Raw genomic sequence first — 113853 nt, 5'->3', positions numbered from 1 at the left:
CGACGTACTTGTTGAGGAGCTCGGGGCCCTTGATGTTGAGGAAGTAGGACTTGCCGTCCGCTCCCGTCTTCGCGGCGACCTTCTTCGCGAGGCTGTTGGCGACAGCCTTCGCGATCAGGGTCTTGCCACAGCCCGGAGGACCGTAGAGCAGCACACCCTTGGGCGGCTTGAGCTGGTGCTCGATGAAGAGGTCGGGATAGAGGTACGGCAGCTCGACCGCGTCCTGGATCTGCTCGATCTGGCCGGCGAGGCCACCGATCGACTCGTAGGAGATGTCGGGCACCTCCTCCAGGACGAGCTCCTCGACCTCGGACTTCGGCACCTTCTCGTAGACATAGCCCGATCGCGGTTCGAGCAGCAACGAGTCGCCCGCGCGAATCGCGTCCTGCAGGAGCGGCTCCGCGAGACGTACGACCCGTTCCTCGTCGGCGTTGGCGATCACCAGGGCGCGCTCACCGTCGGCGAGCAGCTCCTTGAACATCACCACCTCGCCGACCTTCTCGAACTCCATCGCGGCCACGACGTTCAGCGCCTCGTTGAGCATGACCTCCTGGCCATAGCGCAGCTCGTCGAGGTCGACGTTGGGCGATGCGGTCACCCGGAGCTTGCGCCCACCGGTGAAGACATCGATCGAGTCGTCCTCGTTGCGCTCGATGAAGGTGCCGAAGCCTGCTGGCGGCTGTGCCAGCCGGTCGACCTCCTCCTTGAGCTTGATGATCTGGTCTCGGGCATCCCGAAGCGTGACGGTGAGTCGCTCGTTCTGCGACGTCACGGCGGCCAGGGAGCGCTGCGCATCAGCGAGCCGCGCCTCCAGGCCACGCGAAGATCCGGGCATCTCAGTCAGTCTGTGCCGCAGGTCGGTCACCTCAGCTTCGAGGAAACGGACATGACTCTCGAGCTCCTCGGGGCTGCGCCCCTCGGAATGGAATCCATCGGATGTCGACATCAGCACACCTCCTCTACTCCCTCGACCCTACAAGGGTGAGGGGCAGGAGCGGAGAAGGATTTACCGGTGTTGGACACTATTCGTCGACAACGGCCAAGTTCGTGTCAACCCGTGGCACACCGGAAAGATGTGCACCGTTGCAGGACGGACTCAGTCCAGCTCGGCGCCGTCCTCGGCCAGGACCTCCACGACGGGCTCGGGAGCCGGCATGTCGGCCGGGCGCGGACCGGTGTAGTCGGATCCGTACGCACCGGGGGCCGGTCGGCGTGTCTTGCGCGGCGCGCGCTCGCCCGGCGCCAGCCTTCGCGCCGTCACCAGGAAGGCGGTGTGGCCGATCATCTTGTGACCCGGCCGGACCGCGAGACCCTCGACGTGCCAGTCGCGCACCAGCGACTCCCACGCCTGGGGCTCGGTGAACCCGCCGTGGGCGCGGACCGTCTCGACGAAGCGAGACAGCTGGGTGGTGGTCGCGACGTACGCGCAGACCATGCCGCCCGGGTAGAGCGCCTCGGCCGCCGCGTCGACGCACTCCCAGGGAGCGAGCATGTCGAGGATCAGCCGGTCGCAGCGGATCTGCTGGCGCGGCAGCTCCTCCTGGAGGTCTCCCAGGTTGAGCGACCAGCTCGGGTGCGACTCCCCCGCCGGGGTGCCGAAGAACTGGTCGACGTTCTTGCGGGCGACCTCGGCGAACTCCTCGCGGCGCTCGAAGGAGGTGACCTTGCCGAACGGGCCCACCGCACGCAGGAGCGAGCAGGTCAGGGCACCGGAGCCGACCCCGGCCTCCACGACGGAGGCACCCGGGAAGATGTCGGCCATGGCGACGATCTGGGCGGCGTCCTTGGGGTAGACCACGGCGGCACCGCGCGGCATCGAGACCACGAACTCCGACAGGAGCGGGCGGAAGACCAGGTACTCACCTCCGGTGGAGGCGGTGACGGTGAAGCCCTCCTCGCGGCCGATCAGCTCGTCGTGGTCGATGTGGCCCTTGTTGGAGAAGAAGCGCTTGCCGGCGACGAGCTCGAAGTTGTGGCGGCGACCCTTGGTGTCGGTCAGCCGCACCCACTCGCCCTCGCGGAGCGGCCCGCGGTGTACGCCCGCTCGGGCCTCGGCCGGAATGTCTGGAATATCAGCGCTTGACACCCGCCGAGGCTACCCGTTTCCCCGGCCAACCCGGCAAACCGCGGCTCGGTCCGGCTCAGGCTCCCGCGCGGAAGGCGGCGTCGACGTCGGAGGTGACCAGTACGCCGTAGATCGAGCCGTCGGGCTCGACCAGGAGGTATTCGGGTGCCGGGGTCTTGGAGATCGCCTGGATCAGGGACTCCCCGTCGATGTCGGCCGGGAGGGTGAGGCCGTCCTCGAGCTGTCGGGTGACCGTCGAGGTGGCCATCCAGGGACGACGGTCCTCCGGGGTCGCGAGCAGCGCGCCCTCGTGGACCAGGCCGATCGGCTCGCCGCCGCTGCTCACCGTGACGATGCTGCCGGCTTCGGCCTCCTGGGCACGGCGTACGGCCTCGGCCAGGGGGAGGTCGGCGGGCACGGCGAGGGTGCGGCGGGCGAGGTCGCGGGCGACGAGCAGCGGGAGCCGCATGCGCGCCCTTCCCGACATGATCGCCGCGGAGGCACCGCTCCAGAGGAAGACACCGATGATCACAGCGAAGACATAGCTCCTCAGCCGCGGCTCGCTGCCGAGGATCTGGCCCTGGATGAAGGGCCACAGCAGCACGAGCACCGCGAGGACGCGGCCGGCCCAGCCGGCGACGATGCTGCCCCGATTGATGTTGCCGGTCGCGGCCCACACGCCCGCCTTGAGCAACCTGCCGCCGTCGAGGGGCAGACCCGGGACGAGATTGAGCACGCCGACGAACAGGTTGGTGAACCACAGGCCGGTGATGAACAGCCCGACCAGGCCGCCGGAGGTGAGGAAGGAGACACCGAAGGCAGCAGCCGCGACGGCGAGTGAGGCCAGCGGGCCGACGACGGCGATCCAGAACTCGTCGCGGGGCCGCTTCGCCTCCTTCTCCACGGCGGTCGCGCCGCCGAGGAAGTGGAGCATGATCACGCCCACGGGGTAGCCGAGTCGCTTGGCCACGATCGCGTGGGCCGCCTCATGCAGCAGCACCGCGCCGTAGAGGACGATCGCGAAGGCGAAGCCGGCGACGTACGTCAACCAGCCCAGGCCCGGCTCCACGGCATCGATCTGGGGCGCCATCACCCAGGCGATCACCGCCGCGATCAGGAACCAGGACGGCGTCACCAGGACGTCGCTGCCGGCGACGGAGCCGACCTTGATCGTGCCCGGGACTCGGGAGGTGGGCGCCTCTTCGACCGGCTTGTCGCCGCCGGGGCGTGGGTCAGGGTCTGCCACATCCCGAGCGTACTTGAGCAGCGGTTGTCGGGTGGTGTCGACCCGGTTGTCGGTGCTGACGAATAGTGTCGACTCCATGAGCACCTCACCTGCCGAATCGCTGTCGACCGCGGTCGACGGCGTCAACGTGCTGGGGTCGCTCTCCCCGAGCCGCGCGAGCGACTTCACCTCGTGCCCGCTGCTCTACCGGTTCCGCACGATCGACCAGCTGCCCGAGCCGCCCTCGGAGGCAGCCGCGCGCGGGACCGTCGTACACAAGGTGCTCGAGGACCTCTTCGACCTGCCCGCTCCCGAGCGCACGCCCCGGCAGGCGAGGTCGATGGTGGAGCAGGCGTGGGAGGACGTACGCAGCCTCGACCCGGCCCTGGCGACGCTGTTCACCTCGGAGACCGAAGGGGCGGAGGAGGGCTGGCTGGAGTCGTGCCGGCAGGTGCTGCGGCGCTACTTCGACCTGGAGGACCCGCGACGCCTGGAGCCTGCCGAGCGCGAGCACTACGTCGAGGCGCTGCTCGACTCCAAGCTGCTGCTGCGCGGGTTCATCGACCGCGTCGATGTCGCCCCCGATGGCCGGATCCGGGTGGTGGACTACAAGGGACTCGCCGTCGACACTCCGCTTCCGACCCCGTCGGGCTGGACGACGATGGAGACGATCGGAGTCGGAGATCAACTTGTCGGCAGTGACGGGAAGCCAACCACCGTCGTCGCGAAGTCGGAGACTCATCACCGACCGTGTTACAGAATCACATTCATCGACGGATCATCCGTGGTCTGCGACAACGTCCATCTATGGTCCGTCGTGCACACCGACCGCCAGCGACAGACCCGTGAGGTTCTGGATGCAGATTCACTACATGCCCTGCATCAGAAGCTCCGGCTCAAAGGACTGCGCCAGTCAATGTGGGTCGTCGCCGGCCGAGGTGTCGACGGGGATGCCGAGACGCACCTGCCCATCGATCCTTGGCTGCTGGGCGCCTGGCTCGGCGATGGTGACTGTCGCTCCGGGCAGATCACCGTCGGCCTGACGGACCATGACACGGTTACCTCACTCAAGGAGCACTGGCCCCGACTCGTGAGCGTGCGCGAAGAACACGGGGGGTTTCGGGTTTCCCTCTCGAGATCCCCAGACGAGTGCAGGTACGGACATACTGAGTTCGAGCCCGCCACGCTGTCCCACGCACGAAGGTGCGCACACGAACGGCTGCATCCCTCGCTGACGCCGACGAACGTCTCTTTCACGTATCTACTTCGGAAAGAGAATCTCCTCCACAACAAGCACATTCCGAAGCCATACCTGCGTGCGTCACGCTCCCAGCGCGTCGAACTGCTTCGTGGACTCTTGGACACTGACGGCTGGTGGAATCGCACCCGCAGGCGTGCAGGATTCACGACAACAGATGATCGCTTGGCGTCAGACGTCATCGAGCTCCTCCGCAGCTTGGGGATCCACCCGCAGCATTTCAAGAAGCCGTACCGGAACGCGCTACGGCCGGATCGAACCTGGCACGTCATCGAGTTCACCCCGGTCGATTTCACGCCGTTCTCGCTGCCCCGCAAGGCGATTCCTGCGAGCGCAGGGGTGACGTCACGTCAGGGAGATCTCGCTCGCCGTCGGATCATTGTCTCCGTCGAGAAAGTGCCCTCGGTTCCAACACAGTGCGTCGCAGTCGACGCGGCAGACTCGTTGTATCTGTGCGGCGAAGGCCTCATCCCGACTCACAACACCGGACGCGTCCCCAGCGAGGCGTACGAGGCGAAGGCGCTGTTCCAGCTCAAGTTCTACGCCCTGGTGATCTGGCGCACCCGGGGCGTGGTGCCGGCGATGCTGCAGCTGATCTACCTCGGCTCCGGCGACATCCTGCGCTACGTGCCCGACGAGGCCGACCTGCTCGCGACCGAGCGCAAGGCCGAGGCGATCTGGCGGGCCATCCGCACCGCCCAGGAGACCGGCGACTGGCAGCCCAACCCGGGACGGCTGTGCGGGTGGTGCGCCCACAAGTCGCTGTGTCCCGCCTTCGGTGGCACTCCTCCCCCGCTTCCACCGACCCCCGGCCCCGTGGCGGCAGGCGACGACCGCGATCTCGACTAGGCCCCTAGGCGCGTCTACCAGGATCGACCGGTTACGGGAGTTATCGTCGCGACGAATGTGACGAATGCGCTTGGCTGAGGAGGTGCGGCTGCTCGTGGGCTCGACGGACTCGTCCACCGGCTCGACCAGCGGGAGCGCGACCTCGTCTCGTCACCGTCCCGACATCCAGGGGCTCCGCGCGATCGCGGTGCTCGCGGTCGTCGCGCTGCACGTCGGCTTCGGGTCGCTGACCGGCGGCTTCGTCGGCGTCGACGTCTTCTTCGCGATCTCGGGCTTCCTGATCACCCAGCAGCTCATGCGGCAGGTACGCACCGAGGGCCGGGTCAGCCTGCTCGGCTTCTACGCCCGCCGGGCCCGCCGGATCCTGCCGGCCGCGACCGTGGTGCTTCTCGCGACGGTCGTCTACGCAGCCCTCTTCCTGGGCTTCGTACGCACTCGGGAGATCGCCCTCGACGCGCTGTGGTCGGCGGCGTTCGCCGCCAACTTCCGGTTCGCGTCGCTGGAGACCGACTACTTCTCGGCGGCGCTGCCGCCCTCACCGCTGCAGCACTTCTGGTCCCTCGCGGTCGAGGAGCAGTTCTACCTGGTCTGGCCCCTGGTGATCCTGGGATGCCTGTGGGCGATGAAGCGGCGCAGCCGGAACGCCGCGACGGACGGCCCCATCGACCAGCGCGGGCGCAGGCGCGTGCTGGTCATCGCTCTCGGCGTGGTCATCGTGGCCTCGCTGCTGGCCTCGGCGGTGCTGACCCGGACCAGCCCGGAGGCGGCGTACTTCTCGCCGTTCACCCGCGCCTGGGAGCTCGGCCTGGGCGCGATCGCGGCGATCGCGTTCCGTGACGGCGGGACCCAGGACGCCACCGCGCGGTGGCGGGCGCAGGTGCTCTCCGCGTTCGGGATGTTCTTCATCATCTGTGCCTGCCTGCAGTTCAACGACGCGACCCCGTTCCCGGGCACCCCGGCGCTGGTGCCGGTGCTCGGCAGCGTCTTCATCATCGTGGCCGGCACGCTGTGGCACGGCCCGACGGTGGTCGGCCGGCTGCTGTCGGTGCCGCCGCTGCAGGTGATCGGCAACTGGTCCTACTCGCTCTACCTGTGGCACTTCCCCGTGCTGGTCCTCGCCGAGCTGAAGCTGGGCCGCGAGCTGCGCTGGTGGGAGCAGGTGCTCCTGGTGGCGCTGGCGTTCGGTCTGGCCGGACTCTCCTACCACTACATCGAGGAGCCGTTCCGGCGCGGCATCCTCTGGCGCCGTCCGGCGTTCGGTCGAGCCGCCACGCTGGGCCCGGTGGCGCTCTACCCGCTGAGCATCACCCTGGTCGCGGTGACCTGCTTCGGTGCCAACACCTACGCCACCGGGACCGCCCGCGACGGCTACCAGCCCGCGATCACGCTGGCCGAGGCCGATTCCTCCGGGTCCTCCGGACCGTCCAAGCAGCCCGACCGACCCGCCTCGAGCGCCGCGCCGCCCGCCGCCAAGGCGCAGGAGCCCGACCCGCTCCCGGCGCTGCTGAAGGCCTCGGTGCTCGCGGCGCGCAAGAACCAGGCGATTCCCACCAACCTGAAGCCGGGCCTCACCAACCTCTCCGACGACGTGGAGTCGGTCGGCGAGTGCAACTACTACTCGACGAACGTACGCAAGCTGTGCCCGCGCGGTGACGCCGACGCCGAGAAGACGATCGTGGTCATCGGCGACTCCCACGCCCGCCACTGGACGCCCGCGGTCGAGGAGATCGCCGAACGCTCCGGCTACCGCGCCTACATGCTGGCCATGCCGCAGTGCACCGTCTCCCTCGTCACCCCCGACAAGATCGACAGCACCGACCCGATGACGTCGTGCGACGACTTCCACGACTTCATGCTCTCCTCGGTCAAGAAGCTCCGCCCCGATCTGCTGCTGGTCTCCTCGCGCCCGATCAGCGCCGCCTACCACGACTCCTCTGGCCGCCACACCGACCGCGACGACGTACGCCGCGCCGTCTACCGCGGCTACCAGCGGCTCCTGGCCCAGGTGAAGCCCGCCGCGAAGCGGACCGTGTGGCTGCGTGACGTACCGGCGCTCGAGTTCGACCCAGCCACGTGCCTGAGCAGCAACAAGACGCTCTCGCCCTGCACCTACAAGCCGCTCGAGAGCCAGCAGGACGGCGCCGACCTGCAGATGCAGGCGGCCAAGTCAGCTCGCGTCGAGACCATCGACCTCGACGACATGTTCTGCGACAGCGTCGGCATCTGCACGACCGTCGTCGGCGACACCATCACCCATCGCGACGGCCACCACCTCACCGCGACCTACTCCAAGGAGCTCGGTCGCACCTTGGGCGAGCGTCTCAAGGTCTGGTGATCCTCACCGGGTCGGGTCGGGCTCGGGCTCGGGTGGCGTCTCGGCGCCGTCGCGCTCGTCGCGGTCGGCCCACTCGAGCAGCGGCTGGATCGAGAACGGGTGGTCGTCGATGTCGGCGTGCAGGTCACCGATCTCCGCGAACCGCGCCGGCACCGTACGCATCGTGAACTCACGTGGGTCGACGTCCTTGGTCTCCTCCCAGGTGATCGGGGTGGAGACCCGGCCGTCGGCGACGCCGCGGATCGAGTAGGCACACGCGATCGTGTGATCTCGGGTGTTCTGGTTGAAGTCCACGAACAGCTGCGCCGGGTCGCGATCCTTGCGCCACCAGGCGGTGGTGACCAGCTTCGGGGCCCGGCGCTCGACCTCGCGGGCGAAGGCGTGCGCGGCGCGGCGTACGTCCTGGAAGCCGTGCTCAGCCGGGATCCGGACATACACGTGCATCCCGGAGCCACCGCTCGTCTTCGGGTAGCCGACCGCGCCGATCTCGTCGAGCAGCTCGCGTACGACGCCAGCCACCGTCTGCACGGTCGAGAACGGGCACTCGGGACCGGGATCGAGGTCGATGCGCCACTCGTCGGGCTTCTCGGTGTCCTCGCGGCGGCTGTTCCAGGGGTGGAACTCGACCGTCGACATCTGGACGGCCCAGATCACCGCGCCGAGCTCGGTCACGCACAGCTCGTCGGCGGTGCGGCCCCAGCGCGGGAAGTAGAGGCGTACGGTCTCGATCCAGTCGGGCGCCCCCTGTGGCAGCCGCTTCTGGTGCACCTTCGGCCCCGCCAGGCCCTTGGGGAACCGGTGCAGCATGCACGGCCGCTCCCAGAGCGCGTTGACGATCCCTGGCCCGACGGCGAGGTAGTACTGCGCCACGTCGAGCTTGGTCGCACCGGTCTCAGGGAAGTAGACGCGGTCGGGGTTGGAGATCCTGACGACGCGGTTGTCCACCTCGATCTCCACCGACGGCGATGCCTTGGCCATGCTCGCCAGCGTAGGCGCTGAGATGATGCGGTGAAACGAAACTCGCTCATCTCGATCCTCACGGGGGTGTCACGTGGACCTCATCCCGAGGCGTCGAAAGGATGTGAGCACATCGACCGTGAGGCCTCCCGCCGAGGAGTTCGCCGACTTCGTCCATGCGACGGGCGGCGCGCTCTACCGCACCGCGCTGCTGCTGACCGGTGACCATCACCTGGCCGAGGACCTGACCCAGACGACGTACGCCCGGGTCTTCGCGTCCTGGCGGCGGGTCAGCAGGGCGGACAACCCGGCGGCGTACGCACGACGTGTGCTCCTCAACGGATTCATCTCCCACCGACGGCTCCGGCGCAACGCCGAGACGCCGACCTCGACGCTGCCGGACGATCCGGGCAGCGATGCCGACCCCAGCGCCCGGATCGACCTGCTTGCCGCCCTCCAGCGGCTGTCGCCGACCGACCGGGCCGTGCTCGTCGCGCGCTATTGGGAGGACCGATCCGTGTCCCAGACAGCTGCCGACCTCGGACTGACCGAGACGGCGGTCCGCACCCGCTCGAAGCGTGCCCTGGAACGGCTGCGCCCGCTGGTTGCGGACATCTTCCCGGAGAGGACCACCCGATGAACGACCCAGAGACCAGCTTCCGTACGGCACTGCACGAGCGTGTCGCCGACCAGCACCCCGACTACGCGCGGATCTCCGCCGGCGCGATCAGCGCGGGCTCGCGCATCCGCCGCCGCCGGCGGATCACCGGTGCCGTCGGAGCCGCTGCAGCCGTCGGCGCATTCACCGCAGGTGGGCTGGGGCTCTCTCAGTTCCTGGCCACCACCGCGGTCGACCAGGCGCCCCTCGGCGCTGCCGGCGCGCCGTCGGCGTCGGCTTCGACGGCACCCCTCGCCTCCGGGCAGAGCCTCGACCTCGGCGACGGGGTCACCGGACGGGTCGTCACCAACGACGAGGCCAAGACGATGGACATCACCATCCAGACCGCCAGCGCTCGCCCGGGCGGCGGGACCGGCTTCACCATCGTCCTGTCCGGACCTGCCGGCGCGGTCGAGCAGAAATGGAGCAACGACACGCTCCTCGAGGACTATCCCGGCGTCACGATCGCCACCCAAGGCGCGCGCGTAGGGCTCGTCGACGAGGTTCCCGTCGCGCAGCCACCCGGTTGGACGTGCGAGTGGTACCTGATCGACGACAAGGCATCCTGCACGTCCGAGGACGGTGGTGTGGCCGGCCTGGTGATCCGCCCGGCGGAGGACTACCCGGACTGGAGCAAGAGCGCCGACAAGGCCGGCCCCGGCTCGGGGTCCTACATCACCCCGCTCCACGGCGACATCTTCATCAGCGTCCAGAGCGGGGAGGGCACCACCGACGCCGAGCTCGAGGCGCTCGCGAGCTCGCTCAGGTGGACCGACTGACCCGCTACGAGGTGCGCCGCAGCAGCGCCAGGAACATCGCGTCGGTGCCATGCCGGTGCGGCCACAGCTGCACAGTGCCTGCCATCGGCCCGGCGCTGTCAGGCACCGTGCCGACCGTGGCGCCGATCGGCTCGAGGACGACATCGGATCGGTCCTCGAGCACCCTGCGCACCACGCCCTCGGTCTCGGCCAGAACCGGCGAGCAGGTGGCGTAGAGCACCACACCGCCCGGCCGGGTCAGATCGATGGCCCGGTCGAGCAGGGAGCGCTGCAGGTCGACGAGTACGTCGAGGTCGGCCGTGGCTCGCCGCCAGCGTGCCTCCGGCCGGCGGCGCAGCGCTCCCAGGCCGGTGCACGGGGCATCGACGAGGACCCGGTCGAACGTCGCGTCCTTGAAGGGCGGCCGGGTCCCGTCGCCGGCCACGACCCCGGTGGATCCGTCCACGTGGGTGCCGGATGACCGGTCGGTCAGGTTGGCGAGGACGAGTCCGGCACGGTGCGGCTGACGCTCGTTGGCGACCAGCACGGCGCCCTGTTGCGCTGCCAGGGCGGCCAGCAGCGCCGACTTGCCGCCGGGCCCGGCGCACAGGTCCAGCCATGACTCGGTCCCGGAGTCCTGCCGGTCGAGGTCGGCCTCGGCCAGAGCGATGGCCACCAGCTGGGACCCCTCGTCCTGCACCCCGGCGCGCCCCTCCGCGACCGCGGCGATCCCGGCCGGTGAGCCGGAGTCGAGCGTGACGCCGAAGGGCGAGTAGGGCGTCGGCGTGCCGCCGAGCTCGTCGATCCTCGCCCGTCCGGGGCGGGCGACCAGCGTGACCGACGGCGGCACGTTGTCGGCCTCGAGCAGCGCATCGATCTGGTCACGGCCGACAGCCTCGGCGAGCCGCTCGACGACCCAGCGCGGGTGGCTGAAGGCGACCGTGGCCCAGCCGTCGTGGTCCCTCTCGCGCGCGGGCGCCACCTCGGCGACCCACTCGTCGAGGGACATGCGGGTGACCTTGCGCAGGACGGCGTTGACGAATCCCGCCGGCCCCTGGCCCACCTTCGACCGGGTCAGATCGACGCTGGTCGAGATCGCGGCATGGTCGGGCACCCGCATGGACAGCACCTGGTGTGCCCCCAGCCGCAGCACGTCGAGCACCTTCGCCTCGACCTTGGCCAGCGGCCGGTCGATGCAGGCGGCCAGCACGGCGTCGTACGTCCCCTGCTGCCGCAGCGTCCCCGAGGCGAGCTCGGTGGCGAAGGCCGCGTCGCGGCCCTCCAGCCCGAGGCGGCCCAGGACGTGGGGCAGCACCAGGTTGGCGTACGCCTCGTCGACCCGCACCGCCTTGAGCACCTCGAACGCTGCGAGCCGTGCGGGATCGGCTGGCTTGGTGGCCCCACGCGGCTTCCCCTGCGGTCGCCGGCCGGCCCCCGGACGCCTACCCGGCTGTGCCCTATTCGAAGGTGACACCGGACTCCAGACGTACGCCTCGGGCCCAGTCAGCCGCCGGCATCTCCTTCTTGCCGAAGGCCTTCACCCGGCCGAGCCGGACCGCCGTGGTGCCGGTGCCGACGAGGACCTCGTTCTTGCGGACGACCAGCTCCCCGGGAGCCGCCGTGTCCTCGGCCATGGTGACCGGTCCGACCTTGAACCGCTCGCCGTCGAGCAGGGTCCAGGCTCCCGGCGCGGGGGTGCAGGCGCGGATCTGCCGGTCGATGGCCACGGCGCTCTGCGTCCAGTCGATCTGAGCGTCCTCGACGGTGATCTTGTCGGCGTAGGTGACCCCGTCGGTCGGCTGCTCGCGTGCCTCCAGGGAGCCGTCCTCGATCCCGTCGAGCGTGGACACCAGCAGCCTGGCCCCGCCTTCGGTGAGCTTCTCGAAGAGCGACCCGGAGGTCTCGTCGGGCGCCAGCGCCTGCGTCATGGTGCCGAAGACCGGGCCGGCGTCCATCGCCTTCACGATCCGGAACGTGGTCGCCCCGGAGATCTCCTCGCCGGCCCAGACGGCACGCTGCACCGGCGCGGCGCCACGGTAGGCGGGCAGGAGCGAGAAGTGCAGGTTGACCCAGCCGTGCCGCGGGATGTCCAGCGCCGACTGCGGCAGCATCGCACCGTAGGCGACCACCGGGCAGCAGTCAGGCTCCAGCGCCTTCAGCTCGGCCTGGAACTCCGGCTCACGGGGATGCTCCGGCTTGAGCACCGGAACCCCCAGCTCCTCGGCTCGCTGGGCCACCGGCGAGGGCACCAGCCGCTTGCTGCGCCCCTGCGCGGCATCGGGCCGGGTGACGACACCGACGAGCTCGTGGCGCGAGGCGGCGATCGCGTTCAGCGAGGGGACGGCCACCTCGGGCGTACCGGCGAAGACGACCTTCATCAGAACCCGAACCCGTTCGTCGCGTGCGGCGAGACCTTCACCGTGGGCTTCTCCAGGCCGAACCACTCCGACTCCCGGATCTCCTTCATCGCCGCCTTGCGCGCGGCCTCGTCGAGCCGGTCGATGAAGAGGATGCCGTCGAGGTGGTCGGTCTCGTGCTGGATGGCCCGGGCGAGCAGCTCGGAGCCCTCGATGGTGACCGGCTCACCGTGCATGTCGAAACCCTTCGCCACCACCGACAGGGCCCGGCGGCAGTCGAAGGTGATGTCGGGCAGCGACAGGCAGCCCTCTCCCCCGTCCTGCGTCTCCTCTGACAGGGTCAGGTCCGGGTTGATGAGGTGACCCACCTGGCCGTCGACGTACCACGTGAAGACCCGCAGGCTCACTCCGATCTGCGGAGCGGCCAGTCCGGCGCCAGGCGCCTCGAGCATGGTGTCGGTCAGGTCGGCAACGAGCTTGCGCAGCTCCTTGTCGAAGTCGACGACCTCGATCGCTGGCTTGCGCAGCACGGGGTCGCCGAAGAGTCGGATGGGCTGGACTGCCACTGTTCTCCTAGGTGGTCGAGCGTGTCGGGACCACTTTACGCGGCAGGGCGCTCGCTCAGAGCGTCGGCGGATCCACCTGGACCCGCACCGGGTCGAGCTTGCGCGCCGAGCGCACTCGCTGCAGCTCTCCGAGCGCCTCGGTGAGCCTCACTCCGAGGGATCTCGGCACGCGTACGACGGCTCGCAGCCGGGGCTCACCGGTCGACGTGGGCTCGGCGGGCACCGGTCCGAGCACCTCCGCGCCCGGCGGCAGCGCCAGCAGGGTGAGCGCGTCATCGAGCGCTCCGGGAGTGCCGGTGATGGTGGCCAGCCGCGACGCCGGCGGGAGGTGGGCCTCCTGCCGGGCGGCCGCCTCGCGCTGGGCGAACCCGGGCTGGTCCCAGCGCACCAGCGCCTGCAGCACCGACAGCGCCGGGTCACCAACGACCAGCACCCGCCCACCGGGACGCACCAGTCCGGCGGCGTTGCTCCAGCGGCGCAGCGCCTCCTCGTCCGTACGCAGATCCGGCCGCCCCAGCAGCAGCCAGGTGTCGAGCAGCAGCACCGCGGCATAGCCGCCCTCGGCGACCGGCTCGGCGCCGATGGTCGCGACCACGATCGCCGGGGTGCCCGGCACCGTCTGCTTGACCGCCCCCGCCGAGGAGGTCACCACCCGCACCCCGGCGAAGGAGCGACCCATCTCCTCGGCCGTACGCGCCTCACCGATGATCGGCGCCCGCAGCCCGAACCCGCCGCAGGCTCCGCACGCCCAGGCCGCCTCGACGTGACCGCACCAGCCGCACGTCGGCGGCGCGGCCGGTCCGCCGAGCTGCAGCGGCCCCTGGCAGGCCGAGCACCTGGCCGGCGTACGGCACCGGTCGCAGGCCAGCGAGGCCGCATATCCGCGCCGCGGCGTCTGCAGCAGGACGGGTCCGGTGGTCAGGGCCGCCCGGATGATCTCGTGGGCCTCGCGAGGCACCCGGGAGGCCCGGGTGAGCGGGTCCTTCTCGAGGTCGAAGTCGGTGTCGCCGGTGATCTCGATGCTCACCCGCTCGCGGGCCAGCGCCCGGGTGGGCCGGATCTCCTGCGCCCAGCCGGTCTCGGCCAGGAACCCAGCCTCCACCGTCCGCGCGAAGCCACCCACCAGGGCGGCCGCCTGCTCCTGCTCCGCCCGCAGGAGCAGCACGTCACGCGCGTGCGGGTAGGGCGAGCGCTGCTCGGCGAGCAGGTCGTCGCCGTCGTCCCAGACGACCACCAGCCCGAGGTCGTGCACCGGCGCGAAGGCGGCCGCGCGGGTGCCGATCGCCACCTTCACCGCGCCCCGGGCGACCCGCAGGAACTCCCGGTAGCGCGAGGCCGGCCCGGCGTCGGCGGCCAGCACGGCATGCTGCCCCTCCCCCAGCACCTTCGTCATCGCGGTGTCGAGGCGGGCGAGGTCCTTCCAGTCCGGCACCACGACCAGCGCGCCGCGTCCGGAGGCCAGCGTCGTCGCGGTGGCATGAGCGATCAGGTCGGCATGGTCGGTGCCTGCCGCGGCGTGCCACACCGCGCGCGGCGCCCCGCCGGAGGCCAGATGTCGTAGGAAGGCGGCCGCCGGCTCGTGACCCGCCCACGCCGCTGCTGCGGCGGCGGCGTCGAAGGGCCGCCCGGCCGGGGCGACCGCCGAGGGCTCCTTCTCGGTCGAGGCGTGCCGGGGCGGAATCGCCAGTCGGAGCACGTCGGCCCGGGCACCGGCATAGCGCCGGGCGACCGATTCGCTCAGCGCCGCCACCTGCGGCGTGAGCACCGGCTCGGAGCTGACGACCCGCTTGAGCGGCTGCAGGTTCGCATGCTCGGAGGCTTCGGCCCGCTCCACGACGAACCCGTCGACGTCCTTGGGACCGAACCGCACCTTGACCCGGACCCCGGGCTGGGCCTCCTCGGCCATCGAGGCCGGGACCGCATAGTCGAAGGGCCGGTCCAGGTGTGCCATCGGCAGGTCGACCAGGACCTTGGCGACCGGATCGACCTCGGCGATCGACGCCTCGGCGGCCTTCCGTGCCCGCGTCGCCGCGGCCTTCGCCCGGCCCTCCTTGACCCGGTCGCGAACCAGCCCGGGCAGCTCCAGCTCCGCTGCCCCGGCTGCCTCCTGCGGTCCCCGGCTCACAGGGGTCATTTCTACCAGCAGCCGCCGACAACCCAACGGCGCCGACCCCGCAAACGCCACCGGCGCCCGTCTGTGGTGGGACGGGCGCCGGACTTCTCTGGCTTTTCCTGCACTTCTCAGGTGTTGCAATGCCTGAGAAGTGCAGGAATACCCGGTTAACCGGGTATTCCTACCGCTCAGGCGCCGGCAGCAGCCTTGAGGGCGTCGGCGCGGTCGGTGCGCTCCCAGGTGAACTCGGGGAGCTCGCGGCCGAAGTGACCGTACGCGGCGGTCTTGGCGTAGATCGGGCGGAGCAGGTCGAGGTCGCGCAGGATCGCGGCCGGGCGGAGGTCGAAGACCTCCAGGACGGCCTTCTGGATGTTGGCCTCGGGCACGGTGTGGGTGCCGAAGGTCTCCACGAAGACGCCGACGGGCTGGGCCTTGCCGATGGCGTAGGCGACCTGGACCTCGGCGCGACGGGCCAGGCCCGCGGCGACGATGTTCTTGGCCACCCAGCGCATGGCGTACGCAGCCGACCGGTCGACCTTCGACGGGTCCTTGCCCGAGAAGGCGCCGCCGCCGTGGCGGGCCATGCCGCCGTAGGTGTCGACGATGATCTTGCGGCCGGTCAGGCCGGCGTCACCCATCGGGCCACCGACGACGAAGCGGCCGGTCGGGTTGATGTGGAGCTTGTAGCCGTCGAAGGGAACCGACGACTTGAACTGCTCGAGCACCGGCTCGATGACGTACTTCTTGATGTCGGCGTGCAGCTGCTCCTGGGTGGTCTCCTCCGAGTGCTGCGTCGAGAGGACGACGGTGTCCACGCGCACGGCGCGGCCCTCGTCGTCGTACTCGATGGTGACCTGGGTCTTGCCGTCGGGACGCAGGTAGTCCAGCGTGCCGTCCTTGCGGACCGCGGTCAGCTTCTCGGCCAGCGTCTGCGCCATCTTGATGGGCAGCGGGAACAGCTCGGGCGTGTCGTCGCAGGCGTAGCCGAACATCAGGCCCTGGTCGCCGGCACCCTGCAGGTCGAGCTCGTCGACCGAGCTCTCCAGGCGGTGCTCCTCGGCGGTGTCCACGCCCTGGGCGATGTCCTGGCTCTGGGCGCCGATGGCGACCTGGACGCCGCAGGAGTGGCCGTCGAAGCCCTTGAGGGAGGAGTCGTAGCCGATGTCCAGGATCTTCTGGCGCACGAGCTGGGCGACCGGCGCGTAGGCGTCGGTGGTCACCTCGCCGGCGACGACGACCAGGCCGGTGGTGAGCAGGGTCTCGACAGCCACCCGGCTCTTGGGGTCGTGCTCGAGCAGGTAGTCGAGCACGGTGTCGCTGATCTGGTCGGCGATCTTGTCCGGGTGCCCCTCGGTCACCGACTCCGACGTGAAGAGACGTCCGGTCACGTGTAGCTCCGTTTCAAAGGTTCGTGTGGTTTGAACAGGTAGGCAAACGTCAATCGTTCTGGTCGACAAACATAGACCCCGAACCCCAGGACCGCAGGGGTGGTCCTCATCGTGGCGCGTGGCGTGTCGTCAGTTTGTACGTTGTTCATCCAGGCGTAAGGAGATCTGGTCCCAGATCACCTCTGCGAGGGCGGATTTCGCCCCTTCCTGCACGTCGACGTGGCCTCCGTCGGCGCCCAGGATGACTGCCTTGTTGACCTCGCTGCCGAAGACCGCGCCGCCGCTGACGTCGTTGACGACGAGCAGGTCGCAGCCCTTCCGCTTCAGCTTGGCCGTGGCGAGCTCGAGCACCGAGCCGGTCGCGTCGCCCGTCTCGGCCGCGAATCCCACGACGACCTGACCGGGCTTGGTCCGGTGGTGGGAGATCTCGGCCAGGATGTCGGGGTTCTGCATCAGCTCGATCGTCGGCGCCGACCCGTCGGCGGCCTTCTTGATCTTGGCCTCGCTCACCCCGGTCGGCCGGAAGTCGGCCGGGGCGGCGGCCATGACGACCGCGTCCGCACCGGTGGCCGCGGAGACCACGGCGTCGCGCAGCTCGGCGGTGGTGCCGACACGTACGACCTTCAGGCCTGCCGGGTCGGGCAGGGTCACGTTGGCGGCGACCAGGGTCACCTCGGCACCTCGCGCGGCCGCGGCCCGGGCGATGGCGTAGCCCTGGAGCCCCGACGAGCGGTTGCCGAGGAAGCGGACCGGGTCCAGGTACTCCCGGGTGCCGCCGGCCGAGACGACGACGCGACGACCGACGAGGTCGGCACGCCCGCCATGGGCGAGGACGGCACGGGAGAGCTCGAAGATCTCGGCCGGCTCGGGCAGGCGGCCCTTGCCGGTGTCCTTGCCGGTCAGCCGGCCCTCGGCGGGCTCGATGACGATGTTGCCGCGCTCGCGCAGGGTGGCGACGTTGGCCTGGGTCGCCGGGTGCTCCCACATCTCGGTGTGCATCGCCGGGGCGAACACGACCGGACAGCGCGCGGTGAGCAGTACGTTGCTGAGCAGATCGTCCGCGAGACCGTGGGCCGCGCGGGCGAGCGTGTTGGCGGTCGCGGGCGCGACCACGACGAGGTCCGCCTGCTGCCCGATGCGTACGTGCGGGACCTCGGTGATGTTCTCGAAGACGCCGGTGGCGATCTCCTTGCCCGACAGCGCCGCCCAGGTGGGGGCGCCGACGAACTCGAGGGCGGCGGCCGTGGGGACCACGGTCACGTCATGGCCGGACTCGGTGAACCGGCGTAGCAGCTCGGCCGCCTTGTAGGCGGCGATGCCGCCGGCGACCCCTAAGACCACGCGCGGCCGCTCCCCCTCGAGGGGAGCGGCCGAAGTGGTGCTGTTGGTGGACAGCGGAGGACCTGGACGATCAGGCGTCGCCGGCAGGCGCCTCGGCAGCGGCAGCCTGAGCCGCAGCCTGGGCGGCCAGCTCGGCCGGGTCGATGTCCTCGCAGGTCAGCAGGTCCTCGTTGATCTCGCGCAGCGCGATCGAGAGGGGCTTCTCCTGAACGTGGGTGTCGACCAGCGGGCCGACGTACTCGAGGAGGCCTTCGCCGAGCTGGGAGTAGTAGGCGTTGATCTGGCGAGCCCGCTGGGCGCTGTAGAGAACCAGCTTGTACTTGCTGTCGGTCTTCGTCAGCAGGTCGTCGATCGAGGGGTTGGTCACGCCCTGGGCGTCGATCTGAGGGGCAGCCACGTGAGCCTCACTTGTCGGCTTGGTCGGATTTCTTGCTCGGAAGCCCGAGCGTCATCAAGGTTACCAACTCATCGGCTGCCTGATGAACTTCGTGGTTCACGATCGTCACGTCGAACTCCTTCTCCGCCGCCAGTTCGACCCGCGCGGTCTCCAGGCGGCGCTCCCGCTCGGCCTCGGTCTCGGTGCCTCGACCGACCAGCCGGCGGACGAGCTCTTCCCAGCTCGGCGGGGCCAGGAAGACGAAGATCGCCTCGGGCATGGTCTCGCGCACGAGCCGGGCGCCCTGCAGGTCGATCTCGAGCATCGCCGGGCGTCCCTCGGCCAGCGCCTTGTCGACGGGACCGCGAGGGGTGCCGTAGCGGGCCATGTTGTGGACCGTGGCCCACTCCAGCAGCTCGCCACCGGCGATCATGGCGTCGAACTCCTCGTCGGAGACGAACAGGTAGTGCACACCGTGGACCTCGCCAGCACGTGGCTTGCGGGTCGTCGCCGAGACGGACAAGAAGACCTCGGGGTGGTCGTCGCGCACCGCCGCGGAGACGGTGCCCTTGCCGACCGCGGTCGGACCGGCCAGGACGACCAGTCGCTTCTCGTGGCCATCGCCGGCACCGGCCGGGGTCTTCTCGTCCGTCATCAGACTCATCGGCGAGCGAACTCCTCGACCAGCGCGGCCACCTGCTTGGGGCCGAGGCCCTGCACACGGCGGCTCATCGCGATGCCGAGACGCTCCATCATCTGGGTTGCCCGCACCTCACCGAGGCCGGGGTGGGAGGTCAGCAGGTCGATGACCTTCATCTTGCCGACGACCTCGTTCTTCTTCCCTTCCTCGATGACCTCGAGGACGGACATGCCGCCAGTGCGGACCTTGTTCTTGACAGCAGCCCTCTCCTGGCGCGAGGCCGCGGCTTTGACGAGCGCGGCAGCGCGCTGTTCAGGGGTGATGTCCGGAGGCAGAGCCACGAAGACTCCCTTTCACGATCAAATGTGTAGTCGACAGGGCAACCGGGTCGCGCGGTACAGGGATCGTGCCCCCCGGCTGAGCGCTGAAAGTAAGCGCTCGCGCCAATCTAGCCATTACGTTGCCGGGGCGGCAATCGGGGTCGCCTAACTGGTGTCCATTCGGTTCACAGGGTCAAGGACGTGTGACAGACGTCCCGGGCCTGCTGCTGGACGCGTACGGACGCCTCCTGCGTCTCCGTGCTGCTCACCTTCGTGGCCGCGTCGGCGATCTTCTTCGCCTCGGCGTCGCTGACGCCCTCGGGCGGCTCACCGTTCTCGAAGTCGTCGGCCGAGACGCCGGCGTCCTCCAGAGCCGCGCTGAGCCCCGAGATCGCCCCCGTCAGCGTCTTCCAGTCCTTCGCGATGTCGTCGGGCGCATTGCGCTCGAGGTCCTCGAAGATCGGCAGGGCGGCGATCAGCCCGCCAGTGCCGTCCTCGCCCAGGGTGTTCGTCAGCTGCTCCTGGTGGCCCCTGAGGGACTCGCAGTAGTCGTCGATCGGATCACCGCACGAGCTCAGGCCCGTGGCGAGGATCGGCAGGACGAGGAGCTGGGCGGCCATCCGGAGACTGGTCATGGCGCCAGTGTCTCAGCCGAGCTCGTCTCGCAGCCTCAGGGCCTCGTCGCGCAGCGCGGCCACGTCCGGACCCTTGCGCAGCAGTCCACGGCTCGTGCTGGCGACCACGTTGGCGTTGGCGGCACCGAAGATCCGGGCGAGGTCGCCCGGGGTGCCGCCCTGCTCACCGAAGCCCGGCGCCAGGATCGGGCCGTTGAACCCGAAGTCGTACGCCACGCCCGCACCGTCCGCGCCGTCGATCGTCGCACCCACGACCGCGCCGAAGGAGCCCAGCGGGGTCTCGGCGTCGTTCAGCCGGCGCAGGTGGTCGAGCATGACCCGGCCGACGCTGCGGCCGTCCTCGACCGTCGCGTGCTGCACCTCGGGGCCCTCCTTGTTGGAGGTCAGGGCGAGCACGAAGAGCCCGGCGTCGAACTTGGTGGCCGTCTCGACGAACGGGGTCAGCGAGCCGAAGCCCAGATAGGGGCTCACGGTCACCGCGTCGCTGCCGAGCGGGCTCGCGGGATCGAGGTAGGCGTCGGCGTACGCCTGGCTGGTGGAGCCGATGTCGCCGCGCTTGATGTCGAGGAGCACCAGCGCGCCGGCCGCCTTCGACTCGGCGATGACCCGCTCCAGCACCGCGACGCCACGCGAGCCGAAACGCTCGTAGAAGGCGCTCTGCGGCTTGACGACCGGGACGTATGGGGCCAGGCCCTCGACCGCGGTCAGAGCGAACCTCTCCAGGCCGGCGAGGTCGTCGTTGAGGCCCCAGTCGAGGAGCAGCGAGGCGTGCGGGTCGATCCCGGCACAGAGCCGCCCCCGCTCGGCGAGAGCAGCGACGTAGCGGGCACCGAAGCTCATCAGCGGACTCCGTTCGCGATCCGGCGGGCGTAGCCGGGACCTTCGTAGATGAACCCGGTGTAGCCCTGGAGCAGGTCGGCACCCGCGGCGAGACGCTCGCGGGCGTCCTCGACGGTGGCGATGCCACCCACACCGACCAGCGTCATCTCGGGGCTGACCCGGCTGCGGAGGAGCCGCAGGACGTCGAGCGCGCGCGCCTTGAGCGGGGCGCCGGAGAGTCCGCCGGCACCGGCCGCGGTGATCTCGGCGGGCGCCGAGGCGAGGTGCTCGCGGCCGATGGTGGTGTTGGTCGCGATGATCCCGTCCAGGCCGATCGCGCTGGCCAGGTCGGCGACCTCGACGACGTCGGAGTCGGCCAGGTCGGGGGCGATCTTGACCAGCAGCGGGACTCGGTGCTTGGTGACCTGGTCGGCGATGGAACGGACATGCTCCAGCAGCGGCTGCAGCTTCTCGACCGACTGCAGGCTGCGCAGGCCGGGCGTGTTGGGCGAGGAGACGTTGACCACCAGGTAGTCGGCGTAGGGAGCCAGCAGCCGGGCCGACTTGGCGTAGTCGGCCTCGACGGCCGACTGGTCGTCCTCGGACACGAGCTTGGTCTTGCCGATGTTGATGCCGAGGATCGGCCCGCCGGCGGCCGTGCCACGGCGCTCCAGACGGCTCGCCAGCCGAGCGGCGACCGCCTCGGCGCCGTCGTTGTTGAAGCCCATCCGGTTGATCACGGCGCGGTCGGCGGGCAGCCGGAAGAGGCGCGGTGCCGGGTTGCCCGGCTGCCCCTCCCCCGTGACCGTGCCGATCTCCACGTGCCCGAAGCCGAGCCCGCCCAGCGCGTCGATCCCGACCGCGTTCTTGTCGAAGCCCGCGGCCAGGCCGATCGCGTTCGGGAAGGTGAGCCCCATCGCGTGCACCGGGGATCCCGGCGTACGTGTCCTGGACAGCGCCGGGCCGGCCGCGCGGATCGCGGCGAACGCCTGCTGGTGGGCACGCTCCGGATCCGTCTTCGTCAGCACCTTGTCGAACAGGGTCCGGTAGGCCTTCACTTCGACGACACCCCGCCGTCGTGGTGGCCGACGACGTCGCGCCACTCCTGCAGGCTGCGTACGTCGATCTCACCGCGCCGCAGCGCCTCGATGCCCTGCACGGCGGCGCCGAGGCCCTGGACCGTGGTGATGCAGGCGATGTTGGCCATCACCGCGGCGGTGCGGATCTCGTAGCCGTCCATCCGGGCGGACTTGGCGTTGGAGGTGCCGTTGGGCGTGTTGATGACCAGGTCGACCTCGCCGTCGAGGATCCGCTGGACGGTGGTCTTCTCGCCATCGGGCCCGGTGCCCTCGGAGTGCTTGCGCATCAGCCGCGAGGGCACACCGTTGCGGCGCAGCACCTCGGCGGTGCCCTCGGTCGCGAAGATCTCGAAGCCGTGGTCGGCAAGCACCTTGATCGGGAAGATCATGGTGCGCTTGTCGCGGTTGGCCATCGAGACGAAGATGCGGCCCTGGGTCGGCAGCGGACCGAACGCACCGGCCTGGCTCTTGGCGAAGGCGCGACCGAAGTCGGAGTCGAGCCCCATGACCTCGCCGGTCGACTTCATCTCCGGGCCGAGCACGGTGTCGACCTGCTGACCCTCCGGGGTGCGGAACCGGTTGAACGGCATGACCGCTTCCTTGACCGCGATCGGCTGGTTCGGCGGCAGTGCCCCGCCGTCGCCGGTCGCCGGGAGCACGCCGGCCGTACGCAGGTCCGCGATCGACTCGCCGAGCATCACCCGCGCCGCGGCCTTGGCCAGCGGGGTCGCGGTCGCCTTGGAGACGAACGGGACGGTGCGGGAGGCGCGCGGGTTGGCCTCGATGACGTAGAGCACGTCGGAGCCGAGCGCGTACTGGATGTTGAGCAGGCCGCGTACGCCGACGCCTTCGGCGATCGCCAGGGTGGCCACGCGGATGCGCTCGACCTCGGCGGCGCCGAGGGTGATCGGCGGCAGCGCGCAGGAGGAGTCACCGGAGTGGATCCCGGCCTCCTCGATGTGCTCCATGACGCCGCCCAGGAACAGCTCGGTGCCGTCGTAGAGGGCGTCGACGTCGATCTCGACCGCGTCGTCGACGAACTTGTCGACCATCACCGGCTTGTCCGGGGTGACCTCGGTCGCGGCCTCGATGTAGGAGCGCAGCGCCTCGTCGTCGTAGACGATCTGCATGCCGCGGCCGCCGAGGACGTAGGAGGGACGCACCAGGACCGGGTAGCCGATCTCCGCGGCGATCTCGCGGGCCTCGTTGAACGTGGTGGCCATACCGTGCTTCGGCGCGACCAGACCGGCCTTGTGGAGCACCCGGCCGAAGGCACCGCGCTCCTCGGCGAGGTGGATGGCCTCCGGGCTGGTGCCGACGATCGGCACGCCGTTGTCCTTGAGCGCCTGCGCGAGACCCAGCGGGGTCTGGCCACCGAGCTGGCAGATGACCCCGACCACCGGTCCGGCCTGCTGCTCGGCGTGGACGATCTCGAGCACGTCCTCCAGGGTGAGCGGCTCGAAGTAGAGCCGGTCGGAGGTGTCGTAGTCGGTGCTCACCGTCTCGGGGTTGCAGTTGACCATCACGGTCTCGTAGCCGGCCTCGCTCAGTGCGAGGGAGGCGTGCACGCAGGAGTAGTCGAACTCGATCCCCTGCCCGATCCGGTTGGGTCCGGAGCCGAGGATGATCACGGCTTCCTTCTCCCGGGGCGCGACCTCGGTCTCCTCGTCGTAGGAGGAGTAGTGGTAGGGCGTACGCGCCTCGAACTCGGCCGCACAGGTGTCGACCGTCTTGTAGACCGGGCGGATGTTCAGCGCGTGGCGTACGCCTCGGACCACGTCGGCCGTCATGCCGCGCATCTTGCCGAGCTGGTAGTCGGAGAAGCCGTGGCGCTTGGCGTAGCGGAGCACGTCGGCGGTCAGCTCGGGTGCCGCGATGATCTCCTGGGCGATCTCGTTGATCAGGAAGAGCTGGTCGACGAACCAGGGGTCGATCCTGGTGCTCTCGAAGATCTCCTCCGGCGTCGCGCCGGAGCGGATCGCGTCCATGACCCGCTTGAGCCGGCCGTCGGTGGGGACCTTGATCTCCTCCAGCAGCGCGGGCTTGTCGAGCTCGACGACCTCCTGGGTCCAGTCGAAGACCGCCTCGGGCTTCTCCAGGCTGCGCAGCGCCTTCTGCAGGGCCTCGGTGAAGTTGCGGCCGATCGCCATCGCCTCGCCCACGCTCTTCATGTGGGTGGTCAGGGTCGTGTCGGCGCCCGGGAACTTCTCGAAGGCGAAGCGCGGGACCTTGACCACGACGTAGTCGAGGGTCGGCTCGAACGAGGCGGCGGTGGAGCCGTTCGGCCCGGCGGTGATGTCGTTCTCGATCTCGTCGAGGGTGTAGCCGATCGCGACCTTCGCGGCGATCTTGGCGATCGGGTAGCCGGTCGCCTTGGAGGCCAGCGCCGAGGACCGCGAGACGCGGGGGTTCATCTCGATGACGATGATCCGGCCGTCGGCCGGGTTGACGGCGTACTGGATGTTGCAGCCGCCGGTGTCCACGCCGACGGCGCGGATGATGCCGATCGCCAGGTCGCGCAGCTTCTGGTACTCGCGGTCGGTCAGCGTCAGCGCCGGGGCGACGGTGATCGAGTCGCCGGTGTGCACGCCCATCGGGTCGAGGTTCTCGATCGAGCAGACGATGACCGAGTTGTCCTTGCGGTCGCGCATGACCTCGAGCTCGTACTCCTTCCAGCCGAGGATGGACTCCTCCAGGAGCACCTCGGTGGTGGGGCTGGCCGCGAGGCCGGCGCCACCCAGGCGCCGCAGCTCGGTCTCGTTGTACGCGAAGCCAGAGCCCGAGCCACCCATGGTGAAGCTCGGCCGGATGACCACGGGGTAGCCGAGCTCCTCGGCGCCCGCGAGCAGGTCGTCGATGCTGTGGCAGATGACCGACTTGGCGCTCTCGCCGCCGAGCTCGGCGACGATCTTCTTGAACTCCTCACGGTTCTCACCGCGCTGGATGGCATCGATGCTCGCGCCGATCAGCTCGACGTCGTACTTCTCCAGGATCCCGCGCTCGTCCAGCGCCACCGCGCAGTTGAGGGCGGTCTGGCCGCCGAGGGTGGCCAGGAGCGCGTCGGGGCGCTCCTTGGCGATGACCTTCTCGACGAACTCCGGGGTGATCGGCTCGACGTAGGTCGCGTCGGCGAACTCCGGGTCGGTCATGATCGTGGCCGGGTTGGAGTTGACCAGGACGACACGGATCCCCTCCTCGCGCAGCACGCGACAGGCCTGGGTGCCGGAGTAGTCGAACTCGCAGGCCTGGCCGATGACGATCGGCCCGGAGCCGATCACGAGCACGGACTTGATGTCCTCGCGCTTGGGCATCGCTCAGACCTCCTTCGCCATGAGAGAGATGAACCGGTCGAAGAGGTAGGCGGCATCGTGCGGGCCGGCCGCTGCCTCCGGGTGGTACTGGACGGAGAAGCCCTTGAGCTTCCCGGTCTCGGCGTCCTTGAGCTCGAGGCCCTCGACGCAGTCGTCGTTGAGGTTGACGTGGGAGACGGTCGCGATGCCGTATTCGGTCTTCGTCTCCTCACCGATCGGCGCGTCGACGGCGAAGCCGTGGTTGTGGGCGGTCACCTCGACCTTGCGGGTGGTGAGGTCCATGACCGGCTGGTTGATCCCGCGGTGACCGTACTTCAGCTTGTACGTCCCGAAACCGAGCGCGCGGCCGAAGAGCTGGTTGCCGAAGCAGATCCCGAAGTAGGGGATGTTCTCGGCCAGCGCCGCCTTGAGCAGCTCGACCTGGCCGGTGGTCGCGGCGGGGTCGCCGGGGCCGTTGGAGTAGAAGAGCCCGTCCGGCTTGGTGGCGAGGACGTCCTCGAGGGACGCGGTCGCCGGGAGGACGTGGACCTCGATGCCGCGCTCGGCCATCCGCTCCGGGGTCATCTCCTTGATGCCCAGGTCGAGGGCCGCGACGGTGAACCGCTTCTCGCCCTTGGCGGGGACGACGTACGCCTCGGTGGTGCTGACCGCGTCGGAGAGGTTCGCACCGCTCATCTCGGCGGAGGCGAGCACCTTCTCGAGCAGGACCTCGGGGTCGGTCTCGATCGTCGAGATCCCGACGCGCATCGCGCCGCGCTCACGCAGGTGGCGGGTCAGGGCGCGGGTGTCGATGCCCGCGATGCCCACGACGGACTGGTCGCGGAGCTCGTCGTCGAGGGTGCGCTGGGCGCGCCAGTTGGAGGGGACCCGGGCTGGGTCGCGTACGACGTATCCGGCCACCCAGATCCGACGGGACTCTGGGTCCTCGTCGTTCACGCCGGTGTTGCCGACGTGCGGGGCGGTCATCACGACCACCTGCTGGTGGTAGCTCGGGTCGGTCAGCGTCTCCTGGTAGCCCGTCATACCGGTGGAGAAGACCGCCTCGCCGAAGGTCTCACCCTCGGCACCGAACGACTCCCCCCGGAACGATCGACCATCCTCGAGTACGAGGAGTGCTTCTTTGTGGGCATGCAGCGGCACGCCGTACCTCCTTCTCCGCCTCACGGGACGGTGCTTAAAGGATGTCGGTCAACTTGCTGGTGACAGTATCAAGCAGATGCCGGTTGACGGCAGTTGGCGTCCGCCGCGTACGCCAGCACTGTGACGTACGCGGCATTCGGCCAGCTGTGGTCGGGCTCAGTTGTGCGAGTGGGGCGGCACGACCCCGCCCTCGGACGGCTGGACGATGACGAAGCCGGCGCCATGGAAGGCGACCTGGAACGCCTCGCCGCTGCCCCGGCCGATGAGCGCACCGGCGGTGAACGACTTCTGCAGGCTGGTCTGGAGGCCGAGCGACCAGCCGACGACCGCGTTGGTGTCGGTGAAGGTGGGCGCCTCGCCTGCGTTGAGGACCACCGGGTCGCCCTCGGTGGTGACCGCGACCCAGCCGGAGCCGCGCAGGGTCGTGTTGAAGAGGCCGCCGGTGAGCATCCCGGCACCCTGGACCCGCTCGATGTTCCACTGCAGGCTGTTGGAGAAGGCGAGCACGTGGTCGCCGTTGATCGAGATGCCCGAGTTGTTCAGGTGGAGGATGTGGACCTCCTTGGCCGCGTCGGCCAGGAAGACGTCGCCCTGACCCTCGACACCCATCAGGCTGAGGCCCTCACCGGTGACGGCCTTCTTGAGGAACTTCCCCACGCCGCCGCCCTGGTACTTGAACTGCACGTTGCCCTGATAGGCCACCATCGAGCCCTGGCGCGCCTGGAACGGCTCCCCGACGCGCACGCGCAGGAGCTTCTTGTTCTGCAGCACCGCTCCGCTGCCCTCGATCTCGGCGAAACGGCCGTCGATCAGGTCGCCCGAGATCCCGGCGAACGGGTCGCCCGTGGGCTGGGGTTGCGCGGCCTGCTGCCCGTACTGGGCGCCCTGCTGGCCGTACTGGGCGGACGCGGCCTGGGCCGGCTGCGCCTGGGCGCTCTCGCCGTACGCGGCCTGCACCGCCTGCGCCGACCCGACCTGCGTCGGCGCCTCCTGCTCCACAGTGGCCTGAGGCGGCGTCAGGGGCGCCGTCGACTGCTGCCCGCCCGTGGAAACGTGCTCCGTCCACTGGCTCCCGTCGTAGTAGCGAAGCTCGGCCTGTCCGGTCGGGTCCGGGTACCACGCTGCGTCCGTCATCTCTAACCCTTGCGTTCACGGACCCACATCGGTCCTTCTCGACTCCATCCTGGCATGTGCTTGATGCGCGACTCACCGGTGTTCCACTCGGTCGCCCTATTCTGTGACCGTGACGACCAGGTTCGGGGCGACCGACGTCCATTACCCACCATCCGGTGGGGGGCATGCCGCCCTGGTGGTGAGTGACGAACCCGAGTTCGGCGCGATCATCGAGGAACGTACGGCTTGGCTCGGTACCGTCGCCGATTACGCCCCTGGCAGGTTCTACGAGCGAGAGCTGCCCGCCCTGACGGCTCTCCTCGCCGACGCCGACCCGCTCGACGTACTCGTCGTCGACGGCTACGTCGACCTCGACCCGACAGGACGGCCCGGCCTGGGGTGGCATGTCTGGGACGCGGGGCTCGCGCCGGCGGTCATCGGAGTCGCCAAGACCAGCTTCCGCGCCGCCACCCACGCCGAGCCCGTCCTCCGCGGAACCTCGACAAGGCCGCTGTACGTCACGGCTGTCGGAATGCCGCTGGCAGACGCCGCTCACCTGGTCCGCACCATGGCCGGCTCCGCCCGCCAACCTGATGCGCTGCGAGTCGTCGACCGCCGCGCCCGGGCCGCGCCTCCTGTCCCCGCCGACGAACAGATGATCTAATCAAGGCAACTCAGGCGATAACTCCGAAGTACCGGGCCAGCCAGGTCTGCGAGAAGGGGCCGCCAGTCGCGAGGGTAAGTAATAGCGCCACAGGCGCCTCCAGGAGCGGCGAACGTACCGCCTGCAATCGCAGGCGGTGATTCGTACGCCTCCAAGGAGATCGACTATGACCCACGACTTTTCGCTGCCCGATGGCTACGCGGAATGGCTTGGCGACCTGAAGGAGCGGATCCGCGCCGCCCGGCAGCGCGCCGCATTCGCCGTCAACACCGAGCTTCTCGCCCTCTACTGGCAGATCGGGCGTGAGATTGCCGACCGCCAAGAAACCCAAGGCTGGGGAGCGAAGGTGATCGAGCGGATCTCCCAGGATCTTCGCATCGCATTTCCTGACATGACCGGGCTGTCGAAGCGCAACCTCGCGTACATGCGCGCGTTCGCCATGGCTTGGCCTGACCCTGAATTTGTGCAGCAGCCTGCTGCACAAATCCCATGGGCGCACCATCAGGTGCTCCTCGACAAGTTCGACGATGCCGAGCCACGCCTGGCATACGCCGCCGCAGCAGTTGAACATGGCTGGTCACGCAGCGTGATGTCGCTACACATCGAGGGCCGCACTCTGGAGCGCTCCGGACGTGCGATCAGCAACTTCGAGCGTACGCTTCCACCCGAGGCCTCGGATCTCGCTCGAGAGATCGTCAAGGACCCCTACAACTTCGAGTTTCTCGGAGTCGGAGGGGAGGCCCGCGAGCGGGACATCGAACAGGCGCTCGTCGACCACGTCACCCAGTTCTTGGTCGAACTCGGAGTCGGGTTCGCGTACGTCGGGCGCCAGGTGTCTCTCGAGGTCGGCGGGGAGGACTTCTTCATCGACCTGCTCTTCTATCACCTCAGGCTGCGCTGCTACGTCGTCATCGAACTCAAGGCCGGCAAGTTCAGGCCCGAGCATCTGGGGCAGCTCAACTTCTATCTGGCGGCGGTCGATGGGGAGATGGCGCATCCCGACGATGCCCCGACGATTGGCATTCTGCTGTGCCAGAGCCGCAATCAGGTCGTCGCGGAGTACTCGCTGCGCGGTTCAATGCAGCCGCTCGGAATAGCCGAGTATCAACTGCTGGCTAGCCTCCCGAGCGTCGAACGTCTCCAGCAGGAACTGAGCGGTCCTGAGTGAGGCCTCAGAGTCCGGCAGTCTTCAGCTTGTCGAGCACCCGACCCATGTGGGGGTCGAAGAGCCGCACATCCACAGCGCGGATCTCGGAGGGCGTCCACCAGCGCACACCGGCGTACTCCCGCTCGTCCGGCACCAACGGGACTCGGTGGTCGTGGGCGAGGACGAACCAGAGGCTGACGTCGGTGTGCGGATCCGGGCGGTCGGGCCGAGTCGTGGTGACGGTGATGAACAACGGGCATGGGCCGACGTCGGGGTGGAACCGCGCCTCGACTCCCAGTTCTTCGAGGCACTCGCGACGCACGGTGTCGGCGGGATTCTCACTTGGCTCGACGTGGCCTCCTGGTGGCAGCCACAGCCCCGACTTGCGGTGGTCGCCCAGCAGGATGTGGCCGCTCACCGGGTCGACGAGAAGGAAGTAGGAGACCAGGTGCTTGGCCGGCGCGGTCGGAGCGGTGGTGCGCCGGAACACGTCGTTGGTCACGCACAACCACGCTGACGCGTCGGCGATGTGGCCGCTCTCGACGTCGTCCATCGGCTCGATCGAGTCCACCATGATCGTGATGTCGGTCAGCAGTCGGTCTTCCGGGCTCATGGCTGTGGACCATAGAGGCGAGCACCGACAGCCCGGCCAAGCGTGGCGTCAGGTGAGTGCGACACGATGTGACGGTTGTCGCAGGTCATTGCGTTGCATGGTTGTGCACCGCTAGCGTTTCGATGTTTCATCCAGGTTTCCGTGCGGGGGTACGCAATGACAGAGACGTCGATCAGCATCGACGCGGAGCTGTTGGCCGAGGCGAGAAAGATCGCCGGGACGACGACCAACCAGGCTGCGATCGACCACGCGCTGCGTGACCTCGTCGAGCGTGAGGCCGCCTCGGCGGAGTTCGACAGCATCGTCTCGCGCGAGCTCGGCGACACGAAGGTCACGCTGGAGTTCTGAGCTCGCCGAGCGCGTCCAGCGGGACCGGCCAGAAGTCTTGGTCGGTCGCGAGGTGGATGACATCGACCGGCACCGCCGCCACCGCACACGCCCCGTAGAGACGGGCGGCGTTCTTCCGGTCCGACAGGCTCGGTGGGCCGCCGCCCGGCCGGCACAGCAGGAGCTCGACCCGGTCGAAGCCGTGCGCATCGACCAGGTCGCGCAGCATCGTGGCCAGGTTGGCGGCACCGTCATCGGCGATCTCCACCGGCAGCCCCTCGATCTGACACAGCTGCGGGAACGGCACCCCGTCGGGATCGACCAACATGAACCACAACCGGGGCTCGGGCCAGCCGAGGGGGGTTGATCAGGTGTCGCCAGGCGGCCTCGACGTCGGCCTGGGTGCGGAGGACTGGAGCGTACGGAATCTTGTCGGTCATGGGTCAAAGTCACCATGGCGTGTCGATGAGGACAACGACGATCTCGGCGCCTGTGGATAACTCTGCTCATCCACAGGGTTTCGTCCGCAAGTGGCCCGCCCGCGGCGCCTCAGCGCACGAGACGGTGCTCCTGACCCGACCAGCGCCGCCGCAGCCAGCGGTCGTGAGAGGCGACGACGATGGTGCCCGGGGTGACCCCGATCGCCTCCTCCAGCTCGCCCGCCAGAGTGAGCGAGATGTGGTTGGTGGGCTCGTCGAGAAGCAGCAGGTCCGGGCCGGTGGCGATGGCGATCGCCAGGTCGAGCCGCCGGCGCTGGCCGACGCTCAGCGCGCCGACGGGCCGGTTGAGGTCGCGCGGGTGGACCAGGCCCAGGTCACGTAGCGGCACCTGGGTCGCCAGCACCTCCCCCACCGACTCCAGGTAGACGTCGGCGACCTTGCGGCGCAGGTCCCCGAACTGCGGGTCCTGGGTGAGCTCCTCGACGTGACGGGCGCTGACCTGGACCTCGCCCGAGGTCGGCTTCACACGCCCGGAGATCACTCCGAGCAGCGTGGACTTGCCGCTGCCGTTGGGTCCGGTGATCAGCAGGTGCTCCCCCGCCATGATGTCCAGGACCGGCAGGCTGACCCGCTCCTCGACCACCAGGTCGCGTACGACGACCATCCTCCCGCTCGCGCCGGTAGCCGACAGCGCGGCGTTGAGCCGCAGGGGCGGCGGTGGCTTGCGTACCTGTGCCTCCTCGGCCTCCTCCAGCCGGCGGTTGGCATCCTTCTTGCGGCGGGCGACGGTGCGTTCGACGTTGCTGCCCTTGAACTTGTAGATGAACTTGTCGTTGTCGGTCGGGCCGCGGTTGTGGGCGATCGCGTCGTTGCCGATTTTGGTCGCGGTGCGGAGACGCTTGAGCTCGTCCTGCTGCTCTGCGTACGTCTGCTCCCACCGCTCGCGAGCGGCCTGCCGTGCCTCCTCGTAGGCGCTCCAGCCGCCCCCGAAGAGGCGCCCGCCGGCGCCGTCGGTCCCGAAGGCCGTCGGGTCGAGATCGAAGAGGCCGGTGGCGACCTCGTCGAGGAAGACTCGATCGTGGGAGGCCATCAGCACGACGCCGGGGAGGTCACGCAGGAACTCCCCCAGCACCGCGACCGCCTCGTCGTCGAGGTGGTTGGTCGGCTCGTCGAGCAGCAGTGCGTCGGGCCGGCGCGTGATCGCGGTCGCCAGCGCCAGTCTGGTCCGCTGCCCGCCGGAGAGCGTGCTGATCGGACGCTCACGGTCCAGGCCGCTGAGGCCGAGACGCTCGGCGGCCAAGATCGCCCGCCTGTCGGCGTCCCATGCGTCGTGGGCCACCGCGAAGTCGAGCGCGCTCGCGTACGTCTCGGCGACCTCGGGGTCGTCGAGACGGTCGGCCAGCGTCTCGACCGTCGCGACCGCCTCCCGCAGCGGACGCAGGGTGGTGGCGAGCACGTCCTCGATGCTCGCCGCGTCGCGGAACGGCGGCTCCTGCGGCAGCCAGACGAGGTCGTCGGGTGCCTCGAGCGTGCCTGTGCGTTGGGCGGTGCGCGGGAGCCGGTGTGCGATAGCGCGGAGCAACGTGGACTTGCCGGCGCCGTTCTCCCCCACGAGCGCGATCCGCTCGCCCGGGGAGACGGTGAGGTCTATCCCGGCGAGGACGGAGCCGCTGCGGAAGGAGACGGAGAGGTCGCGGACGACGATCGGTCCGGAGACGATGGAAGATGACATGAGAGCGCTGGCCTTCGGGTTCGAGGACGACCCGCCGGGCATGTGCCTCGGGCGCAGGTCGGAGGTCAGCGCAGGATCTTCATGATGAGTAAAGAGTACGCGGCCGACGCCTGCGACGTCCAACCGATTATCCGCGCAGGATCTTCTCCATCGCCTTGCCCTTGGCCAGCTCGTCGACGAGCTTGTCGAGGTAACGCACCTGCCGCATGACCGGGTCCTCGATCTCCTGGACCCGAACGCCACAGACCACCCCGGTGATCAGCTCCGAGCTGGGGTTGAGGTCGGCCGCGGCGAAGAACTCCTCGAAGCTCGTCCCCGCCTCGACGTGCTTCGCGATCGCGTCGTCGTCGAAGCCGGTCAGCCAGGTGATCACCTGGTGCAGCTCGGCCGTGGTCCGGCCCTTCCTCTCCACCTTCGTCACATAGTGCGGGTAGACGGAGCCGAAGGGCATCTTGTAGACGCGCTCGAGGTTATCCACGTTCCGAGCCTAGCCCGGTCGCTCCGCGACGAGCTGGTACATCCCGGCGATACGTACGAACGGCTCCTGGTCGCACAGCTCGCGCTCGAGCTCGAGGAGACGGTCGAAGTAGGCGGGATCGTTCTTGGCGGCGTCGTCGGTGAGCAGGTCGTTCGCGATCCTGGTGCCGAAGCGGCCGGTGATCTCCAGCCCCGCGGAGACGACCTCGGCCTCGAGATCAGCCATCGGCACCTTGCGTACGTCATGGTCGAAGGTCACGGCCCGCTTGACCTCCGCACGCAGCTCGGCGAGCGCCGCCTCGGGACCGCCCGTGACCAGCTGGCGCAGCACCATGCTCGCGGGGTTGGGGACCATCACCGAGACACGGCCGCCCGGGCGCACAGCAGCCGCGAGGCGGCGTACGTCTCCGGCCTCGGCTGGGCGGTAGTGCAGCACGAAGTGGCAAAGGATCAGGTCCCACTCCCCGTCGGGCAGGTCGTCGAGACCGCCGACGAGCGTGGTCAGCGACGTGCCCGCCTCTACTGCCCGACGCTTCGCCTCCGCCAGCCAGGACTCCGACGGGTCGAGGATCGTGACGTCGTGACCGGCCAGTGCCAGCGGCAGCGCGTCCATCCCGTCCCCGCCGCCGACGTCGAGGATCCGCAGCCCATCTCCCAGGTCCGCACACTGGCGCCGGAGAACCTCCTCGACCACGGTGTAGCGGATCCGGCCCCACGGGGTCGCGGTGTAGGCCCGCCACTGCGCGAGCTTGTCGGAGACGTCGGTCATGGCGGTGGAGCCTAACCGGCGTAGGTCTGCTTCCCCCGCAGGTAGGTGGCGACGACGCGGCCGGTGAGCTTGCGGTCGTGCCAGGGGTTGTTGCGGGAGAGCGAGAGCGAACGGTCGCGATCCACGACGTAGGTCGCGGCCGGGTCGACCAGAGCCAGGTTGGCCGGCTCGCCGACCGCGATCGGACGCCCGTGCTCCTCGAGGCCGGCGATCCGGGCCGGGGTCGCGGACATGACCCGGGCGACGCCGGCCCAGTCCAGCAGACCCGAGGAGACCATGACGGTCGAGACGACCGAGAGCGCCTCCTCGAGCCCGAGCATCCCGAAGGCCGCGTCGACGAAGGCGTGCTCCTTGTCCTGTCGAGCGTGCGGGGCGTGGTCGGTGGCGACCGCGTCGATGGTGCCGTCGGCCAGCGCCGCCCTCAGGGCCTCGACGTCCTCGGCAGGGCGCAGGGGCGGGTTGACCTTGAAGGTCGGGTCGTAGCCGGCGAGCAGGTCGGTCGTCAGCAGCAGGTGGTGCGGGGTGACCTCCGCGGTGACCGCCCAGCTGCCGTCCTTCTCCGCCTGCGCCTTCGCCCAGCGCAGCACCTCGACGGTGCCTGCGGTCGAGGCGTGGGCGACGTGCACGCGCGAGCCGGTGTGGCGGGCGAGCATCACGTCGCGGGCGACGATGACCTCCTCCGCGACTCCCGGCCAGCCGGGCAGACCGAGCCGGCCGGAGAGCTCGCCCTCGTGGCAGCAGGCCGAGCCGTAGGGCGCCAGCGACGGGTCCTGGGAGTGCTGGGAGATCACGCCGCCGAACGCCTTGACGTACTCCAGCGCCCGTCGCATCACCCTCGGGTCCGAGACGCAGCGGCCGTCGTCGGAGAAGACCTTGACGCCCGCCCGGGAGCGGTTCATCAGGGACAGCTCGGCGAGCTCCTCGCCGGCCAGGCCCTTCGTCACCGCACCGACCGGGAACACGTCGGCCAGACCGGCCTCGCGGCCGAGGTCCCACACCGAGACCGCGGCCTCGGCCGTGTCGGTGACGGGCGAGGTGTTGGCCATCGCCAGTACGGCGGTGTAGCCGCCGGCGGCAGCCGCCGCCGCGCCCGAGGCGACCGTCTCGGCGTCCTCGCGGCCCGGCTGACGCAGGTGGGTGTGCAGGTCGACCAGCCCCGGGAGGAGGACGAGCCCGGAGGCGTCGACCACCTCGTCGACGGTCGCGGACAGCGTGCCGATCTCTCGGATCACTCCCCCGTCGACGTGGACATCGGTCGGCTCGGCCCCGAGGACGGAGACTCCCTTGATCAACAGGCTCATGCGGACTCCTCGCCGGCAAGCAGGTGGTAGAGGACGGACATCCGGATCGCGACCCCGGCCGAGACCTGGTCGAGGATCCGCGAGGAGGCGGCATCGGCGGCCTCAGGAGAGATCTCCAGGCCACGGTTCATCGGCCCCGGGTGCAGGATCGGCGCGCCCTCGCGCAGCATTCCGAGCCGCTGACGGGTGAGCCCGTAGCCGACGGTGTACTCTCTCGACGTCGGGAAGTAGCCGCCGCTCATCCGCTCCCGCTGGACGCGCAGCATCATCACCGCGTCGACCTCCGGCAGCACGTCGTCGAGCGAGTAGGAGGTGGCGAAGCCGTCCGCCTTGGCCCACTCGGCGATGCCCGAGGGCATCAGCGTGGGCGGGGCGACGGCGACCACGGAGGCTCCGAGCTTGGTCAGCGACTTCACGTTGGACCGGAACACCCGCGAGTGGGTCAGGTCGCCGACGATCGCGATCCGCTTGCCCTCCAAGGAGCCGGGCCCGCCGAGCTGGCGCTGGAGCGTGTAGCCGTCGAGTAGAGCCTGGGTCGGGTGCTCGTGCATCCCGTCGCCGGCGTTGATCACGGGGATGTCGAGCCAGCCGGCGACCTGATGGGCCGCGCCGGAGGCCGAGTGACGCATCACCAGGCCGTCGACGCCCATCGCGGTCACGGTCAGCACGGTGTCGCGCAGCGACTCCCCCTTCGAGGTCGAGGAGCCCTTCGCCGACAGGTTGATCACGTCGGCCGAGAGCCACTTCCCCGCGATCTCGAACGAAGACCGGGTGCGGGTCGAGTCCTCGAAGAAGAGGTTGATCACCGTACGCCCGCGCAGCGCCGGGAGCTTCTTGACCTCACGCTTCTGGACGTCGTGCATCTCGGCGGCGGTCGCGAAGAGCTGCTGGATCTCCTCCGCGCTCACGTCGTCGATGGACAGCAGATGCTTTGTCATGCCGGAACCCCCTCGAGCTCCACGATGCGTACCTCGTCGATGCCGTCGATCTCCTCCAGGCGCAGCCCGACCCGCTCGGAGCGGGCGGTGGGGAGGTTCTTGCCGACGTGGTCGGCCCGGATCGGCAGCTGCCGGTGGCCGCGGTCGACGAGAACGGCCAGACGTACGACGGCAGGGCGGCCGTAGTCTGCCAGGGCGTCGAGCGCGGCGCGGACGGTGCGGCCCGAGAAGAGCACGTCGTCGACCAGCACCACGGTCTTGCCGTCGATGCCGCCCGGCGGGATATCGGTGTGGTGCGGAGCGCGGGTCGGGTGGGTGCGCAGGTCGTCGCGGTACATCGTCACGTCGAGCGCGCCGTGGGCGACCGGGTGCCCTTCGGCGGCCTCGATCCGTGCGGCGATCCGCTTGGCCAGCGGCACCCCGCGGGTGTGCAGACCCAGCAGCACCAGGTCTTCCGCGTCGCGGTTGCGCTCCAGGATCTCGTGGGAGATCCGGGTCAGCGCCCGGGAGATGTCACGGGCATCGAGCACGACGCGACCATCGGTCGACGGCTCTTGCAGGGCATCAGACAAGGTTGTGGTCTCCTTCTCCGCCTCACGGGACGGCTCGTTAAAGGATCGGGCCAACCTTATCCTCACTCCAGGTCGATCAGCACTTTCCCGACGGCCCCCGCCTCGACCGCGTCGTGGGCGGCGGCGGTCTCCTCGAGCCGGTAGTGGTGAAGGGGTACGCCGCCCTCCGGGCCGACCCGCAGCGCCCCTGCCGCGACGGCGGCGGCGACGTCGTCGGCCGCGGCCTGGATCTGCGCCTCCTCGATGCCGTAGAGCTGGATGAACTGGTAGCGCAGGTTGAGCGAGAAAGTGGCACGCAGCGGCATGGTGAGCTCGTCGCCGCCGTTGTTGGCGTAGATCGCGATCGTGCCGCGCTTGGCGATGACCGCGCGGTCCAGGTCGTTGTTGACTGCCGGAGCGACCTCGACGATCTGGTCGACGCCGTCGGGTGCGATCTCGCGGATCGCGGCGGCCGGGTCGCCCTCGCGGTAGTTGACGATGTGGTGCGCCCCGGCGGCCTTCGCCAGGTCCGCCTTCTCCGCGGAGCTGACCGTGGTGATCACCGTCGCCCCGGCCCACACGGCGAGCTGGATCGCGGCGTTGCCGACCGCTCCGGCACCGCCGTGGACCAGGATGGTGAGGCCGCTGAACGACTCGGGGGCCACCCGCTCCACCGTGCCGGAGGTGAGCGCCCGATGGGCGGTCATCGCCGGGACGCCGAGCGAGGCGCCGAGGTCGTAGGAGGCACCCTCGGCCAGCCCGACGGCCTTGTGGGACGGCACCGTGACGTACTCCGCCGCGGTCCCCCAGGGCTGCCCGTGCTGGACCATGAAGAGCCAGACCGGCTGACCGACGACGTGATCGGTGACGCCCTCGCCGATCTCCTCGATCACGCCGGCGCCGTCCTGACCCGGGGTCGCCTCGGGAGTCGTCAAGGTTGCGCTCAGGCCGGCGCGTACCTTCCAGTCGGTGGGGTTGACCCCCGCCCGCACCAGTCTGACCAGGACCTCGCCCGGGCCGGGCTTCGGCACCGGGCGCTCGGTCAGACGCATGGCGGAGGAGGGACCGTTCTCGGAGTAGACGACTGCGCGCATGACTCCGACGTTAGCGGCCGATGGCTAGAGCGCGTGCGCCATCCCAGCGCAGGCCTTGAGCCACGACATCTTGGTGTCCTCCGAGAGCTGGGAGTACTGCACCGTGGAGCCCGCGACGAGCACCGGGTCGAACGGGACCCGGTAGACCCCGCGGGTGCGCTGCTGGTAGACCTCGGTGAGGTCGCGGGCCAAGTTGGTGTCGACTTTCGGGGACGGGTCGGAGAGCACGGTGATCGTCTTCAGCTTGAGGTCGGCGTAGCCGGACTCCTGGAGCGCGTCGAGCATCCACAGGCCGCTGTAGCCGGTGTCCTCGCGCACCGTCGAGGTCACCACCAGCAGGTCGGCGGTGTCGGCCGCGGCCAGCCAGTTCTCGGCACGCATGTTGTTGCCGGTGTCGACCAGGATCACCTTGTAGAAGCGCTCCAGCAGCTGGTGCACCTGCGCGAAGTCGTCGGCGTGGATCTGGCCGGTGACATCGGGCCGCTCGTCGGAGGCGAGCACATCGAAGTGGGCGTCTCCCTGGGAGCGTACGAACGCACCGAGGTCGCCGATGCGGGACTGGTAGACGTTGTTGAACGCGGCCAGGTTGTCGAGCAGCTCGCGGGTGGTGTTGCGGTGGGTGCTCCGCATACCACGGATGCCGAGGGTGCCGCGGGTCTCGTTGTTGTCCCAGGCCACGATCCCGCCACCGCGTACGGTGCCGAAGGTGTAGCCCGCCGCGAGCACGCCGGTGGTCTTGGCGGCACCGCCCTTGGGGTTGATGAAGACGATCGTGCGCGGTCCGTCGAAGTCCCGCTGGATCATCGCCCGGTCCTGCTCGTAGGCGACCTCGTCCTGCCCCATCTTCGGGCTGATCAACCCTCCGGACATCCTGCGGATCGCTCCTCGCCAGCCCCAGGTCGCAGGGCCGAACCCGGCCGACTCCGCGCGCCGGTCGAGGAAGTCGGTCGCGCTGGGGACCTCCTGCCCGTGAACGGCCGGGGGTGGCGGCGTCACCGCCACCGGAGGGGGCGGGGCGGGTGTCGTGGTGACCTGTGGGTTGGTGATGCGAGTCGCCTCCTGACTCGGGTCCGGATGGGGCTGGCTGGGGGGCGTCACCGGCCTTCCCGCCGTGTTCGGCGGGGGCGGCGTCACCCAGTGGGAGGGTGTGCCGGCCGGCCGGGTGCGCGAGTCCGGCTCGTCGTAGGGGTTGTTCTCCTGCGTCATGCGCTCTCCGAATACGGGTGCTTGGTTACGGCCTCCATCACAGCCTTGGGTCCAAACATACGGTCCCGACCGAAGCAATCGTCGATAACCGGAAAACACACGCGTCGCGCCGCACCCGAAATGACGCCACGCCTGCCCGGAACGGTCCCGGACAGGCGTACGTCTCGTGCCGATCAGGCCTTGGCGAGGTCCTTCGCGACCGCGGCGAGCACGCCGTTGACGAAGGACGGCGAGTCGTCGGTCGACAGCTCGGTCACCAGTGCGGTGGCCTCGCTGATCGCGACCTCGGAGGCGACATCGCCGTCGAGGAGCTCCCAGACGCCGAGGCGGAGGACGTTGCGGTCGACCGCGGGCATCCGGGCCAGCGACCAGTCCTTGGCGAAGGCGGCGATCAGAGCGTCGATGCGCTCGGACTCGGCGACCACGCCACGGACGAGCTTGACCGTGAAGGGGTTGTTGGGCACCTCACCCTCGCGGATCTGCTGGTCGAGCAGATCACCGGCGGAGAGTCCACGGGCCTCAGCGGCGAAGAGCAGGTCGAGCGCGCGCTTACGGGCCTTGGTGCGGGCGGTGGCGACGTGAGCCACAGGTCAGCCCTTGACGCGGGAGAGGTAGGAACCGCCCTCGCGGGTGTCGACCTTGATCTTCTCGCCCTGCTCGATGAAGAGCGGCACCTGGATCTCGGCGCCGGTCTCCAGGGTGGCGGGCTTGGTGCGGCCGGTGGCCGAGTCACCCATGACACCGGGCTCGGTGTAGGAGATGACGAGCTCGACCGACGGCGGGAGCTCGACGAAGAGCACGCGACCCTCGTTGGTGGCCAGGATGACCTCCTGGTTCTCCAGGAGGAAGCCCGCGCTGTCGCCGATGATCTCCGGGCCCACCTCGACCTGGTCGAAGTCGGCGACGTCCATGAAGACGAAGTTCGAGCCGTCGTTGTAGAGGTACTGGAACGAGCGGCGGTCGACCGTGGCGGTCTCGACCTTGGTGCCGGCGTTGAAGGTCTTGTCGACGTTCTTGCCCGACTCGACGTTCTTCAGCTTGGTGCGGACGAAGGCCGGACCCTTGCCGGGCTTCACGTGCTGGAACTCGACCACCTGCCAGAGCTGGCCCTCGATCTTCAGCACCATGCCGTTCTTGAGGTCGTTCGTCGTCGCCATAACCGTCCGTCAGCCTTCGTCTCTTTGACCTGCACCGATGCAGGCTTCATTGTCAATGTTCGTGAGGCCCGAAGGGCCTCAGAGAATCCTAGTCAACAGACGTACGCCGACCCAATCCGTCACGCGGTGCCGAGCTTCGCGGCGATGACCGAGAGCGCCTCGTGGTAGCCGTCGATGCCCTTGCCCGCGACGACCGCGGCCGCGTGTGGGGTGATGACGCTGGTGTGCCGGAAGACCTCGGGTCGCTCGAGCGGCTCGGAGATGTGCACCTCGACCAGCGGAGCGGTCAGCTGCGCGCAGGCGTCGTAGATGGCGTAGGAGTAGTGGGTCCAGGCGGCGGCGTTGAGCACGACCGGGATGCCCTTGTCTGCCGCGGCGTTGAGCCAGTCGACCATGTCGCCCTCGTGGTTGGTCTGACGTACGTCCACGGCGAAGCCGAGCGCATGGCCCCAGTCGACGCACATCGCGGCGAGCTCGTCGTGGGTGGTGTGCCCGTAGATCTCGGGCTGACGCTTCCCGAGACGACCGAGGTTGGGGCCGTTGAGGACCAGGACCTTCTTCAACGTTTTGCTCACGTCGGCATCCTTGCACGGTTTTCGCGAGCCGAATCTAAGCGCCCACTTACCTTTGTGTCAGACTGACCACATGACCGATGTACGCACCAGCACCCAGGCGCGCGGCGACCGTAGCCGTGCCCGTCTGCTCGACGCGGCGGTCCAGGCATTCTCCGCCAAGGGGTTCCACGGCACCAGCACCCGCGACATCGCCACGGCGGCCGGACTGAGCCCGGCCGCGGTCTACGTCCACCACCGCTCCAAGGAGGAGCTCCTGCACGCGATCGCGGTGCGCGGCCACGAGGTGATCCTCGAGGCGGTCACCGACGCGACCCGTGCCGACGCCACGCCCGCAGAGCGGGTCGCGGCCGCCGTACGCACCTATGTCCTCTTCCACGCGCGCTCCCACACGACGGCCCGCGTCATCAACTACGAGCTCGCCGCGCTGACCGAGGAGCACTTCCGGGAGATCGCGGGGCTGCGCCGCGCCATCGACACCGTCATGCGTGAGGTCGTCGAGGAAGGCGTACGCAGCGGCGACTTCGACACACCCGACCCGGCCAAGGCCGCCACCGCCCTGCTCTCGCTCGGCATCGACCTGGCCCGGTGGTACCGCGACGACGGCTCCTGGACGCCTGAGGACCTCGCCGACTTCTATGCCGACCTGGCGCTCCGCGTCGTCGGCGCCCGCCCCTGATCCCCACCGGAAAGAACCCGAGGAGAAAGCACCATCATGCGCCGCACCATCTACACCGAGGACCACCAGTCCTTCCGCGAGACCATCCGCTCGTTCATCGAGAAGGAGGTCACCCCGGTCTACGACGAGTGGTACGAGGCCGGGATCGTCCCCCACGACTTCTACCTCAAGCTCGGTGAGCTCGGCGTGTGGGGCATCCAGGTGCCCGAGGAGTACGGCGGCGCCGGGATCGAGTCGTTCAAGTACTCCGCCGTCATCACCGAGGAGCTCGCCCGCGCCGGCGTCTCCTTCGGCGGCTCGAGCACCCACGTCGGACTCTGCCTGCCCTACCTCCTCAAGCTGGGCACCAAGGAGCAGATGGAGCGCTGGATGCCCGGCTTCGTCGCCGGTGAGGAGATGTGGGCGATCGCGATGACCGAGCCCGGCACCGGCTCCGACCTCGCCGGCATGACCACCAATGCCAAGCTCACCGAGGACGGCAAGCACTACATCCTCAACGGCGCCAAGACCTTCATCACCGGCGGCGTCAACGCCGACCGGGTGATCGTCTGCGCCCGCACCGCGCCGGCCTCCGCCGACGACCGCCGTGGCGGGATCACCCTGCTCGCCGTCGACACCTCGCTCCCGGGCTACGAGGTCGGCCGCAAGCTCGACAAGCTCGGGCTCAAGGTCTCCGACACCGCCGAGCTCTCCTTCACCGACGTGCAGGTCCCCGTCGAGGACGTGCTCGGCGAGGTCGGCAAGGGCTTCTCCTACCTTGGCCAGAACCTCCCCGTCGAGCGTCTCGGCATCGCCGTCGGCGCCTACGCCCAGGCCGCGGCCGCCGTCGAGTTCGCCAAGGCCTACGTCCACGACCGCAAGGTCTTCGGCACCACCGTCGCCTCGTTCCAGAACACCAAGTTCGAGCTGGCCGCCTGCAAGGCCGAGGTCGACGCCGCCGAAGCCGTGGTCGACCGCGCCATCGAGGCCGAGGATGCTGGCACGCTCACCGCCGCCGAGGCCGCCTCCGCCAAGCTCTTCTGCACCGAGGTCGCCCACCGCGTCATCGACCGCTGCCTCCAGCTCCACGGCGGCTACGGCTACATGAACGAGTACCCCATCGCCCGCCTCTACGCCGACAACCGCGTCAACCGCATCTACGGCGGCACCTCCGAGGTCATGAAGCTGATCATCGCCAAGGACATGGGTCTGTGACCTGCTAGAAGCCCCTGCCGAGTCGGCTCGTCATGACGAGCCGACTCGGCATACGCTCGGGGCATGACGCCGCGCGAGGACGAGAACCGTCGCTTGCTGCGTGCACGTGACGCGATGGACCGGCACTACGCCGAGCCGCTCGACGTCGCTGCGATCGCCCGCGTCGCCCACGTCTCCCCCGCCCACTTCAGCCGCAGGTTCAAGGCGGTCTTCGGGGAGACGCCGCACCGCTACCTGCAGCGGCGGCGGATCGAGCGGTCGATGGCGTTGCTACGGGATACCGCGATCCCGGTCACCGAGGTCGCGCTCACGGTCGGCTTCACCAGCCTCGGCACCTTCAGCCGTACGTTCCGCGACATCGTCGGCACCTCGCCGACCGACTACCGCGCCCGGGCCGACAGCCCGGCCGTGCCGGGGTGTGTGGCCCGCGCCTGGATGCGGCCGGCGAGCTGAGCAGTTTCGGAGAAGCGCGCGAAGGCGAAGCGCCGCAGACTGGTCGCATGCTGACCAACATCAACATCACCGGAATCTACGTGCTCGACCAGGACGAGGCGCTCGACTTCTACGTCGGCAAGCTCGGGCTGGAGGTCGGGAGCGACGTCGACATGGGCTTCATGCGCTGGCTCACCATCCACCTTCCCGGCGACCCCGACCACCAGCTGCTGCTCGAGGTGCCGGGCGGCTCCCCCGCCCACAGCGAGGAGACGGCCGCCCAGCTGCGCGACCTGGTCACCAAGGGAGCGATGGGCGCCGTGGTCATCTTCAACACCGACGACGCAGAGAAGCTCTACGAGGACCTCTCCGCCAAGGGCGTCGAGTTCACCGACAAGCCCACCAAGCAGCCCTACGGCATCGACTGTGCCTTCCGTGATCCCTTCGGCAACCACATCCGGGTGACGCAGCGCGTCGAAGGCCCGGTCGAGGTCACCGACGAGGACATCGCCCGCTGGTCCGGTAAGTGAGCCGAATCGAGGAGGACTGAGCTCCTCAATCGCTCGGCGTCCAGCGGAGGGCGTCCTAACCCGCAACCACCGCGTACGCCTCGCGCAGCTGCTCCTCCGACGGTCCGGTGAGGATGCGCGGGGTGGCGAGGTCGTGGAGGACGACGAAGCGGAGGACGGAGCCGCGGGCCTTCTTGTCGACCCGCATCGCACCGATGAGGTCGTCGAAGCCCGCCTCGACGCCGAGCTCCTTGACGGTGGTCGGGAGGCCGACCTTCGCAAACGTCGGCGCATGTCGGGCGGCGACGTCGTCGGAGAGGACTCCTGCGAGACGGGCGAGCTCGGCGGCGTACACACAACCGACGGCGACCGCGTCGCCGTGGCGGATCGAGAAGCCGGAGTGCTTCTCGAGCGCGTGCGCGAGGGTGTGGCCGTAGTTGAGGGTCTCGCGGCCGGGTTGGCCGTCCGCGCCGCCGGTCTCCTTCAGGTCGGCGGCGACGACCTCGGCCTTGACCCGGATCGCACGCTCGACCAGCTCGGCGAGAACGGGCGAGGACGCGGTGATCTCGTCCGTCTCGTCAACCAGACGCAGGATCTCGGGGTCGGCGATGAAGCCGCACTTGACGACCTCGCCGAGCCCGGCGATCAGGTCGGCCTCGGGCAGGGTCTCGAGCAGCGCGAGGTCGCACAGCACCCCGGCGGGCTCGTGGAACGCACCGACGAGGTTCTTCCCGGCGGCGGTATTGACGCCGGTCTTGCCGCCGACCGCGGCATCGACCATGGCGAGCACCGTGGTGGGGACGTGCACGACGCGCACGCCGCGCAGCCAGCCGGCTGCGACGAACCCACCCAGGTCGGTGGTCGCGCCGCCACCGAAGGTGACAACGGCGTCGGAGCGGGTGAAGCCCCGCTCCCCCAGCGCCTCCCAGCAGTCGTTGGCGACCGCGACCGTCTTCTGGTCCTCGCCGCTGGGCAGACCGAGGCCGAGCACGTCGTAGTGCTTCAGCAGCTCCTCGAGCACCGGCTCGGCGTACTCGGCCAGGTCGGCGGCGTAGAGGAACGCCACCCGCTCGACGCTGTCGCCCAGCAGCCCCTGGAGCCGGCCGGCGAGGCCGGAGCCGATGACGACGTCGTACGCCGCGGCGCTCTCGACCCTGATGACGGTCTCAGTCACTTCTACTCCGTGGTGTTCAGCGCGGTGAGGGCGGTGGCGAGCTCGGCGGCGACGTCGTCGGCCGAGCGGCCGTCGGTGTCGACGACGAGCGTCGCGACCGACTCATAGATGGGTGCGCGCTCCTCCAGGAGCGTCTTGATGCGACCGCGTACATTGCCGAGCAGCATCGGACGGCCCGAGCCGAGGCCGACCCGCTTGACCGCGTCGGCGACCCCGACCCGCAGGTAGACGACGGTGTGCTCCTTGAGCAGGATCTGGGTCTGCTCAGCCAGCACGGCGCCGCCGCCGAGGGAGACCACTCCGTCGTGCTCGGCCAGGGCAGCCGCGACGGCGGAGGCCTCGACCGAGCGGAAGTGAGCTTCACCCTCGTCGACGAAGATGTCCTGCACGCTCTTGCCTGCGGCCGCCGCGATGTCCTCGTCGGTGTCACGCAGGGTCACCCCGAGACGTGCGGCCAGCAGCGCCCCGACCGTGGACTTCCCGGCGCCCATCGGGCCGACCAGCACGATGGCGGGCATCACGAGTACCTCAGGTTCTCGAGGTAGGCCTTGGCGTTGCGCGCGGTCTCGGCGACCGAGTCGCCACCGAACTTCTCCAGCGCCGCCTCGGCCAGCACGAGCGCGACCATCGCCTCGGCGACGACCCCGGCTGCGGGCACCGCGCAGACGTCGGAGCGCTGGTGGTGCGCGACGGCCTCCTCGCCGGTGGCCACGTCGACGGTGCGCAGTGCACGCGGCACGGTCGCGATCGGCTTCATCGCGGCGCGTACGCGCAGGATCTCGCCCGTCGACATGCCGCCCTCGGTGCCGCCGGAGCGTCCGGAGGCGCGGCGGATGCCGTCGGCGGAGGGAACGATCTCGTCGTGGGCCTTGGAGCCCGGGGTCGCGGCGAGCTCGAAGCCGTCACCGACCTCGACACCCTTGATCGCCTGGATGCCCATCAGCGCACCGGCCAGCCGGGCGTCGAGGCGCCGGTCCCAGTGCACGTGGGAGCCGAGGCCCGGCGGCAGGCCGTGGACGACGACCTCGACGACGCCGCCGAGGGTGTCACCGTCCTTGTGGGCCTCGTCGATCCGGGCGACCATCTGCTTGGAGCCGTCGGGGTCGAGCACCCGCACCGGGTCCTCGTCCAGGCGCGCCACGTCCTCGGGAGCGGGGACCTCGCGGCCGGGCGTACGGACCCCGCCGATCTCCAGGACGTGCGACACCAGGCGGACGCCGAGGGCCTGCTCGAGGAAGGCCGAGGCGACCGCGCCGAGCGCGACGCGGGCCGCGGTCTCACGGGCCGAGGCACGCTCCAGGATCGGGCGGGCGTCGTCGAAGTCGTACTTCTGCATCCCGACCAGGTCGGCGTGGCCGGGCCGCGGACGGGTCAGCGGCGCATTGCGCGCCTGGCCGGCCAGCACGTCGGGGTCGACCGGGTCGGAGGCCATCACGGTCTCCCACTTGGGCCACTCGGTGTTGCCTACCTCGATCGCGACCGGACCGCCCTGGCTCTCCCCGTGGCGCACGCCGCCGGTGATCCGCACCTGGTCCTTCTCGAACTTCATCCGGGCACCGCGGCCATAGCCCAGCCGCCGCCGGGCCAGGGCATCAGAGATGTCGTCAGAGGTGATCCGGACGTGGGCGGGCAGACCCTCCATCACGGCCGTCAAGGACGGACCATGGGACTCGCCCGCAGTGAGCCAACGCAACATGACGCCAGTCTTTCATCCCGGCCACGCAACCCCGTGCACCCGGCCTCAAAGCGAGACGGCGAGCACACCGACGAGCATGCCCAGAATCATGAACGGCCCGTACGCCAGGGGCTCGCGCATCGCCGTACGCGAGCGCTGCACGACGGCGCGCCCGATGCCCCAGACACCGAAGATCGCCAGCCCGGCCCACAGCCCGACCGCCAGCTGCTCCCAGCCGAGCCAACCGAGGACCAGGCCGACGAGCGCCGCCAGCCGTACGTCGCCGAAGCCCATCGCGTGCGGCAACATACGCCACAGCAGCCAGAACGCCGAGCGCGCGATCACCAGCCCAGCAAGGGCGCCGAGCACCGCCGCGGTGTCACGCGTCCAGAGCCACTCGGCACAGAGCAGGCCGAGCGCGACCGCGGTCGCCACCAGGATCGGCACCTTCGGCAGCCGCTGGACGCGCCAGTCGACATAGGCGAGCAGCACCCAGACAGGGGTGAGGGGCACCAGGGCCACCATCAGTCTCGACGGCTCCACCTGCCAGGCGAGCAGCCCGGCGAGCGCCGCGGAGACGCCCACCGCGAGAGGCAGCAGCGGCGGCCATCCGGCCACGGTGGCATAGGAGACCGCCGGCGGGTCGTCGACCGGCTCGGGGAGCCGGCGGAGCAGCGTCGGCACCCCGAGAGCGAGCAGACCGGCGACGGCCGCACTCACCAGCACGACCGCCCCGGGACTCATGCCGGTGTCGGCTCCATGCTGGGCCCCCTGCTGGCGAGCGCCTTCTCCCCCGCCGCCCGCATCGCAGCGAGCGGCGCGGTCCGGCCGGTGAAGAGCTCGAACTGCAGCACCGCCTGGTGCACGAGCAGATCCAGGCCGCTCACCGCCACCCCAGGGGTCACCGACAGCAGGGGCGATGGCCACGGGTCGTAGACGACGTCGAAGACGACCGGCGTCGAGGCCCAGCGGTCGATCAGCTCCGGGGTCTGCGCCTTCGCCGGAACCGTGGAGACGACCACGTCGACACCGTCGGCCGCCGAGTCGAGCGGCAGCACCGAGACGACGGGCTTGCTCCGGTGACGCGAGATCATCTCGATCGTCTCCCCCGCCGCCCCTGGGTTGCGCGCCAGCAGCGTGATCCGGGAGGCACCCAGCTCGGCGAGCGCGAGCCCCGTGGAGGCCGCGGTCGCGCCGGCGCCCAGGATCGCACCGGACGTGCAGGAGAATCCCTCGCCGGCACGCTCCCGGATCGCCGCGACAGCGCCTGGCAGATCGGTGTTGTCCCCCACCCAGCCGTGCGAGGAGCGCACCAGCGTGTTGACCGCCCCCACGAGCCGCGCTCGCGGCGACATCGAGCGCGCCAGCTCGTACGCCTCGCGCTTGAGCGGCATCGTCACCGACAGCCCACGCCATCGGCTCGGCGGCCAGTCACCGCCGAGGTCCGCGACGTACTTGGCCAGGCCACCGGCCTGCACGCGCGTGGAGGTGTAGGTCCAGTCGGACATCTCCAGCTCGGCGTACGCCGCCTGGTGAAGGACCGGGGAGAGCGAGTGATCGATCGGATCACCCAGGACAGCACACTTCACTCAGGTCTTCTCCTCAGCAGCTCTTGGACTCGGTTGCGCAGTAGTCCTTGTACTCGGCCTTGAACTTCAAGAATTGGTCATAGTTCTTGGCGAACTTCGTCTCGCCGGTCTTCAGGTTGACGGTCACGTAGTAGTACCAGTCACCTTCCGCCGGGTTGAGCGCGGCCTGGATCGCTTCATCACCCGGCGCACCGATCGGCCCCGGAGGCAGGCCCTTGTTGGTATAGGTGTTGTAGGGCGAGTCGACGGACTGCACATTGACGCCACCGAGCTCGGTGCTTCCAGACTTCCCGAGCGCGTAGTTGACCGTCGCGTCGATCTGCAGGAAGCCCGCCTGGCCGGCCGTGCCGGGATTCTCGACTCGGTTGTAGATGACCCGGGCGATCTTGGCCATGTCGTCGCCGCGACCCTCCGCCTCCACGAGCGAGGCCACGGTCATGATCTGCTCGGGTGTACACGCCTTGCCGCCACCGCACTTGAGCTGCTTGGCGCGCGCCTCGATGTCGTTGTCGCCGAGCGCCTGCTCCCACCGGTCGACCATCATCGCCAGCATCTCGGTCGGCGTCGCGTCCGGCGGGAAGGCGTACGTCGCCGGGAACAGGTAACCCTCGACGTTGCCCTCGGCGTAGTCGGGCAGACCGATCGCCTCGGTGTCCTGGGCGGCCTTCTTGAACTCGGCCGGCTTCTTCCCGGTCTTCTCGGCGAGCACCTTGTAGATCGCCTTGGCGCGCGACCCCTCGGTGATGGTCACGTTGACCGTGTCGATGTTCTCCGGGTTGGCGAGGATCTCGACGGCGTCGGCGGCCTTCATCTGCTTCTTCAGCGGGTAGAAACCGACTTGGACGGTCAGCCCCTCGGCGTTGGCCGCCTCGATGAAGGCGTCGACCGACTCCACCACGCCGACCTCCTTCAGGTTGCGGCCGACGGCTGAGACCGAGTCACCCTCGTGCACCTCGAACGAGACGGGGTCGGTGCCGGGTCCCGGGTAGTCGGCCGGCGGCGCGACCATGTCCTTGACGTAGTCGATGGCCCGGTCGCCCACGAAGTAGAACCCGCCGAGGACGACCGCCATCGCCACCAGCACGGCCAGACAGCCACCGAAGCGTCGTTTGCGCTTGGGCGGCTCCTCGTCGAAGTAGGGGTCGTGGTCGGCGGGGCCGCCCTCGAAGAAGGCAGGCTGCTGCTGGTAGGTCGGCCCGCCGTAGCCGCCCGGCCGCTGCGGCGGCTCTTGCCGGCCGTAGCCCGGCGGGGGCGTGCCGGCACCGGGCACCGGACGAGGCCCCGGGCGCCGGCCCGGCTGGCCCTGTTGCGGAGGCATCTGCCCCGGCATCTGCGGCGGCATCCGGCGTGGGTCGCGGGGATCCTGCGGAGGCTGCTGCCGTGGCGGATGGCCACCGCGCGGATCGCGACCATATGACCCCTGGCCAGGGCGACGCGGGTCGCGCGGGTCCGGGGGGTAGTAGCGCTCACTCAATGACCGACCTCAACGATCTCTCCAGGCGCGGTCCCCGAAGCGCGCTCACTGTCCAATGCGTGTTGCAGGATCACAACCGCCGCGGCCATGTCCACCACGGCTCGGCGGTCCTGACCCTTGCGCCCCCGGTCTCGGAGCATAGCCTCCGCGGAAACTGTGGTGAGTCGTTCGTCGACAAGGCGAACCGGGACCGGGGCCACTCGTCGCGCCAAGGACGCGGCGAAGTCCCGGACCTTAGCAGTCGCCGGGTTCTCCCCTCCCTTGAGGGACCGGGGCAGCCCGACGACCACCTCGAGCATCGTCGACTCCTCAGCGATCTCGGCGACGATCGCCTGCAGACGGGCGAGGTCTCCGCGGCCCTTCTTGACCGTCTCGAGCGGCGTCGCCAGGAACCCCGTGGGGTCACTCCTGGCGACGCCGATCCGGGCGTCGCCAGGATCGAGACCGAGGCGTACGCCGTGCCGCATCAGGCTTGCGCGACCAGCGTCGCGACCATTCCGAGCGCAGTGTCGATCTTGGAGACGTCGGTGCCGCCGCCCTGGGCGAAGTCCGGCTTGCCCCCGCCCCGACCACCCACGACCGGCGCGAGCTCCTTGATCAGGTCACCCGCCTTGACGCCCTTGGCGATGCCGGCCGGGTTGACCGCGGCCACGACGGCGACCTTGTCGTCAGCGTCCCCGATGAGGACCACAGCCGCCGGCGCGTCACCGAGCCGGGCGCGTACGTCCTGGGCGAGCGTGCGTGCGTCGCCGCCGCTGACTCCGGGGACCCGCTGGGCGACGAGCTGGACGCCGTTGACGTCGACCGCGGAGGCCGCGATCGAGCCACCGGAGGCGAGCAGCTGTGCCGTACGCGCCCGGGCGATCTCCTTCTCGGCGGCCTTGAGCCGCTCCATGAGGTCGGAGACCCGGCCGACGACGTCGTCGGACTTCGTCTTGAGCAGCAGGTTGAGCTCGGAGACCACGTCACGCTCACGGGCGAGGTAGTTGAAGCCCTCGACGCCCGTGTAGGCCTCGATGCGCCGGTTGCCGGAGCCGACCGAGGCCTCCGAGGTGACCACGATGGTGCCGATCTGGGCGGAGTGGTCCACGTGGGTGCCACCGCACAGCTCACGCGACCAGGGGCCGCCGATCTCGACGACGCGCACCTTGGAGTCGTCGTAGGTCTCGCCGAAGAGCGCGATCGCGCCCCACTCCTTGGCCTGCGGCAGCGTCATGTAGTCCCAGGAGACCGGCAGGTCCGCCCGCAGCGCGTTGTTGGAGACCTCCTCGATCTCGTGCATCTGCGCAGGCGTCAGGCCCTTGGTCCAGCCGTAGTCGAGACGCAGGTAGCCCGGGCGGTTGTAGGAACCCGACTGCAGCGCGGTCGGGCCGAGCACCTCGCGCAGCGCCGCGTGCACCACGTGGGTGCCGGAGTGGGCCTGGCGGGCGCCGAGACGCCACTCGGGGTCGACCTGCGCGTGCACGAGGGACTCGCCGCCGTGGAACTCGCCGTCGACGACCCGGACCTGGTGCACCACGAGGCCCTTGACCGGCCGCTGCACGTCGACGACCTCGAGTCGGCCGCCGTCGAACTCGATGATGCCGGCGTCGGCGGACTGGCCACCGGACTCGGCGTAGAACGGGGTGCGGTCCAGGACGATCTCGCCGATCTCCTCGGGACCGAGCACGTCGACCCGCTTGCCCTCCTTGAGAAGGGCGATCGGCTTCGACTCGGTGTCGAGGGTCGTGTAGGCCTGCCAGTCGGTTGGCCCGTTGCTGTCGAGGATGCCGCGGTAGACCGACACGTCGGCGTGCTGGCCCTTCTTGGCGCGCGCGTCGGCCTTGGCCCGCTCGCGCTGCTCGGTCATCAGGCCACGGAAGCCCGGCTCGTCGACCTCGAGGCCCGCCTCAGCGGCCATCTCAAGGGTCAGGTCGATCGGGAAGCCGTACGTGTCGTGGAGCTGGAACGCCTTGGCACCCGTGAACGTGGTGGATCCGCTCGACTTCACCTCGGTCGCGGCCAGGTCGAAGATCTGGGTGCCGGCCGCGAGGGTCTTGCGGAAGGCCTCCTCCTCGGCGTCGGCGACCCGCTTGATCCGGTCCCAACCGGTGTGCAGGTCGGTGTAGGTCTCCCCCATCTTGTCGCGGGAGATCGGCAACAGCTCCGGCATCGCCGGGTCCTCGTAGCCCAGCAGGCGCATGTTGCGGATCGCGCGACGCATCAGGCGGCGCAGGACGTAGCCGCGGCCCTCGTTGCCGGGGGTCACACCGTCGCCGATCAGCATCAGCGAGGAGCGCACGTGGTCGGCGACGACCCGGAAGCGGACGTCGTCCTCGTAGGAGGCGCCGTACTTCTTCCCGGTCAGCTCCATCGCCTTCTCGATGACCGGGAACACGACGTCGGTCTCATACATGTTGGACTTGCCCTGCATGAGGTAGGCGACGCGCTCGAGGCCGAGGCCGGTGTCGATGCCGGTCTGCGCGAGCGGGCCGTCGATGTCGACGTCGTACTTGGACCGCGCCGCGACGACGTTGTCCTGCATGAAGACGAGGTTCCAGAACTCCAGGTAGCGGTCGCCGGCGTCCCAGTCACGGTCGGCGCCGAACTCCGGGCCGCGGTCGATCAGGATCTCCGAGCACGGACCGCCGGGCCCGGGCACGCCCATGGACCAGTAGTTCTCGCTCGGGGGCAGCCGCACGATGCGGTCGTCGGGCAGGCCGGAGATCTTCTTCCAGAGCGCGACCGCCTCCTCGTCGCCGTTGAGCACCGAGGGGTAGAGGACCGACTCGTCGAAGCCGAAGCCACCGTCGGCGACCGACTTGGTGACCAGCTCCCAGGCGAGCGTGATCGCGCCCTCCTTGAAGTAGTCACCGAAGGAGAAGTTGCCGCACATCTCGAAGAAGGTGCCGTGGCGGGTGGTCTTGCCGACCTCCTCGATGTCCGGCGTACGGATGCACTTCTGCACCGAGGTCGCCCGGTCGTAGGGCGGGGTGGCCTGGCCCAGGAAGTAGGGCTTGAAGGGCACCATGCCTGCGTTGACGAAGAGCAGGTTGGGGTCGTCGAGCAGGAGCGATGCCGACGGCACCACCGTGTGCTCGCCGACACTCGTGTTCTCGGCGAAATGCGCCGTGAAACGGCGGCGGATCTCCGCCGTGCTCAACCACTCCATCAGGGGGTACTACCTTCCGTGTTCTGCATCGGGTCCTCGGTTGGCCCGTTCAATCCAAGTCTCTGCTGCGTGGCGCCGTTGGCGCCAATCTGTTTCGGTCCCGCGGTCCTGGCCTCGATCCACTCGCGCAGCTCGAGCTCCTTCTCAGCCTTGCCGGCGGCCAGCTCGTCGCGGAAGATCCGCGCGCCGACGCCGAGCGCCTGGGCCCGGTCGCGGAGGCCGTCGGCGGTGAACGCCTCCGCGGCCCGCCGCCCCTTGACCATCGCGTACACGCCCGCACCCGCACCGACCACGAACCAGATCGCGCCCCTCATCGGGAGTCCTCCATACGTATGTCCTCGTCAACTGCCGCGCGCTGGCGCGCACGGTATTCGCGCAGCGCCTCGCGCATCTCGCTCTTCCGGTCCTTGCGTGCCCGCTTGACCTCGCGGTGCATCTCGTAGCGGATCTTGAACCGCACCTCGGGCGAGAGCGCCCGGCGCACCCCGTGGACCAGCGCGGCGCCGTGCACCACGGTCTCCCGGAACACTGCGTCCGCGAAGGCGGGTGCGGTCAACGTACGCTGCACCACCTGCTCCACCTCGGCAGGCTCGCCGTCCTCCCCGAGGGAGGTGATCACATACTCTCTCTCGGCGGCCTCCCGGCGCCGCCGCCGGCCGACCGGCTCGGGCGGAGCCAGCCGCTTCTCCAGCGCCTCGAGCCGCTCGCGCAGCTCGGCCTCGCTGGCCTCGGCCTCCTCGAGCCGGCGCCGCGCGGCGCGGCGCGCCCGGAGCGCGAGCAGCACGGCCACCAGCGAGATGAGGACCAGGACCCCCACCGCGGTCAGCGTCGCCACCAGCGCCCACCCGGGCATGCTCGAGTTCGTCATCGTGCGCCTACCCTATCCATCCTGCCCGCGCACGATTTTCCGGACACGCTCCCAACGTTCCTTCACTCCGGCCTCGGCTCCGTGGGTGGTCGGCTGGTAGTACTCCGCGTCGGCCACGGCGTCGGGTGCGTACTGCTGCGTCGCGATGCCGAACGGCTCGTCGTGGGCGTACTTGTACGCCTCCCCGTGCCCGATCTTCTTCGCGCCCTCGTAGTGGGCATCGCGCAGATGTGGCGGGACGTTGCCGATCTTCCCGGCCGCGACGTCGGCGCGAGCAGCGAAGATGGCGTTGGTGACCGCGTTGGACTTCGGCGCGACAGCGAGGGCGATCGTCGCGTGCGCCAAGGTGAGCTGAGCCTCGGGCATCCCGATCAGCTGCACCGTCTGGGCCGCGGCCACTGCGGTCTGCAGCGCGGTCGAGTCGGCCAGGCCGATGTCCTCGGAGGCGAGGATCATCAGCCGGCGGGCGATGAACCGGGGGTCCTCCCCCGCCTCGATCATCCGCGCCAAGTAGTGCAGCGCCGCGTCGGCGTCCGAGCCGCGCACCGACTTGATGAAGGCACTGACCACGTCGTAGTGCTGGTCGCCCTGCCGGTCGTAGCGCACCGCCGCCTGGTCGACCGCCCGCTCGGCGGCCTCGAGGGTGATCTTCCCGCCGGACGCAGCCCCCGCGGCGGCCTCCAGATACGTCAGCGACCGTCGTGCGTCGCCGCCGGCGAGGCGTACGAGATGGTCGAGCGCCTCGTCCGTCAGCGTCACCGAGCCGCCGAGGCCACGCTCGTCCTCGACCGCCTTCAGCAGTACGCCACGGATGTCGTCGTCGGTGAGCGACTCGAGCCGCAGCAGCAGCGAGCGCGACAGCAGCGGCGAGATCACCGAGAAGAAGGGGTTCTCGGTGGTGGCGGCGACCAGCGTGACCCAGCGGTTCTCCACGCCCGGCAGCAGCGCGTCCTGCTGCGCCTTGCTGAACCGGTGGACCTCGTCTACGAAGAGCACCGTCTCCTTGCCGGTCGCAACCAGCTCGGCGCGGGCCGCGTCGATCGCCGCGCGGACCTCCTTGACCCCGGCCGAGACCGCGGAGACCTCGACGAAGCGACGGTCGGTGGAGCGGCTCACGATCGAGGCGATGGTCGTCTTTCCGGTCCCCGGCGGCCCCCACAGCAGCAGCGAGAGCGACTGTCCGCCCTCGACCACCTGGTGCAACGGTGACCCGGACGCCTTGAGCGAGCTCTGGCCCACGAGCTCCTCGAGCGTACGCGGCCGCATCCGCACCGCCAGCGGCGCGGCCGCATGGTCGCTGTGGCTCAGCGACCCGCCGCGCGAGGCGCCGGCACCAGCCCCGATCTCAAACAACCCGTCCACACGCCAACCCTAGTGGTCGGCACCGACAGACTCAGCCGACAGGGGCAGGGGTCAGCTGAGCCGTACGCGTGGGTCGAGCACGCTGTAGAAGAGGTCGACCAGAAGGTTGGTGACCACGATGATGAAGGCGGAGATCAGCGTGGTCGCCTCGATGACCGGCAGGTCGCTCTGGCTGACCGCGTTGAGCGCCCGCAGACCGAGGCCGGGGATGCCGAAGATGAGTTCGGTGAAGATGGTGCCCGTCAGCAGCGATCCGAAGTCGATGCCGAAGATCGTCACGATCGGCACGACGGCCGCGCGCAGCGCGTGCTTGTTGACGATCCTGCGCTCGGGCAGCCCCTTGGCGCGCGCCGTCCGGACGTAGTCCTGGTTGAACGCCTCGATCATCGAGCCACGGGTGAACCGGGCGTACTTGGAGGAGTTCACCAGGCCGAGCGCGAGCCAGGGCAGCATCAGGCCCCAGGCCCACTTCAGCGGTGAGTCGGTCAGCGGGTGGTAGCCCTCCTGCGGGAAGATCCCGGCGCTGACCGCGAGATAGAGGAACGCGAGCAGGACGAACAGATAGTAGGGAATCGACTCGATCACCAGGGTCGCACCGATCACTGCCTTGTCCGCCGAGGTCCCCCGACGCCCGGCCGCGAACATTCCGATGGGCACACCGATGAGCAGGATCGTGACGCCCGCGCCGACCGCCACCGAGACCGTCGGCCCGATCCGGTCCTTGATGTCGTCCCAGACATTGACCCGGTAGATGAAGCTGACCCCGAAGCACGGGGCCTCACAGTCGTACGACTCGGAGCCGAACGCGATCTCGCGACCCTTGACGATGCCGGTCATGTACTCGGCGTACTGAACATGGAGCGGCGCGTCCAGGTTGAGCGCCTCCCGGATCGCGTCCTGACGCTCGGCGGTGCACTTGGGCTCGGGGCACATCGCGTCCGCCGGGTCGCTCGGGCCATAGGTGAAGAGCGCGACGACCGCCACCGAGATCACGAACAGCACGAGCGCCGCTGAGATCAACCGGCGTACGACAAAACCGATCATGGACGGAGGTCTCGCTTCCTAGAAAAGATTTCCCGGGCGTTGGCCCGGAGCTGCTGGGTCCGACTTGCTGTGTCCGACGAGCTGGGTCCGGCCGGCGTGGGAGAACCCACGCCGGCCGGATCACCTCACTTCAGGTACATGATGGAGAAGCTCGGCATGCCCTTGACCGGGTCGTTGACGACCCCGCCGACCTGCGAGCCCTTGATGAAGGCGTTCGCGTCGTAGCCGGCGTTGATCTCGACCATGTAGGTCTCCTGCATCCACTTGTCGAACTCGCCCCAGGCCGCGGGAACCTCGTCGGCGTCCATCTTCAGGATCTCGGCCTGCTTCGCGTCAGCGTCGGCCTCCTTGAAGTTGGTCGGGTTCGGCATGCCCGGCTTGTTGGCGTTCGAGCCGATCCACTGGGCCGGGAACCACGAGCCGCCCGAGGGCCAGTCGGAGCACCAGCCGCCGTAGCGGAGGTTGACCGGAGCGTCGAGGTTGCTCTCGTCGTCGCGGTAGGTCTCGTCGGTCGAGGCCACCGGGGTCGCCTTGAAGCCGGCGGCCTCGAAGCCCTTGACCATCTGGTCCTTCTTGGCCACCGAGTTCTCGTCGTCACGCTGGTAGTGCCACTTCAGCTCGAAGCCCTCGGCCCCGGCCTCCTTCAGCAGCGCCTTGGCCTTCTCCGGGTCGGTGGTCTGGCCGTCCTGACCCTTCGGGTACTGGTACTCGACCCGGCCCGCGGTGCCCGGGGGCAGGAGCGAGGTGCCGGGCTGGATGGTGACGCCGACGATCTCGCCGGAAGCCTTCCAGGCAGCCTGGTAGGGGTAGGCCCAGCTGATGGCCTCGCGGATCTTCTTGTCCTTGATCTTGGTCTGGTCCGGACGGTACATGTAGGTGCACGGCGAGGTGCCCTCGATGAGGTTGTCCGGCGCGCTCTCCTTGATCGACTTGTAGGTCGGCGGCGTGACGTCGTCGTACGTCATCATCGTCTGCGCCGCGCCCTTGTCGCCGAGGATCTGGTTCTCGAGCTTGGCGGTGTCCTGGGCGAACTTGAAGTCGAACGCGTCGGCGGCCTGGAAGCGGCCGGGGTCGGTGTCGGGGTCCCAGTGCTCGTTCTTGACCAGCATCAGCGAGGTGCCGGGCTTGTAGGACTCGAACTTGTAGGGCCCGGTCGCCATCGGGTGGCTCTCGTAGGCCAGCGGGTCCTTGTCCTTGGCCTTGGGGATCGGCGAGAAGACCGGGAACGAGGCGTAGTAGTCGAGCTCGGGGAACGGCTGGGCCAGGTGGATGATCACCTTGTTGCCGTCGGCCTCGACGCCGTCGTAGTCCTCGCCGCCGTACCAGCCGGCGCTGGCGTCGTAGTCGGGGAGCTTCTTCAGCTCGGCGTCGGTGTCCGCGAACGGGCCCTTGTACTTGTCGCCGTCCTTGAAGAACGTCGTCTGGTACGTCGGGCCGTCGGTCAGGGTGTCGAGGGCGAAGGAGCGCTTGATGCCGTAGACGACGTCCTCGGCGGTGACGTCGGTTCCGTCCTCGTACTTGATCCCGTCCTTCAGCGTGAAGGTCCAGGTCAGGCCGTCCTCGGAGACCTGACCGAGGTCGGTGGCGAGGTCGGGGACGAGAACGGAGTCGCCGCTCTCCTCGTCGTAGACGTACTGCGTCAGCGAGCGGGTCACCAGGCCGGACATGATCGCACCGGAATCGGTGTAGTACGTCCGGGTCGGGTCCAGGGTGTGGGGGGCGTTGTTGGACAGCACGGTGATCGTGCCGCCCTTCTTGGCGTCGGACGGGATCTCCAGCGGCCCCTCGGCCGTGGCGTCCTTGCCCGCGCCCGCGCCGCCGCCGGCCTTGAACTCGCCGGCCGGGTCCTCGCCGCCGCCGTCCCCGCCACCACACGCAGCGGTGAGCGTCAGCGCAGCGATCGCACTGGCGGCGATCACTGTTCTCTTCAATCGCATCGTAGGTCTCCACCTTCCATGGTTGATGCCTCTCTCCGACGACGTGCTCACCGGAAAGACTTGGGGTCGAAGGCGTCGCGAATGGCGTCTCCGAGCAGGTTGAGCGCGAAAACCAGGACCACGATCCCGACAATCGGCGCGTAGAGGTACAAGGGGTACTCGTCGAACCAGTTCTGCGCGCGCAGGATCGTCTGTCCCCAGGACGGGCGTCCTGTGACACCGACGCCGAGGTAGGCCAGCGTTGCCTCCGCGGCGATCGTGGCCGGCAGGCTCAGCGAGAACGAGACGACGATCGGAGCGATCAGGTTGGGGAGCAGCTCCTTGAACAGGATCCGATGGGTCGGCATCCCGAGGACGTGCGCGGCCTCGATGAACTCGCGCTCGCGCAGCGAGATCACCTCGCCGCGGATCAGCCGGGCCAGGCCCATCCACCCGAAGATCGAGAGGATCACGATGAGCGCGATCAGCGAGGCGTTGTCGAGCATCGTCGGGTTCTCCCGCCAGCGCTCCACGAGCATCGGCGAGATCGCGATCGCGACCAGCAGGAACGGCAGCGTGAGGAACAGGTCGATCAAGAACGTGATCACCCGGTCACCCCAGCCGCGGCTGTAGCCCGCGATCAGGCCGAGCACCACGCCAACGACGGTCGAGACGACCGTGGCGATCGTGGCGACCAGCAGGGACGTACGCGCGCCGTAGAACCACTCCGCGAGCAGGTCGTTGCCGGAGTTGGGCTCCAGGCCGAGCGGCGCCTCCCAGGTGAACCCGTAGTTGGGCGGGCCGATGACGGGGTAGTTGAACGAGTCGGTGTCCGTGACCGGGTCCCCCGCTCGCACCTCGACGCCGAACAGCTTGCACAGCAGCGGCGCGAAGATGGCGATCAGGACGAAGAGCAGCACGATCCCGGCACAGATCATCGCGACCTTGTCCGAGAGGAGGCGGTCCATGGCGATCCGCATCGGCGAACGACCGGCGACATCGCCCGTCCTCGGTTCCGGATCGATCTCGGGATCAGGACCCTGGATCAACACTTCGGACACAGTCATACGCTCGGATCTCCGTTCGATGCCAAGGCTCGTCACGCCCAAGAACAGACCACTTCGCGCCGTCCCGAGCCGGTGCGCTGCATCAAGGTATGCCAAGTTCCAGCGGTTCGGGCGGGGCTACAGGTAACGGTTCGATACCGACAGTGACGTGTGACACATACGTAACAAAGACGGCCCGCAGCCAAAGGCTGCGGACCGTCTTTCGTAATCTCGGCGATACGCCGGAGATCCTCAGGAGCGACCCCGCGAGTTGTTCGCCAGGTCGTACCAGGTGTCGGCGTAGCCCGGACCGTCGCCCGGGACCTCCGCCGGGCTCGCGCCCGGGTCCGGCGCACCGAACTCGTCGACGCCCAGGAGCGGCGCGGTGATCGGCTTCTCCGGGTGCTGGTGGATCTCCCCCGGGAAGTGGCAGGCGACCTTGTGCTTCTTGCCGATCTGCAGCAGCGGAGGCTCGACCACGGAGCAGATGTCCTTGGCGATGGAGCAGCGGGTGCGGAAGTGGCAGCCCGAGGGCGGGTTGATCGGCGACGGTACGTCGCCCTCCAGCCGGATCCGCTCACGGCGGCCGCCGATCGCGGCCTGCTTCACGTCGGGCACGGCGGAGAGCAGCGCCTGGGTGTAGGGGTGGTGAGCGTGCTCGTAGATCGACTCGCGGTCACCGATCTCCACGATCTTGCCGAGGTACATCACCGCGACCTCGGGGCAGAAGTGACGAACGATGGCGAGGTCGTGCGCGATGAACAGGTAGGAGATGTCGAACTCCTTCTGCAGGTCCTGCAGAAGGTTGATCACCTGGGCCTGGATCGACACGTCCAGCGCGGAGACCGGCTCGTCGGCGACGAGCAGCTTCGGCTGCAGGGTCATGGCCCGGGCGATGCCGATGCGCTGGCGCTGTCCGCCGGAGAACTCGTGCGGGTAGCGGTTGTAGTGCTCGGGGTTGAGGCCGACGAGCTCGAGCAGCTCCTGGACCCGGCTGAGCACCTTGTCCTTGGGCACCATGTTGTGGATCCGCAGCGGCGCGCCGATGATCGACCCGACCGTGTGACGCGGGTTCAACGAGGTCGACGGGTCCTGGAAGATCATCTGGATCTCCCGGCGCATCGGGTGCAGCTTCCTACCCGAGTAGTTGGCGATGTCGGTGCCCTCGAAGTTGATCTTCCCCTCGGTGGGCTGGTACAGCCGCGTCACCATCCGCCCGGTGGTGGACTTGCCACAGCCGGACTCGCCGACGAGGCCCAGGGCGCTGCCCTTGGCAACCTCGAAGGAGACCCCGTCGACGGCCTTGACGTGCCCGACCGTACGCCGGATCACGCCACTGCCCTTGACCGGGAAGTGCATCTTCAGGTTCTCGACGGAGAGCACCGCCTCGGTGCTCTCCGGTGCGACCGAGGCCGCAGGGGCGGTCGTGGTGTCGCTCATCAGTCCTCCACCAGGTCAGGGGCGATCTCGGGCAGGATCTCTGCCTCGTAGACCTCGTCGGCGTTCTTGATGTGGCAACGCTTGGTGTGGTTGCCACCACTGCTGGCCGGCGTGAGGTCGGGAAGGGTCGTCCGGCACAGGTCGCCGCCCACCTTCGCAACGTGGTCACAGCGCGGTTCGAAGGCGCATCCCGGCGGCGGGTTGAGCAGCGAGGGCGGGTTGCCCCGAATCGGGATCAGCTTGGCCTCGGTCGATGCGGTCAGATCCGGCACGCTGGAGAGCAGGCCCCAGGTGTAGGGCATCTGCGGGTGGGTGAGGATCTCCTTGCACGGGCCGTACTCGACCGCGCGGCCGGCGTACATCACGAGTACGTCATCGGCCATCTCAGCCACGACACCGAGGTCGTGGGTGATGATGATGACCGCGGCGTCGAAGTCGCGCTGCAGGTCCTGGAGCAGGTCGAGGATCTGCGCCTGGACCGTCACGTCGAGAGCCGTGGTCGGCTCGTCGGCGATGAGCAGGCTCGGGTTGTTGATCAGCCCCATCGCGATCATCGCGCGCTGGCGCATACCGCCGGAGAACTGGTGCGGGTAGTCGTCCACGCGACGGTCGGGCTGCGGGATGCCGACACGGTCGAGCATCTCGATGGCGCGCTTGCGCGCCTCCCTCTTGGACACGTCGTTGTGGACCAGGTAGGCCTCCATGATCTGGTTGCCCACCGAGTAGTAGGGGTGCATCGCGGAGAGCGGGTCCTGGAAGATCATCGCCACGTCGCGGCCGCGGCGCTTGCGCATGTCCTCGTTGCTCACCTTGAGCAGGTCGACGCCGTCGAGCATGATCTCGCCGCTCAGGATGGCGTTGGTGCCGCGGTGCAGCCCCATGATCGCCGAGCTGGAGACCGACTTGCCGGAGCCGGACTCGCCCACGATGCCGAGCGTCTTGCCGCGCTCGAGCTCGAAGGAGAGACCGTCGGTCGCCTTGACGATGCCGTCGGAGGTGGAGAAGTGAACCTTCAGGTCCCGCACCGAGAGGAACGCGCCATCGTTGGCCGGCCTCGTCTCGGGCGTAGTGGAAAGGTCAGTCATGGATCAGATCCTCCTCAGGCGACGCGCACGCGCGGGTCGATGAAGGCGTACAGGACGTCGACGATGATGTTGGCGATGATCACCAGAGCCCCGAGGAGCAGCACCAGGCCCACGATCGTGGGAAGGTCGTAGGTCTCGTTCGCCGTCACCGCGAGCTTTCCGAGACCGTAGTAGTTGAAGACGTCCTCGGTGATGATCGCGCCGCCGAGGACGGCAGCGAAGTCGAGACCGAACATGGTCACCAGCGGGGTCAGCGCCGCGCGCAGCGCGTGCTTGAACAGCACCTTGCCACTCTTGACGCCCTTGGACTTCGCGGTGCGGATGTAGTCCTCGCTCATCGACTCGAGAACGAACGCCCGGGTCATGCGTACGTAGCCCGCCATGTAGACCACCGCGAGCGTGAACCCGGGCAGGATGAGCTGGACCAGCCATTGCCCGACACCACCCTCGGCTATCGGCACGTATCCGGGGGCCGGGAAGATCCCCCACTTGATGGCTACGAAGTTGATCAGCAACGCCCCCACGAAGAACGTCGGGAACGCGTAGAGCGCCAGCGTTGCGCCGACGACGCCGCGGTCGAGGAGAGAGCCCTTGACGATCGCGGCCAGCACGCCGAACAGAACACCGAAGATGACCCAGATGGTGACCGCGACCATGGCGATCGAGATCGAGATCGGTGCTGCTTCCGCGATCTCAGCGTTGACCGTCATCTGCAGCTGCTGGGAGTAGCCCAGGCAGGGAGCCGCGCACTCGGTGACCAGCTCGGGGTTCGCCTCGCGCATCGCCTCGTCGGCGGGGTACTCGCGGCCGACGACGACGCCCTTCGCGAAGTTGCCCCACTGGACCAGCAGGGGCTGGTCGTAGCCGAGGGCCTGACGGGTCTCCTCGATGCGCTCGGGGGGGCAGTTCTTGCCGCAGGAGAACTGTGCCGGGTCGACCGGGTTCTTCATGAACAGTGCGAAGACGATGAAGCTCATCGCCACCAGCATGAGCAAGCCGACGATCACGCGCCGGATGATGTAGGCGACCATCGGTGGGTCTCACCTTCGTTGGATCGGCCGGACCACCGTCGTGGGGTGGCGTCCGGGGGGAATCGTGTCCAGGTACATGGGGGAGGCGGGGCTCTTGCGAGCCCCGCCTCCAGGGTCGGGACGGCTCAGAGAGCCGCCCCGACGGTGTTGCGGAGCTGAAGGATCAGTCCTCGACGTCGATGGGGCCCAGGTCCGGGTAGGACGAGGAGGCATCGGTCGTGATGAAGTCCTTCACCTTGGAGCCGTGGACCCAGTTGAAGGTCGCGATCTCCAGCGGGATGTAGGCGACGTCCTCACCCATGACCGCGTCGGCCTCCTGCAGGAACTTGTTCTGCTCCTCGATGGTGGCGGAGTTGGCGGCCTGGTCGAACAGCTTGTCGACCGCAGGGTTCTTGTAGTTGCCGTAGTTCTGACCGTTGGTGGTCTTCTCGATCTGACGGCTGTCGAACAGCGCGGCAGTAACGGTCATCGCGGAGCCCCAGTCGGCACCCCAACCGCCCCACATCACGTCGGCCTTGTTGGAAGGCTTCTGGATGTTGGAGTAGTAGACGTCGCCCAGCGGGTCCAGGGTGACCTTGAAGCCGGCGGCCTCCCAGCCCTCGACCAGCGCGGCGGCCTGCTTGTCAGCGGTGTCGCTCTGCGGGTAGGAGAAGGTGATCGGGTACGGCGTCTTGACACCGGCGTCGGCCAGGGTCTTCTTCGCCGCAGCCGGGTCGCCCTTGAGGTTGCGGTCCTTGTAGGCCGGGTTGGGCACGTAGCCCGGAACGGCCGGGTTCACGATCGAGTCGGCCGGGGTGTAGGCCTTCTCGCCACCGCCGGCGGCGATCCAGGACTCGACGTCGGTCGCCTGGGCCAGCGCCTTGCGGACGTTCGGGTCCTTCATCTGGTTCTGGTTCGGCACCAGGTAGTCGACGTACGGCGACTGGACCTGGACATAGCGGTCCTTGACACCGGCCTCGGTGAGGCGGGGGAAGAACTCCGGCGGGACGCGCGAGCCGCTGACGATGGTCGCCTGCGAGTCGGGGCTGTCCGAGAAGAGCTTCTCGTAGATGGTCGTCGCCTTCTCACCGAACTTGAAGACGACCTTGTCCGGCTTCGCCTCACGGAGCGACTTGTCGTCGGTCTCCGGGTCGTACTCGTCGTTGCGCACCAGGGTGCCGCCCTTCTGGGCGTTCCAGGTGTCGACCTTGTACGGGCCGTTGGAGAAGATCTTGTCGTCGTTCTTGGCACCCTTGTCGAAGGACTTCTTGTAGGGGTCCATCATGTGCAGCGACGAGATCGCCAGCGGGAAGTCAGGCCACGGCGACTTGAACTTGTAGGTGATGGTCTTGCCGTCGCAAGTCACCGCCTGGTCGAAGTCGGCCTGCTGCTCCGGGGTCGCGGTGTAGGGGCCGGGGTACTCGCCCTTGAGCGCGAGCTTCGCGGTCAGGTAGAAGCCCGGACCACCGGTGAGCTCGTCGGCCGCGAAGTTGCGCGAGGCGCCGTAGGCGAAGTCCTCACACGTGATCTCGGAACCGTCCTCCCACTTCACGCCGTCCTTGATGGTGAACGACCAGGTCTTGGCGCCCTCGGTCGAGGTGCCCTCGTCGGTCGCCAGGTCGGGGATCGGCTTGCTCGAGACCTTGGGGTCGGTCGACGCCGGGTTCGAGAGCAGCTTGCGGTAGACCAGACGCGTGGTGTGCGAGATGGTCTCACCGACGTAGATACGCTGCGGGTCCAGGTGGTCGATCGGGTCCTCAGCGACGATGGTCAACGTGTTTGCCGAGCTCGAGCCACCGCCGTCCCCGCCGCCACAGGCAGCCAGGCCCAGCGAAAGACCGAGCACGCCAGCGGCGCTGACCGCTACGTACTTAGCTCGCTTCTTGAGCATTCGTTTCTCCTTGGTGTGGTCGCCGTCAGCCTCTGACAACTGACGCCGTAACGGTGTCCCGGGCGGGTCACCTGTGTGTGGACGGAGCCCCGAGGCTCACCTGTCACCCTTGGGATCAAGGGCGTCTCGCAACCCGTCCCCGAGAAGGTTGAACGAGATCACGATCGTCGCGATGATGATCGCGGGCATGAAGAAGTAGAACGGGTCCACCTGTGCGTACTTCAACGAGTCCGTGAGCACGTTGCCGAGCGTAGGCGTCGGCGGCTTCACACCGACCTGGAGGTAGCTCAGCGCTGCCTCGGCCGAGATGTAGGCCGGCATCATCAGGGTGACCAGGACCAGCAGCGGGGCCCACAGGTTCGGCAGGATCTCCTTGAAGTAGATCCGCGGCTTGGAGGCACCCAGGACGATCGCGGCCTCCACGAACTCCCGTTGCTTGATCGAGAGCACCTGCCCTCGCACCACCCGGGCCGTGCTGGTCCAGCCGAAGATGGCCAGCACCACCGTGCAGTAGATCCCCTGCGCGAGCGGCCCGTTGGGCAGGCCGGTCAGCTGTTGCACGAGCTCGAGGCCGAGGGCCGAGAGCGCCAGCAGCATCATCGTCGAGGGGAAGGAGAGGGTCAGGTCGGTGAAGCGGCTCAGACCGGCGTCCACCCAGCCACCGCTGAAGCCGGCGACGATCCCGATGACCGCGCCGATGATCACCGACAGGATGGCAGCGACGAGGGCGATGATCAGCGAGAACGTGATGCCGTACCAGAACCGGGACATCGCGTCGCGGCCGGTGCCGGGCTCGACGCCCAGGGGGTGGGCGGCACTCGCGCCGCTGAAGCTGCCCTCGGGGATGGTGTTGGCGTCGAGCAGTTCCTGGTTGTAGCTGAACGGGTCCAGCACGCCCATCCTGACGAGCAGGGGGGCCAGGACCGCAGCCAGGACTACCAGAATGACCACTGTCAGCGACACCATCGTCAGCTTGTCCTTGCGAAGCCGCATCCATGCCAGCTTCATCGGTGACTTGCCGGCGAACTTCTTCGCCTCCTCAGGCGAAGACGAAGGTGTCGATCCACCCGAGAGTTCTTCACCTTCGAACACGGTGGCCGATTCGCTCATGGTTCCTCTGTCTAGTCGTATTTGTGGGTGCCGCCGTCGCACGGCAGCGTCCGACCCACGAGGTCGACGGATGGAACTCTATGTGATCCCTTTGCTCGGATGCGCCCCGTACCGGTAACGATCCGATTTCAACCAGTGATACGGCAGATCGGGAGGGATTCTTGCCATTCACCGCTGAACGACGAGAGTCTCCGGGACCGGCGGACCGGTCCCGGAGACTCTGTTGGCTGTGCGCGAAGGGCGCTCAGTTCGCCTATTCGCCCTCACCGGGCGCCGCAGGAGCCGACTTGGCGTCGACGCCGGCCTCCTTGCGCTGCTCGGGGGTGATCGGCGCCGGGGCCGCGGTGAGCGGGTCGTAACCGGCACCCGTCTTCGGGAAGGCGATGACGTCGCGGATCGAGTCGGTGCCGGCGAGGAGGGCGACGACGCGGTCCCAGCCGAAGGCGATGCCGCCGTGCGGCGGGGCACCGAACTTGAATGCCTCGAGCAGGAAGCCGAACTTCTCCTCGGCCGCCTCCTCGCCGATCCCCATCAGGTCGAAGACCCGCTTCTGCACGTCCTCGCGGTGGATACGGATCGAGCCACCGCCGATCTCGTTGCCGTTGCAGACGATGTCGTAGGCCCAGGCGATGGCGTTGCCGGGGTCCTTGTCGAAGCTCTCGACGTCCTGCGGGCTGGTGAAGGCGTGGTGGACCGCGGTCCACTCCCCCGCGCCGACCGCGACGTCACCGGACTCGACGGCCTCGGAGGCCGGTTCGAGCAGCGGCGCGTCGACGACCCACAGGAAGCTCCACTCGCCGTCCTTGCGGAGGTCGAGACGGTTGCCGATCTCGAGCCGGGCGGCACCCAGCAGGGAGCGGCTCGACTTGGGCGCACCGGCGGCGAAGAAGATGCAGTCGCCGGGGTTGGCGCCGACGTGAGCGGCCAGTCCGGCGGCTTCGGTCTCGGAGAGGTTCTTGGCGACCGGACCGGTCAGCGAGCCGTCCTCCTGGACCAGGACGTACGCCAGGCCCTTGGCGCCACGCTGCTTGGCCCAGTCCTGCCAGCCGTCGAGCTGACGCCGCGGCTGGCTAGCGCCGCCCGGCATCACCACGGCGCCGACGTAGGGCGCCTGGAAGACGCGGAACGTCGTCTCGGAGAAGTAGTCGGTGCACTCGGTGATCTCGATGCCGAAGCGCAGGTCGGGCTTGTCGGAGCCGTACTTGGCCATCGCGTCGGCGTAGGTCATCCGCGGCAGCGGGAGCGGCACGTCGTAGCCGATCAGCTTCCACAGCGCCGCGACGATCTCCTCGCCGAGGGCGATCACGTCGTCCTGCTCGACGAAGCTCATCTCGATGTCGAGCTGGGTGAACTCCGGCTGCCGGTCGGCGCGGAAGTCCTCGTCACGGTAGGCGCGGGCGAGCTGGTAGTAGCGCTCCATGCCGCCGACCATGAGCAGCTGCTTGAACAGCTGCGGGGACTGCGGCAGTGCGTACCACGAGCCCGGCTGCAGGCGGGCCGGGACCAGGAAGTCACGGGCGCCCTCTGGGGTGCTGCGGGTCAGCGTCGGGGTCTCGATCTCGACGAAGTCGTGACCGGCCAGGACGTCGCGGGCCGCTTTGTTGGCCTTCGAGCGCAGGCGGATGGCGTTGCCTGGCGCGGTGCGGCGCAGGTCCAGGTAGCGGTGCTTGAAGCGTACGTCCTCGCCGACCTCCACGTGGTCGTCGATCGGGAACGGGAGGGCCGCGGCGGCGCTGAGGACCTCGAGGTCCTTGGCGACGACCTCGATCTCGCCGGTGGCGAGGTTGGGGTTGCGGTTCTCCTCGGTGCGCGCGACGACCTCGCCGGTGACCTTGATGCAGTATTCGTTACGGAGCGCGTGGGCGATCTCCTCGTCGCGGACGACGACCTGGACCACGCCGCTGGCCTCACGCAAATCGAGGAACGCGACCCCGCCGTGATCGCGTCGACGGCCTACCCAGCCGGCGAGGGTCACGGTCTGGCCGACGTGCTCGGCACGCAGGGTGCCGGCGTCGTGGGTGCGGATCACTTCTTCTCCTCGTTGTTCGCGACGACCTGGGGCTTCAGGTCGCTCTCGTTCTGCGGCGTCCAGGTGGCCGGGTCGGCCGGGACCTGGTCGCCGGTGCGGATGTCCTTGATCTCGTAGCCGCCTTCGGTGGCGAAGAGGACGTACGGGATGCCGCGGCGCTCCGCGAAGCGGATCTGCTTGCCGAACTTGGCGGCGTTGGGCGAGACCTCGCAGGCAACATTGTGAGCGCGCAGCTGCTGGGCCGCCGAATCGGCCTCGGCCCTGCTCTCCTCGTCGGAGACGGCGACCAGCACGGTGCTCGGGACCTTGCGGTCGCCGTCGAGCACGCCCTTCTGCACGAGGGGCACCAGGACGCGGCTCACGCCGAGCGAGATCCCGACTCCCGGGTAGGTGGTCTTGCCGTCGCTGGCGAGCGCGTCGTAGCGGCCACCGGAGCAGATGCTGCCCAGCGACTCGTAGCCGTCCAGGCGGGTCTCGAAGACGGTGCCGGTGTAGTAGTCCAGGCCCCTGGCGATGCTCAGGTCGGCGACGACGCGTACGGAATCGGTGTTGAGCGGCGCGGTGGCGGTGATCAGCGTGGCCAGCTCGGTCAGGCCCTCCTCGAGCAGTTCGCTCTCGACCCCGAGCGCACGGACCTTCTCCACGAAGGAGTCGTCGGTGGCGGTGATCGTGGCGAGCTCGAGGCACTTGGCCGCCTGCTCGTCGGTCAGCCCCGCCTCGGAGACCAGCAGCTTGCCGACCTCCTCGGCCGGCATCTTGTCGAGCTTGTCGATGAGCCGCATGGTCTCCTCGACGTCGGGGGCACCGAGACCGGCGTAGAAGCCCTGGATCAGCTTGCGGTTGTTGACCTGGAGCGTGAACCCGGGCAGGAAGGTCAGCTTGCCGAGCGCCTCGAGCATGACTCGGGCGACCTCGACGTCGTGGTGGAACGGCAGGGTGTCGCGCCCGACGATGTCGATGTCGGCCTGCGCGAACTCGCGGAAGCGGCCCTCCTGCGGGCGCTCGCCTCGCCAGACCTTCTGGATCTGGTAGCGGCGGAATGGGAACTCCAGCTTGCCGGCGTTCTCCAGCACGTAGCGGGCGAAGGGGACGGTGAGGTCGAAGTGGAGCCCCATCCCCTTGTCCCTGGCGTTGTCCTCCTCCTGCAACCGGCGCAGGACGTAGACCTCCTTGGAGGTGTCGCCCTTGCGCAGCAGCTGGTCCATCGGCTCGACGGCGCGGGTCTCGATGTTGCCGAAGCCGTGCAGCTCGAAGGTGCGGCTCAGGGTCGCGATGACCTCGCGCTCGACGGTGCGCTGGCTCGGCAGGAACTCCGGAAAGCCCGAGAGCGGTGTTGGCTTGTTCATGGTGTGGTGATCAGGTCCTGAAGGAATGGGTTCGTCGCGCGCTCGCGACCGATGGAGGTCTGTTCGCCGTGTCCGGGGAGCACCACGATGTCGTCGGCGAGGGGCAGCACCTTGGTGGTCAGGGACTGCAGCATCGTGGCGTGGTCACCGCCGGGGAGATCCGTACGCCCGATGCTGCCCGCGAAGAGCAGGTCGCCGGAGAACATCACGTCACTGACCTCGGCGTGGTCGGGGTAGGGAGTCCGGAAGGTGACCGACCCCTCGGTATGCCCGGGCGTATGGTCGATCAGGAAGCTCATCCCGGCCAGGTCGATGGCCTGGCCGTCAGCGAGCTCGCGGACGTCGTCGGGCTCCACGAAGTCGTAGGTCCCCTGCGGCATGCCGAGCAGCATCTGCGCCGACTCCGGCGAGATGCCCTGGAGCGGGTCGGCCAGGAGGTGACGGTCGTTGGGATGGATCCAGGCCGTCGAGTCGTACGTCCTGCTCACCGGCGTCACGGACCACATGTGGTCGACGTGGCCGTGGGTGAGGAGCACGGCGACCGGCTTGAGGCGCTGCTCCCGGACGATCTCCTCGATGCCCTTGGCGGCGTCCTTCCCGGGGTCGATCACGACACACTCGGTGCCCGGACCGGTGGCGGCGACGTAGCAGTTGGTGCCCCACGGACCGGCGGGAAAGCCTGCGATCAACACGAGAAACACCCTATCCAGCGGTACAGTGCAGCGCCGCATCGTGGCGTCTGACTACGATGGGCATCCCGAGGTGTGCCGGGACACCACGGGGACCTGCAAGTTGAGCCGACCGGGCCTGTGACGAGCACGGTGTCCGGCGGGGGAGATTTCATAAGAGGTTAGCGCCTCATGCGAAGAGTAGGGACATTGTGACCAGCGAGCAGTGGGGTCGGGTCGAGGAAGACGGAACGGTCTACGTGAAGACCGCTGAGGGCGAGCGTTCCGTGGGGCAATACCCGGAAGGCACGCCAGAGGAGGCGCTTGCCTTCTTCACCAACCGGTTCGACCAGCTCGCCTTCGAGGTGGAGCAGCTCGAGCGGCGCGTGCATGCGGGCAAGACGTCGCCCGACGAGGCGACCGCGGCGGTCAAGACCGTCGTGGAGAAGGTGACCGACGCCAACGCCGTCGGTGATCTGGCCTCGCTGGTGGCCCGGCTGGAGGCACTCGCTCCGGTCATCGCCACCCAGCGCGAGGCCCGCAAGGCCGAGCGGGCCGCGAAGGCGGCCGAGGCGAAGGTCGCCAAGGAGGCTCTCGTCGACGAGGCCGAGAAGCTGGCCCAGAGCAACGACTGGCGCAACGGTGCCAACCGGCTGCGCGAGCTGCTCGACCAGTGGAAGGCGCTCCCCCGCATCGACCGCGGGTCCGACGACGCGCTGTGGCGGCGCTTCTCGACGGCGCGCACCGCCTACACGCGTCGCCGCAAGGCCCACTTCGCCGAGCTCAACGCCCGGCGCGAGGACGCCAAGGTGATCAAGGAGCGGATCATCGTGGAGGCCGAGCAGCTCTCCACCTCCACCGACTGGGGCCCCACCGCCGGGCGCTACCGCGACCTGATGCGCGACTGGAAGGCCGCCGGGCCGGCGCCGAAGGATGTCGACGACAAGCTCTGGAAGCAGTTCCGGGCCGCCCAGGACGTCTTCTTCGGTGCCCGTGACGCTGCCAACGCGGCGCTCGACGCCGAGTTCGCGCAGAACGCCGTGGTCAAGGAGGGTCTGCTCGCCGAGGCACAGGAGCTCCTCCCGCTGCTGGAGAAGGGCGACGACCTCGACGCGGTCAAGCGGTCCTTCCGCGACATCGCCGACCGCTGGGACGAGGCCGGAAAGGTCCCGCGCGACCGCATCAAGGAGCTCGAGGGAGCGATGCGCAAGGTCGAGCAGGCCATCAAGTCCGCCGAGGACGACCAGTGGCGCAAGTCCGACCCGGAGAAGTCCGCTCGAGCCGACGACATGATCGCCAAGCTCGAGGAGGCCATCGCCCAGGTCGAGAGCGACCTCGCCAAGGCCCAGGCCTCGGGTGACGCCCGCAAGATCAAAAGCCTCGAGGAGAACCTCGAGTCGCGTCGTCAGTTCCTCGAGATGGCCAAGCGCGCCAGCGCCGACTTCTCCTGACCCACCCCTCGACTCGGCGCGTCTGTCCCACTCAGGCGTGCCGAGTCGGCGCGTTCTGACCAGGAATCCGGCCGAGTCGGCTCGTCATGACGAGCCGACTCGGCGTCGGGTCACAAGACGCCGGAGATCCCACCGTCAGAGCCGCCGTGGTGCGGGCGCCCCTGATACTCGGCCTCTCCCAGGGCCTGGCCCCGGTTCCGGCTCGCGACGGACTCATCGATGCCTCCCGACGGCTTTCTCAGCACCAGCCACACGATCGCGCCGATGAAGACGACGCCTGCGGCGATCAGAAACCAGGTGAACGGATCCACGAGATGCTCACTTTCTCACTGGGTGACGCGGTAGGCGTCGAAGACGCCGGGGACGGTGCGTACCTGCTTCAAGACGGTGTCCAGGTGTTTGGAGTCGGCCATCTCGAAGGAGAATCGGGACTTCGCCACGCGGTCGCGGGTGGTGGTCAGCTGGGCCGAGAGGATGTTCACGTGGGCGTCGGAGAGCGCCATCGTGATGTCGGACAGCAGCCGGGCCCGGTCGAGCGCCTCGACCTGGATGTTGACCAGGAAGACCGAGTTGGAGGTGGAGCCCCACTCGACCTCGAGCAGGCGCTCGGGGTGGGAGCGGAGCTCGGCGGCGTTGGTGCAGTCGGTGCGGTGGACCGAGACTCCCCCACCCTTGGTGACGAAGCCGAGGATCTCGTCGCCAGGCACCGGCGTGCAGCACTTGGCTAGCTTGACCCAGACGTCCGGGGAGCCCTTGACGATCACGCCGGCGTCGGAGTTGGCGGTGGAGACCTTGCCGTGTCGCCTGCGACCGACGTTGATGGCCTCGGCGAGGTCCTCGGCGGCACCGTCGTCGCCGCCGTGGTCCTCGATGACGCGGCGTACGACCGCTTGGGCGGAGAGGTGGCTCTCGCCGACCGCGGCATAGAGCGCGTCGACGTCGGCGAGGTCGAAGTGGTCGGCGGCGAGCATGAGCGACTCGCGCGACATCAGCCGCTTGAGGGGCAGGCCCTCCTTGCGCATCAGCCGGGCGATCGCGTCCTGGCCCTTCTCGATGGCCTCGTCGCGGCGCTCACGGGTGTGCCACTGCCGGATCTTCGCCTTGGCGCGGTTGGACTTGACGAAGGAGGTCCAGTCCCGCGACGGACCGGCGTTGGGCGACTTGGAGGTGAAGACCTCGACGACGTCGCCGCTCTCCAGGGTCGACTCCAGCGGCACAAGACGGCCGTTGACCCGGGCGCCGATGGTCTTGTTGCCGACCTCGGTGTGGACGGCGTACGCGAAGTCGACTGGGGTCGCGTCGGCGGGGAGCGCGATCACATCGCCCTTGGGTGTGAAGACGTAGACCTCGGTGCGCTTCATCTCGAAGCGCAGCGACTCCAGGAACTCGCCGGGGTCGTTGACCTCCGACTGCCAGTCCATGAGCTGCTTGACCCAGCTCATGTCGTTGTCCATCGGCCGGTCGGTGTCGACACCGTTGCGGCCGTCCTCCTTGTACTTCCAGTGCGCGGCGACGCCGAACTCGGCACGGCGGTGCATCGCGAAGGTGCGGATCTGCAGCTCGACCGGCTTGCCCTGCGGGCCGATCACGGTGGTGTGCAGCGACTGGTACATGTTGAACTTCGGCATCGCGATGTAGTCCTTGAAGCGCCCCAGGACGGGGTTCCACCGCGAGTGCAGGATGCCGAGGACGGAGTAGCAGTCGCGCTCGTCCTCGACCAGGATCCGGATGCCGACCAGGTCGTTGATGTCGGAGAAGTCCTTACCGCCGACGATCATCTTCTGGTAGATCGAGTAGTAGTGCTTCGGTCGGCCGGTCACCGTCGCCTTGATCCGGGCCTCGTGCAGGTCGCGCTCGACCTGGTCGATGACCTGGGCCAGGAACTTCTCCCGTGACGGGTTGCGGTCGGCGACGAGACGGACGAGCTCGTCGTACATCTTCGGGTAGAGGGTCGCGAAGGCGAGGTCCTCGAGCTCGAACTTGATGGTGTTCATGCCGAGCCGGTGGGCCAGCGGCGCATAGATGTCGAGGGTCTCGCGCGCGCTGCGCTCCTGGCTCTTCTGCGGGACGTAGCGCAGCGTACGCATGTTGTGCAGGCGGTCGGCGAGCTTGATCACCAGCACCCGGATGTCGCGGGACATCGCCACGACCATCTTGCGGATCGTCTCGGCCTGCGCGGAGTCGCCGTAGGTGACCTTGTCTAGCTTGGTGACGCCGTCGACGAGGTGGGCGACCTCCTCACCGAAGTCCCGGGTCAGCTCCTTGAGCGTGTAGGGCGTGTCCTCGACGGTGTCGTGCAGCAGCGCTGCCACCAGGGTCGGCTCGGTCATGCCGAGCTCGGCGAGGATCGTGGTCACCGCGAGCGGGTGGGTGATGTAGGGGTCGCCGCTCTTGCGCATCTGCGTGCCGTGGAGGCGTTCGGCGGTGACGTACGCCCGCTCGAGCAGGGCCAGGTCGGCCTTCGGGTGGTTGGACCTCACCGCCCGGAACAGCGGCTCCAGCACAGGATTGCCCGGCGTGCCACGTCCGCCGATCCGGGCCAGGCGCGCACGGACGCTGCGGCCCGACGGGGCCGGGCCACTGCTCTCCCGCGCCTCGATGTTGTGCGCACGAGGCTGCGCGACGATGCGATCCTCTGCCATAGCCAGAGTCTACCGGCCGCACCCGGAACGTTGGCTAGGACGACACCTGCAGAATGGACCTGTCAACTGACCAGCAGTGCGTGCACCGGCGTGTCCGGCAGCTTGCTGCGCGGGTCGAGGAAACCGAGCTCGAGCAGCACCGAGACGCCCGCGACGACGCCGCCGCAGCGCTCGACCAGCTCGATCGTGGCGGCTGCGGTGCCGCCGGTCGCGAGGACGTCGTCGATGACCAGCACCCGCTCCCCCGGCGCGACCGCGTCGGTGTGGATCTCCAGGGTGGCCTCGCCGTACTCCAGGGAGTAGGAGACCGCGTGGGTCTCGCGGGGCAGCTTGCCGGCCTTGCGGACGGGCACGAAGCCGACGCCGAGGTGCAGGGCCGCGGGGGCGCCGAGGATGAATCCTCGCGACTCCATGCCGAGCACCTTGGTGACGGTCACGTTGCCGTCGGCGTCGCGCGCCGGAGCGGCGAGCGCCTCGACCACCTGGGTGAAGCCGGCGTGGTCGGCCAGCAGCGGGGTGATGTCCTTGAAGCCGACTCCCGGCTCCGGGAAGTCGGGAACGTCGGCGACCAGCCGCTCGAGGGTTTCCTCGAGCGACCGGCCACCAGCGGCCGTCTCGGAGACAGTCACTTCCGCTTCGACCTCGACTCGCGCTTGGGCTGCGGACGCCCGGCGGCGCCGCTGTCGGAGACCGCACGGTGCTGGTCGGGTACGTTTCGGCCCCGGCCGGTCGCGGAGCGGTTGGGGCTGGTGCCCCGGCTCACGCCGGCCTCGTGGAGGTCCTCGGAGGGAGCGTCCCGGAGCTCGTCCGGCTCCTCGTCCTCCGCCACCGGCATGCCCTCGTCGAAGACCGGCACTGCGGCGTACTTGTCGGCTTCCTTCATCCGCGCGGCGGCACGCTTGTCGGCGTCGACGACGTCCTTCTCCTTCGACTTCAGGTGCACCAGCAGCGGGGTGGCGATGAAGATCGAGGAGTAGGTGCCGACGGCCATACCGACGAAGAGCACCAGAGAGATGTCCTTCAGCGAGGAGGTGCCGAGCTGGACGGTGCTGACGTAGAGGATCGCGACGACCGGCAGCAGACCGATGATCGAGGTGTTCACCGAACGGACCAGGGTCTGGTTGATCGCCAGGTTGGCCGCGGCGGCGTAGGTCTGCTTCTTCTGCGACAGGTTGCGGGTGTTCTCCTTGACCTTGTCGAAGACCACCACGGTGTCGTAGAGCGAATAGCCGAGAATCGTCAGGAAGCCGGTGACCGTTGCCGGGGTCACCTCGAACCCGACGATCGCGTAGACGCCGACCGTGATCACCACGTCGTGGAGCAGCGCGACGACGGCCGCGACCGACATCTTCCACTCGCGGAAGTAGATCCAGATGAACAGGACCACACCGACAAGGAAGATGCCCAGCGCGAGGGCCGCCTTCGAGGCGACCCGCTGGCCCCAGCTGGGGCCGATGCCGGTGCGGCTGACGTCGTCCTCGGCCACGTCGGCGGTCTTGGTGATCGCCTCCATGATCGATTCGTCCGCCTCGGAGCCGTCGGGGATCGCCTTGGTCTCGATGACGATCGACTTGCCGCCGGCCGTACGCACCGTGGCGCCGTCGGCGGCCTCGACCGCCGTGTCACCGACCGCCGTACGCAGGTCGTCGGCGAGCTCCTGGTCGGCCTGGGCGACGGTCACCGTGTAGCGCGTGCCACCGGTGAAGTCGATGCCGAGGTTGATGCCCTGGAGCGAGACACCGAGGATGACCGCGACGAGCACGACCGCAGAGGCGGCGTACCAGACCATCCGGCGGCCGACGAAGTCGAAGGACTTCTCGCCGGTGTAGAGCTCCTTGCCGAGCCGGGAGAAGGAGAACTTGCTCATCAGGCCTTGCCTCCGACCAGAGTGGTGCCCGTGGGGGCGTCGACGGTGCCGATAGCGCGCTTGTCCATGCCGGAGAGCACGTGGCCCTTGTTGAAGAAGCCCCAACCGGCCATCAGCTTCGTCATCGGGTGGGTGAACCAGAAGAACACCAGCACGTCGATGATCGTGGTCAGGCCGAGCATGAAGGCGAAGCCCTTGACCTCGTTGGTCGCGAAGACGTAGAGCACGAACGCGGCCAGGAACGAGACGCCGTCGGAGGCCAGGCAGGTGTTGCGGGCCCGGACCCAGGCGGTGTCGACGGCCACCCGCATCGAGCGGCCATCACGCATGTCGTCACGCATCCTCTCGTAGAGGATGATGAAGGAGTCGGCGGTGATGCCGATACCGACGATCAGACCGGCCACGCCCGGAAGGTCCAGGGTGACGCCGGCGGTCTCGCTGAGCAGCAGGATCATGCCGTACGTCAGCGCACCTGCCACGAGCAGAGACCCGATCACCACGATGCTCATCGCGCGGTAGTAGAGGATCGAGAAGATCACCACGAGGATCAGGCCGACCAGACCGGCCCAGAGTCCGGCGGTGAGCTGGTTTCCGGCCAGGGTCGGGCCGATGACCCGGGTCTGGATGCCGTCCTCGGGGAAGTCGAGCGGCAGCGAGCCGTACTTCAGGTTGTTGGCCAGCGCGGCGGCGGACTCCTGGGTGAAGTCGCCGCTGATCTGGGCGCCTCCGCTGATCCGCGAGTCGGCGGTCGGGGCGGAGATCACCTTGCCGTCCAGGACGATCGCGAACTGCTCACCGGTGCCGGCGATGGCGCCGGTGGTGTCGGCGAAGACCTTGTTGCCCTCGGACTTGAAGTCCAGGGTCACCACGTAGTTGGCCTGCTGCTGCGGGATGCCGTAGGAGGCCTCGCTGATCTCGGTGCCCTCGATGACGGCAGGCGTCAGCAGGTAGGGGACGCCGTCCTCGTCACAGGTCAGCAGCGGCTTTCCGGGGATGTCCTCGACCGGATCGGCGCCCGGGGCGGGGCAGGTGAAGGAGTTGTAGGCGGTCGCCCACTCCTGCGGCACGGTGCGCATGAACTTGACCGCGTCGTCGACCTTGACGACCTCGTTCTCGTTCGGCGTCTCCGGCTTGGCGCCCGCCGAGGGGCTGGCGCTCGGGTCGGCGCTCTCGGAGGCCTTCTCGGAAGCCTTGTCCGAGGCGGTCGCCTTCTCGGAGGCGCTGGCGGTCTCGCCACCGAACGCCGCGCGCGGCGAGGTGCCCGGCACGGTGCCGGCCGAGGGGTCCTCGACCATCGAGCCGCTGGGGTCCGCGGCACCACAGGTCTTCTGCGGGCTGCAGGCGACCAGGCGGAAGCGGAGCTTCGCGGTCTGGCGGACGCGCTCGGCGGTCTCCTGCTGCACCTTGCCGGTGCCGGGGATGGAGACCTTGATGACGTCGTTGCCCTCGGTGGTCACCCGGCCGCCGGTGATGCCGGAGCCGTTGACGCGCTGGTCGATGATCGCCTTGGCCTCGTCGAGGCTCTCCTTCGGGACCGATCCGCCCTCGGAGTTCTCCGCGGTCATCGAGATCTCGGTGCCGCCGCGCAGGTCGAGGCCCAGCTCGGGCTTCCAGGTGCCGGCGAACGCGATGCCGCCGAACATGATCGCAATGGCCAAGAAGAGCAGTGCGAGTGTCCGGCCGGGGCGCGCTGTCTTGCGTGCCATGTGTTGGTCAGTCCTTCTTGTCGAGGTCCACGATGACGTTCTCGGCGTCGGCGGAGGTCTCGTCGGCCGGAGCCTCGACCTCGCGCTCCTCGCCGGTCTCCTCGTCGGACTCCTCCGCAGGCGCCTCGGTGACCTTCTGGGCCACGGCCTGGCGCACGACCTGGATGACGACGCCGTCGGCGATCTCGACCTTGATGTTCGTCGTGGTCTCCTCGACCTCCGTCACCGTGCCGAAGAGCCCGGCGGTCAGCATCACCCGGTCACCCGGCTGGAGGTTGAGCTGGAGCTCACGAGCCTGCTTCGCACGCTTCTGCTGCGGCCTGATCAACAGGAAGTAGAACAGGACGATGATGACGATAAAAGGAAGGAATTCCACGGGGGTTCGGCTCCGACAGTCTGAGTGGTCACCGGCAGGCGCACGGCGACGTGCAAGTCTAACCAGGCACCTGGTTGAGACTGTGAATCAGGCCTCATCCCAGAGCGTTTCCTTGGACCAGGCCGCAGCCTCGGCGTTGGCCGGCACCGGCAGGCCGAGGTGCTCCCATGCTGCCGGGGTCGCGACCCGGCCCCGCGGCGTACGTGCCAGGAAGCCGGTACGCACCAGGAACGGCTCGGCCACCTCCTCGACCGTCTCGCGCTCCTCCCCCACCGCGACGGCGAGGGTGGAGATGCCCACCGGGCCGCCGCCGAACCTCCGGCACAGGGCGTCGAGCACGGCCAGGTCGAGGCGGTCCAGGCCGAGCGGGTCGACCTCGTAGAGATCGAGCGCCTTCTCGGCGATCTGCTGGGTCACCGTGCCGTCGGCCTTGACCTGGGCATAGTCGCGTACGCGGCGCAGCAGCCGATTGGCGATCCGTGGGGTGCCTCGGGAACGGCCGGCGATCTCGGCGGCTCCGTCGTCCTTGAGGGTGACGTCGAGCAGCCCCGCGGAGCGGCGCACGATCAGCTCGAGGTCGGCCGGGTCGTAGAGCTCGAGATGCCCGGTGAAGCCGAACCTGTCCCGGAGCGGGCCGGGAAGGAGGCCGGCGCGCGTGGTCGCTCCGACGAGCGTGAACGGCGGCAGGTCGATCGGGATCGCGGTCGCGCCCGGGCCCTTGCCGATGACCACGTCGACCCTGAAGTCCTCCATCGCCAGGTAGAGCATCTCCTCGGCGGGTCGGCTCATCCGGTGGATCTCGTCGACGAAGAGCACCTCGCCCTCGTTGAGCCCGCTCAGGATCGCGGCCAGGTCGCCGGCATGGGTGATCGCCGGACCGCTCGTGATCCGAAGCGGCGCCGACATCTCGGCCGCGATGATCATCGCGAGGGTGGTCTTGCCGAGGCCTGGCGGCCCGGACAGGAGTACGTGGTCGGGGGCCCGCTCACGCTGTCGCGCCGCCTCCAGGACGAGGCCGAGCTGCTCGCGGACGCGTTGCTGGCCGATCAGCTCGTCGAGGGTCTTCGGGCGCAGCGCGGCCTCGACGGCCCGGTCGTCACCGTCGGCCTCGGCGATGGTGAGCGAGGAGAAGTAGTCCTCCTCGGCTCGGTCCAGGTCGTCCTCGTGCATGGGTTCCTATGCCTTCGAAAGGGTGCGTAGAGCTGCCCGGAGCAGCAACGAGATGTTGGCCTGGTCGCCGGCTTCGGGCTCGATCGCGGTCACCGCCTTGTCGGCGTCCCGGGCGTTGTAGCCCAGGCCGACGAGGGCCTCGGTGACCTGGTCGCGCCACGGCGCCGCTGCGGCGGCGCGCGCAGGGGCCGAGGCGGTGCCGGTCGGGGCGCCGATCCTGTCCTTGAGCTCCAGGATGATCCGCTGGGCACCCTTCTGCCCGATGCCGGGGACCTTGGTGAGGGTCTTGGCGTCCTCGCCCGCGATGGCCAGGCGGATGCCGTCGGGCGAGAGGACGGCGAGCATCGCCTGGGCGAGCTTCGGGCCGACACCGGAGGCGGTCTGGAGAAGCTCGAAGAGCGTGCGCTCGTCTGTGTCGGTGAAGCCGAAGAGGGTCAGCGAGTCCTCGCGCACGACCAGGCTGGTCGGCAGGTGCGCCTCCTCGCCGGTGCGGAGCGTGGCCAGCGTGTTGGGCGTGCAGAGCAGCTCGATGCCGATCCCGCCGACCTCGACGACGGCGGTGGAGAGACTGACGGCGGCGACCTTGCCGCGTACGGACGCGATCACTTCTTTGTCCTTCCGGCCGCGGCGAGCGCGGCCTCGATGCGGTTCTGGGCGCCTCCGCGCCACTGGTGGGTGATGGCCAGCGCCAGCGCGTCGGCGGCATCGGCGGGCTTGGGCGGGGTCGAGAGCCGCAGGATGCGGGTCACCATGGCGGTCACCTGAGCCTTGTCGGCGCGGCCGTTGCCCGAGACGGCGGCCTTGACCTCCGAGGGCGTGTGCAGGGCGACCGGGAGACCGCGCCGCGCGGCGCAGACCATCGCCAGGCCGCTGGCCTGGGCCGTACCCATGATCGTGGAGACGTTGGACCGCGCGAAGATCCGCTCGATCGCGACCGCGTCGGGCCGGTGCTCCTCGATCCAGGCGTCGATCCCCTTCTCGATGGTCACCAGCCGCTCCCAGACGGGGAGATCGGAGGACGTACGGATCACGCCGACGTCCACCATCGACAGCGGCCTGCCGAGCGAGCCGTCGACCACGCCCATCCCGCACCGGGTCAGGCCGGGGTCGATCCCAAGCACGCGCACTGAAGCACCTCTTCCACTACGACCGGGCCGGCCGGGTGTCGAACGTCTGTTCGTAGACTACCTGCCGGCCGCTGCCTCCGGCGCTACGACACCCTCATTCAGGATGACGCAACGCGCCTCGGAGGTCACCAGTCGCTGTAGAGGCCTCCTGCGCTCACAGGCTGTCGGTCCGCCGCTCCTCGACGGTCTCCGTACCGTCCGCATGCCTCCGCCTCGCGACCGTGCGTGAGCGACCGCCGGTGTTCAGCGTCACAGCGGTCAGGATCAGCACCAACGCTCCGACGGCGGCCAGGATCCAGCCGATCATCGTCAGATCGACCCCGCTGACCGAGACGTGCACAGCCAGCGCCAGGACCAGCCCGACCACGAGCAGAATCGCTCCTACGCCGTATCCCATCGTGTCCTCCTTCCAGCGGGAACGCGCCCTGGTGGCGGTTCGCGACCTTCCGGGTACCCGGCATCCACCCCGGGCATGAGCCGGTACGTAAGGGGACGACAGCGCGCTCGGCGCCGCAGGTCAGGCGTCGACGGTCTCCATGACCTCATCGGGAACGTCGGCGTTGGAGAAGACGTTCTGGACGTCGTCGAGGTCGTCGACGGCGTCGATGAGCTTGAAGACCTTCTCGGCGGACGAGGCGTCGGCGACCGGGATGTCCATGCTCGCGACGAACTGGACCTCGGCGGAGTCGTAGTCGATGCCGGCGTCCTGCAGCGCGGTGCGGACCGCGACGACGTCGGACGGGTCGGAGACGATCTCGAAGGACTCACCGAGGTCGTTGACGTCCTCGGCACCGGCGTCGAGGGTGGCCTCGAGGAGGTCGTCCTCGGAGATCTCCTTGCCCTCCTGCGCCTTGGCCACGACGACGACGCCCTTGCGGTCGAAGAGGCGACTCACCGAGCCGGGGTCGGCCATGGTGCCGCCGTTGCGGGTGACCGCGGTGCGCACCTCCATGGCCGCCCGGTTGCGGTTGTCGGTCAGACACTCGATGAGGAGCGCGACGCCCTGGGGGCCGTAGACCTCGTACATGATCGTGTCGTAGCTGACCCCGCCGCCGTCGAGTCCACCGCCGCGCTTGACCGCGCGGTCGATGTTGTCGTTGGGGACCGACTGCTTCTTGGCCTTCTGGATGGCGTCATAGAGGGTCGGGTTGCCCGACGGGTCGGGACCGCCGGTCTTGGCTGCGATCTCGATCGTCTTGATGAGCTTGGCGAAGAGCTTGCCGCGCTTGGCGTCGATCGCCGCCTTCTTGTGCTTCGTCGTTGCCCACTTGGAGTGGCCGCTCATCTGGAAACCGTCCTTTGCCCCGCGTCGTCGCTGATGCTTGTCGAGCCGCCTCCGGAGTCAACACAGGGCAGCATGCCCCCATCTTAACTACGTGCGGTACGTCACCGTCAGCAGCAGGTGTCGACGAAGAGCTGGTGCAGCCGGTCGTCGGCATTGACCTCGGGGTGGAACGAGGTCGCCATGAGCTGGTTCTGACGTACGGCGACGGGGTGCTCCCCCACGCTCGCCAGCACCTCGACACCTGGGCCGATCTCCTCGACCCAGGGCGCTCGGATGAAGACGGCGTGGACCGTCTCGTCCAGCCCGGTGACCTCCAGGTCAGTCTCGAACGACTCCGTCTGCCGCCCGAAGGCGTTGCGCCGGACCGTGATGTCGAGCCCGCCGATGGTCTCCTGGCCCTGGGCCGCGTCGAGCAGCCGGTCGGCCAGGAGCACCATCCCGGCGCAGGTGCCGAGCGCCGGCATCCCGCCCCGGACCCGCTCGCGGAGCGGGTCGAGCAGGTCGAACGTACGCGCCAGGCGCCACATCGCCGTCGACTCACCGCCGGGGATGACGAGCGCGTCGCACGCGTCGAGCTCCTCCCGGCGGCGTACGGACGTTCCCTTCACCCCCAGGCGGTCGAGGGCGGCGAGGTGCTCGCGGACGTCGCCCTGGAGGGCGAGTACGCCGAGGGTGGTCACCAGCCGCGCTCCGCGAACTGGATCGACCTGGCCGGCTCGTCGACGTTGATGCCGACCATGGCCTCGCCGAGGCCGCGGGAGACCTTGGCGACGACGTCGGGGTCGTCGTGGAAGGTGGTCGCCTTGACGATCGCCTCGGCGCGCTGGACCGGGTTGCCGGACTTGAAGATGCCGGAGCCGACGAAGACGCCCTCGGCGCCGAGCTGCATCATCATCGCGGCGTCGGCCGGGGTCGCGATGCCACCGGCGGTGAACAGGACGACCGGGAGCTTGCCGTTCTCGGCGACCTCCTTGACCAGCTCGTAGGGAGCCTGGAGCTCCTTGGCGGCCACGTAGAGCTCGTCCTCGGCGAGGGCGCCGAGGCGGCGGATCTCGCGGCGGATCGTACGCATGTGGGTGACCGCGTTGGACACGTCACCGGTGCCGGCCTCGCCCTTGGAGCGGATCATCGCCGCACCCTCGGTGATGCGGCGCAGGGCCTCGCCGAGGTTGGTCGCGCCGCACACGAACGGCACGGTGAAGGCCCACTTGTCGATGTGGTTCTCGTAGTCGGCCGGGGTCAGCACCTCGGACTCGTCGATGTAGTCCACCCCGAGGCTCTGGAGCACCTGGGCCTCGGCGAAGTGGCCGATCCGGGCCTTGGCCATGACCGGGATGGAGACGGCCTCGATGATGCCGTCGATCATGTCGGGGTCGGACATGCGGCTCACGCCGCCCTGGGCGCGGATGTCGGCGGGGACGCGCTCGAGCGCCATCACCGCCACCGCCCCGGCGTCCTCGGCGATCTTCGCCTGCTCGGCGGTGACCACGTCCATGATCACGCCGCCCTTGAGCATCTCCGCCATCCCGCGCTTGACTCGCGAGGTTCCCGTCTCGTTCATGCTTGTTGCCATGGGGCGATCGTAGGTCGGGAACAGACGTACGCCACCCTCGGAAAGGCCTGGTCAGGCCACTGTTCCCAAAGTGGACTGCTCCAAGTGGACTGCTACCCGGTCAACGCCTCGGCGGCCTCGGCCACCGCGGTGGGGGTGCCGGCAAGCGACCAGGTGACACCACCGGCCTCCACCTGGGTCGTGGCTCCGCCGGCGCCCAGGACGAGGGCGGCGCCGGGAAGGCGGTCCCAGTCGGGGACGGAGTGCTGACAGAAGAGGTGGAGCTTTCCCTGGGCGATGGCGGTGAGGTCCATCGAGCCGGAGCCGAGGATCCGGATGGAGGCGGCCTGGCTGGCGACGCGGACGTACGCCTCGCCGACCGGATGCTTCAGCTTCGAGGGGTGGAGGTAGGTGGTGAGGCAGGCGAGCGCGAGCGGCGTATCCGGCATCGCGTCGATCCGGACGCCGTTGCGGGTCGTGGGCAGCTCGGGGCCGCCGACGTAGACCGCGTCCTCGGTGGGCGAGTAGATCGCACCCAGGACGATGCCGTCGCCGTCGGTCAGCGCCAGCGCCGAGCACCACCAGTCGAGTCCGCGTACGAAGTTGTAGGTGCCGTCGACCGGGTCGATGGTCCACACCCGGCCGGTGGTCGACTCGCGGGCCGAGCCCTCCTCGCCGAGGATGCCGTCACCCGGGTGCTCGGCCGTCAGGCGTTCGACGATCGCCTTCTCGGCGGTTTTGTCGGCGGCGGTGACCAGGTCGGAGACCGAGGTCTTGGTCTCGATCGAGTCGCCGATGCCCTCGATCCGCATCTTCGCGGCGAGCGAGCCGGCGCCGCGGACGAGCTCCGCGGCCAGGCGTACGTCTGCCTCGGTCGGCGCGGTCATGACGCCGCCTCCTCGGCGAGGGCCTGCTTGCGGACGGTCCAGACGCGCTGGCCGACGGTGACGGTCGAGGCGACGGCGAGGATCCACAGCGCGATGTAGATCAGCAGGTCGAGGGAGAAGATGCCGGCGAAGCCGGTCATGACCAGGACCAGAACCAGCCGGTCGGCGCGCTCGGCGATGCCGACGTTGGCGGTGAACCCCAGGGACTCGGCGCGGGCGCGGGCGTAGGAGGTGACCGCGCCCATCACGACGCACCACAGGGTCAGCGCGAGGTAGAGGTCGGAGTCGCCCGGGCCGGCGAAGTAGAGCGCCAGGCCACCGAAGACCGCGCCGTCGCCGATCCGGTCGAGGGTGGAGTCCCAGAAGGCACCGAACTTGCTCGTGCGGCCCACGGCACGCGCCATCGCACCGTCGATCAGGTCGCTGAAGACGAAGCAGGTGATGAAGATCGTGCCCGCCAGCAGCTCGCCGCGCGGGTAGAACGCCAGCGCGCCGACCGCTACTCCGATGGTGCCGACGAGCGTCACGAGGTCGGGGCTGATCTTCAGCGCCACGAACAGCCGGACGATGGGCGCGAGGACGACTCCCTGAACGAAGCCTTTGATGTGATCCAACATGGCGCGGCCACGCTATCGGATCCCGCCGAGGCGTCACCTGCGCGCGCCGAAACGTCACCCACATTCTGCCGAAGCGTCACCCGGTCGGCCGAGGCGTCACTCGCGTCGGCCGAGAGGTCAGCGGGTGACATCTCGGCCGACGTACGTGACGCCTCGGCCGACGTACGTGACGCCTCGGCCGACCGGGGTGACGTCTCGGCTATACGCCTTCGGTCAGGTCGCGGACCTCGGCGTAGCGGGCGCGTACGGCGGGGTCGGGGTCGGCCTCGTAGGTCTCGGTGCCGGCGAGCTCCCAGGTCGGCGGCTCCTCGCCGCCGGTGAGGAGCCAGGCGGCCTGGCGGGCGGCGCCGTCGGCGACGTACTCCCCCGGCTCGGGGACGAGGACGGGGTGGCCGAGGACGACCGGGGCGAGACGGCGTACGGCCTCGGAGCGAGCGCCGCCGCCGACGAGGAGGACGCGGTCGACCGCGACGCCCTGGGACTTCAGCGCGTCGATGCCGTCGGCGAGGCCGCAGAGCAGTCCCTCGACGGCGGCGCGCGCGAGGTAGGCGGGCTCGGCCGTGGCCAGGGTCAGTCCGTGGATCACGCCACGAGCCGACGGGCGGTCGGGGGTGCGCTCGCCCTCGAGGTAGGGGACGAGGACCAGGCCGCCGGAGCCCGAGGGGGCCCCGAGCGCCAGCCGGGAGAGCTCCTCGTGGCTCACCCCGAGCAGCCGGGTGGTCGCGTCGAGGACGCGCGCTGCGTTGAGGGTGGCGACCAGCGGCAGGTAGCGGCCGGTCGCGTCGGCGAAGCCCGCCACGGTGCCGGACGCGTCCGAGGTGGGTGTCTCCGAGACCGCGCAGGCGACCCCGGAGGTGCCGATGGAGACGACCACGTCGCCGGGCCGGGCGCCGACGCCGAGGGCCGCGCCGGCGTTGTCGCCGCAGCCGGGGCCGAGCAGCGCCCCGGCCGGCGTACGTCCGGCCGAGGCCGAGGGCGCGAGCACCTCCGGCAGCACGACGTCGTCCCGCCCGAGAGCGCGTTTGAGCAGGTCGCGACGGTATTCGCCGGTCACCGCCGAGTAGTAGCCGGTGCCGCTGGCGTCGCTCCGGTCCGTACGCAGCGCCTCCAGCCCCGGGGCACCCGCGAGCTTCCAGGTCAGCCAGTCGTGGGGCAGGCACACCGCCGCGACCCGCGCCGCCGACTCCGGCTCGTGCTCGGCGAGCCAGCGCAGCTTGGTGGCGGTGAAGCTGGCGACCTGCACCGACCCGACGGCATCGGCCCAGGCCGCGGCACCCAGCTCGGAGTTGAGCGCGGCGGCCGCGCCGGCCGAGCGGGTGTCGTTCCACAGCAGCGCGGGGCGTACGACCTCTCCGGCCTCGTCCAGGCACACCATCCCGTGCTGCTGCCCGCCGACGGAGACGGCGGCGACATCATCGAGCCCGCCGGCCGCCTCGGCGGCCGACTCGAGGGCGGTCCACCACGCCGCCGGGTCCACCTCCGTGCCTTCGGGGTGCGGCGCGGAGCCGGAGCGCACCAGCGCGCCGGTCTCCGCGTCACGGACGACGACCTTGCAGGACTGGGTCGAGGAGTCGACCCCGGCGACGAGCGGCATGCCCGGCAACCTAGCGAAGCCCGAGGAGGTGGTCCATGGCCAGCTGGTCGAGGTGCTCGAACGCGTAGCCGTGGTCCAGCTTCTCGATGTCGTAGGTCGCCGTGCGGATGTCCTCGAGCGTCTCGCCCTCGGCCAGGGTCGGCACGGAGAGCTCCTCGACCTGCGAGGCCTCGAGCGCAGCCTTGACCTCCGGGTCCGCCCGGAAGGCCTTGGCCCGCTCACGCAGCACCAGGTAGTTGCGCATGCAGCCCGCGGCCGACGCCCACACGCCGTCCTCGTCCTCGGTGCGCGGCGGCTTGAAGTCGAAATGGCGCGGGCCGTCGTAGCCCTTGGACTCCAGCAGGTCGACCAGGTTGAACGCACCGCGCAGGTTGCCGGCGCCGAAGCGGAGGTCCTGGTCGAAACGCGGGCCGTGCTGGCCGTTGAGGTCGATGTGGAAGAGCTTGCCGTGCCACAGCGCCTGGGCGACGCCGGAGGCGAAGTTGAGCCCGGCCATCTCCTCGTGACCGACCTCCGGGTTGAGGCCGACCAGCTCGGGGCGGTCGAGGGTGTTGATGAAGGCGAGCGCGTGGCCGATGGTCGGCAGCAGGATGTCGCCGCGGGGCTCGTTGGGCTTCGGCTCGATGGCGAACCGGATGTCGTAACCCTGCTCGGTCACGTAGTCGCCGAGCAGGTTGACCGCCTCGCGGTAGCGGTCCAGCGCCGCCGCGATGTCCTTGGAAGCGTGAGACTCGGCGCCCTCACGGCCACCCCACATGACGTACGTCGTGGCGCCGAGCTCGGCGGCGAGGTCGATGTTGCGCGCGACCTTGGCGATCGAGTAGCGGCGCACCTCGCGGTCGTTCGAGGTGAAGCCACCGTCACGGAAGACCGGGTGACCGAAGAGGTTGGTGGTGGCCATCGGCACCTTGAGACCGGTCTCGTCCAGCGCGGCCTTGAGCTTGTCGATCTCCGCCTGGCGCTCGGCGTCGCTCGCGTCGATCGCGAAGACGTCGTTGTCGTGGAAGGTGATGCCGTAGGCGCCGAGCTCGGCCAGCTTGTGCACCGAGTGGGCGACGTCGAGGTGAGGCCGGCTCGCCGAGCCGAACACGTCCTGCCCGTTCCAGCCCACGGTCCACAGCCCGAAGGTGAACTTGTCCTCGGAGGTGGGGGTGTAATCCGTCATAGCCTTGCTTCCTCACATTAGTTCATGACTCGGACTATATGAGGATCATGAAACGCGACGGCCGTCACATTGTCAACCCTTTGGACACCTGCAAGCGGGTCGCTTGACCTAAAGTTCAGAACTTGGTCTAATCCCGTGCATGACCGTCAGAACCGAGCCTGCCCAGCATGCCGGGATGCGGGCGAGCAATCTCGCGCTCGTGCTCGGCGAGGTCGCCCGCACCAGCCCGGTCTCCCGGGCGCAGGTCGCTGCGCGCACCGGCCTGACGAAGTCGTCGGTATCCGGGCTGGTGTCCGATCTGATCTCCGCCGGCCTGATCCAGGAGAGCGCCCCGGCCGCTACCGAGCGCGGCCGGCCCGCCACGGCGCTCAACCTCGCTCCCGGAGGCGTCGCCGGCCTCGGTCTGGAGGTCAACGTCGACTACCTGGCTGCCGTGGTGACCGACCTGACCGGCGTGCCGCGCTACCACCACGTCGTACGCCGGGACAACCGCGGCCGCGAGGTCGAGGAGGTGGTCGCCGACCTCATCGATCTGGCCCGCACCGCCGCCGGCAGCGCCACCTCCCAGGGTCTGCCGCTGTCCGGAGCCTGCGTGGCCGTGCCCGGCCTGACCGTCGAGGGAGCCGTCGTACGCACCCCCAACCTCGGCTGGGCCCGGGTCGACCTCGCCGACGCCGTCGGCGAGGGCACCGGGCTCGAGGTCGATGTCGAGAACGAGGCCAACCTGGCGGCTCTCGGCGAGATGTGGTTCGGCGGTCACGAGCACGACGGCGCTCCCCTGCGCGACTTCGTGCACGTCTCCGGCGAGATCGGCATCGGTGGCGGCATCGTGATCGGCGGCGAGGTCTTCCGCGGCGCGCACGCGGGCGCCGGCGAGCTCGGCCATGTCGTGGTGGCCCCCGACGGCCCGCGATGCGGCTGCGGCGGCCACGGCTGCCTGGAGCGGATGGCCGGGCAGCAGGAGATCCTCGCCCGCGCGCAGGTGGCGACGATGGCCGACCTCACCCGGGCCTGCGAGGCCGGCGATCAGGCGGCGCTCGATGCCGTCGCCGACGCCGGCCGGCACCTCGGAGTCGCGCTCGCCTCGGTGATCACCCTCCTCGACCCCACCGCGATCGTGCTCGGTGGCGCGTTCGCCACGCTCGCGCCCTGGCTGACCGCGGCGACCGCGGCCTCGATCAGCCACCACACCGGTGCCGTCGAACCGCCCCGGCTGCTGGTCTCCGGGCTCGGCAGCGACGCCGCCGTGCGGGGAGCGGCCGGGACCGTCGTACGCCGCGTCATCGCCGATCCCGCCGCCCATCTCGCCCGGCAGACCGCCCAGCGCTCCTAGCGCGAGACCGTCACCGTCGTGATCCGCCGGTCAGCGGTGCTGACCCGGTGGACGTCACCGGTGACGGTGACCAGCGCCTTGTCGATGCCCGACTCACCGGCGGCGGACGCCACCTCGACGTCGGAGAGCTCGTCGATGCCCTCGGCGACGCCGGTGGCGACCTTCTCGCCCGCCGAGGCGGCGACCCAGACCTCGACCTCACCGGGCTCGACGACCCGGACGAGGTCGCGGTCGGTGAAGGCCAGCCGGGTCGTGGGCACCTCGAAGCGCACCGTCGCCGACTCACCCGCCCGCAGCGCGACCCGCTGGTAGCCGAGCAGCTGCGAGACCGGTCTGGCCACCGAGGCCAGCAGGTCGCGGCCGTAGAGCTGGACCACGTCCACACCGGCGACATCACCGAGGTTGGTGACGGTCACCTCCACCCCGAACGTGCCGCCGGCCTCGACCGAGCGGTCGGCCGAGAACCCGCTGTAGCAGAAGGTGGAGTAGGAGAGCCCGAAGCCGAACGGCCGCACCGGCGTGGAGTCCGCGGAGGTCACCCCGGAGGGGCCGCCGAGGATGGGGTGCAGGTAGGTGTAGGGCTGGGCCCCGGCCGAGCGCGGCAGGGTCACCGGCAGCCGCCCGGAGGGGTTGACGGCGCCGGTGAGGACACGGGCGATCGCGGGTCCGCCCTCCTCGCCCGGGAAGAACGTCTGCAGCACCGCCGCGGGACGGGCGGCGCCATTCTGATCGCCTCGGGCTCCGCTTCGGCCGTCGAGGGCCCAGCCGATGGCGTACGGCCTGCCGGTGACGAGCACCAGGATCGTCGGGGTCCCGGTGGCGACCACGGCCTCGACCAGCTCGCGCTGGACGCCGGGCAGATCGAGGGACTCGGTGTCGTTGCCCTCCCCCACGGTGCCCTTGCCGAACAGGCCCGCCTGGTCGCCGGCGACGACCACGGCCACCTCGGCCCGTCGAGCCGCCTCGACGGCGGCCGCGATCCCGGCGGTGTCGGTGCCCTCGACCTCGCAGCCCTGGACGACCTCGATCTCGGCGCCGTCCAGCTCGGCCCGCAGCGCCTCCGCGATCGTCGGCACCTCGATCCCGAGCGCGACGTCGGGATGGTGAGCGAGGACGTGGTTGGGGAAGGAGTAGCACCCCATCAGCGCCTCGGCGCGGTCGGCGTTGGGCCCGATCAACGCGAGCCTGGTGGCGTTCGGAGCGAGCGGGAGGGTACCGTCGTTGGCCAGCAGGACCACCGACTCCTCGGCCAGGCGGCGAGCCACGTCACGGTGGGCCGGCGTGTCCAGGTCGATGTCGGTCGGCGGCTCGGCGGTGAACTCCTCGTCGAGCAGCCCCAGCTCCTCCTTCGCGGCCAGCGCTCGCAGAACGGCACGGTCGATGACCGCCTCGTCCACCTCGCCAGCCCGGACCAGCGCGGCCAGGGGCTCCAGGAACGCGTCTCCGCTGGGCAGCTCGACGTCGATCCCGGCCTCCAGAGCCATCGCGGCGGCGTGGCCACGGTCCGCCGCGACCCCGTGCATGAGGGCGAGGAAGGCGACCGCGAAGTAGTCGGCCACCACCGTTCCGTCGAAGCCCCACTCCTCGCGCAGCAGCCCGGTGAGCAGCTCGGTGTGAGAAGCCATGGGGACGCCGTCGACGTCGTTGTAGGCGTTCATCACCGACCGTGCGCCGCCGTCGAGGACGGCCATCTCGAAGGGCGGCAGGAAGGTGTCCGCCAGCTCGCGCGGGCCCGCGGCGACCGGCGCGTGGTTGCGTCCGGCCCGCGAGCCGGAGTAGCCCACGAAGTGCTTCAACGTCGCCTGGATGCCGGCTGACTGCAGCCCCCGGACGTACGCGGTCCCGACCGTCCCGACCACGTAGGGGTCCTCGGAGATGGCCTCCTCGGTGCGCCCCCAGCGCGGGTCCCGGATCACGTCGAGCACCGGCGCGAGGCCCTGGTGCACGCCCAACGTACGCATCGAGGACCCGATCAACGACGCCATCTCCTCGACGAGCTCGGGGTCGAAGGCGGCGCCCCAGGCCAGGGGCGTCGGGAAGCAGGCCGCCTTCCAGGCGGCCAGCCCGGTGAGGCACTCCTCGTGGACCAGGGCGGGGATGCCCAGCCTGGTCTCGCGCAGCAGCCGGCGCTGCTCCTGCCACAACCACGCCGCCCGCTCGGCCGGTTCGACCGGACGGGTGCCGTAGACACGGGTGAAGTGGCCGATGCCGTGCTCGGTGACCTCGGCGAGCCGCTCGGGTGCGCCGGCGGTCATCTCGTCGGCCAGGGGCGCGACGACCTCGTCGCCGTGGTCGATCCAGAAGCCGACGAGCTGCGCCAGCTTCTCCTCGAGTCTCATCCGCGCGTGCAACTCGCGCACCCGCGTCGACACCTGCGGCCAGGCACGCAGCTGGGCTTGCTCCTGCGCTCGCTCCTGGGCTTCAGTCATCCCTTCACCGCTCCTTGCAGTCCGGAGACGATCCGCCGCTGCAGGGCCAGGAACAGCACCAGCGCGGGGATCATCGCAATCGTCGTGAACGCCAGGACACCGGCGGTGTCGGCGGAGTGCTCGGTGGAGAAGTCGGCCACCCCGAGCGGCAGCGTGCGCATGTCGTCCTGCAGCAGCAGGAGCGGAAGGATGTAGGCGTTCCAGGAGGTCACGAAGGCGAGCACCGCCACCGTGATCACCCCCGGCATCGACAGCGGCAGCATGATCCGCCAGAAGACACCGATCCGCGAGGCGCCGTCGATCAGCGCCGCCTCCTCGAGCTCGCGCGGCAGCGCCATCAGGAACGGCCGCAGGATCACCACCGTCAGCGGCAGCGCGAACGCCGCCTGCGGCAGCGCCACACCCCACCAGGTGTTGCCCATCCCCAGGTCGCGGGTGACCAGGATGAACAGCGGGATCACCGCCACCGCTGCCGGGAAGAGCAGGCCGAGCACGAAGACCATGAACAGCGCCTCGCGGCCCTTGAACCGGTAGCGCGCCAGCGGGTAGGCGGCCATCACCCCGAAGACGACCGCGACCACCGTAGTGATGACCGCGATGACCGTCGAGTTGATCGCGTACGTCCAGAACGACGCGCCGCTCAGCACGCTGGCGTAGTTCGACGTGACCCACGGGTCGGGCAGCCCGGTCGGCTTCTCGGCCAGCTGGGCGTTGGTGCGGAAGCCGCCCATCGCGCCGTAGAGCACCGGCCCGACGGTGATCGCCACGACGATCAGCGAGACCAGGTAGACCAGCACGTTGTTGCCGCCGCGCCGGCCGCGCGGCGCCAGGTTCGTCGTCACACTCATGCCGCCTCCTTGGTGTCTCGGCGCAGCACGACCAGCTGGTAGACCAGCGCCATCACGAACGCGATCGCGAACAGGACCACCGACGCGGCCCCGGCGATGCCGTAGTTGTGCCGGTTGGTGCCCTCGTCGATCAGGTACGTCGCCATCGTGGTCGTCGCGTCGGCGGGACCACCGCCGGTGAGGACCCAGATCATGTCGAAGCACTGGATCGAGCCGATCATCGACAGGAAGCACCAGGTGCGGATCGTCGGGCCGAGCAGCGGGATGCTGATTCGCCACTGCGTCTGCCACCAGCTGGCACCGTCGAGCTGTGCCGCCTCGTAGAGCTCCTCGGAGACACCCTGCAGGCCGGCGAGGAACAGCAGGACCGCCAGGCCGAGGTACTTCCAGGTCAGCACCGCGAGCACCACCCACAGGGCGACCTCCGGGGTGCCGAGCCAGCCCTCCTCGGGCGGGCTGAGACCGATCCCGTTCATGAGGGCGTCGACCAGGCCGTACTCGGGCTGCAGCAGCTGGAACCAGATGACGCCGGCGATGACCTCGGCCAGGACGTACGGCACGAAGATCAGCGTCCGCAGCACCCCCTGCCCCGCCATCTTGCGGTTGAGCAGCAGCGCGATGGCCACGCCCAGGGGCAGCTGCACGACGATCGAGCCGACCACGATGATCATGTTGTGGGCGACCGCGTCCCGGAAGACGCTGTCGGCCAGCACCTCGGCGTAGTTCTCGAACCCGACGAAGTCGTCGAGCGGACCGAGGCCCTTCCAGTCGTAGAGGGAGAACCGCGCCGCGGTGAGGATCGGCCAGGCGACGAACAGGGCCATCAGGGCCAGGGCCGGGGTGACGAAGAACGCGATCTCCGCCCACTGACGCCAGCCGTCTCGTGACCGGTGCGGTCGCCCCGAGGTGACCGCACCGGTAGTTGCTTCAGAGCTCACGAGGCGACCGTGCCTCCCGAGGGCGTGCTTCGGTCAGCCATGCTCACTTCTCCTTGTCCGCGGCTTCCTGGGTCGCCGTGACGACGTCCTCAGGGGTGGCCTTGCCGGCGAACAGCAGCGCGATCTCGTCGTTCATCGCACCGCCGATGGACTCACCGAAGGCGGTGTCGAAGTAGAGCTGCACGAACGGTGACTCGTCGCGCACCTTCAGGAGCTCGGCGAGTGCCGGGTCCTTGACCGAGGAGCCGGCCGCCGGGATGGTCGGCAGGCCCATGTCGTTCTCGGCGAAGCCCTTCTGGACCTCGTCGGAGAGCAGGTAGTTCACGAGGTCCACGGCCTTGTCGGGCGCTCCCTCGGAGACCGCCCAGGCGTCACCGCCGCCGAGCTGCGCGGCCGGGTCGCCCGCGCCGCCCTCGACGGCCGGGAACGGGAACCAGCCGGTCTTGTCGCCCAGCCCCTTCTTGTCCTCGGTGAGGCCCTGCATCACGCCGGGCTCCCAGTGGCCGGCCAGCTCCATGGCGACCTTGCCGGTGGCCAGCAGGCCGCTGGCCGAGGTCGGCCCGGTCTGCGACGGGGTGGAGAGGAAGCCCTTGTTGAACGGCTTCTGGGCGACGATCTCGTCGACCGTCTCACCCGCCTCGATGAAGCACGGGTCGGAGAAGTCCAGGTCGGCGACCGCGCTCTCGAGCACGTCCTGGGAGCAGGCGCGCAGTGCGGTGTAGTACCAGTAGTGCGCGGCCGGCCAGCCGTCGCCGGCGCCCAGCGAGACCGGGGTGATGCCGGCCTGGTCGAGCTTGTCGAACGCGGCGTACAGCTCCTCCATGGTCGTCGGAGGCGCGGTGATCCCGGCCTTCTCGAAGAGCTCGGTGTTGTACCAGAACCCGACCACGCCCATGGAGAACGGCAGGGCGTACGTCTTCCCGTCGACCTGCCAGCCGGCGGCGCTGCCGCCGATCTGGTCGATGATGTCCTTGGAGTCCTCGGAGAGGTCGCGGGTGAGCCCGGCCTCGACGTGGTCGGCGAGCTCGCCGCCGCCACGCTCCATGTAGACGTCCGGGACGTCGCCGCTCTGGAACGCGGCGTCGAGCTTGGTCAGCATGTCCTCGTGGGCGAAGGCCTGGACCTTGACGTCGATGCCGGGGTTGGCCTTCTCGAAGTCCTTTGCAACCTGCTCGTAGTACCCCTTGCCGGGGTCGTTGTTGGAGTTATGCCACCACGTGATGGTCTTGTCGTCGCCACCGGAGTCGCCCGAGCCGCCACAACCGGTGGCGGCAATCATCAATCCGGCGCACAGCGCGGCGAGCGCTTGTGTCTTCCTCGACATCTTGGGACCTCTTCGTCACAGCTCTGGATGTATGGGTATGTGACTGCCGCCACATCGTCGGGGTTGAGCATGGCGCTTGCGATGGGCCTCTGTCAATCGTTGTCGATAACGTTTTCGTAGATGGTTATCGAACTTGGCCCGAGTGGGCTACTGTCGGGCCATGAGCACGCTCGATCAGCCACGCCCGCGCCGGGTCACCATCACCGACGTGGCCCGCGAGGCCGGGGTCTCGGTGGCCACCGTCTCCAAGGTGATCAACGAGCGCTACGGCGTCAGCGAGGCGACGGCCGAGAAGGTGCTCGCGGTCATCGACGAGCTCGGCTACCAGTCCTCACTGATCGCCTCGAGCCTGCGACGCAAGTCCACCGGCGTGATCGGCGTGCTCGTGGCCGAGTTCGAGCCCTACTCCGCCGAGCTCCTCAAGGGCATCTCGGCGGCCCTGGACGGCACCGGCTACGAGCTGCTGGCCCACGCCGGACGCACCGGCGCCCACAACCACACCGGCTGGGAGCGCCGCTCGCTCTCCCGCCTCGGCCACACCCTGATCGACGGCGCGATCGTGGTCACGCCGTCGATGATCATCACCGACGAGACCACCATCCCGGTCGTCGCGATCGACCCGCACACCGGGCCGGACGGCCCGATGACCGTCGACGCCGACAACATCACCGGCGCCCGGCTCGCCGTCGACCACCTGATCGGGCTCGGCCACCGGCGCATCGGGTTCCTCGGTGGGCGCCCCGACCTCCGCTCCGCCGGCCTGCGCGAGCAGGGCTACCGCGAGGCTCTCCACGACGCGGGCCTCAGCGTCTCCCCCGACCTCATCCGGGTGGGCGGCTACCACCCGGAGCTCGCCGAGGCGCCGGCTCGCGAGCTGCTCTCGCTCCCGGCCGGCGAGCGTCCGACCGCCATCTTCGCCGCCAACGACATCTCCGCGATCAAGGTCATCGAGGTCGCCGGCTCGCTGGGCCTGCGCGTGCCCGAGGACCTCTCGGTGATCGGCTTCGACAACGTACCCGAGGCCCGCGACGCCACTCCCCCGCTCACCACCGTCGCCCAGCCGCTCCACGAGATGGGCCGGGCCGCCCTCGGGCTCCTGCTCGAGCTGCTGGAAGGCAAGCAGACCGAGCGCCACCTGCGGCTGCCCGCCGAGCTGGTCGAGCGCAGCAGCACCGCTCCGCCCGCCTGAGCCTTCGTCACGGCGGTGTCCTGAGCCTGTCGAAGGGTATGCAGCGAAAGGCGCACATCCCGTGCGGAGCTCCGCTGGGGATGTGCGCCTTCACCTGCATACCGTGACGGCGGAACGAGCCCGCTACACGTGCCCTGTCGCCGATGCTCTCCGCCGGGAGAGCGCGTCGACGCTGGCCGCGACCAGGAGAACCAGGCCGGTGACCATCCAGACGGTGCCCTGGGGCTGGTCGAGCAGGCCCATCCCGTTGTCGATGACGGCCACGACGGTGCCGCCGATGACGGCGTCGATGACCCGGCCCTTGCCGCCGAAGAGCGAGGTGCCGCCGATGACGGCGGCGCCCACGGCGTACAGCAGGGTCGTCTCGCCGCCCGTGTTCGGGTTCACCGAGTTGGTGCGGCTGGCGATCATGATGCCGGCCACCGCCGCCATGGTGGAGCAGAGGACGAAGCACGACAGGCGCACCCGGAACACGTTGATCCCGGCCCTCCGTGCCGCCTCGGCGTTGCCGCCGACCGCGTAGACGTGCCGGCCCCAGGCGGTGCGGGTCAGCGTGAAGGTGAGCAGGATCAGCAGGCCGACGATCACCACCAGCGAGACCGGCACCCCCTTGAGCGAGGTCAGCGCCGGGTTGCGGCTGCGCTCGACCGAGAGGTAGCCGACCACGGCGAGCACCACGACCGTCAACAACCCGGTCTTCAGCGCCCACAGCAGGATCGGCTGCACCGTGAGGTTCTTGGCGCGGCGGCGCGCATCGGTGATGTACGTCGAGCCCGCATAGCCCACGATGCAGACGATGCCGAGCACCCAGCCGAGCCAGACCGGCAGGTTGGCGTTGTTGAGGCCGTTGATGAAGTCGTTGCGGATGGGGATCGTCCCACCCTCGCCGATCATCGTCAGGAGTACGCCCTGCAGCCCGAGGAACGCGGCCAGCGTGACCACGAACGACGGGATCCCGAGCCGGGCCACCAGCAAGCCGATGGTCAGGCCGATCACCGCTCCGGTGAGAAGAGCCGCCAGCAACGCCGGGATCAGCGGCCACTCCTGCCGGGTCAGGCACACCCCGAGCACCCCGGCGCACGTCCCGCCCGCGAACCCCGCCGACAGGTCGATCTCGCCCAGCAGCAGCACGAAGACCAGGCCCATCGCGAGCACGGTCACACCTGCCGACTGGCCGATCAGGTTGGCGAAGTTGAACGAGTTGGTGAACTGCTCGGGACGCAGCGCGGAGAAGACCACGACCAACGCGATCAGGCCCAGCACCGCGGGCAGCGAGCCGACCTCACCACCCCTGAGCTTGGCCAGGTAGGCCCGGAAGATCCCGCCCAGCGAGTTGTCGGGCTCCGGGTCCGGTGCCGCGGCGATCGTCGGGTCATCGGTGTCGGTACTCATGCCAAACCTCCGTGGCGCAAGCGCCAGAATACGGAGGCGGTGGCATGCAAGGCCCGATCGCTCGCTCGCTTGCGCTCGCTCATGCCGCACCTCCCTCAGGGACGACGCCGGTGGTGATCGCCTGCACGACCCGTTCGCGCGTCGTGGAGGAGGCCTCGATCTGCCCGACCATGCCGCCCAGATACAGGACCGCGATGTCGTCCGCGACCTCGAAGACGTCGTTGAGGTTGTGGCTGATCAGCAGGACGCCGAGACCCCGGTCGGCCAGGCGCCGCACCAGTCGGAGCACCTGCTCGGTCTGCGCTACGCCGAGAGCCGCGGTCGGCTCGTCGAGGATGACCAGCTTCGAGTTCCACAGCACGGCGCGGGCGATCGCCACGGTCTGCCGCTGGCCACCGGAGAGGGAGGCCACCGGCGTACGCACCGATTTCAGCGTACGCACCGAGAGACCGTCCAGCGTCTCACGGGCACGCTGCTCCATGCTGTCCTCGTCGACCAGCCGGAGCCGTTTCATCTCCCGGCCGAGGAACATATTGTGGACCACGTCGAGGTTGTCGCACAGTGCGAGGTCCTGGTAGACCACCTCGATCCCGAGCGCGGCGGCGTCCTTGGGGTTGGTCACCTTCACCGGCTCTCCTTCGAAGAGGTAGTCACCGGCGTCGAAGAGATGGATCCCGGCCATCCCCTTGACCAGCGTGCTCTTGCCGGCACCGTTGTCACCGACGAGCGCGGTGACCCGGCCCGCCTGCACCGTGAGGTCCACTCCGCGCAGGACCTGCACGGCGCCGAAGGACTTCTCGACGCCGTGCAGCTCCAGCAGCGAACTCACTGAGGCACGCCGTTCTCGGTGCACAGGTCGGCGATCGCGCCGGCGCACACCTCGGCGGCGTCGGCCTGGCCGTCCTCGATGACCGTCTTGACGCTCTCCTTGGTGACCCAGACGGGCTCGGCGAGCACCGAGGGCACGTCCGTGCCGGCCTCGGTGTCCTCGACGCTGCCGGTGGCCAGCGCCTCGGCAGCCTCCTCGTCGCCCTCGATCAGCGCGATCGCCAGGTCCGCGGCGGCCTTGGCCTCGAGCGCGGTGTTCTTGTAGACGGTGCCGCACTGGAAGCCCTGCAGGATGTTCTGCAGGCCCTCGACCGAGGCGTCCTGGCCGGTCACCGGGATCTTGCCCTGGGCGTTGTTGGCCTTCAGCCGGGCGATGATGCCGCCGGCCATGGTGTCGTTGGCCGAGACCACGCCGTCGATCTTTCCGCCGTTGGCGGTGTACATCTGGTCGAAGACCTTGCCGGCCTTGGTGGCGTCCCACTCCCCCGACTGGTCGCCGACCAGCCTGTAGGTGCCGTCGGCGATCTTCGGCTCGAGCGCCTTCTCGTAGCCCGACTTGAACAGGGCCGCGTTGTTGTCGGTGGCCGCGCCGTTGACGTAGACGATGTTGCCGCCCTTCTTGCCCGCGGCGGTGATGCACTCGTCGAGGCCAGTGCCCATCAGCTCGCCGACCTTCACGTTGTCGAAGGAGACGTAGTAGGAGGCGCCGCCGTTGAGCGTCAGCCGGTCGTAGTCGATGCTCGTCACGCCCGCGTCGGCGGCCTTCTTCAGGCAGGCCGCGCCCGACTCGGAGTCGAGGTTGGTGATGATGATGACCTTGACGTTCTCGTTGATCATGCTGTCGCACAGCTGACCGAACTTGGCGGTGTCGCCCTGGGCGTTCTGGATCGTGGCCTCGAGGCCGGCGTCCGCGAACGCCTTCTCGAGGTTGGGCCGATCCTGGGACTCCCATCGGGGAGACGTGGTCGCGTCGGGGAGGATCACTCCGACGTCGGTGCCGCCCGAGTCTCCCGAGTCGCCACCGTCATCCGAGCCTCCACATGCCACGAGCGATGCGGTCGACAGGGTCGCCACCGCTGCGACCGCCATCAGGCGGCCGATCTTGTGCGTGTTCATCGTCGAACTCCTCAGTCCTGGGTGTGATCTAAGTCACGTCGGGGTGCAACCTATCTCCTTCAGCGGCGATATGAAGCGGTTCTGAGGAGATCTCGACGGCGGTTTGATAACGGCCGTATGCCTTCACGTCATCACTGCTCGTTACGGTGCGACGGCTCCCACCCGCCCACGTCGACTAGAACAGCGATCACGTGACCGCCATCTCGGATTTCCGCACGCCCACGAACAGCCGGGCCGACAGCGATCCCAACAGCCCCAAATCTGGGCACACCGTCGAGCACACCTCCGGACATGTCAGCGAGATCCACGGGCTGCGCGGCATCGCCCTGGCGCTCGTGGTCGCCTTCCATCTCTTCGGCAACGGCCGGGTCTCGGGCGGGATCGACGTCTTCCTGGTGATCTCCGGCTTCCTCGCCACCCGGTCACTGGTCGGCAGGGCCGAGCGCGGCCGGGTGCGACTGGGCGAGCACTACGGACGTACGTTCGCGCGGCTCGCCGCACCGGCGCTGATCGTGCTGGCGGCCACGGCCGCGCTGATGGTGGTCTTCATCCCGCAGACGCTGTGGACGCAGACGACCCGCGAGCTGTTCGCGGCGGCGACCTACACGCTCAACTGGGAGCTGATCGCCAGCCAGCTCGCCTATGGCGCCGCGGGACCGTCCTCGACGCCGGTGCAGCACTTCTGGTCGCTCGCGGTGCAGGGGCAGTTCTTCCTGCTGTGGCCGCTGGTGGTCGTCGGGCTGGCTCTGGTGCTGCGCGTCGTCGCGCGCGGCCGGCTGGGGCGGCTCAGCCTCGCCCGGGTGCTGTTCGTGCTGACCGCTGCCGCGTTCGCCCTCTCCTTCGCCTATGCGATCAAGGTCTCCGGAGCCGACCAGGCGGCTGCGTACTTCAACTCCATCACGCGCTTCTGGGAGATCGCCGCCGGTGCCCTGACCGCGCTCGCGCTGCGCCGCCTGAGCCTGCCCGAGAAGATCAAGCCGTACGCCGCCTGGACCGGCCTCGCCCTGGTCGTGACCTGCGGTTTCGTGATGGACGGCGCGGACCACTTCCCGGGACCGCTGGCCCTGTGGCCGGTCGCCGGGGCGCTGCTGGTGATGGTCGGCTCCACCCCGTCGCCACGTGGGCCGCGGCGCCTGCTGGAGACCCGCCCGCTGCGGTTCGTCGCCGACATCTCCTACGAGCTCTACCTGTGGCACTGGCCGCTGCTGATCGCGTGGCTCTACTACACCGGCGGGGAGCGGCTCACCGTCGCCTCGGCCGCGGGCGTGCTGGTCGTCTCGACGCTGCTCGCCTGGGCGACCAACCGCCTCGTCACCCGCCAGGTCCAGACGTACGTCATCAGGCCGGGCGGTCCGCGAGCCCTGGTCGCCACCCTGGCTGCTCTGGTGGTCGCCGTCGGCGCCGGGTGGAGCGGCCTGGTCGCGATCGAGCACTCCGAGGACAGGGCGATCGCGGCGGCGGCCCGGCTCGCCACCGCCGACCCGTTCACGACCGAGTGCCTCGGCGCGTCCGCGCTGGCGGTGAGCTCCACGGAGGGCTCGTGCCGCAACCCCGATCTTCAGGGCGAGCTGATCCCGGCGGTGGCCGCGATCGGCGCGGACGACGAGAACCGGGGCGAGTGCTGGTCCTTCGAGGAGCGTCCGGTGCGCTTCAGCGCCTGCCCCAACGGGGCGGTCGAGGGCTACCGCAAGCGGCTGCTGATGGTCGGCGACTCGCACGCCGTCGCCCCGGTCGGCGCCCTCGACCTGATCGGCGACCAGCGCAGCTGGCGCATCGACGTCGCCGCCCGTGCCGCCTGCCACTGGAACACCCGGCCGCTCGGCCGGAGCATCGCCGACAACCGCCCCGCCTGCGCGGAGTGGAACCGGCAGCTCGAGGCCTACCTGCGCGCTCCCGAGCAGCAGGACCTCGACGCGATCATCGTCACCCATTCGGCCCGCAAGACGACCCAGCCGCTGGGCGGCGAGACGCCGTACGAGTCGACGGTCAACGGTCTGGTCGAGGCCTGGAGCCACCGGCCCTCGAAGAAGGTCCCGGTGATCGCGCTCGTCGACAACCCGATGTTCGAGCCCGACAACGCCGCCTATCTGCGCACCACACTGGGCTGCATCCAGCGACACTCCCCCGAGACCGCCGGCGAGGCGTGCGGGCGGCCGCGCACCGACGTACTCGTTAAGGACCCGCACCGCGACGCGGTCGCCCGCGACCCCAACGCGCACCTGGTCGACCTGACCCACCTGTTCTGCGGGGAGGAGGTCTGCCCGGCGGTGATCGGCAACGTCATCGTCTACCGCGACGGCAACCACATCACCTCGCGCTACGCCCGCACCCTGGCGCCCTACCTCAGCCGGGAGCTCGCCCGGGTCGTCGACTAACGGGCGACGGCGAGCGCGTCGATCTCGACGAGCATCTCCTCGCGCGGCAGGCCGGTCATCACGGTCGTGCGACACGGGAGGATGCCGCCCTCGGCGACGCGTGAGCCGATGAACTCGCCGTAGGCATCGTTCATCGCGGCGAAGTCGTCCCGGGTGGTGAGGTAGACCCGGAGCATCAGCACGTCCTCGAAGCCCGCGCCGGCGGCGGCCAGGATCGCCTCCACGTTCTGCAGGGTGCGTACGGTCTGGGCCTTCACGTCGCCGGGGAACAGGTACTCGTTCGTGGCGGGGTCGACCGGGCCCTGGCCGGAGACCTGGATCAGGCCGCCGCGGACCACGCCCTGGGAGAAGGTGTGCGCGGGAGCCGGGGCCTGGTCGGTGGAGATGCGGGTGTCGGACATGGGATGGGTTTCCTCTCGGGGTGTTCTCATGAGCTCCGGCCGGCCCAGTCGGCGGAGATCGCTTCGGTGGCCGCGAGGAGCTGCGGCACCAGGGCTCGCACTCCGTCGCGGGGCAGGATGACGTCGGGCACGGAGACGGAGACCGCGGCGACGACGCGCCCGGCCTCGTCGCGTACGGGCGCCCCGACGCAGTTGATGAAGTCCTCGTGCTCGGCGGCGTCCTCGGCCCAGCCCTGCTCGCGGGTCCGGGCGAGCACCTCGTGGTAGCTGGCCGCGTCGGGGATGGTGCGGCTGGTGAACGGCCGGAAGTCGATGCCGGCGACCGCCGCCTCCTGCTCACCCGGAGGCAGCCCTGCGACCAGCACCTTGCCGACGGCAGTCGCGTGCAGCGCCGCGGGCAGACCCACCCGGGAGTACATCCGCACCGAGTGGGTGCTCTCCACCTTGGCGAGGTAGATGGCCGTGCCGTTCTCATAGGCAGCCAGGTGGACGGCCTGGCCGCCCGTCTCGGCCGCGAGGCGGGTCAGGTGGGGCTGGGCCACGTCGCGGATCGCGTGCTGGGAGAGCGCCGCGGTGCCGAGGGCGAACAGCCGGGAGCCGAGGTGGTAGCGCTGGCGGTCGTCGCGGCGTACGAAGCGGTCCGCCTCCAAGGTGTGCAGCAGCCGCATCGCGGTGGTCTTGTGCACGCCGAGACTGGCGGCCACCTGGTCGAGGGAGCGCTCGCCCTCACCGAGCTCGATGAGGATCTGCAGCGCGCGGGAGAGACTCTGGCTCATCGGGCCGCCTCACGGATCGCCGGGGAGTCGATGCCGGCGGCGCTCACCCGGGTCGCGGCCCAGTCGTCCTCGGAGCAGTCGAGCAGCCTGGCACGTACATCGGCGGCCGGAGGCCGCGCGTGGTCGCCGGTCGCGGCCAGCACCCCCGCCGCGACCAGGTGGCCCTGACGCAGCCGGCCGACCGGGCCGGTCCCGTCGACGAGCGCGGCGAGGTAGCCCGCCGCGAACCCGTCGCCCGCGCCGACCGGCTCCACGACGTCGACCCGGAGCGCCGGGACCTGCGTGGCACTTCCGTCCGCGTCGTACTCCCCGGCCGCGTGGGAGTCGGCCTTGATCACCAGCCGAGGACGCTCGCCCAGAAGGTCGCGGAGGTCCTGCGGACCATGCGCGCCGAGCGCTGCGCGTGCCTCGTCGGCCCCGAGCAGAACGATGTCGGCCGCGCGCAGCAGGTCGATCAGCGGCGCGGTGCTGCGCCCGGCCCACAGGGCCGGTCGCCAGTTGAGGTCGACGCTGAGCCGGAAGCCGAGCTCGTCGCGCAGCGCCAGCAGGCGGGTGACCAGCGTCGATCCCTCCTCGAGGATGCCGAGGGTGATCCCGGAGGTGTGCACCACCTCGGCCGAGGCCAGCGCCTCCATGACGCCGGGCCGGTCCAGCAGGGCGGCGTCCATCGCGGCCGCCGCGGATCCGGCTCGGTAGTAGTGCATGCGGCTGCCGCCGGGGGCGGGGTCCTTGACGTAGAGCCCGGTCGGGCGCTCGGGATCGCGCTCGGCCTCGACGATCACGCCGCGGCCGGTCAGGTCGTCGGTCACGACGTCGCCGAACGGGTCCTGACCGAGCCGGGACACCCAGGCGGTCCGCACCCCGAGGGCGGCCAGGGCGCCGGCCACGTTGGCCTCGGCGCCACCGACCGAACGGCGCAGGGTCGTCGCCACGGCGAGCGGCTGGTCGCCCTCCGGACGCAGGACGACCATCGCCTCCCCGAGACAGACCACTCGCACGTCTCCGCTACTGCCCACGGATGGAGCTCCTCCCCTGTTGGTTCATCGCCGAGCCGTTGACGCCCGGTGTGCCCGATGCTACAACTAACGAATCGAAATACGCAATCACCGTTGCATAATGTGCAACGAAGGAAGGACGGGCCATGGATCACCCGGCAGCCCACATCGACACAGCGGCCGTCGCGGCGCTGCGCGAGGAGCGGGTCGACTGGCGCCACAAGGCGATCCCGCCCGCGCTGTGGGGACGTACGGTCGCCGAGGTGCTCGAGGCAGCGCCGCGGCTCTCGCAGCTGCCCACGCCCGTGCTCTCCCTCTCCCGCGTCGCGATGACCCACAACCGTGACGTGCTGGCCGCCTGGTGCGCGGAGCGCGGCATCGCCCTGGCTCCGCACGGCAAGACCACGATGGCTCCGCAGCTGTGGGCCGAGCAGCTCGCCGCCGGCGCCTGGGCGATCACCGTGGCGAACCTCCCCCAGCTCGCCGTCGCCCGCGCCTTCGGCGTCTCCCGGGTGATCGTGGCCAACGCGATCGTCTCCCCGCTCACCCTGCGCTGGATCTCCGACCAGATCACCGAGGACGCGGGGCTGGAGGTGCTGGTGTGGGCCGACTCGCCACGGACGGTCGCCCTGATGCACGAGGCGCTCGCTGCCCATGCCGCCGAGGCCGGGCCACGGCGACCGCTCGGCGTCCTCGTCGAGCGCGGCGCCACGGGCGGTCGCACCGGTGCCCGTGACGAGGAGACCGCGGTCGCCGTGGCCGAGGCCGTCGCGGCCTCACCCCACCTGGAGCTCGCCGGAGTCACCGGCTACGAGGGCGCCCTGGCGCACACCACCGACGAGGCCGCGCTCGGCGTCGTCCATGCGTACGTCGACAGCCTGGTCTCCCTGCACCGGCGGATCTCCGGCCTGTTGCCCGCCGGTCGGGCGCCGGTGGTGAGCGCCGGCGGCAGCGCCTACTTCGAGCAGGTCGCCGACGCGCTCGCGCCGCTGGTGACCGACGCGGAGGCCCGCGTGGTGCTCCGCAGCGGCGCCTACATCACCCACGACGACGGCTTCTACCGCGGCATCTCCCCCTTGGGGAGCGCGCCCCGCACCACCGGTCCCGGCCTGCGCAGCGCCCTGCACGGCTGGGTGCGGATCAGCTCCCAGCCGGAGCCGGGGCTCGCGCTCTTCGACGCGGGCAAGCGCGACCTGCCCTTCGACGAGGGCATGCCCGAGGCGCAGCTGCTGCGGGCACGGACGACCGGCTCCCCCGCGACCCCGCTCTCGGGGGTCGCGGTGACCGCGCTCAACGACCAGCACGGCTTCCTCCGCTGGGACCCCGCCACCGAGGCGCCCGTCCTGATCGGCGACGAGCTCCGTCTCGGGCTCTCGCACCCGTGCACCGCCTTCGACAAGTGGGGCCTCATCCCGGTCCTCGACGACGCCGACGCCGACGACCCGGTCGTCGTCGACCTCGTGCGCACCTGGTTCTGAGAGGACCCGCCATGACCGACCTGCTCATCCGGGACGCGACCGTCATCGACGGCAGCGGCGCTCCGGCCTTCCACGCCCACGTCAGCATCGACGCGGGGCGGATCACCGGCATCCACACCGATGCTTCGGCACCGGTCGCGCGGCGCACCATCGACGCCGCCGGGCGGACGCTGACCCCGGGGTTCATCGACATGCACGCCCACTCGGACCTGCAGATCCTGGTGAACCCCGACCACACCGCCAAGGTGAGCCAGGGCGTCACCCTCGAGGTCGTCGGGCAGGACGGCCTCTCGTTCGCGCCCGCCGACCCGGCGACGCGCGCCCACCTGCGCCGGCAGATCGCGGGCTGGAACGGCGAGCCGGACGACTTCGACTTCGACTGGGACACCGTCGCCGGCTACCTGGACCGCCTCGACCGCGGGATCGCGTGCAACGCGGCGTACCTCGTCCCGCAGGGGACCCTGCGGCTGATGGTCGTCGGCCCGGACAACCGGCCGGCGACCGCCGCCGAGATCACCGAGATGGCCCGGCTGCTCCGGGTCGGTCTCGACGAGGGCGCGGTGGGGATGAGCAGCGGCCTGACCTACCCGCCGAGCATGTTCGCCGACGACGGGGAGCTGGCCACGCTGTGCCGGGTCGTCGCCGAGGCGGGCGGCTACTACAGCCCGCACCACCGGTCCTACGGGGCCGGTGCGCTGGAGGCGTACGCCGAGATGATCGAGGTCGCCCGGGCCTCCGGGTGCGCCCTCCACCTGACCCACGCGACGATGAACTTCGAGCCCAACCGTGGGCGCGCCGGGGACCTGATCGACATCATCGACGCGGGGCTGGCCGACGGGGTCGACATCACCCTCGACACCTACCCCTACCTCCCCGGCGCCACGACGCTCAGCGCCGTGCTGCCCAGCTGGTCCACCTCCGGCGGCCCCGACGCCCTGCTGGCGCGGATCGCGGATCCCGGGGACCGTGCCCGGATCGCGCACGAGCTCGACCATGTCGGCACCGACGGCTGCCACGGCTGCGTGACCGACTGGCGCACGATCCAGATCAGCGGCGTACGCAACCCGGAGCTGTCACGCCACGTCGGCCGGACCGTCGCCGAGATCGCCGAGGAGACCGGCCAGGTGGCCACGGACGTCTTCTTCGACCTGCTCGTCCGCGACCGGCTGGCCACGACGATCCTCCAGCACGTCGGTCACGAGGAGAACGTGCAGACGATCATGCGGCACCGCACGCACTGTGGCGGCAGCGACGCCATCCTCGTCGGCGATCGCCCGCATCCACGCGCGTGGGGCACCTTCCCCCGCTACCTCGCCCGCTACGTACGCGAGCTCGGCGTGCTCGACCTGGTCGGCTGCGTCCACCACCTGACCGGCCGTCCCGCGGCCAGGCTCAAGCTGCGCGAGCGCGGCCTGGTCCGGGAGGGGTACGCCGCCGACCTGGTGCTCCTCGACCCCGACACGGTCCAGGACACCGCCACGTTCGAGCAGCCGCGGCAGCAGGCGCACGGCATCGACTGGGTGCTGGTCAACGGCACCGCCGTCATCGAGGACGGCCACCGCACCGACGCACTGCCCGGACGGGCGCTGCGCCGCACCGACGAAGGGACCCGAGCCCGATGAGCAACACCGTGATCGAGACGCTACGGGCCGACCAGGCACTGGTCGTCGTACGCGCCTCCCGGCTCGACGACCCGGTCGCGCTCTGCCGCGCACTGGCCGCCGGAGGCATTCGGACCGTCGAGCTGACCTACACGACCCCGGGCCTCACCGACCTCCTCGCCCAGGTCAGCGCCCGGATCGACACCGACGACATCGTGGTCGGCGCCGGAACGGTGCTGAGCGCCGATCAGGCTCGCGCCGCGCTGGCGGCCGGCGCCCGGTTCCTGGTGACGCCGGGCCTGCCGCCGGAGGCGGCGGAGATCGTCGCCGAGGGTCACGCCGCGGGTGCGGCCGTCGTCCTCGGTGCCCTCACCCCGACCGAGGTCCTCACCGCGACCACGCTCGGCGCCGACGCGGTCAAGATCTTCCCGGCGCGGGCCGTCGGGCCGCGCTACTTCTCCGACCTGCGGGGACCGTTCCCCGAGGTCGCCCTGATCCCTTCCGGCGGAGTCGACGAAGACAACGCCGCGGAGTTCCTGCGGGCCGGCGCCATCGCCGTGACCGCTGGGACGTCGGTGGTCCAGCCCGCCGACGTCGACGAGGCCCGATGGGAGCAGATCACCACCAACGCCGCCCGGTTCCGTGCAGCTCTGCGCTGAGTCCATCCCCGATCCATCCCCCACCCCTGACCCGAGGGAGAACCAACCATGCATTGGCTCCAGACAAGCACCACCAGCCTGCTGCTGCTCTGCGCAGCGGCGATCGCCGTGCTCCTCTTCCTGATCATCAAGGTGAAGCTCGAACCCTTCATCGCCCTCTTCATCAGCGGCATCGGCCTCGCCGTCGCGGCCGGCCTGTCCGTCGAGGAGATGGTGGGCACCGCCCTCTCCTCGAAGGAGTCGCTCATCGAGACCGGCTTCGGGGGCGTGCTGGGCCACATCGCACTCATCATCGGTCTCGGCACCGTGCTCGGATCGCTGCTCGAGCGGTCCGGCGGCGCCGACGTCCTCGCCGCGAGGCTGATCGGGATCTTCGGCGAACGCGGCACCCCGGTCGCGATGGGCCTGGTCGGCCTGATCTTCGGCATCCCGGTCTTCTTCGACATCGGCATCTTCGTGCTCGCCCCGCTGGTCTACGTCGCCGCTCACCGCGGCGGCAAGTCGCTCGTCCTCTACGCCCTCCCGGTTCTCGCGGGCCTGTCGATGACGCATGCCTTCCTGCCTCCCCACCCCGGCCCCACGGCGCTGGGCGGCCTCCTCGGCGTCGACCTCGGCTGGCTGATCATCATGGGCCTGCTGTGCGGCCTGCCCGCGTTCGCCGCGGCCGGGATCCTCTTCCCCATGTGGGTCGCCCCGCGCGTCCAGGTCTCGGTGCCCGAGGAGTTCCTGGTCGCGGAGACCGAGGCGGAGCAGGACAAGACGCCCACCACCCCGGTCGCGCTGCCGCTCGTCCTCGGGGTCATCGCGGTGCCGCTGATCCTGATCCTCGGCGCGACCTTCGGCACGATGCTGCTCGAGCCGGGCAGGCTGCTCAACGTACTCACCTTCCTCGGCAACCCGGCGGTCGCGCTCACCATCGCCGTGCTCCTCGCCTTCTGGCTGCTCGGCATCCGGCGCGGGATGAGCATCGAGGAGATCTCGGAGTTCACCGGCGCCTCGCTGCGGCCGGTCGGCATGATCCTGCTCGTCGTCGGCGCCGGCGCCTTCTTCGGCGCGGTGATCTCCGCGACCGGCGTGGGCGCCGCGCTCGCCGAGGTGCTCTCCGACGCGGGCCTGCCGATCCTGCTGCTGGCCTACGTCATCTCCTGCGCGCTCCGGATCGCCCAGGGCTCCGCGACCGTGGCGATCGTGACCACCGGCGGCATCATCGCGCCGACCCTCGGCACCGGCTACTCGCAGCCCGAGCTCGCGGTGATCGCGGTCGCGATCGCCGCCGGGTCGATCATCCTCAGCCACGTCAACGACGGTGGCTTCTGGATCGTCTCGCGCTACTTCAACCTCACCGTGAAGCAGACCCTGGCGACCTGGACGGTGCTGGAGACGGTGCTCTCGATCGTCGGGTTCGCGGCCGCGGCCGTGGCCTGGGCGATCGTCTGACCCCCAGGCCGAGCTGCTAGGCCGACGCCCACGCCTGCGCGAGCAGGTCGCGGGTGTCGGTCAGCAGCTGGGGCAGGGTCTTGGTGCGGCCGATGATCGGCATGAAGTTCTGGTCACCGACCCATCGGGGCACGATGTGCTGGTGCAGGTGGGCGGCGATGCCGGCGCCGCCCGCGGTGCCCTGGTTCATCCCGATGTTGAAGCCCTCGGCCTGCGAGACGCCGGCGAGGGTGCGTACGGCCTGCTTGGTCAGCACCGCCATCTCGGCGGCCTCCTCGTCGGTGGTCTCGACGTAGCCGGCGATGTGACGGTAGGGGCACACCATCATGTGGCCCGGGGCGTACGGATAGAGGTTGAGCACCACGAAGCAGGTCTCGCCGCGGTGGACGACCAGGCCCTCGGCGTCCTCAAGCGTCGGCACCCGGCAGAACGGGCACTCCGTCTCCGAGGGGTCGGTGGGCTTGTTCTCGCCGCGGATGTAGGCCATCCGGTAGGGCGTCCACAGCCGTTCCAGACCGTCGCCCTCGCCGATGCCGTCCTGGGTGAGTACGCCGTCCATCTCTGTCACGCGGCAAACACTACTTAACCCCTCACAGGCCACTTCAGGACAGGCTCAGTCGGACGCTTCCCCGCCCCGCAGCGCGTACGCCCCGGCGACGGCGGCGGCGAGCAGCACTACCAGGCAGGCCGCCGTGATCCCGGACAGCGCCTGCCAGGGGAACGTCAGCGGCGCCTCGGGCACGTCGCGTACGACCGCCTGCCGCATCAGCCAGCCGGTGAACCCGGTGACCGCGCCGCCGACCAGCAGAGCGCCGGCGCCGGTGAACACCGTCTCCCACAGCGCGGTCCGGCGCACCTGGGCAGAGGTGGCGCCGACGAGGCGGGCGGTGGCGGTCTGGCGGCGGCGCTGGCTCGCCCCGATCAGGACCGCGTTGACGGCCGCGATCGCGGCGTAGACCCCGGCCGGGCCGAGCATCACCCACAGCACGACCGTGTTCATCTCGCGCGCTTCGGCCGAGACCGCTTCGACCCACTCCTCGCCGGTGCTCACCTCGGCCCCGGTCTCCCGGATCGACCGTGCGGTCCCGGTGATGTCCGCGCCGGCGTCGGTGCGCACGAAGACCGTGCCGGTCTCGCGGGCGACCCTGTCGATGCGCGGCAGGTCGTCGGGCACGATGATGTCGCTCCACAGGTTCGGGGCGTCGGGGACGACGGCGACCAGGCGCACCTCGACGACCCGGCCGTCGATGCGCATCCGGCGGACCTGTCCGACCCGGCCGCCGAGGTCGGTGACGTATGAGGCGGTGACCGCCATCGCCCGGCCGCGCAGGTCGGTGAGACTCCCCTGCGTCGCCTGCAGACTGCGCGTCGCGGCAGCGCTGGAGACGTCGACGACCTCGACGTCCTCGGGACCGCCGCCGAACCCGACCTGCGCCGTGCGGCGTACGTCGCTCACCCCTACCCCGGGCACGTCCTGGATCCGCTCGGGGCGCTCCGCCTGCTCGACGACCAGCTCCGACCTGAGCGCGGCCCGGTCGGCGCCCTCGCTCCAGTCCGCGGTCGCACCGACCGCGAGCACCATCGAGCCGGCCACCGCCATGATCGCGACCACCGGCGCCGCCACCGCGGCGGTCATCCGGCTGCTGGTGCGGGCGAGGTCACGGGCCAGGTGCGCCGCCGGGTCTCGGTGCGCCACCGTGGCACCGGCGTACGCCGCGAGCTCGGTGTAGAGCAGGCCGCCCACCGCGTTGGCCCCGATCACGGCGACGATCGGCAGGAACATGCCCACGAGCAGGGCGAACAGCAGCGGCATCTCAGGAGCGAGCACGGCGGTCGCGACCAGTGCGCCGGCCGCGGTGAGCGCGACCAGCGCCTGGACCACCGTCGGCCGCCGTCGCTCGAGGACCGCGTCGCGGAGCGCCTCGACAGGCTGCGTACGTCCCGCCCGGGCGCCCGCGCGCCAGGCCCCGACCAGGGCGACCCCGACACCGCAGGAGGCGGCGATCGCCCATCCAGTGCCCTGGCTCGGCATCGCGAGCAGGACCGGGGTGACCCCGGCCTGGTGCAGGATGCGCAGCACCGGCACCGTCACTGCGGTGCCGAGCAGGCAGCCCGCGACCGTGCCGACGGCCGCGACCGCGAGCGCCTCCCCGAGCAGCAGGGTCCGCACCTGGCGCGGGGTGGCGCCGAGCAGACGGAGCAGGCCGAGCTCGCGGCGTCGGGTGGCCACCACGAACCCGAAGGTCGAGGAGACCACGAAGAGCGCCAGGAAGAGCGAGATCCCGGCCATGATGCCGAACAGCGACCCGAGGTCGTCGATCTGCGTCCGGGTCTGCGGGTCCAGCCCGTCGGTGGCGGTGCCGAGCGCTCCCAGCATGTTGGTGGCGAGGGTGATCAGGGCGATGCCACCGGCGAGGGCGACGGCGGCCCCGGCGTACGGAGGCCAGGACTGGCGCAGGCTCTTCAGGCTGTGCGCGGCCAGCGCGACCACGCTCATCGCACGGGCTCCAGCTCGGCCATGCGGGCCGCGATCCGGGCGGCGTCGCTGCGCTCCATCTGCCCGACGATCTGGCCGTCGGCGAGGAACAGCACGCTGTCGGCGTACGAGGCGGCGAGCGGGTCGTGGGTGACCATCACGACCGTCTGCGCCGGCCCGTGGGTCACCGGCGCGTCGACGAGGTCGCGCAGCAGCTCGAGCACGTCGCGTCCGGCGTGACGGTCCAGCGCACCGGTGGGCTCGTCGGCGAAGAGCACCGCCGGCCGGGCGTGCAGCGCACGCGCGATCGCGACGCGCTGCTGCTGCCCGCCGGAGAGCTCCGGGGGCCGCCGCCTGGCGAGCCCGTGCAGACCGACCTGCTCGAGCGCCCCGATCACCTGAGCGCGATCCGGGCGGCGCCCGGCGAGGCGGGTGGGCAGGGCGACGTTGTCGTACGCGGTGAGAGCGTCGAGCAGGTTGTACTGCTGGAACACGAAGCCCATCATCTGTCGGCGCAACTTCGTCAGCGTCGTCCGGTTCAGGCCGGCCAGAGCGGTGCCTGCGACCCGGACGCTGCCCCGGGTGGGCCGGTCGAGGCCGGCGGCGATCTGCATGAGCGTGGACTTGCCCGATCCCGACGGACCCATGATCGCGGTGAAGGTCCCAGACGCGAAGGCATGGCTCACTCCCCGCAGTGCGTCGACCTTGCCGGAGCGGGAGCGATAGGTGCGGGTGACGTCGTCGAGCACGACGGCGGGCGGGCCGGGCGGCCGGGGAGCGTGGACGGCGTCCGGGATGGTGGCGGTCATGGTTTCCAGCAAACGCCTCCTACGCGGCGCGCGCACGGGCGCAGACGCCACGACGAGGTAGCGCGTGCGCTACCCCGCCGCGGGGTCGTGAGTGCCTAGGCTCGAGGGTCATGAGACCTCCACCCGACGTCTGGGCCGCGCTGCGCTCCTCGCCCTGGCGGCTGCTCTCCTCCAGCTGGCCCTGGCGCGCCCTGGCCTACCTGGCCTCCGGAGCGCTGGTCGGTCTCGTCGTCGCCGTCCTGCTGTTCGTGCTGGTCGGCGTCGGACTGCTCACCCTGATCATCGTGGTCGGGGTGCTGGTGCTCGCCGGAATTCCGCTGCTGGCGGCGCTCGTCGCCGACGTGGAGCGCGTACGCCTCCGGCTGGTCCTGCCCGAGGCACGTCCGGGATCGGCCGAGCCTGCGCCGATCGCCTGGAGCGACCGGCTCCGGGCACTGCGCCGGCTGCGGATCTCCGGACCCGAGGTCGGCTACACCGTGCTGTTCGCCACGGTCATGTGGCTGGTCGACGCCGTCGCGCTCAACCTGATCATCACCATCCCGGGTGTGCTCGTGCTCGCCCCTGCCCTGGTCCGGATCGACGGTCCCGTCGCCTTCGGACCCTGGCAGCTCACCACGCCCACCGAGGCCTGGATCGCCGTGGCCCCGGGGCTGGTGCTGCTGATCGCCGGCCTGTACGCCGCCACCCTCCTCGCCGCCGCCCAGGCCAGCCTGGCGCGGCTCCTGCTCGAACCGGCCCAGGCCCGGCTGGCCGCGGCCGTCGCCGACCTGCGCCGATCCCGGGTCGACCTCGTCGACGCCTTCGAGACCGAGCGCAGCCGGATCGAGCGCGACCTGCACGACGGCGCGCAGCAGCGGCTGGTCGCGCTGACCATGACGCTCGGCCTGGCCGAGCTGGAGGTGCCCGAGGGTGCCGGGCTCGACCTCGTCCGGCAGGCCCACGCCCAGGCCGAGACGGCGCTGGCCGAGCTCCGTGCCACCGTCCGCGGGATCCATCCGCGGGTGCTGGTCGACCACGGGCTCACCGCTGCCGTCCGCGAGCTCGCCGACGCCGCCGGGCTGCCGGTCGCGGTCGACCTGCGGGTCGACGGCCGGTTGCCGGCACCGGTCGAGGCCGCGGCGTACTTCGTGGTCGCCGAGGCGCTCACCAACGCGGTCCGCCATGCCCGTGCCCGCTCCGCGCGCGTGCAGGGGCAGGTCACCGGTGACCGGCTGCAGGTCTGCGTACGCGATGATGGGGCCGGCGGCGCCACCGTGCGTCCCGGGGGCGGGCTCGCCGGCCTGGCCACCCGGCTGGCCGCCCTGGACGGGACGCTGGAGGTCACCAGCCCGACGGGCGGACCGACGGAAGTGAGGATGACGTGCCCGACCGTGCTCCCCTGAGGATCGTCCTGGCCGAGGACGCCGCGCTGCTGCGCGAGGGCCTCCTCGCCATCCTCGAGCGCGCCGGCCACGAGGTCATCGCCGCGGTCGGCGACGCCGACGCCCTGCTCGCCTTCACCGACCACACCCGACCCGACGTGGTGATCACCGACATCCGGATGCCGCCGACCCACACCGACGAGGGGCTGCGTGCCGCCGCCGAGCTCCGCCGACGGCACCCCGACCTGGCGGTCCTGGTGCTCTCGGCCTATGTCGCCGACGCCTACCTCGCCGAGCTCCTCGACACCACCGGTGGCGGCGGCATCGGCTACCTGCTCAAGGACCGGGTCGGCCATGTCCGCGACTTCCTCGACAGCCTGGACCGGGTGGCCGGCGGCGAGACCGTCGTCGACCCGCAGGTCGTACGCGGCCTCCTCAACCGGCACCAGCCGGACGGCCCGCTCGACGTGCTCTCGGAGCGCGAGCGCGAGGTCCTGGGCCTGATGGCCGAGGGGCGTACCAACGGCAGCATCGCCACCGCGCTCTTCGTCTCCGAGGCCGCCGTACGCAAGCACGTCGGCAACATCTTCGCCAAGCTCCGCCTCGACCCCACCACCGACCGACGCGTCTCGGCCGTCCTCGCCTACCTGCGCGAGGCCTAGACCGAGCAACCCCGGCACTCGCTTGGGTGACGGTCATAGAGTGGGAACACCCCACGACGTCGCGCGCAAGCGGCTCCATCGCCCTTGATCCAGCCTCACCCAGCGTGCCGAAGTGACCACTCCCGTCAGCGCCCGCACCTCTGCGTCGACGCCCGCGAGGCCCGGCGGCAGCGCCGCACGCTTCGCAGGCAGAGACTGGGCAGACACCGCGATCGTGCTCGTCGCTGCTCTGCTGGCGACAGCCGCGTGGCTGCCCTTCCTCGACCGGCCGCTGACCTCGGACGAGAGTGGATTCCTGATGCTCGCCGAGCAGTGGAGGCCGGGCCGTTCGCTGTACGGGGACTACTGGGTCGACCGGCCACCTCTGCTGCTGTGGCTGTTCACCATCGCAGGCCACTTCGGGCCTGCGGACGTGACGACCTCCGGGCTCGTCGCCCCCGGGCTCAAGCTGCTCGGCGCCGTGGCCAGCGGGATGTCGGTGGTCCTGGCCGGCGTCCTGGCGAGCCAGGTGTCCCCTGGCCATCGCTCAGCGCGGCTCACGGCAGTCGTGCTGGCGGCCGCACTGCTGTCGAGCCCGCTGCTCGGGATGTCAGCGGTCAACGGTGAGCTGCTCGCGGTGCCGTTCGTCCTGCTCGGTCTGGTGTGGGCGGTGACGGCGATGCGCAGGTCATGGGGTTGGCGTACGGCCGTGCTCGCCGCCGGGGCGGGGGCAGCCGGCATGGCGGCCGCGCTGGTGAAGCAGAACTTCATCGACGTCTTCGTGTTCACAGCCGTTCTCGTCGCGGTGTCCCACGGGCGGGTTCCCCGGTTGTGGGAACGGGCCGCCACGTTCGCGGGCGGCGCCGCGGTGCTGCTCGGCGCGGCCGTCCTCGGAGCCTGGGCCCGGGGGACGTCCGTGCCTGAGCTGTGGAGCGCGGTCGTGGTCTTCCGTATCGAGGCCGTGGCGACGATCGACGGCTCGGCATCGTCAGAGACCGTTGCCCGGGGCATGCTGCTCACGGCGG

105 protein-coding genes (1 of these 105 cut by a window edge) are annotated in these 113853 nt (G+C 69.7%); 21 read left to right on the top strand and 84 right to left on the bottom strand.

Features of this window, described 5'->3' with window-relative positions; genetic code table 11:
- The 3 genes from arc to ACW14X_RS27520 form a co-directional block, all read right to left on the bottom strand.
- Positions 1-946 carry the 5' portion of a proteasome ATPase gene (gene arc / locus ACW14X_RS27530; protein WP_091041342.1) on the bottom strand. 818 nt of this gene lie to the left of the window's left edge, so only the first 946 of its 1764 coding nucleotides appear in the window; the start codon lies at positions 944-946; the stop codon falls past the left edge of the window.
- A 150-nt stretch (positions 947-1096) separates the two neighbouring features.
- Positions 1097-2086 (bottom strand): tRNA (adenine-N1)-methyltransferase, encoded by a 990-nt coding sequence (locus tag ACW14X_RS27525; RefSeq protein WP_457163976.1) that lies wholly within the window; start codon positions 2084-2086, stop codon positions 1097-1099.
- 55 nt (positions 2087-2141) lie between these two features.
- On the bottom strand, positions 2142-3389 hold the full coding sequence (locus ACW14X_RS27520) for a site-2 protease family protein (protein WP_457163975.1): 1248 nt from the start codon (positions 3387-3389) through the stop codon (positions 2142-2144).
- Here ACW14X_RS27520 and ACW14X_RS27515 point away from each other — a divergent pair.
- Together ACW14X_RS27515 and ACW14X_RS27510 are read left to right on the top strand one after the other, a co-directional pair.
- Entirely contained in the window at positions 3388-5397 is a 2010-nt protein-coding gene (locus ACW14X_RS27515) for a PD-(D/E)XK nuclease family protein (RefSeq protein WP_457163974.1), read from the top strand. The two genes, ACW14X_RS27520 and ACW14X_RS27515, sit on opposite strands and share 2 nt — an antisense overlap.
- A 64-nt stretch (positions 5398-5461) precedes the next feature.
- Complete coding sequence (locus ACW14X_RS27510) at positions 5462-7732, top strand: acyltransferase family protein (RefSeq protein ID WP_457163973.1); 2271 nt, start codon at positions 5462-5464, stop codon at positions 7730-7732.
- A gap of 3 nt (positions 7733-7735) precedes the next feature.
- Here ACW14X_RS27510 and ligD read toward each other — a convergent pair whose 3' ends face one another.
- Positions 7736-8710 carry a non-homologous end-joining DNA ligase gene (ligD, locus tag ACW14X_RS27505; protein ID WP_457163972.1) on the bottom strand — a complete coding sequence of 325 codons (975 nt, stop codon included), beginning with the start codon at positions 8708-8710 and terminating at the stop codon, positions 7736-7738.
- A gap of 103 nt (positions 8711-8813) precedes the next feature.
- Here ligD and ACW14X_RS27500 point away from each other — a divergent pair, with 103 nt between their 5' ends.
- Complete coding sequence (locus ACW14X_RS27500; RefSeq protein WP_350715071.1) at positions 8814-9329, top strand: SigE family RNA polymerase sigma factor; 516 nt, start codon at positions 8814-8816, stop codon at positions 9327-9329.
- Positions 9326-10126 (top strand): hypothetical protein, encoded by an 801-nt coding sequence (locus ACW14X_RS27495; protein ID WP_457163971.1) that lies wholly within the window; start codon positions 9326-9328, stop codon positions 10124-10126. The genes ACW14X_RS27500 and ACW14X_RS27495 overlap by 4 nt, the downstream gene beginning before the upstream one ends.
- A gap of 4 nt (positions 10127-10130) precedes the next feature.
- On the opposite strand, the gene ACW14X_RS27490 is transcribed toward ACW14X_RS27495, so the two are convergent.
- From ACW14X_RS27490 to ACW14X_RS27420, 15 genes are all read right to left on the bottom strand, one after another.
- Complete coding sequence (locus ACW14X_RS27490) at positions 10131-11579, bottom strand: RsmB/NOP family class I SAM-dependent RNA methyltransferase (protein ID WP_457163970.1); 1449 nt, start codon at positions 11577-11579, stop codon at positions 10131-10133.
- Positions 11563-12483 (bottom strand): methionyl-tRNA formyltransferase, encoded by a 921-nt coding sequence (gene fmt, locus ACW14X_RS27485; RefSeq protein WP_457163969.1) that lies wholly within the window; start codon positions 12481-12483, stop codon positions 11563-11565. The genes ACW14X_RS27490 and fmt overlap by 17 nt, the downstream gene beginning before the upstream one ends.
- Entirely contained in the window at positions 12483-13028 is a 546-nt protein-coding gene (def, locus tag ACW14X_RS27480) for a peptide deformylase (protein WP_091041329.1), read from the bottom strand. Before def ends, fmt begins: the two co-directional genes overlap by 1 nt.
- Before the next feature lie 55 nt (positions 13029-13083).
- Positions 13084-15153 (bottom strand): primosomal protein N', encoded by a 2070-nt coding sequence (locus ACW14X_RS27475; RefSeq protein ID WP_457163968.1) that lies wholly within the window; start codon positions 15151-15153, stop codon positions 13084-13086.
- Between the two features lie 176 nt (positions 15154-15329).
- On the bottom strand, positions 15330-16529 hold the full coding sequence (gene metK / locus ACW14X_RS27470) for a methionine adenosyltransferase (protein WP_160022986.1): 1200 nt from the start codon (positions 16527-16529) through the stop codon (positions 15330-15332).
- Positions 16530-16658: 129 nt separating this feature from the next.
- Complete coding sequence (gene coaBC / locus ACW14X_RS27465) at positions 16659-17870, bottom strand: bifunctional phosphopantothenoylcysteine decarboxylase/phosphopantothenate--cysteine ligase CoaBC (protein ID WP_350715061.1); 1212 nt, start codon at positions 17868-17870, stop codon at positions 16659-16661.
- A gap of 70 nt (positions 17871-17940) precedes the next feature.
- Positions 17941-18267 (bottom strand): DNA-directed RNA polymerase subunit omega, encoded by a 327-nt coding sequence (gene rpoZ / locus ACW14X_RS27460; protein WP_160022984.1) that lies wholly within the window; start codon positions 18265-18267, stop codon positions 17941-17943.
- Positions 18268-18274: 7 nt separating this feature from the next.
- Positions 18275-18910 carry a guanylate kinase gene (gene gmk, locus ACW14X_RS27455; protein WP_350715059.1) on the bottom strand — a complete coding sequence of 212 codons (636 nt, stop codon included), beginning with the start codon at positions 18908-18910 and terminating at the stop codon, positions 18275-18277.
- Positions 18907-19227: an integration host factor, actinobacterial type gene (gene mihF / locus ACW14X_RS27450; RefSeq protein ID WP_168381123.1), complete on the bottom strand. Its 321-nt coding sequence runs from the start codon at positions 19225-19227 to the stop codon at positions 18907-18909. The genes gmk and mihF overlap by 4 nt, the downstream gene beginning before the upstream one ends.
- A 164-nt stretch (positions 19228-19391) precedes the next feature.
- Positions 19392-19841 carry a hypothetical protein gene (locus ACW14X_RS27445; RefSeq protein WP_457163967.1) on the bottom strand — a complete coding sequence of 150 codons (450 nt, stop codon included), beginning with the start codon at positions 19839-19841 and terminating at the stop codon, positions 19392-19394.
- A gap of 12 nt (positions 19842-19853) precedes the next feature.
- Positions 19854-20681, bottom strand: a complete 828-nt coding sequence (pyrF, locus tag ACW14X_RS27440; RefSeq protein WP_160022980.1) for an orotidine-5'-phosphate decarboxylase — start codon at positions 20679-20681, stop codon at positions 19854-19856.
- On the bottom strand, positions 20681-21718 hold the full coding sequence (locus ACW14X_RS27435; protein WP_457163966.1) for a quinone-dependent dihydroorotate dehydrogenase: 1038 nt from the start codon (positions 21716-21718) through the stop codon (positions 20681-20683). The genes pyrF and ACW14X_RS27435 overlap by 1 nt, the downstream gene beginning before the upstream one ends.
- Positions 21715-25050, bottom strand: coding sequence for a carbamoyl-phosphate synthase large subunit (gene carB / locus ACW14X_RS27430; RefSeq protein ID WP_160022976.1), 3336 nt, complete (start codon positions 25048-25050; stop codon positions 21715-21717). The genes ACW14X_RS27435 and carB overlap by 4 nt, the downstream gene beginning before the upstream one ends.
- A 3-nt stretch (positions 25051-25053) precedes the next feature.
- Complete coding sequence (carA, locus tag ACW14X_RS27425) at positions 25054-26190, bottom strand: glutamine-hydrolyzing carbamoyl-phosphate synthase small subunit (RefSeq protein WP_457163965.1); 1137 nt, start codon at positions 26188-26190, stop codon at positions 25054-25056.
- A 156-nt stretch (positions 26191-26346) separates the two neighbouring features.
- On the bottom strand, positions 26347-27324 hold the full coding sequence (locus ACW14X_RS27420; protein ID WP_160022972.1) for an AIM24 family protein: 978 nt from the start codon (positions 27322-27324) through the stop codon (positions 26347-26349).
- A gap of 109 nt (positions 27325-27433) precedes the next feature.
- On the opposite strand from ACW14X_RS27420, the gene ACW14X_RS27415 reads away from it, so the two are divergent.
- Positions 27434-27967, top strand: a complete 534-nt coding sequence (locus ACW14X_RS27415) for an endonuclease V (RefSeq protein WP_457163964.1) — start codon at positions 27434-27436, stop codon at positions 27965-27967.
- 166 nt (positions 27968-28133) lie between these two features.
- The gene (locus ACW14X_RS27410) at positions 28134-29135 is read left to right on the top strand and encodes a PDDEXK nuclease domain-containing protein (protein WP_457163963.1); all 1002 of its coding nucleotides are present in this window, start codon (positions 28134-28136) and stop codon (positions 29133-29135) included.
- A 4-nt stretch (positions 29136-29139) separates the two neighbouring features.
- Here the strand turns inward: ACW14X_RS27410 and ACW14X_RS27405 are convergent, their stop codons facing one another.
- Positions 29140-29727 carry an NUDIX hydrolase gene (locus ACW14X_RS27405; RefSeq protein ID WP_457163962.1) on the bottom strand — a complete coding sequence of 196 codons (588 nt, stop codon included), beginning with the start codon at positions 29725-29727 and terminating at the stop codon, positions 29140-29142.
- Positions 29728-29883: 156 nt separating this feature from the next.
- Here ACW14X_RS27405 and ACW14X_RS27400 point away from each other — a divergent pair, with 156 nt between their 5' ends.
- On the top strand, positions 29884-30075 hold the full coding sequence (locus ACW14X_RS27400; RefSeq protein WP_160022966.1) for a type II toxin-antitoxin system VapB family antitoxin: 192 nt from the start codon (positions 29884-29886) through the stop codon (positions 30073-30075).
- Here ACW14X_RS27400 and ACW14X_RS27395 read toward each other — a convergent pair.
- From ACW14X_RS27395 to ACW14X_RS27340, 12 genes are all read right to left on the bottom strand, one after another.
- The gene (locus ACW14X_RS27395) at positions 30059-30382 is read right to left on the bottom strand and encodes a hypothetical protein (protein ID WP_457163961.1); all 324 of its coding nucleotides are present in this window, start codon (positions 30380-30382) and stop codon (positions 30059-30061) included. The two genes, ACW14X_RS27400 and ACW14X_RS27395, sit on opposite strands and share 17 nt — an antisense overlap.
- A gap of 221 nt (positions 30383-30603) precedes the next feature.
- Complete coding sequence (locus ACW14X_RS27390) at positions 30604-32226, bottom strand: ABC-F family ATP-binding cassette domain-containing protein (RefSeq protein WP_457163960.1); 1623 nt, start codon at positions 32224-32226, stop codon at positions 30604-30606.
- Positions 32227-32353: 127 nt separating this feature from the next.
- On the bottom strand, positions 32354-32704 hold the full coding sequence (locus ACW14X_RS27385; RefSeq protein ID WP_400463805.1) for a DUF2200 domain-containing protein: 351 nt from the start codon (positions 32702-32704) through the stop codon (positions 32354-32356).
- A 9-nt stretch (positions 32705-32713) separates the two neighbouring features.
- On the bottom strand, positions 32714-33472 hold the full coding sequence (locus ACW14X_RS27380) for a methyltransferase domain-containing protein (RefSeq protein WP_457163959.1): 759 nt from the start codon (positions 33470-33472) through the stop codon (positions 32714-32716).
- Between the two features lie 11 nt (positions 33473-33483).
- Positions 33484-34773: a dihydroorotase gene (locus ACW14X_RS27375; RefSeq protein ID WP_350842602.1), complete on the bottom strand. Its 1290-nt coding sequence runs from the start codon at positions 34771-34773 to the stop codon at positions 33484-33486.
- Positions 34770-35711, bottom strand: a complete 942-nt coding sequence (locus ACW14X_RS27370; RefSeq protein WP_350842600.1) for an aspartate carbamoyltransferase catalytic subunit — start codon at positions 35709-35711, stop codon at positions 34770-34772. The genes ACW14X_RS27375 and ACW14X_RS27370 overlap by 4 nt, the downstream gene beginning before the upstream one ends.
- Positions 35708-36283 (bottom strand): bifunctional pyr operon transcriptional regulator/uracil phosphoribosyltransferase PyrR, encoded by a 576-nt coding sequence (pyrR, locus tag ACW14X_RS27365; protein WP_350842598.1) that lies wholly within the window; start codon positions 36281-36283, stop codon positions 35708-35710. Before pyrR ends, ACW14X_RS27370 begins: the two co-directional genes overlap by 4 nt.
- A gap of 62 nt (positions 36284-36345) precedes the next feature.
- Positions 36346-37356 carry an NADPH:quinone reductase gene (locus ACW14X_RS27360; protein ID WP_457163958.1) on the bottom strand — a complete coding sequence of 337 codons (1011 nt, stop codon included), beginning with the start codon at positions 37354-37356 and terminating at the stop codon, positions 36346-36348.
- Positions 37357-37380: 24 nt separating this feature from the next.
- Complete coding sequence (locus ACW14X_RS27355) at positions 37381-38562, bottom strand: MinD/ParA family ATP-binding protein (RefSeq protein WP_201450998.1); 1182 nt, start codon at positions 38560-38562, stop codon at positions 37381-37383.
- Between the two features lie 173 nt (positions 38563-38735).
- Positions 38736-39149 carry a transcription antitermination factor NusB gene (gene nusB, locus ACW14X_RS27350; protein WP_160022948.1) on the bottom strand — a complete coding sequence of 138 codons (414 nt, stop codon included), beginning with the start codon at positions 39147-39149 and terminating at the stop codon, positions 38736-38738.
- Between the two features lie 3 nt (positions 39150-39152).
- Positions 39153-39719: an elongation factor P gene (gene efp / locus ACW14X_RS27345; protein ID WP_160022946.1), complete on the bottom strand. Its 567-nt coding sequence runs from the start codon at positions 39717-39719 to the stop codon at positions 39153-39155.
- A 119-nt stretch (positions 39720-39838) separates the two neighbouring features.
- Positions 39839-40294: a type II 3-dehydroquinate dehydratase gene (locus ACW14X_RS27340; RefSeq protein ID WP_350842594.1), complete on the bottom strand. Its 456-nt coding sequence runs from the start codon at positions 40292-40294 to the stop codon at positions 39839-39841.
- 70 nt (positions 40295-40364) lie between these two features.
- Here ACW14X_RS27340 and ACW14X_RS27335 point away from each other — a divergent pair, with 70 nt between their 5' ends.
- From ACW14X_RS27335 to ACW14X_RS27320, 4 genes are all read left to right on the top strand, one after another.
- Positions 40365-40970 (top strand): TetR/AcrR family transcriptional regulator, encoded by a 606-nt coding sequence (locus tag ACW14X_RS27335; RefSeq protein ID WP_160022942.1) that lies wholly within the window; start codon positions 40365-40367, stop codon positions 40968-40970.
- A 36-nt stretch (positions 40971-41006) separates the two neighbouring features.
- Positions 41007-42164, top strand: coding sequence for an acyl-CoA dehydrogenase family protein (locus tag ACW14X_RS27330; protein WP_160022940.1), 1158 nt, complete (start codon positions 41007-41009; stop codon positions 42162-42164).
- A 63-nt stretch (positions 42165-42227) separates the two neighbouring features.
- Positions 42228-42617, top strand: coding sequence for a helix-turn-helix domain-containing protein (locus ACW14X_RS27325; RefSeq protein WP_160022934.1), 390 nt, complete (start codon positions 42228-42230; stop codon positions 42615-42617).
- Positions 42618-42664: 47 nt separating this feature from the next.
- A complete protein-coding gene (locus ACW14X_RS27320) occupies positions 42665-43126 on the top strand; it encodes a VOC family protein (protein ID WP_350715025.1) in 462 nt (153 codons plus the stop codon).
- A gap of 55 nt (positions 43127-43181) precedes the next feature.
- Here ACW14X_RS27320 and aroB read toward each other — a convergent pair whose 3' ends face one another.
- The 22 genes from aroB to ACW14X_RS27210 all read right to left on the bottom strand — a co-directional run bounded on the left by aroB (position 43182) and on the right by ACW14X_RS27210 (position 69007).
- The gene (gene aroB, locus ACW14X_RS27315; RefSeq protein ID WP_457163957.1) at positions 43182-44279 is read right to left on the bottom strand and encodes a 3-dehydroquinate synthase; all 1098 of its coding nucleotides are present in this window, start codon (positions 44277-44279) and stop codon (positions 43182-43184) included.
- Positions 44280-44281: 2 nt separating this feature from the next.
- Positions 44282-44797 carry a shikimate kinase gene (locus ACW14X_RS27310; RefSeq protein ID WP_457163956.1) on the bottom strand — a complete coding sequence of 172 codons (516 nt, stop codon included), beginning with the start codon at positions 44795-44797 and terminating at the stop codon, positions 44282-44284.
- A complete protein-coding gene (gene aroC / locus ACW14X_RS27305; protein ID WP_350715021.1) occupies positions 44797-45975 on the bottom strand; it encodes a chorismate synthase in 1179 nt (392 codons plus the stop codon). Before aroC ends, ACW14X_RS27310 begins: the two co-directional genes overlap by 1 nt.
- Positions 45976-46020: 45 nt before the next feature.
- Entirely contained in the window at positions 46021-46698 is a 678-nt protein-coding gene (locus ACW14X_RS27300; RefSeq protein WP_457163955.1) for a prepilin peptidase, read from the bottom strand.
- Positions 46695-47543 (bottom strand): shikimate dehydrogenase, encoded by an 849-nt coding sequence (locus ACW14X_RS27295; RefSeq protein WP_457163954.1) that lies wholly within the window; start codon positions 47541-47543, stop codon positions 46695-46697. Before ACW14X_RS27295 ends, ACW14X_RS27300 begins: the two co-directional genes overlap by 4 nt.
- Positions 47544-47556: 13 nt before the next feature.
- Positions 47557-48861, bottom strand: a complete 1305-nt coding sequence (gene mltG, locus ACW14X_RS27290; protein WP_350842580.1) for an endolytic transglycosylase MltG — start codon at positions 48859-48861, stop codon at positions 47557-47559.
- A 152-nt stretch (positions 48862-49013) separates the two neighbouring features.
- Complete coding sequence (gene ruvX / locus ACW14X_RS27285; RefSeq protein WP_160022920.1) at positions 49014-49484, bottom strand: Holliday junction resolvase RuvX; 471 nt, start codon at positions 49482-49484, stop codon at positions 49014-49016.
- Complete coding sequence (gene alaS, locus ACW14X_RS27280) at positions 49484-52159, bottom strand: alanine--tRNA ligase (RefSeq protein WP_350842653.1); 2676 nt, start codon at positions 52157-52159, stop codon at positions 49484-49486. Before alaS ends, ruvX begins: the two co-directional genes overlap by 1 nt.
- 8 nt (positions 52160-52167) lie before the next feature.
- Positions 52168-52482, bottom strand: coding sequence for a DUF6167 family protein (locus tag ACW14X_RS27275; protein ID WP_457163953.1), 315 nt, complete (start codon positions 52480-52482; stop codon positions 52168-52170).
- Positions 52479-53036, bottom strand: a complete 558-nt coding sequence (locus ACW14X_RS27270) for a hypothetical protein (RefSeq protein WP_457163952.1) — start codon at positions 53034-53036, stop codon at positions 52479-52481. The genes ACW14X_RS27275 and ACW14X_RS27270 overlap by 4 nt, the downstream gene beginning before the upstream one ends.
- 12 nt (positions 53037-53048) lie before the next feature.
- Entirely contained in the window at positions 53049-54398 is a 1350-nt protein-coding gene (locus ACW14X_RS27265; RefSeq protein WP_457163951.1) for a replication-associated recombination protein A, read from the bottom strand.
- Between the two features lie 51 nt (positions 54399-54449).
- Positions 54450-55442 carry an ABC transporter permease gene (locus ACW14X_RS27260; RefSeq protein ID WP_160022912.1) on the bottom strand — a complete coding sequence of 331 codons (993 nt, stop codon included), beginning with the start codon at positions 55440-55442 and terminating at the stop codon, positions 54450-54452.
- Positions 55443-55567: 125 nt separating this feature from the next.
- Positions 55568-57379, bottom strand: a complete 1812-nt coding sequence (locus ACW14X_RS27255; protein WP_457163950.1) for an ABC transporter substrate-binding protein — start codon at positions 57377-57379, stop codon at positions 55568-55570.
- A 47-nt stretch (positions 57380-57426) separates the two neighbouring features.
- On the bottom strand, positions 57427-58425 hold the full coding sequence (locus ACW14X_RS27250) for an ABC transporter permease (RefSeq protein WP_457163949.1): 999 nt from the start codon (positions 58423-58425) through the stop codon (positions 57427-57429).
- 231 nt (positions 58426-58656) lie between these two features.
- Positions 58657-59844, bottom strand: a complete 1188-nt coding sequence (locus tag ACW14X_RS27245) for an ABC transporter ATP-binding protein (RefSeq protein ID WP_350842572.1) — start codon at positions 59842-59844, stop codon at positions 58657-58659.
- Positions 59844-60929: an ABC transporter ATP-binding protein gene (locus ACW14X_RS27240; protein ID WP_160022904.1), complete on the bottom strand. Its 1086-nt coding sequence runs from the start codon at positions 60927-60929 to the stop codon at positions 59844-59846. The genes ACW14X_RS27245 and ACW14X_RS27240 overlap by 1 nt, the downstream gene beginning before the upstream one ends.
- A gap of 14 nt (positions 60930-60943) precedes the next feature.
- A complete protein-coding gene (locus tag ACW14X_RS27235) occupies positions 60944-61960 on the bottom strand; it encodes an ABC transporter permease (protein ID WP_350842568.1) in 1017 nt (338 codons plus the stop codon).
- Positions 61961-62123: 163 nt separating this feature from the next.
- Complete coding sequence (locus ACW14X_RS27230; protein ID WP_350842566.1) at positions 62124-63830, bottom strand: ABC transporter substrate-binding protein; 1707 nt, start codon at positions 63828-63830, stop codon at positions 62124-62126.
- Between the two features lie 96 nt (positions 63831-63926).
- The gene (locus tag ACW14X_RS27225) at positions 63927-64940 is read right to left on the bottom strand and encodes an ABC transporter permease (protein WP_350842564.1); all 1014 of its coding nucleotides are present in this window, start codon (positions 64938-64940) and stop codon (positions 63927-63929) included.
- Positions 64941-65193: 253 nt separating this feature from the next.
- Positions 65194-66969, bottom strand: a complete 1776-nt coding sequence (aspS, locus tag ACW14X_RS27220) for an aspartate--tRNA ligase (protein WP_457163948.1) — start codon at positions 66967-66969, stop codon at positions 65194-65196.
- A complete protein-coding gene (hisS, locus tag ACW14X_RS27215) occupies positions 66966-68315 on the bottom strand; it encodes a histidine--tRNA ligase (protein WP_350842560.1) in 1350 nt (449 codons plus the stop codon). The genes aspS and hisS overlap by 4 nt, the downstream gene beginning before the upstream one ends.
- A complete protein-coding gene (locus ACW14X_RS27210) occupies positions 68312-69007 on the bottom strand; it encodes an MBL fold metallo-hydrolase (RefSeq protein WP_160022892.1) in 696 nt (231 codons plus the stop codon). Before ACW14X_RS27210 ends, hisS begins: the two co-directional genes overlap by 4 nt.
- Before the next feature lie 188 nt (positions 69008-69195).
- Between ACW14X_RS27210 and ACW14X_RS27205 the strand changes: the two genes are divergently transcribed.
- Positions 69196-70434, top strand: a complete 1239-nt coding sequence (locus ACW14X_RS27205; protein WP_160022890.1) for a DUF349 domain-containing protein — start codon at positions 69196-69198, stop codon at positions 70432-70434.
- 110 nt (positions 70435-70544) lie between these two features.
- Here ACW14X_RS27205 and ACW14X_RS27200 read toward each other — a convergent pair whose 3' ends face one another.
- From ACW14X_RS27200 to xylA, 17 genes are all read right to left on the bottom strand, one after another.
- Positions 70545-70745 (bottom strand): hypothetical protein, encoded by a 201-nt coding sequence (locus ACW14X_RS27200; RefSeq protein ID WP_378829680.1) that lies wholly within the window; start codon positions 70743-70745, stop codon positions 70545-70547.
- A 15-nt stretch (positions 70746-70760) separates the two neighbouring features.
- Positions 70761-73076 (bottom strand): RelA/SpoT family protein, encoded by a 2316-nt coding sequence (locus ACW14X_RS27195; protein ID WP_160022884.1) that lies wholly within the window; start codon positions 73074-73076, stop codon positions 70761-70763.
- Positions 73077-73138: 62 nt separating this feature from the next.
- Positions 73139-73705, bottom strand: a complete 567-nt coding sequence (locus ACW14X_RS27190; RefSeq protein ID WP_160022882.1) for an adenine phosphoribosyltransferase — start codon at positions 73703-73705, stop codon at positions 73139-73141.
- The gene (gene secF / locus ACW14X_RS27185; RefSeq protein WP_457163947.1) at positions 73702-74943 is read right to left on the bottom strand and encodes a protein translocase subunit SecF; all 1242 of its coding nucleotides are present in this window, start codon (positions 74941-74943) and stop codon (positions 73702-73704) included. The genes ACW14X_RS27190 and secF overlap by 4 nt, the downstream gene beginning before the upstream one ends.
- The gene (gene secD / locus ACW14X_RS27180) at positions 74943-76649 is read right to left on the bottom strand and encodes a protein translocase subunit SecD (protein WP_160022878.1); all 1707 of its coding nucleotides are present in this window, start codon (positions 76647-76649) and stop codon (positions 74943-74945) included. Before secD ends, secF begins: the two co-directional genes overlap by 1 nt.
- A 7-nt stretch (positions 76650-76656) precedes the next feature.
- Positions 76657-77025, bottom strand: coding sequence for a preprotein translocase subunit YajC (yajC, locus tag ACW14X_RS27175; RefSeq protein WP_160022876.1), 369 nt, complete (start codon positions 77023-77025; stop codon positions 76657-76659).
- A gap of 87 nt (positions 77026-77112) precedes the next feature.
- Complete coding sequence (gene ruvB, locus ACW14X_RS27170; RefSeq protein ID WP_160022874.1) at positions 77113-78195, bottom strand: Holliday junction branch migration DNA helicase RuvB; 1083 nt, start codon at positions 78193-78195, stop codon at positions 77113-77115.
- A gap of 6 nt (positions 78196-78201) precedes the next feature.
- A complete protein-coding gene (gene ruvA, locus ACW14X_RS27165; protein WP_457163946.1) occupies positions 78202-78801 on the bottom strand; it encodes a Holliday junction branch migration protein RuvA in 600 nt (199 codons plus the stop codon).
- Positions 78798-79280 carry a crossover junction endodeoxyribonuclease RuvC gene (ruvC, locus tag ACW14X_RS27160; RefSeq protein ID WP_400464630.1) on the bottom strand — a complete coding sequence of 161 codons (483 nt, stop codon included), beginning with the start codon at positions 79278-79280 and terminating at the stop codon, positions 78798-78800. The genes ruvA and ruvC overlap by 4 nt, the downstream gene beginning before the upstream one ends.
- Positions 79281-79476: 196 nt before the next feature.
- The gene (locus ACW14X_RS27155; RefSeq protein ID WP_350842552.1) at positions 79477-79719 is read right to left on the bottom strand and encodes a DUF6458 family protein; all 243 of its coding nucleotides are present in this window, start codon (positions 79717-79719) and stop codon (positions 79477-79479) included.
- A gap of 120 nt (positions 79720-79839) precedes the next feature.
- Positions 79840-80607 carry a YebC/PmpR family DNA-binding transcriptional regulator gene (locus ACW14X_RS27150; protein WP_457163945.1) on the bottom strand — a complete coding sequence of 256 codons (768 nt, stop codon included), beginning with the start codon at positions 80605-80607 and terminating at the stop codon, positions 79840-79842.
- A 107-nt stretch (positions 80608-80714) separates the two neighbouring features.
- Entirely contained in the window at positions 80715-81287 is a 573-nt protein-coding gene (gene pdxT / locus ACW14X_RS27145; protein ID WP_350714975.1) for a pyridoxal 5'-phosphate synthase glutaminase subunit PdxT, read from the bottom strand.
- Positions 81284-82180, bottom strand: coding sequence for a pyridoxal 5'-phosphate synthase lyase subunit PdxS (gene pdxS, locus ACW14X_RS27140; protein ID WP_160022862.1), 897 nt, complete (start codon positions 82178-82180; stop codon positions 81284-81286). The genes pdxT and pdxS overlap by 4 nt, the downstream gene beginning before the upstream one ends.
- Positions 82181-82272: 92 nt before the next feature.
- Positions 82273-83046 (bottom strand): inositol monophosphatase family protein, encoded by a 774-nt coding sequence (locus tag ACW14X_RS27135; RefSeq protein WP_457163944.1) that lies wholly within the window; start codon positions 83044-83046, stop codon positions 82273-82275.
- Positions 83043-83663: a phosphatidylinositol phosphate synthase gene (gene pgsA / locus ACW14X_RS27130; RefSeq protein WP_160022858.1), complete on the bottom strand. Its 621-nt coding sequence runs from the start codon at positions 83661-83663 to the stop codon at positions 83043-83045. The genes ACW14X_RS27135 and pgsA overlap by 4 nt, the downstream gene beginning before the upstream one ends.
- 199 nt (positions 83664-83862) lie before the next feature.
- Entirely contained in the window at positions 83863-85257 is a 1395-nt protein-coding gene (xylB, locus tag ACW14X_RS27125; protein WP_457163943.1) for a xylulokinase, read from the bottom strand.
- A 10-nt stretch (positions 85258-85267) separates the two neighbouring features.
- Complete coding sequence (gene xylA / locus ACW14X_RS27120) at positions 85268-86422, bottom strand: xylose isomerase (RefSeq protein ID WP_457163942.1); 1155 nt, start codon at positions 86420-86422, stop codon at positions 85268-85270.
- Between the two features lie 139 nt (positions 86423-86561).
- On the opposite strand from xylA, the gene ACW14X_RS27115 reads away from it, so the two are divergent.
- On the top strand, positions 86562-87755 hold the full coding sequence (locus tag ACW14X_RS27115; protein WP_457163941.1) for an ROK family transcriptional regulator: 1194 nt from the start codon (positions 86562-86564) through the stop codon (positions 87753-87755).
- Here the strand turns inward: ACW14X_RS27115 and ACW14X_RS27110 are convergent.
- Genes ACW14X_RS27110 through ACW14X_RS27095 form a run of 4 tightly spaced genes read right to left on the bottom strand, consistent with a single transcriptional unit; the run spans position 87752 to position 93294 of the window.
- The gene (locus ACW14X_RS27110; protein WP_457163940.1) at positions 87752-90184 is read right to left on the bottom strand and encodes a beta-xylosidase/alpha-l-arabinosidase; all 2433 of its coding nucleotides are present in this window, start codon (positions 90182-90184) and stop codon (positions 87752-87754) included. The genes ACW14X_RS27115 and ACW14X_RS27110 overlap by 4 nt on opposite strands.
- The gene (locus tag ACW14X_RS27105) at positions 90181-91032 is read right to left on the bottom strand and encodes a carbohydrate ABC transporter permease (protein ID WP_350842542.1); all 852 of its coding nucleotides are present in this window, start codon (positions 91030-91032) and stop codon (positions 90181-90183) included. Before ACW14X_RS27105 ends, ACW14X_RS27110 begins: the two co-directional genes overlap by 4 nt.
- On the bottom strand, positions 91029-91970 hold the full coding sequence (locus ACW14X_RS27100; protein ID WP_400463937.1) for a carbohydrate ABC transporter permease: 942 nt from the start codon (positions 91968-91970) through the stop codon (positions 91029-91031). Before ACW14X_RS27100 ends, ACW14X_RS27105 begins: the two co-directional genes overlap by 4 nt.
- Positions 91971-92013: 43 nt before the next feature.
- Positions 92014-93294: an ABC transporter substrate-binding protein gene (locus tag ACW14X_RS27095; RefSeq protein WP_160022846.1), complete on the bottom strand. Its 1281-nt coding sequence runs from the start codon at positions 93292-93294 to the stop codon at positions 92014-92016.
- Positions 93295-93454: 160 nt separating this feature from the next.
- On the opposite strand from ACW14X_RS27095, the gene ACW14X_RS27090 reads away from it, so the two are divergent.
- Complete coding sequence (locus ACW14X_RS27090) at positions 93455-94483, top strand: LacI family DNA-binding transcriptional regulator (RefSeq protein ID WP_457163939.1); 1029 nt, start codon at positions 93455-93457, stop codon at positions 94481-94483.
- Between the two features lie 123 nt (positions 94484-94606).
- On the opposite strand, the gene ACW14X_RS27085 is transcribed toward ACW14X_RS27090, so the two are convergent.
- The 3 genes from ACW14X_RS27085 to ACW14X_RS27075 all read right to left on the bottom strand — a co-directional run bounded on the left by ACW14X_RS27085 (position 94607) and on the right by ACW14X_RS27075 (position 97819).
- Complete coding sequence (locus ACW14X_RS27085; RefSeq protein WP_160022842.1) at positions 94607-95875, bottom strand: ABC transporter permease subunit; 1269 nt, start codon at positions 95873-95875, stop codon at positions 94607-94609.
- Between the two features lie 79 nt (positions 95876-95954).
- The gene (locus ACW14X_RS27080) at positions 95955-96704 is read right to left on the bottom strand and encodes an ATP-binding cassette domain-containing protein (protein ID WP_160022840.1); all 750 of its coding nucleotides are present in this window, start codon (positions 96702-96704) and stop codon (positions 95955-95957) included.
- Positions 96701-97819 (bottom strand): sugar ABC transporter substrate-binding protein, encoded by a 1119-nt coding sequence (locus ACW14X_RS27075; protein WP_457163938.1) that lies wholly within the window; start codon positions 97817-97819, stop codon positions 96701-96703. The genes ACW14X_RS27080 and ACW14X_RS27075 overlap by 4 nt, the downstream gene beginning before the upstream one ends.
- Before the next feature lie 191 nt (positions 97820-98010).
- Between ACW14X_RS27075 and ACW14X_RS27070 the strand changes: the two genes are divergently transcribed.
- On the top strand, positions 98011-100194 hold the full coding sequence (locus ACW14X_RS27070; RefSeq protein WP_457163937.1) for an acyltransferase family protein: 2184 nt from the start codon (positions 98011-98013) through the stop codon (positions 100192-100194).
- Here the strand turns inward: ACW14X_RS27070 and ACW14X_RS27065 are convergent.
- From ACW14X_RS27065 to ACW14X_RS27055, 3 genes are read right to left on the bottom strand one after another with little or no spacing between them, the layout of a single operon-like run.
- The gene (locus tag ACW14X_RS27065) at positions 100191-100595 is read right to left on the bottom strand and encodes a RidA family protein (protein ID WP_457163936.1); all 405 of its coding nucleotides are present in this window, start codon (positions 100593-100595) and stop codon (positions 100191-100193) included. The genes ACW14X_RS27070 and ACW14X_RS27065 overlap by 4 nt on opposite strands.
- A 26-nt stretch (positions 100596-100621) precedes the next feature.
- Entirely contained in the window at positions 100622-101371 is a 750-nt protein-coding gene (locus tag ACW14X_RS27060) for an IclR family transcriptional regulator (protein ID WP_457163935.1), read from the bottom strand.
- The gene (locus ACW14X_RS27055; protein WP_457163934.1) at positions 101368-102387 is read right to left on the bottom strand and encodes a sugar kinase; all 1020 of its coding nucleotides are present in this window, start codon (positions 102385-102387) and stop codon (positions 101368-101370) included. The genes ACW14X_RS27060 and ACW14X_RS27055 overlap by 4 nt, the downstream gene beginning before the upstream one ends.
- Before the next feature lie 125 nt (positions 102388-102512).
- Here ACW14X_RS27055 and ACW14X_RS27050 point away from each other — a divergent pair, with 125 nt between their 5' ends.
- From ACW14X_RS27050 to ACW14X_RS27035, 4 genes are read left to right on the top strand one after another with little or no spacing between them, the layout of a single operon-like run.
- Complete coding sequence (locus ACW14X_RS27050; RefSeq protein WP_457163933.1) at positions 102513-103844, top strand: amino acid deaminase; 1332 nt, start codon at positions 102513-102515, stop codon at positions 103842-103844.
- Positions 103845-103855: 11 nt separating this feature from the next.
- The gene (locus ACW14X_RS27045; RefSeq protein ID WP_457163932.1) at positions 103856-105466 is read left to right on the top strand and encodes an N-acyl-D-amino-acid deacylase family protein; all 1611 of its coding nucleotides are present in this window, start codon (positions 103856-103858) and stop codon (positions 105464-105466) included.
- Entirely contained in the window at positions 105463-106104 is a 642-nt protein-coding gene (locus ACW14X_RS27040; protein ID WP_457163931.1) for a bifunctional 4-hydroxy-2-oxoglutarate aldolase/2-dehydro-3-deoxy-phosphogluconate aldolase, read from the top strand. The genes ACW14X_RS27045 and ACW14X_RS27040 overlap by 4 nt, the downstream gene beginning before the upstream one ends.
- Positions 106105-106152: 48 nt before the next feature.
- On the top strand, positions 106153-107541 hold the full coding sequence (locus tag ACW14X_RS27035; RefSeq protein ID WP_457163930.1) for a GntP family permease: 1389 nt from the start codon (positions 106153-106155) through the stop codon (positions 107539-107541).
- Positions 107542-107557: 16 nt separating this feature from the next.
- On the opposite strand, the gene ACW14X_RS27030 is transcribed toward ACW14X_RS27035, so the two are convergent.
- Genes ACW14X_RS27030 through ACW14X_RS27020 form a run of 3 tightly spaced genes read right to left on the bottom strand, consistent with a single transcriptional unit; the run spans position 107558 to position 110826 of the window.
- Entirely contained in the window at positions 107558-108100 is a 543-nt protein-coding gene (locus ACW14X_RS27030; RefSeq protein WP_400464633.1) for an HIT family protein, read from the bottom strand.
- Between the two features lie 54 nt (positions 108101-108154).
- The gene (locus ACW14X_RS27025) at positions 108155-110038 is read right to left on the bottom strand and encodes an FtsX-like permease family protein (RefSeq protein ID WP_457163929.1); all 1884 of its coding nucleotides are present in this window, start codon (positions 110036-110038) and stop codon (positions 108155-108157) included.
- Positions 110035-110826 (bottom strand): ABC transporter ATP-binding protein, encoded by a 792-nt coding sequence (locus ACW14X_RS27020; protein WP_457163928.1) that lies wholly within the window; start codon positions 110824-110826, stop codon positions 110035-110037. Before ACW14X_RS27020 ends, ACW14X_RS27025 begins: the two co-directional genes overlap by 4 nt.
- A gap of 110 nt (positions 110827-110936) precedes the next feature.
- Between ACW14X_RS27020 and ACW14X_RS27015 the strand changes: the two genes are divergently transcribed.
- Positions 110937-112208 carry a sensor domain-containing protein gene (locus ACW14X_RS27015; RefSeq protein ID WP_457163927.1) on the top strand — a complete coding sequence of 424 codons (1272 nt, stop codon included), beginning with the start codon at positions 110937-110939 and terminating at the stop codon, positions 112206-112208.
- Complete coding sequence (locus tag ACW14X_RS27010) at positions 112187-112849, top strand: response regulator (RefSeq protein ID WP_160022814.1); 663 nt, start codon at positions 112187-112189, stop codon at positions 112847-112849. Before ACW14X_RS27015 ends, ACW14X_RS27010 begins: the two co-directional genes overlap by 22 nt.
- Positions 112850-113853: the final 1004 nt, after the last annotated feature.

The sequence above is a fragment of the Nocardioides sp. YJ-D4 genome (genome assembly GCF_054031495.1).
Note: the sequence above shows the minus strand (reverse complement) of the source record. Positions and strands in the feature narration are given on the sequence as shown.

What these genes read in the sequence shown, in the direction of transcription:
- ACW14X_RS27335 (WP_160022942.1), top strand. Translation starts at nt 40,365, where the DNA reads ATGACCGATGTACGCACCAGCACCCAGGCGCGCGGCGACCGTAGCCGT.
- ACW14X_RS27515 (WP_457163974.1), top strand. Translation starts at nt 3,388, where the DNA reads ATGAGCACCTCACCTGCCGAATCGCTGTCGACCGCGGTCGACGGCGTC.
- ACW14X_RS27300 (WP_457163955.1), bottom strand. Translation starts at nt 46,698, where the DNA reads ATGAGTCCCGGGGCGGTCGTGCTGGTGAGTGCGGCCGTCGCCGGTCTG.
- ACW14X_RS27410 (WP_457163963.1), top strand. Translation starts at nt 28,134, where the DNA reads ATGACCCACGACTTTTCGCTGCCCGATGGCTACGCGGAATGGCTTGGC.
- ACW14X_RS27360 (WP_457163958.1), bottom strand. Translation starts at nt 37,356, where the DNA reads ATGCGCGCAGTCGTCTACTCCGAGAACGGTCCCTCCTCCGCCATGCGT.
- ligD (WP_457163972.1), bottom strand. Translation starts at nt 8,710, where the DNA reads ATGGCCAAGGCATCGCCGTCGGTGGAGATCGAGGTGGACAACCGCGTC.
- efp (WP_160022946.1), bottom strand. Translation starts at nt 39,719, where the DNA reads ATGGCGACGACGAACGACCTCAAGAACGGCATGGTGCTGAAGATCGAG.
- ACW14X_RS27375 (WP_350842602.1), bottom strand. Translation starts at nt 34,773, where the DNA reads ATGAGCCTGTTGATCAAGGGAGTCTCCGTCCTCGGGGCCGAGCCGACC.
- ACW14X_RS27150 (WP_457163945.1), bottom strand. Translation starts at nt 80,607, where the DNA reads ATGAGCGGCCACTCCAAGTGGGCAACGACGAAGCACAAGAAGGCGGCG.
- ACW14X_RS27155 (WP_350842552.1), bottom strand. Translation starts at nt 79,719, where the DNA reads ATGGGATACGGCGTAGGAGCGATTCTGCTCGTGGTCGGGCTGGTCCTG.
- ACW14X_RS27060 (WP_457163935.1), bottom strand. Translation starts at nt 101,371, where the DNA reads ATGAGCCAGAGTCTCTCCCGCGCGCTGCAGATCCTCATCGAGCTCGGT.
- ACW14X_RS27445 (WP_457163967.1), bottom strand. Translation starts at nt 19,841, where the DNA reads ATGACCAGTCTCCGGATGGCCGCCCAGCTCCTCGTCCTGCCGATCCTC.
- ACW14X_RS27195 (WP_160022884.1), bottom strand. Translation starts at nt 73,076, where the DNA reads ATGGCAGAGGATCGCATCGTCGCGCAGCCTCGTGCGCACAACATCGAG.
- ACW14X_RS27270 (WP_457163952.1), bottom strand. Translation starts at nt 53,036, where the DNA reads ATGACGAACTCGAGCATGCCCGGGTGGGCGCTGGTGGCGACGCTGACC.
- ACW14X_RS27405 (WP_457163962.1), bottom strand. Translation starts at nt 29,727, where the DNA reads ATGAGCCCGGAAGACCGACTGCTGACCGACATCACGATCATGGTGGAC.
- ACW14X_RS27110 (WP_457163940.1), bottom strand. Translation starts at nt 90,184, where the DNA reads ATGACTGAAGCCCAGGAGCGAGCGCAGGAGCAAGCCCAGCTGCGTGCC.
- ACW14X_RS27255 (WP_457163950.1), bottom strand. Translation starts at nt 57,379, where the DNA reads ATGCGATTGAAGAGAACAGTGATCGCCGCCAGTGCGATCGCTGCGCTG.
- xylB (WP_457163943.1), bottom strand. Translation starts at nt 85,257, where the DNA reads ATGCCGCTCGTCGCCGGGGTCGACTCCTCGACCCAGTCCTGCAAGGTC.
- ACW14X_RS27370 (WP_350842600.1), bottom strand. Translation starts at nt 35,711, where the DNA reads ATGACAAAGCATCTGCTGTCCATCGACGACGTGAGCGCGGAGGAGATC.
- secF (WP_457163947.1), bottom strand. Translation starts at nt 74,943, where the DNA reads ATGAGCAAGTTCTCCTTCTCCCGGCTCGGCAAGGAGCTCTACACCGGC.
- ACW14X_RS27035 (WP_457163930.1), top strand. Translation starts at nt 106,153, where the DNA reads ATGCATTGGCTCCAGACAAGCACCACCAGCCTGCTGCTGCTCTGCGCA.
- ACW14X_RS27095 (WP_160022846.1), bottom strand. Translation starts at nt 93,294, where the DNA reads ATGTCGAGGAAGACACAAGCGCTCGCCGCGCTGTGCGCCGGATTGATG.
- ruvX (WP_160022920.1), bottom strand. Translation starts at nt 49,484, where the DNA reads ATGCGGCACGGCGTACGCCTCGGTCTCGATCCTGGCGACGCCCGGATC.
- ruvB (WP_160022874.1), bottom strand. Translation starts at nt 78,195, where the DNA reads ATGCACGAGGACGACCTGGACCGAGCCGAGGAGGACTACTTCTCCTCG.
- ACW14X_RS27245 (WP_350842572.1), bottom strand. Translation starts at nt 59,844, where the DNA reads ATGAGCGACACCACGACCGCCCCTGCGGCCTCGGTCGCACCGGAGAGC.
- mltG (WP_350842580.1), bottom strand. Translation starts at nt 48,861, where the DNA reads ATGCCTCCGCAACAGGGCCAGCCGGGCCGGCGCCCGGGGCCTCGTCCG.
- ACW14X_RS27230 (WP_350842566.1), bottom strand. Translation starts at nt 63,830, where the DNA reads ATGCTCAAGAAGCGAGCTAAGTACGTAGCGGTCAGCGCCGCTGGCGTG.
- hisS (WP_350842560.1), bottom strand. Translation starts at nt 68,315, where the DNA reads ATGAACAAGCCAACACCGCTCTCGGGCTTTCCGGAGTTCCTGCCGAGC.
- ACW14X_RS27310 (WP_457163956.1), bottom strand. Translation starts at nt 44,797, where the DNA reads ATGCCCGCCATCGTGCTGGTCGGCCCGATGGGCGCCGGGAAGTCCACG.
- ACW14X_RS27090 (WP_457163939.1), top strand. Translation starts at nt 93,455, where the DNA reads ATGAGCACGCTCGATCAGCCACGCCCGCGCCGGGTCACCATCACCGAC.
- ACW14X_RS27325 (WP_160022934.1), top strand. Translation starts at nt 42,228, where the DNA reads ATGACGCCGCGCGAGGACGAGAACCGTCGCTTGCTGCGTGCACGTGAC.
- ACW14X_RS27275 (WP_457163953.1), bottom strand. Translation starts at nt 52,482, where the DNA reads ATGAGGGGCGCGATCTGGTTCGTGGTCGGTGCGGGTGCGGGCGTGTAC.
- ACW14X_RS27495 (WP_457163971.1), top strand. Translation starts at nt 9,326, where the DNA reads ATGAACGACCCAGAGACCAGCTTCCGTACGGCACTGCACGAGCGTGTC.
- ACW14X_RS27390 (WP_457163960.1), bottom strand. Translation starts at nt 32,226, where the DNA reads ATGTCATCTTCCATCGTCTCCGGACCGATCGTCGTCCGCGACCTCTCC.
- ACW14X_RS27015 (WP_457163927.1), top strand. Translation starts at nt 110,937, where the DNA reads ATGAGACCTCCACCCGACGTCTGGGCCGCGCTGCGCTCCTCGCCCTGG.
- ACW14X_RS27030 (WP_400464633.1), bottom strand. Translation starts at nt 108,100, where the DNA reads ATGGACGGCGTACTCACCCAGGACGGCATCGGCGAGGGCGACGGTCTG.
- ACW14X_RS27105 (WP_350842542.1), bottom strand. Translation starts at nt 91,032, where the DNA reads ATGAGTGTGACGACGAACCTGGCGCCGCGCGGCCGGCGCGGCGGCAAC.
- ACW14X_RS27045 (WP_457163932.1), top strand. Translation starts at nt 103,856, where the DNA reads ATGACCGACCTGCTCATCCGGGACGCGACCGTCATCGACGGCAGCGGC.
- ACW14X_RS27065 (WP_457163936.1), bottom strand. Translation starts at nt 100,595, where the DNA reads ATGTCCGACACCCGCATCTCCACCGACCAGGCCCCGGCTCCCGCGCAC.
- carB (WP_160022976.1), bottom strand. Translation starts at nt 25,050, where the DNA reads ATGCCCAAGCGCGAGGACATCAAGTCCGTGCTCGTGATCGGCTCCGGG.
- ACW14X_RS27250 (WP_457163949.1), bottom strand. Translation starts at nt 58,425, where the DNA reads ATGACTGTGTCCGAAGTGTTGATCCAGGGTCCTGATCCCGAGATCGAT.
- ACW14X_RS27235 (WP_350842568.1), bottom strand. Translation starts at nt 61,960, where the DNA reads ATGGTCGCCTACATCATCCGGCGCGTGATCGTCGGCTTGCTCATGCTG.
- ACW14X_RS27115 (WP_457163941.1), top strand. Translation starts at nt 86,562, where the DNA reads ATGACCGTCAGAACCGAGCCTGCCCAGCATGCCGGGATGCGGGCGAGC.
- ACW14X_RS27400 (WP_160022966.1), top strand. Translation starts at nt 29,884, where the DNA reads ATGACAGAGACGTCGATCAGCATCGACGCGGAGCTGTTGGCCGAGGCG.
- gmk (WP_350715059.1), bottom strand. Translation starts at nt 18,910, where the DNA reads ATGAGTCTGATGACGGACGAGAAGACCCCGGCCGGTGCCGGCGATGGC.
- ACW14X_RS27510 (WP_457163973.1), top strand. Translation starts at nt 5,462, where the DNA reads ATGCGCTTGGCTGAGGAGGTGCGGCTGCTCGTGGGCTCGACGGACTCG.
- xylA (WP_457163942.1), bottom strand. Translation starts at nt 86,422, where the DNA reads ATGACGGATTACACCCCCACCTCCGAGGACAAGTTCACCTTCGGGCTG.
- ACW14X_RS27355 (WP_201450998.1), bottom strand. Translation starts at nt 38,562, where the DNA reads ATGACGCAGGAGAACAACCCCTACGACGAGCCGGACTCGCGCACCCGG.
- ACW14X_RS27395 (WP_457163961.1), bottom strand. Translation starts at nt 30,382, where the DNA reads ATGTTGGTCGATCCCGACGGGGTGCCGTTCCCGCAGCTGTGTCAGATC.
- ruvC (WP_400464630.1), bottom strand. Translation starts at nt 79,280, where the DNA reads ATGGGCGTGGTCGACGGCTCGCTCGGCAGGCCGCTGTCGATGGTGGAC.
- ACW14X_RS27025 (WP_457163929.1), bottom strand. Translation starts at nt 110,038, where the DNA reads ATGAGCGTGGTCGCGCTGGCCGCGCACAGCCTGAAGAGCCTGCGCCAG.
- ACW14X_RS27050 (WP_457163933.1), top strand. Translation starts at nt 102,513, where the DNA reads ATGGATCACCCGGCAGCCCACATCGACACAGCGGCCGTCGCGGCGCTG.
- ACW14X_RS27225 (WP_350842564.1), bottom strand. Translation starts at nt 64,940, where the DNA reads ATGAGCGAATCGGCCACCGTGTTCGAAGGTGAAGAACTCTCGGGTGGA.
- fmt (WP_457163969.1), bottom strand. Translation starts at nt 12,483, where the DNA reads ATGAAGGTCGTCTTCGCCGGTACGCCCGAGGTGGCCGTCCCCTCGCTG.
- ACW14X_RS27320 (WP_350715025.1), top strand. Translation starts at nt 42,665, where the DNA reads ATGCTGACCAACATCAACATCACCGGAATCTACGTGCTCGACCAGGAC.
- ACW14X_RS27420 (WP_160022972.1), bottom strand. Translation starts at nt 27,324, where the DNA reads ATGACGGACGCAGCGTGGTACCCGGACCCGACCGGACAGGCCGAGCTT.
- ACW14X_RS27075 (WP_457163938.1), bottom strand. Translation starts at nt 97,819, where the DNA reads ATGAACACGCACAAGATCGGCCGCCTGATGGCGGTCGCAGCGGTGGCG.
- ACW14X_RS27520 (WP_457163975.1), bottom strand. Translation starts at nt 3,389, where the DNA reads ATGGAGTCGACACTATTCGTCAGCACCGACAACCGGGTCGACACCACC.
- ACW14X_RS27020 (WP_457163928.1), bottom strand. Translation starts at nt 110,826, where the DNA reads ATGACCGCCACCATCCCGGACGCCGTCCACGCTCCCCGGCCGCCCGGC.
- ACW14X_RS27330 (WP_160022940.1), top strand. Translation starts at nt 41,007, where the DNA reads ATGCGCCGCACCATCTACACCGAGGACCACCAGTCCTTCCGCGAGACC.
- aroC (WP_350715021.1), bottom strand. Translation starts at nt 45,975, where the DNA reads ATGTTGCGTTGGCTCACTGCGGGCGAGTCCCATGGTCCGTCCTTGACG.
- pgsA (WP_160022858.1), bottom strand. Translation starts at nt 83,663, where the DNA reads ATGTTGGATCACATCAAAGGCTTCGTTCAGGGAGTCGTCCTCGCGCCC.
- ACW14X_RS27240 (WP_160022904.1), bottom strand. Translation starts at nt 60,929, where the DNA reads ATGACTGACCTTTCCACTACGCCCGAGACGAGGCCGGCCAACGATGGC.
- ACW14X_RS27135 (WP_457163944.1), bottom strand. Translation starts at nt 83,046, where the DNA reads ATGACCGCGCCGACCGAGGCAGACGTACGCCTGGCCGCGGAGCTCGTC.
- ACW14X_RS27085 (WP_160022842.1), bottom strand. Translation starts at nt 95,875, where the DNA reads ATGAGTACCGACACCGATGACCCGACGATCGCCGCGGCACCGGACCCG.
- ACW14X_RS27260 (WP_160022912.1), bottom strand. Translation starts at nt 55,442, where the DNA reads ATGATCGGTTTTGTCGTACGCCGGTTGATCTCAGCGGCGCTCGTGCTG.
- ACW14X_RS27380 (WP_457163959.1), bottom strand. Translation starts at nt 33,472, where the DNA reads ATGACCGACGTCTCCGACAAGCTCGCGCAGTGGCGGGCCTACACCGCG.
- ACW14X_RS27040 (WP_457163931.1), top strand. Translation starts at nt 105,463, where the DNA reads ATGAGCAACACCGTGATCGAGACGCTACGGGCCGACCAGGCACTGGTC.
- pyrF (WP_160022980.1), bottom strand. Translation starts at nt 20,681, where the DNA reads ATGAGCTTCGGTGCCCGCTACGTCGCTGCTCTCGCCGAGCGGGGGCGG.
- secD (WP_160022878.1), bottom strand. Translation starts at nt 76,649, where the DNA reads ATGGCACGCAAGACAGCGCGCCCCGGCCGGACACTCGCACTGCTCTTC.
- pdxS (WP_160022862.1), bottom strand. Translation starts at nt 82,180, where the DNA reads ATGGCAACAAGCATGAACGAGACGGGAACCTCGCGAGTCAAGCGCGGG.